The 83,285-nt window shown below is 36.5% G+C and carries 77 protein-coding genes, 2 pseudogenes and 2 riboswitches; of the genes and pseudogenes, 10 read left to right on the plus strand and 69 right to left on the minus strand.

What is annotated here, in order from left to right; translation table 11 throughout:
• Positions 1 to 237 precede the first annotated feature (237 nt).
• From ACPLVE_RS02710 to glgB, 9 genes and pseudogenes are all read right to left on the minus strand, one after another.
• Entirely contained in the window at positions 238 to 1,899 is a 1,662-nt protein-coding gene (locus tag ACPLVE_RS02710; protein ID WP_424609615.1) for an ABC transporter ATP-binding protein, read from the minus strand.
• Positions 1,900 to 1,914: 15 nt separating this feature from the next.
• Positions 1,915 to 2,688, minus strand: coding sequence for an ABC transporter permease (locus tag ACPLVE_RS02715; RefSeq protein ID WP_424609617.1), 774 nt, complete (start codon positions 2,686 to 2,688; stop codon positions 1,915 to 1,917).
• Between the two features lie 4 nt (positions 2,689 to 2,692).
• Complete coding sequence (locus ACPLVE_RS02720; protein WP_424609618.1) at positions 2,693 to 3,484, minus strand: ABC transporter permease; 792 nt, start codon at positions 3,482 to 3,484, stop codon at positions 2,693 to 2,695.
• Positions 3,477 to 4,493, minus strand: a complete 1,017-nt coding sequence (locus ACPLVE_RS02725) for an ABC transporter ATP-binding protein (protein ID WP_424609620.1) — start codon at positions 4,491 to 4,493, stop codon at positions 3,477 to 3,479. Before ACPLVE_RS02725 ends, ACPLVE_RS02720 begins: the two co-directional genes overlap by 8 nt.
• A 320-nt stretch (positions 4,494 to 4,813) precedes the next feature.
• Positions 4,814 to 5,131, minus strand: a pseudogene (locus ACPLVE_RS02730) (helix-turn-helix transcriptional regulator); the annotation flags it as partial.
• Between the two features lie 83 nt (positions 5,132 to 5,214).
• Positions 5,215 to 6,651, minus strand: a complete 1,437-nt coding sequence (gene glgA / locus ACPLVE_RS02735; RefSeq protein WP_424609621.1) for a glycogen synthase GlgA — start codon at positions 6,649 to 6,651, stop codon at positions 5,215 to 5,217.
• A complete protein-coding gene (gene glgD, locus ACPLVE_RS02740) occupies positions 6,648 to 7,793 on the minus strand; it encodes a glucose-1-phosphate adenylyltransferase subunit GlgD (RefSeq protein ID WP_424609623.1) in 1,146 nt (381 codons plus the stop codon). The genes glgA and glgD overlap by 4 nt, the downstream gene beginning before the upstream one ends.
• Before the next feature lie 24 nt (positions 7,794 to 7,817).
• The gene (locus tag ACPLVE_RS02745) at positions 7,818 to 8,972 is read right to left on the minus strand and encodes a glucose-1-phosphate adenylyltransferase (RefSeq protein WP_424609625.1); all 1,155 of its coding nucleotides are present in this window, start codon (positions 8,970 to 8,972) and stop codon (positions 7,818 to 7,820) included.
• Positions 8,973 to 8,982: 10 nt separating this feature from the next.
• Positions 8,983 to 10,863, minus strand: coding sequence for a 1,4-alpha-glucan branching protein GlgB (gene glgB, locus ACPLVE_RS02750; protein WP_424609627.1), 1,881 nt, complete (start codon positions 10,861 to 10,863; stop codon positions 8,983 to 8,985).
• A 429-nt stretch (positions 10,864 to 11,292) separates the two neighbouring features.
• Between glgB and ACPLVE_RS02755 the strand changes: the two genes are divergently transcribed.
• Positions 11,293 to 12,504, plus strand: a complete 1,212-nt coding sequence (locus tag ACPLVE_RS02755; protein ID WP_424609629.1) for an NADP-dependent isocitrate dehydrogenase — start codon at positions 11,293 to 11,295, stop codon at positions 12,502 to 12,504.
• Between the two features lie 55 nt (positions 12,505 to 12,559).
• On the opposite strand, the gene ACPLVE_RS02760 is transcribed toward ACPLVE_RS02755, so the two are convergent.
• A complete protein-coding gene (locus tag ACPLVE_RS02760; protein ID WP_424609631.1) occupies positions 12,560 to 13,270 on the minus strand; it encodes a Yip1 family protein in 711 nt (236 codons plus the stop codon).
• A 174-nt stretch (positions 13,271 to 13,444) separates the two neighbouring features.
• On the opposite strand from ACPLVE_RS02760, the gene ACPLVE_RS02765 reads away from it, so the two are divergent.
• Together ACPLVE_RS02765 and ACPLVE_RS02770 are read left to right on the plus strand one after the other, a co-directional pair.
• Positions 13,445 to 14,770, plus strand: a complete 1,326-nt coding sequence (locus ACPLVE_RS02765) for an NfeD family protein (protein ID WP_424609633.1) — start codon at positions 13,445 to 13,447, stop codon at positions 14,768 to 14,770.
• A complete protein-coding gene (locus ACPLVE_RS02770) occupies positions 14,757 to 15,524 on the plus strand; it encodes an SPFH domain-containing protein (protein ID WP_424609635.1) in 768 nt (255 codons plus the stop codon). The genes ACPLVE_RS02765 and ACPLVE_RS02770 overlap by 14 nt, the downstream gene beginning before the upstream one ends.
• Positions 15,525 to 15,574: 50 nt before the next feature.
• On the opposite strand, the gene ACPLVE_RS02775 is transcribed toward ACPLVE_RS02770, so the two are convergent.
• The 36 genes from ACPLVE_RS02775 to ACPLVE_RS02950 form a co-directional block, all read right to left on the minus strand.
• Positions 15,575 to 16,405 carry an energy-coupling factor ABC transporter ATP-binding protein gene (locus tag ACPLVE_RS02775; protein ID WP_424609731.1) on the minus strand — a complete coding sequence of 277 codons (831 nt, stop codon included), beginning with the start codon at positions 16,403 to 16,405 and terminating at the stop codon, positions 15,575 to 15,577.
• Complete coding sequence (gene cbiQ / locus ACPLVE_RS02780) at positions 16,402 to 17,178, minus strand: cobalt ECF transporter T component CbiQ (RefSeq protein WP_424609637.1); 777 nt, start codon at positions 17,176 to 17,178, stop codon at positions 16,402 to 16,404. Before cbiQ ends, ACPLVE_RS02775 begins: the two co-directional genes overlap by 4 nt.
• Positions 17,165 to 17,455: an energy-coupling factor ABC transporter substrate-binding protein gene (locus ACPLVE_RS02785; protein WP_424609638.1), complete on the minus strand. Its 291-nt coding sequence runs from the start codon at positions 17,453 to 17,455 to the stop codon at positions 17,165 to 17,167. Before ACPLVE_RS02785 ends, cbiQ begins: the two co-directional genes overlap by 14 nt.
• Positions 17,452 to 18,198 (minus strand): energy-coupling factor ABC transporter permease, encoded by a 747-nt coding sequence (locus tag ACPLVE_RS02790; protein WP_424609640.1) that lies wholly within the window; start codon positions 18,196 to 18,198, stop codon positions 17,452 to 17,454. The genes ACPLVE_RS02785 and ACPLVE_RS02790 overlap by 4 nt, the downstream gene beginning before the upstream one ends.
• Before the next feature lie 72 nt (positions 18,199 to 18,270).
• On the minus strand, positions 18,271 to 19,605 hold the full coding sequence (hemL, locus tag ACPLVE_RS02795; RefSeq protein WP_424609642.1) for a glutamate-1-semialdehyde 2,1-aminomutase: 1,335 nt from the start codon (positions 19,603 to 19,605) through the stop codon (positions 18,271 to 18,273).
• 14 nt (positions 19,606 to 19,619) lie between these two features.
• The gene (locus ACPLVE_RS02800) at positions 19,620 to 20,189 is read right to left on the minus strand and encodes a precorrin-2 dehydrogenase/sirohydrochlorin ferrochelatase family protein (RefSeq protein WP_424609643.1); all 570 of its coding nucleotides are present in this window, start codon (positions 20,187 to 20,189) and stop codon (positions 19,620 to 19,622) included.
• Positions 20,171 to 21,145: a porphobilinogen synthase gene (hemB, locus tag ACPLVE_RS02805; RefSeq protein ID WP_424609645.1), complete on the minus strand. Its 975-nt coding sequence runs from the start codon at positions 21,143 to 21,145 to the stop codon at positions 20,171 to 20,173. Before hemB ends, ACPLVE_RS02800 begins: the two co-directional genes overlap by 19 nt.
• Positions 21,142 to 22,626, minus strand: a complete 1,485-nt coding sequence (gene cobA, locus ACPLVE_RS02810) for a uroporphyrinogen-III C-methyltransferase (protein ID WP_424609646.1) — start codon at positions 22,624 to 22,626, stop codon at positions 21,142 to 21,144. Before cobA ends, hemB begins: the two co-directional genes overlap by 4 nt.
• A complete protein-coding gene (hemC, locus tag ACPLVE_RS02815) occupies positions 22,623 to 23,519 on the minus strand; it encodes a hydroxymethylbilane synthase (RefSeq protein ID WP_424609648.1) in 897 nt (298 codons plus the stop codon). Before hemC ends, cobA begins: the two co-directional genes overlap by 4 nt.
• Complete coding sequence (hemA, locus tag ACPLVE_RS02820) at positions 23,516 to 24,706, minus strand: glutamyl-tRNA reductase (protein ID WP_424609650.1); 1,191 nt, start codon at positions 24,704 to 24,706, stop codon at positions 23,516 to 23,518. Before hemA ends, hemC begins: the two co-directional genes overlap by 4 nt.
• On the minus strand, positions 24,706 to 25,455 hold the full coding sequence (gene cobK / locus ACPLVE_RS02825) for a precorrin-6A reductase (RefSeq protein ID WP_424609651.1): 750 nt from the start codon (positions 25,453 to 25,455) through the stop codon (positions 24,706 to 24,708). The genes hemA and cobK overlap by 1 nt, the downstream gene beginning before the upstream one ends.
• Positions 25,452 to 26,186: a precorrin-3B C(17)-methyltransferase gene (cobJ, locus tag ACPLVE_RS02830; protein ID WP_424609653.1), complete on the minus strand. Its 735-nt coding sequence runs from the start codon at positions 26,184 to 26,186 to the stop codon at positions 25,452 to 25,454. The genes cobK and cobJ overlap by 4 nt, the downstream gene beginning before the upstream one ends.
• Before the next feature lie 6 nt (positions 26,187 to 26,192).
• The gene (gene cbiG / locus ACPLVE_RS02835) at positions 26,193 to 27,215 is read right to left on the minus strand and encodes a cobalt-precorrin 5A hydrolase (RefSeq protein ID WP_424609655.1); all 1,023 of its coding nucleotides are present in this window, start codon (positions 27,213 to 27,215) and stop codon (positions 26,193 to 26,195) included.
• A 35-nt stretch (positions 27,216 to 27,250) separates the two neighbouring features.
• Complete coding sequence (gene cobM / locus ACPLVE_RS02840; protein ID WP_424609657.1) at positions 27,251 to 27,994, minus strand: precorrin-4 C(11)-methyltransferase; 744 nt, start codon at positions 27,992 to 27,994, stop codon at positions 27,251 to 27,253.
• Positions 27,995 to 27,996: 2 nt separating this feature from the next.
• Positions 27,997 to 28,668, minus strand: a complete 672-nt coding sequence (cobI, locus tag ACPLVE_RS02845) for a precorrin-2 C(20)-methyltransferase (protein ID WP_424609658.1) — start codon at positions 28,666 to 28,668, stop codon at positions 27,997 to 27,999.
• A gap of 1 nt (position 28,669) precedes the next feature.
• Entirely contained in the window at positions 28,670 to 29,254 is a 585-nt protein-coding gene (cbiT, locus tag ACPLVE_RS02850) for a precorrin-6Y C5,15-methyltransferase (decarboxylating) subunit CbiT (RefSeq protein ID WP_424609659.1), read from the minus strand.
• On the minus strand, positions 29,239 to 29,850 hold the full coding sequence (gene cbiE / locus ACPLVE_RS02855; protein WP_424609661.1) for a precorrin-6y C5,15-methyltransferase (decarboxylating) subunit CbiE: 612 nt from the start codon (positions 29,848 to 29,850) through the stop codon (positions 29,239 to 29,241). The genes cbiT and cbiE overlap by 16 nt, the downstream gene beginning before the upstream one ends.
• Positions 29,844 to 30,944, minus strand: coding sequence for a cobalt-precorrin-5B (C(1))-methyltransferase CbiD (gene cbiD / locus ACPLVE_RS02860; RefSeq protein ID WP_424609663.1), 1,101 nt, complete (start codon positions 30,942 to 30,944; stop codon positions 29,844 to 29,846). The genes cbiE and cbiD overlap by 7 nt, the downstream gene beginning before the upstream one ends.
• 12 nt (positions 30,945 to 30,956) lie before the next feature.
• Entirely contained in the window at positions 30,957 to 31,574 is a 618-nt protein-coding gene (locus ACPLVE_RS02865) for a precorrin-8X methylmutase (protein ID WP_424609665.1), read from the minus strand.
• Positions 31,571 to 31,936 (minus strand): sirohydrochlorin chelatase, encoded by a 366-nt coding sequence (locus ACPLVE_RS02870; RefSeq protein ID WP_424609666.1) that lies wholly within the window; start codon positions 31,934 to 31,936, stop codon positions 31,571 to 31,573. The genes ACPLVE_RS02865 and ACPLVE_RS02870 overlap by 4 nt, the downstream gene beginning before the upstream one ends.
• A gap of 14 nt (positions 31,937 to 31,950) precedes the next feature.
• Entirely contained in the window at positions 31,951 to 32,697 is a 747-nt protein-coding gene (cobS, locus tag ACPLVE_RS02875; protein ID WP_424609668.1) for an adenosylcobinamide-GDP ribazoletransferase, read from the minus strand.
• 4 nt (positions 32,698 to 32,701) lie between these two features.
• Positions 32,702 to 33,253: a bifunctional adenosylcobinamide kinase/adenosylcobinamide-phosphate guanylyltransferase gene (cobU, locus tag ACPLVE_RS02880; protein WP_424609670.1), complete on the minus strand. Its 552-nt coding sequence runs from the start codon at positions 33,251 to 33,253 to the stop codon at positions 32,702 to 32,704.
• Positions 33,253 to 34,338, minus strand: coding sequence for a threonine-phosphate decarboxylase CobD (cobD, locus tag ACPLVE_RS02885; protein WP_424609671.1), 1,086 nt, complete (start codon positions 34,336 to 34,338; stop codon positions 33,253 to 33,255). The genes cobU and cobD overlap by 1 nt, the downstream gene beginning before the upstream one ends.
• A gap of 14 nt (positions 34,339 to 34,352) precedes the next feature.
• Positions 34,353 to 35,081: an AIR synthase related protein gene (locus tag ACPLVE_RS02890; RefSeq protein WP_424609672.1), complete on the minus strand. Its 729-nt coding sequence runs from the start codon at positions 35,079 to 35,081 to the stop codon at positions 34,353 to 34,355.
• Complete coding sequence (locus ACPLVE_RS02895; protein WP_424609673.1) at positions 35,078 to 35,566, minus strand: ECF transporter S component; 489 nt, start codon at positions 35,564 to 35,566, stop codon at positions 35,078 to 35,080. The genes ACPLVE_RS02890 and ACPLVE_RS02895 overlap by 4 nt, the downstream gene beginning before the upstream one ends.
• Positions 35,567 to 35,580: 14 nt before the next feature.
• On the minus strand, positions 35,581 to 36,531 hold the full coding sequence (gene cbiB / locus ACPLVE_RS02900; RefSeq protein ID WP_424609674.1) for an adenosylcobinamide-phosphate synthase CbiB: 951 nt from the start codon (positions 36,529 to 36,531) through the stop codon (positions 35,581 to 35,583).
• Positions 36,528 to 38,054, minus strand: a complete 1,527-nt coding sequence (locus ACPLVE_RS02905; protein WP_424609676.1) for a cobyric acid synthase — start codon at positions 38,052 to 38,054, stop codon at positions 36,528 to 36,530. Before ACPLVE_RS02905 ends, cbiB begins: the two co-directional genes overlap by 4 nt.
• 1 nt (position 38,055) lies before the next feature.
• A complete protein-coding gene (locus tag ACPLVE_RS02910; RefSeq protein WP_424609678.1) occupies positions 38,056 to 39,414 on the minus strand; it encodes a cobyrinate a,c-diamide synthase in 1,359 nt (452 codons plus the stop codon).
• Entirely contained in the window at positions 39,407 to 40,207 is an 801-nt protein-coding gene (locus tag ACPLVE_RS02915) for an ABC transporter ATP-binding protein (RefSeq protein ID WP_424609680.1), read from the minus strand. The genes ACPLVE_RS02910 and ACPLVE_RS02915 overlap by 8 nt, the downstream gene beginning before the upstream one ends.
• Positions 40,208 to 40,211: 4 nt before the next feature.
• Positions 40,212 to 41,204 carry a FecCD family ABC transporter permease gene (locus tag ACPLVE_RS02920; protein ID WP_424609681.1) on the minus strand — a complete coding sequence of 331 codons (993 nt, stop codon included), beginning with the start codon at positions 41,202 to 41,204 and terminating at the stop codon, positions 40,212 to 40,214.
• Between the two features lies 1 nt (position 41,205).
• A complete protein-coding gene (locus ACPLVE_RS02925) occupies positions 41,206 to 42,150 on the minus strand; it encodes an ABC transporter substrate-binding protein (protein WP_424609683.1) in 945 nt (314 codons plus the stop codon).
• 118 nt (positions 42,151 to 42,268) lie between these two features.
• Positions 42,269 to 42,462: riboswitch (cobalamin riboswitch) on the minus strand.
• 49 nt (positions 42,463 to 42,511) lie between these two features.
• Positions 42,512 to 43,042, minus strand: a complete 531-nt coding sequence (gene cobO, locus ACPLVE_RS02930) for a cob(I)yrinic acid a,c-diamide adenosyltransferase (protein ID WP_424609685.1) — start codon at positions 43,040 to 43,042, stop codon at positions 42,512 to 42,514.
• A gap of 101 nt (positions 43,043 to 43,143) precedes the next feature.
• Positions 43,144 to 43,337, minus strand: a riboswitch (cobalamin riboswitch).
• A 64-nt stretch (positions 43,338 to 43,401) separates the two neighbouring features.
• The gene (locus ACPLVE_RS02935; protein ID WP_424609687.1) at positions 43,402 to 43,842 is read right to left on the minus strand and encodes a hypothetical protein; all 441 of its coding nucleotides are present in this window, start codon (positions 43,840 to 43,842) and stop codon (positions 43,402 to 43,404) included.
• Positions 43,839 to 45,137 (minus strand): hypothetical protein, encoded by a 1,299-nt coding sequence (locus ACPLVE_RS02940; protein ID WP_424609689.1) that lies wholly within the window; start codon positions 45,135 to 45,137, stop codon positions 43,839 to 43,841. The genes ACPLVE_RS02935 and ACPLVE_RS02940 overlap by 4 nt, the downstream gene beginning before the upstream one ends.
• Positions 45,121 to 46,266 (minus strand): DUF58 domain-containing protein, encoded by a 1,146-nt coding sequence (locus tag ACPLVE_RS02945; protein WP_424609691.1) that lies wholly within the window; start codon positions 46,264 to 46,266, stop codon positions 45,121 to 45,123. Before ACPLVE_RS02945 ends, ACPLVE_RS02940 begins: the two co-directional genes overlap by 17 nt.
• An 18-nt stretch (positions 46,267 to 46,284) precedes the next feature.
• Complete coding sequence (locus ACPLVE_RS02950) at positions 46,285 to 47,229, minus strand: AAA family ATPase (protein ID WP_424609733.1); 945 nt, start codon at positions 47,227 to 47,229, stop codon at positions 46,285 to 46,287.
• A gap of 145 nt (positions 47,230 to 47,374) precedes the next feature.
• On the opposite strand from ACPLVE_RS02950, the gene ACPLVE_RS02955 reads away from it, so the two are divergent.
• The 5 genes from ACPLVE_RS02955 to ACPLVE_RS02975 are packed head-to-tail and all read left to right on the plus strand — an operon-like array spanning position 47,375 to position 51,156.
• Positions 47,375 to 47,791, plus strand: a complete 417-nt coding sequence (locus tag ACPLVE_RS02955) for a Fur family transcriptional regulator (RefSeq protein WP_424609735.1) — start codon at positions 47,375 to 47,377, stop codon at positions 47,789 to 47,791.
• A gap of 19 nt (positions 47,792 to 47,810) precedes the next feature.
• Positions 47,811 to 48,689 carry a metal ABC transporter substrate-binding protein gene (locus tag ACPLVE_RS02960; RefSeq protein WP_424609693.1) on the plus strand — a complete coding sequence of 293 codons (879 nt, stop codon included), beginning with the start codon at positions 47,811 to 47,813 and terminating at the stop codon, positions 48,687 to 48,689.
• A gap of 19 nt (positions 48,690 to 48,708) precedes the next feature.
• Positions 48,709 to 49,590 (plus strand): metal ABC transporter solute-binding protein, Zn/Mn family, encoded by an 882-nt coding sequence (locus tag ACPLVE_RS02965; RefSeq protein ID WP_424609694.1) that lies wholly within the window; start codon positions 48,709 to 48,711, stop codon positions 49,588 to 49,590.
• 7 nt (positions 49,591 to 49,597) lie between these two features.
• Entirely contained in the window at positions 49,598 to 50,362 is a 765-nt protein-coding gene (locus ACPLVE_RS02970) for a metal ABC transporter ATP-binding protein (protein WP_424609695.1), read from the plus strand.
• 2 nt (positions 50,363 to 50,364) lie between these two features.
• Positions 50,365 to 51,156: a metal ABC transporter permease gene (locus ACPLVE_RS02975; protein WP_424609696.1), complete on the plus strand. Its 792-nt coding sequence runs from the start codon at positions 50,365 to 50,367 to the stop codon at positions 51,154 to 51,156.
• A 23-nt stretch (positions 51,157 to 51,179) separates the two neighbouring features.
• On the opposite strand, the gene ACPLVE_RS02980 is transcribed toward ACPLVE_RS02975, so the two are convergent.
• From ACPLVE_RS02980 to ACPLVE_RS03030, 11 genes and pseudogenes are all read right to left on the minus strand, one after another.
• Positions 51,180 to 51,632: a VOC family protein gene (locus ACPLVE_RS02980; protein ID WP_424609698.1), complete on the minus strand. Its 453-nt coding sequence runs from the start codon at positions 51,630 to 51,632 to the stop codon at positions 51,180 to 51,182.
• Between the two features lie 40 nt (positions 51,633 to 51,672).
• Positions 51,673 to 52,812: pseudogene (locus ACPLVE_RS02985) on the minus strand (cellulase family glycosylhydrolase); the annotation flags it as partial.
• Positions 52,813 to 52,895: 83 nt separating this feature from the next.
• Positions 52,896 to 54,236, minus strand: a complete 1,341-nt coding sequence (locus tag ACPLVE_RS02990) for a GH1 family beta-glucosidase (RefSeq protein ID WP_424609700.1) — start codon at positions 54,234 to 54,236, stop codon at positions 52,896 to 52,898.
• 40 nt (positions 54,237 to 54,276) lie between these two features.
• The gene (locus ACPLVE_RS02995; protein ID WP_424609702.1) at positions 54,277 to 56,748 is read right to left on the minus strand and encodes a glycoside hydrolase family 2 protein; all 2,472 of its coding nucleotides are present in this window, start codon (positions 56,746 to 56,748) and stop codon (positions 54,277 to 54,279) included.
• Positions 56,749 to 56,762: 14 nt separating this feature from the next.
• The gene (locus ACPLVE_RS03000; RefSeq protein WP_424609704.1) at positions 56,763 to 57,701 is read right to left on the minus strand and encodes an ABC transporter ATP-binding protein; all 939 of its coding nucleotides are present in this window, start codon (positions 57,699 to 57,701) and stop codon (positions 56,763 to 56,765) included.
• The gene (locus ACPLVE_RS03005) at positions 57,698 to 58,660 is read right to left on the minus strand and encodes an ABC transporter ATP-binding protein (protein ID WP_424609706.1); all 963 of its coding nucleotides are present in this window, start codon (positions 58,658 to 58,660) and stop codon (positions 57,698 to 57,700) included. The genes ACPLVE_RS03000 and ACPLVE_RS03005 overlap by 4 nt, the downstream gene beginning before the upstream one ends.
• Positions 58,657 to 59,499, minus strand: coding sequence for an ABC transporter permease (locus tag ACPLVE_RS03010; protein ID WP_170270975.1), 843 nt, complete (start codon positions 59,497 to 59,499; stop codon positions 58,657 to 58,659). Before ACPLVE_RS03010 ends, ACPLVE_RS03005 begins: the two co-directional genes overlap by 4 nt.
• Positions 59,496 to 60,488 (minus strand): ABC transporter permease, encoded by a 993-nt coding sequence (locus ACPLVE_RS03015; RefSeq protein WP_424609707.1) that lies wholly within the window; start codon positions 60,486 to 60,488, stop codon positions 59,496 to 59,498. Before ACPLVE_RS03015 ends, ACPLVE_RS03010 begins: the two co-directional genes overlap by 4 nt.
• Positions 60,489 to 60,505: 17 nt before the next feature.
• On the minus strand, positions 60,506 to 62,257 hold the full coding sequence (locus ACPLVE_RS03020; protein ID WP_424609709.1) for an ABC transporter substrate-binding protein: 1,752 nt from the start codon (positions 62,255 to 62,257) through the stop codon (positions 60,506 to 60,508).
• Positions 62,258 to 62,441: 184 nt separating this feature from the next.
• Positions 62,442 to 63,524 carry a LacI family DNA-binding transcriptional regulator gene (locus ACPLVE_RS03025; RefSeq protein WP_031314172.1) on the minus strand — a complete coding sequence of 361 codons (1,083 nt, stop codon included), beginning with the start codon at positions 63,522 to 63,524 and terminating at the stop codon, positions 62,442 to 62,444.
• Between the two features lie 212 nt (positions 63,525 to 63,736).
• Complete coding sequence (locus ACPLVE_RS03030; protein ID WP_424609711.1) at positions 63,737 to 64,474, minus strand: hypothetical protein; 738 nt, start codon at positions 64,472 to 64,474, stop codon at positions 63,737 to 63,739.
• Between the two features lie 192 nt (positions 64,475 to 64,666).
• Here ACPLVE_RS03030 and ACPLVE_RS03035 point away from each other — a divergent pair, with 192 nt between their 5' ends.
• The gene (locus tag ACPLVE_RS03035) at positions 64,667 to 64,912 is read left to right on the plus strand and encodes a 4Fe-4S dicluster domain-containing protein (protein WP_170270978.1); all 246 of its coding nucleotides are present in this window, start codon (positions 64,667 to 64,669) and stop codon (positions 64,910 to 64,912) included.
• A gap of 12 nt (positions 64,913 to 64,924) precedes the next feature.
• Positions 64,925 to 65,719 carry a DUF169 domain-containing protein gene (locus tag ACPLVE_RS03040; RefSeq protein WP_424609712.1) on the plus strand — a complete coding sequence of 265 codons (795 nt, stop codon included), beginning with the start codon at positions 64,925 to 64,927 and terminating at the stop codon, positions 65,717 to 65,719.
• A gap of 24 nt (positions 65,720 to 65,743) precedes the next feature.
• Here the strand turns inward: ACPLVE_RS03040 and dusB are convergent, their stop codons facing one another.
• The 12 genes from dusB to ACPLVE_RS03100 all read right to left on the minus strand — a co-directional run bounded on the left by dusB (position 65,744) and on the right by ACPLVE_RS03100 (position 83,005).
• A complete protein-coding gene (dusB, locus tag ACPLVE_RS03045; RefSeq protein WP_424609736.1) occupies positions 65,744 to 66,715 on the minus strand; it encodes a tRNA dihydrouridine synthase DusB in 972 nt (323 codons plus the stop codon).
• A gap of 94 nt (positions 66,716 to 66,809) precedes the next feature.
• The gene (locus ACPLVE_RS03050; RefSeq protein WP_424609714.1) at positions 66,810 to 70,496 is read right to left on the minus strand and encodes a 5'-nucleotidase C-terminal domain-containing protein; all 3,687 of its coding nucleotides are present in this window, start codon (positions 70,494 to 70,496) and stop codon (positions 66,810 to 66,812) included.
• Positions 70,497 to 70,808: 312 nt separating this feature from the next.
• A complete protein-coding gene (locus ACPLVE_RS03055) occupies positions 70,809 to 71,969 on the minus strand; it encodes a mannitol-1-phosphate 5-dehydrogenase (protein ID WP_424609738.1) in 1,161 nt (386 codons plus the stop codon).
• Between the two features lies 1 nt (position 71,970).
• Positions 71,971 to 72,411 (minus strand): PTS sugar transporter subunit IIA, encoded by a 441-nt coding sequence (locus ACPLVE_RS03060; RefSeq protein WP_424609716.1) that lies wholly within the window; start codon positions 72,409 to 72,411, stop codon positions 71,971 to 71,973.
• Between the two features lie 11 nt (positions 72,412 to 72,422).
• Entirely contained in the window at positions 72,423 to 74,453 is a 2,031-nt protein-coding gene (locus ACPLVE_RS03065) for a BglG family transcription antiterminator (protein WP_424609717.1), read from the minus strand.
• Positions 74,453 to 75,889, minus strand: coding sequence for a PTS mannitol transporter subunit IICB (locus ACPLVE_RS03070; protein WP_424609719.1), 1,437 nt, complete (start codon positions 75,887 to 75,889; stop codon positions 74,453 to 74,455). Before ACPLVE_RS03070 ends, ACPLVE_RS03065 begins: the two co-directional genes overlap by 1 nt.
• A 156-nt stretch (positions 75,890 to 76,045) precedes the next feature.
• Positions 76,046 to 77,356 carry a 6-phospho-beta-glucosidase gene (locus ACPLVE_RS03075; RefSeq protein ID WP_424609721.1) on the minus strand — a complete coding sequence of 437 codons (1,311 nt, stop codon included), beginning with the start codon at positions 77,354 to 77,356 and terminating at the stop codon, positions 76,046 to 76,048.
• A complete protein-coding gene (locus tag ACPLVE_RS03080) occupies positions 77,349 to 77,681 on the minus strand; it encodes a PTS lactose/cellobiose transporter subunit IIA (protein WP_424609723.1) in 333 nt (110 codons plus the stop codon). Before ACPLVE_RS03080 ends, ACPLVE_RS03075 begins: the two co-directional genes overlap by 8 nt.
• Positions 77,682 to 77,699: 18 nt before the next feature.
• Complete coding sequence (locus ACPLVE_RS03085; protein WP_424609725.1) at positions 77,700 to 78,011, minus strand: PTS sugar transporter subunit IIB; 312 nt, start codon at positions 78,009 to 78,011, stop codon at positions 77,700 to 77,702.
• Positions 78,012 to 78,041: 30 nt separating this feature from the next.
• Positions 78,042 to 78,791 carry a carbohydrate deacetylase gene (locus ACPLVE_RS03090; RefSeq protein WP_424609726.1) on the minus strand — a complete coding sequence of 250 codons (750 nt, stop codon included), beginning with the start codon at positions 78,789 to 78,791 and terminating at the stop codon, positions 78,042 to 78,044.
• 55 nt (positions 78,792 to 78,846) lie between these two features.
• Positions 78,847 to 80,133 (minus strand): PTS sugar transporter subunit IIC, encoded by a 1,287-nt coding sequence (locus tag ACPLVE_RS03095; protein ID WP_424609727.1) that lies wholly within the window; start codon positions 80,131 to 80,133, stop codon positions 78,847 to 78,849.
• A 166-nt stretch (positions 80,134 to 80,299) separates the two neighbouring features.
• The gene (locus ACPLVE_RS03100; RefSeq protein WP_424609729.1) at positions 80,300 to 83,005 is read right to left on the minus strand and encodes a sigma 54-interacting transcriptional regulator; all 2,706 of its coding nucleotides are present in this window, start codon (positions 83,003 to 83,005) and stop codon (positions 80,300 to 80,302) included.
• Positions 83,006 to 83,285 lie beyond the last annotated feature (280 nt).

Raw genomic sequence — 83,285 nt, forward strand, 5'->3', positions numbered from 1 at the left:
ACAATATTTAGAGCAAAATTTGTGAAATTTGGAACGAAAGTGTCATTTTGGGGAACGAAAATGCATTTTTCGCCTAATATTTTACAATTAGAAATTACAAAAAATTGAGGAGAATACCTCCTCTCATGTTATTTCTAGGTCAATTATACACCGTTAGTGACAACTACATGCCCACTCATCTTTCTCCTCTGTCTTCATAAATTTAAAAATTAATCATAAAGGAAAATTATTAACTTTCTAAAAAATTCTTTGATTAATAGGAAACTTAATTATTTTATCCGCAATTTTAGACAAACTGGGGTCATGTGAAATCACAATTACAATTTTATTTCTCTTAAGTTCAGTAAGTATCTTCATAAATGTCGCTATACCTTCTCTATCTAATGCATTTGTAGGTTCATCAAATATGAACACATCTGCTTCTTTTAGTAAAGACCTTGAAATTGCTATTCTCTGTCTTTCGCCTCCTGATATATTAGACGATTTTTCATTGATTTCTGTATCATATTTTTTATCAAAAGATCCAATAAAGTCCAGTAAATTAATCTTATGTATTTTATTAATAATCTCTTCTTTATTCGTGTCTTCTTTGCCATAAACCAGATTGTTATATATGGTATCTTCTAAAAGATAAGGATGCTGCTCCGTAAAAGAAATAAGTTTTTTTCTCACAGAATACATATTAAGCTCTTCTATAGGAATTCCGTTATACAAAATACTTCCCTCTTTAGGTCTATATATTCCAAGCAGTGTATGCACAAATGTAGATTTACCTGCGCCATTTTCACCCACTATCAGATAAATATTGCCTTTTTCAAAACGACATGAGACATTATTAAAAATCTCCTTTTCACCTATCAAAACCGTTAAATTCACGCATTCTATTACATTTATCTCATTAATAACCTTATCCCCATTGTGCTCTTTTTCCATGCTGATAAGTTCATTTATTCTGTCCTTTGCAACTTTATATTTCTGATAGGATTTCCCACTTTCAATAATACTTGCAACTCCCGGTATTAAAATTTGTACATATATAATAGCAGTAGTTAAATTTCCTATTGTGGTTGTGCCCTTGCCCAAGGATATACCCAGTACAATTATTACAACAGCAAAAAACAGGCGGGTCATTAAATTTGAGAGATTGGATATCCAAAAATCGTACCTTAAAAATTTAATAGAGGACTTTACAAATGGTATGCTTGCTTTTAAAAATTCACTGTCAATTTCCTCATACCATGAGTTAATCTTTATTACCAGTATATTAAATAATTGTCTGCCTATCCTTGAAAAAAATTGAGCTTGTTTTTCCAACATATCTTTATTTAAAGAATAATAACGAGCTTGAGAAAGTTTGTAAAACATTATATACATTGACACAATGAGTAAAGATAAAAATCCCAGCAGTGTATTTATGCTAAAAAGTATTGGAATCAGTGCTGTTATTTTTAACATTTCTATTACTGCATAAGGGAATTTCTCTACAACACAGTCTGATATAGTAACAGAATCATTATTAATCCTCTGTGCAAGATACTGTCCGTTAATGCTTGATATTTTTTCATAAGGTAGCCTTTTGACCTCATACATAATATCAGATTCAATATCTATTAGCATATAATTTGAAATTTTTACGTTTAGATAGTAAGCTATGTACATGCTGATAAATTCTAAAATTATCAATAGGGTAAATTTCAATAAAAATTCTCTGATAGTCAAATTCACGCTGATTTCAACTTTTGTTATATAATCTATGTACATTCCAATATATGTAGGGATATATATCAAAATTGCAGTGTAAATTAATCTAACAAATATTAAAAAAGCATAACTGTATTTATACTTATTAAGATATGGAAGAATTTTAAACTTTCCCCTTTTAAATCTATAATCTACCATACTAACCTCCTCCCCCTATCCCCTCCCCTGATATTTTACAAGACCTCTTTGCCAGAGTGTAAGTGATATTCCTGAAAATACAAGTAATAAAATTGCCTGATAAGCAAATATTTCTTGAAAGCTTGAAAGTCCAATTAATATTCTTGCAGGAAAAGAGGAAAATATTATAACAGGTATAATTGTCATAAACACCTTCCTTATGATGCCTGAATATATTACATCAGGATATTTAGCAAATTCCATCAAATCATCATATATATAAAACATGTTGTTTACCTCAAAAAACCAAAAGGAAAGAAGGCTTATACAAAAGTTTGAAACAGTATATATGATTAAAGATAAAATAAGTGAAATTACATAATAAACTAAGTTCATGCCTGTATGAATGTCATTCATCTTAAGTCCATAAATTAAAAGTATAAATCCAGGCAGTGCCCTCCATACTCTTCCAATATTCACTCTTTTAAGTAATATAAATGCAATTGTATTTACAGGCTTTAATAGGTAAATCTCCAAATTCCCTCCCTTTACAGTTTCAGGCAAACTCAATATACCTCCTCTAAAGGTCATGTTATAGACCTCAATAAGGATAAAATAGGTCCCAAGTAAGACATACACATCTCCTAAAGTAAAGCCTCCTATTTCACTGACATTCAAATATATCACTCTAAAAAGTAAAAGGATACCAATTAAATAAACCAGTTGGGTAAAAAAGTTGAAGAATACATCAACCCTAAAAGCCAAATCCATTTTTAGCCTCAATTTAAAAAGGGACTTTATAAACCTCATTTTATTATCCTCCCGACGCAGTAAATCTCCTACTTCCTATTTTAAAGACTAAATGGCTTAATGACACTAAAATGAATATCCAAATTGCCATTGAAGCAAATTCAAAAGCAATATCTAATCCCGTCATTTTCCCTAAAAATATTTGTGCTGGTACATAGCCGCAAAACTTAAAGGGCAAAAAAAGCCATAGGCTTTTAGCTGGCAGCAAATCCAGCGGAATCAACATACCAGATAAAAGTGCAACAATCCCTTCAGAAAAATATATAATGTATGTACTTCTCTCAAACCAAAAGCTCAAAAGGTTAAGTATATAACCATAACTAAACCCTATTACTATTCCACCCATCCAAAATAAAATACTTAAAAAATATGTACTGGCTTCCTTTGGAATTACAACATAATCTTTTAGTATAATTGATACCACTATAACTCCTGCTATTCCAAAAATCCACTGTATTATCCATGAACCAATAAGCCTAAAAAGATAGAGAAGATAATGGTTCACAGACTTTGTGAGCCAAAGGCTTAAACTTCCATCTTTTATACTTTCCCCTATTTCAATCCAAGCAGAATAAGGAGTATTCATTACAAAAAATTGTGTCACAATAAAATATGTAACCATATCTGAAAGGTTATATCCTCCAATGCTTCCTCCATGGGAAAGTATTGTCTTCCAGAGAAAGAAAAGGGCTAACGGCGGAATAAGCACCACTGTTAAGTAAAATAAAGAATTTGCTTTGTACTGAAGCATTCTCTTGACTTCACATTTTGCACTTTCTAAATATAGCCTAATCATTTTCCTTCCCCTCACTGTAGAATCTATAAACCACTTCTTCTAATGTTGGCTCCATAATTTCAATATCTGAAATATTGTATTTGTTTAAAATTTCTTTTGCCACATCCTTTGAAATGCTTTCTTCTGCACTAATTGTAAGGCAGTTTTCTTCCTTTGATATGACCGATACACCTTCTATATTCTGCAATTCTTTTTCTAAATTTTCATCAAATACCTCATCAAAACATATTTTTATAAATTTCCTCCCAAATATTCTTTTCTTGAGTCCCTCAATATCTCCGTCATATAATTTCCGACCTTTATCAATCATTATCACCCTTGAAGCACATTTTTCTATGTCTTTCATATTATGGCTTGTGAGCATTACGGTAGCCTTATAATCCTTTACATACTCCTTCAAAAAATTGTGAAGTTCATTTTGAGAAAATATGTCAAGCCCAAGAGTTGGTTCGTCTAATAAAATTAACTTTGGTTCCCATAGCAAATTTGCAACTATCTCCGCTTTTTTTCTCTGCCCATGGGAAAGGTTTCTCACAGGACTTTTTAAAATATCTTTTATCTTCATCATTTCAGAAAGTTTGTCTACTCTATTTTTATATTCGCTATGCGAAAGATTGTAAATTTCTTTTATGAAATAAAAACCGTCCAAAACAGGTAGGTCCCATGCTACCTCTTCAAGAAATCCCCTTGATGCCATAATAAAGCTTACTTTAGATAGAAATTTTTTACTCCTTTTGTATGGAATTTCATCAAGCACACGAACTTCTCCTTCTGTAGGGAAAAGGACTCCTGCAAGAATTTTCAAAGTAGTAGTTTTGCCTGCCCCATTTGGTCCTATATATCCTACAATTTCTCCTTCTCCTACATTAAAAAAAACTCCTCTTAATGCTTCAACTTCTTCATATAAAGGTTTAAATACACTCTTTACACTTTCTATAAGGCCTGCCTCTTTTACCTGTCTTCTATAAATTTTTGTAAGATTGGCCACTTCAATTACATACCTACTCATTTTTCTCCTCTGCCTTTCAAAAATTATGTTTAAAATCCTTATTCCCTCTTTATAAATAAATCAACATCTATCCACTTAACTTTACCTAATACATCAAGTAACCTGTCAATTTCTTTTGCCCTAGTAATTTTATTTTCTAATTTTAGGGTATTGACATCTTACCGTGAGTCTCCTTTCCTAAATTTCTATACTTTTCCCATTTTCATTGTACAATAAAATAAATGTCATGTATACTATATTTTAGTATAGTTTTTATTACATTTACAGTTAATGTTTACATAATTAAGCACAAAAATTATGCTAAAGTATAGCCTCAAATTTTAGTCCATATCTATCAAGTTTAGCTTAATCGCCTTTGCCACCGCTTCTTTGATATTTTTTACCTCAAGTTTTTCTACTATTTTTCTCTTGTGATATTTCACAGTCACAACCCCTATCCCAAGAGTTTCTGCTATGTCTAATTCTCTGTATCCCTTTGCCTCTAATGCCAGTATTTTTATCTGGTTGTCATTTAATTTTATCTTTATCTCATTTAGCTCTTTTTCTTTTACTATCTTTTCATACTCAGTTGCTATTTTCTCAGCCAGCAGTTTTATTACCATTGATGCTTCATCCGCAATCTTTTTATCAATAGTTGATTATCATATTCTCATTTTCTTATTATTATAGGCGATATAATAAAAATGAGGAGAATAATCTCCTCCCATTAATATAACACGCTCTAATCTATCAACAAATTTTCGTAAAGTAAAAGATATTCTTTGGCTGAGGCATTCCAGCTGTGGTCTACTTCCATAGCCTGCCTTACTATGCTATTCCACCTATCCTTATCTTTATATATTGATAGGGCATACTCTATTACATGAAGCATATCGTGGGCATTGTAGTTTGTAAATGAGAAACCATTCCCTTCGCCAGTGTACTCATTATAGGGAGTCACTGTATCTTTAAGTCCCCCCGTTTCTCTCACAATTGGAAGACTTCCATACCTCTGGGCTACCTGCTGGCTTATACCACAGGGTTCAAATAAAGAAGGCATTAAAAACATATCCGAGGATGCATATATCTTTTTGGCCATAGAGTCGCTAAAATCAATTATCGCAGCCATTTGAGATGGGTATTTAAAAGCAAAGTATTTAAAAGAATCTTCATAATTCTTTTCTCCTGTGCCAAGAACAACAAACTGAGCTCCTGTGCGCAGAATATCCTCTAATACGGCGAGTATCAAATCAATTCCTTTCTGGCTGGTAAGCCTTGATACAAGCCCTATTAAAGGTATATCCTCTCCTATTTCGAGTTTTAAATCTTTCTGAAGCATCACTTTGTTTTGCCTCTTCTTATCAAAAGAATTTATGTCGTAATTTATATATATGTCTTTATCCGTCTCAGGGTTATAAAAATCATAGTCGATTCCATTGACTATTCCTACCAGTTTGTCTCCTATTCCCCCAAGCAGTCCATGAAGGCCTTCACCGTAAAAAGGAGTTTTTATCTCTTCTGCATAAGTCTTGCTGACAGTTGTCACTTTGTCAGAGTATATGATTCCCCCCTTCATAAAAGAAATCCCATCATAGTATTTAAGTTTATCCTCCGCATAATATTCCTCTCCCAAAGACAAAAGATCTCCCAAAACTATCTTAGGAAATACTCCCTGAAATTTTAAGTTATGTATAGTAAATACTGTTTTTATTTTTCTATGCACATCGCTCTCGCTGTAGTGAGCCTTTAAAAGAACGGGTACAATGCCTGTGTGCCAGTCATTACAATGAATTATATCCGGTTTAAAATCCTCCAAATAATATATAGATTCTAAAATGGCTCTACTAAAGTAAGCAAATCTTTCCCCATCGTCATAATATCCGTAGTATTGATGCCTTTTAAAATAATATTCATTGTCCAAAAGGTAATAAGGAATTCCTTCAAATTCTACATATTCAATTCCGCAATATTGATTTCTCCAGCCCACAGGCACTATAAAATTTGCAATGTGTTTTACTTGAGCCATGTACTCCGGGGGTATTTGTCCATATTTAGGAAGCATGACTCTTACATCCAAACCCAACCCTCTCAATGCCTTTGGCAAAGAATAAGCGACATCCGAAAGACCTCCTACCCTTGCAAAAGGATAGGCTTCTGAAGCTACAAACAGTACTTTCATCTTATATTTTCTCCTGCCTTTCTAAGCAAATTTTCAACTATCTCACCTTTCTCTATGACAACAGGAAACTTTTTGTCCCCAATTAATCTTTTCCCTTCTTCTATTATCACATTTTTATCCAGTATGGCATTTTTCAAAAATGCCCCTTTTTCGATTATGCAATTTGAAAACACTATAGAATCCTCCACCACTGCCCCTTCTTTTATCTCAACTCCCCTTGAGATTATGCTGTTTTTGACCCGCCCTTTTATGAGGCAGCCATTTGAAATAAGAGAATTTTCAACCTCACAGCCTTCGTAATATTTTGTAGGAGGAGAATCATTTGTTTTTGTATAAATTTTACCTCCTTCAAAAAACAGCTCTCTCCTTACTCTCAAGTCCAATATATCCATTGAAGTTAAATAATAGTTTCTAACCGAGTTTACACAGCTCAAATAGCCTTTATATTCGTACGCTCCTACTTTTAATTTATCTAAACTGTCATATATACACTCTTTAAAGGAATTGTATTTGCTCTTCTCTATAGCCCTGTAAATAAAGTCTATTAAAAGTTCTTTTTTCAATATAAAAGTCTCCATAGAAATATTGACACTTGCATTAAGCCCTAAAAGTCTTCCCACACTTAAAACTTCATTCTCATCACCTAAATTGAGCACATCGCAGTTTAAAAATCTTCCTTCACTATTATTTACTTTTTTATACAAAACCGTAATATCATTTCCCATCTCTTCATGATACCTGGCAACTTCATTAAAATCAATTTTGTATATCATCCTGGAAGAAGCAAGTATTATGTGGTCACCGGAACTTCTGTAAAAAAACTCCATATTATTTTTTAAAAGTTTTGCATCGCTTATAGGCGAATTTTCTAAAGAATAATTAAATATAAACAAGCCTCCGTTTTTTCTATTTAAATCCCAAGGTTTGCCGGTACCTAAATGGTCAACTAAGGACCGGGAGTGGGTCTGCCCAAAAATTCCTACAGTTTTCACACCAGCATTTACAAGATTTGAAAGTATAAAATCTATCACACGGTATCTTCCAAAAATTATAACAGAAGCAAGAGGTCTATTTACTGTAAGACTTTTTAAATTACCCTCTTCTTCATTTAAATTTAACACACCTATATAGTTGGCAAGCATAAAATTCTCCTCCCTTCAGTTATTTTAATTCACATTTTCCATTACAATCTCTCCCTCTCTCACAACAGTTATTTCTTTGCCATCTCCTACAATGCTCCCTCTTTTCACAACCACTTTGGGCCCAATTATGCTTTTTACGACTTTTGCCCCGTCTTCAATCACTGCGTCAGACATAATGATAGAATCTATTATCTCCGCTTTTTCTCCCACAACTACCCCATAAGACAAAATCGAATTAGAAACAGTTCCAAAGACTATGCATCCTTCCACTATAAGGGAATTTGAAATCTTTGCAGAGGGACCGATATACTGAGGAGGATATGCAAAAGAGGCGCTGTAAACTTTCCAGCTTCCGTCAAAGAGTCTTAATTCTTTTTCTTTTGGAGAGTATGGGTCTTCTTTTATCAGGTCCATGCTTGCCTCCCAATAGCTACTTATTGTACCTACATCCTTCCAGTACCCATTAAAGACATAGGCATACATCTTGTACCCTTTTTTAAGCATTTTGGGAATTATGTCCTTGCCAAAGTCGTGAGAAGAACTTTCGTCTTGAGCATCTTCCATCAAAACTTCTTTCAACTTATCCCATTTGAAAATGTATATTCCCATTGAAGCCAATGTGCTTTTGGGCTTTTTTGGTTTTTCCTCAAATTCATATATCCTATAATCTTCATAAGTATTCATTATTCCAAATCGCGAAGCCTCCTCTATTGGCACTTTTGTAACAGCAATTGTGGCATCAGCATCCTTTTGCTTGTGAAATTTAAGCATTTTTAGATAATCCATTTTGTACACATGGTCCCCGGAGAGAATCAATAAATTTTCGGGAGAATATTTTTCAACGAAATTTATGTTTTTAAGCACAGCATCAGCAGTCCCGCTATACCACTTACCTCCCCTTTCTTCAGTATAGGGAGGAAGTATCGTAACGCCGCCGTTGACCCTGTCCAAATCCCAGGCACTGCCTATACCTATATGAGAGTGAAGTATAAGAGGTTGATACTGGGTCAAAACCCCTACCACTTCTATAGAAGAATTAGAACAATTGCTTAGAGTAAAATCGATTATGCGATATTTACCCCCAAACTCTACTGCAGGTTTTGCATTTGTTTTTGTCAGCAATTCAAGTCTGCTACCCTGGCCCCCTGCAAGAATTAATGCAATAATCTCCCTTTCCATAAAATTCACCTCACTCATATTGTGGTTTTAATATCACTGCGGAAAGAGGAGGCAATTTTATTTGTATGCTGTAAGGCTTGCCGTGTATTCCTATTTTTTCAGCTTCAATGAGATTTTGGTTAACAAAGCCTCTCCCTCCGTATTTTGTTTCATCACTATTCAAAATCTCCTTATACAAACAATATTCTGGCACCCCTATTCTGTAGACGGGATAAGATACCTTACTGAAATTGCACACCACCACCAAAAAGTCTTTTTTGTCTTTTGCAAATCTGATATAAGAGATAATGCTCTGTTCACTGTTGTTGACATCAATCCATAGAAAACCCTCTTCAGAATGGTCCATTTCATAAAGACTTTTATTGGAAAGATATATTTTATTTAAATCTTTTACATATTCTTGCAGACTTTTGTGCATTGGATAATCAAGCAAGAACCAATCTAGCTCCTTCTTAAAGTCCCATTCTATGAACTGCCCAAATTCTCCACCCATAAAAAGCAGTTTCTTCCCTGGATGAGTCATCATATAGCCGTACAAAGCCCTGAGATTTGCAAATTTTTCTTCATAAGTGCCAGGCATCTTATCAAGCAAAGATTTTTTCCCGTGCACAACTTCATCATGTGACAGAGGTAAAATGAAATTTTCTGAATAAGTGTACATGATAGAAAAAGTGAGGAGATTGTGATTCCACTTTCTTTCTTCAGGGGGAAACGCCATATACTTTAGAGTATCATTCATCCATCCCATGTCCCATTTGTAATTAAAACCAAGCCCTCCACTATAATCAGGATAAGTGACTAAAGGATATGCACTTGATTCTTCTGCCACCATCAAAGGATTAGGGAAATTGGTGAAGATAAGTCTATTTAAATCTCTTAGAAATGAAACCACCTGGTCGTGAACTTCCTGCCTTCCAGAACGGGTATGAAGGTAGAGCATATTAGAAATGGCATCACATCTCAAACCGTCTATATGATACTCTTTAAACCAGAAATAAGCATTGGAAAGGAGAAAGCTTTTTACACCCGGCTTTGACACGTCAAAGTTTGCTGTTCCCCAGTAGTCATTTTCTCTTATGAAAGGGTCATCGTATTCGTAAAGGTGGGTCCCATCAAAATTGTAAAGGCCATGCTCATCCTTGCAAAAATGCCCCGGAACCCAGTCCATAATTATTCCAATGCCGTGTTGATGCAGTGTATCGACAAAATACATAAAATCTTCAGGAGTGCCATAGCGACTTGTTACAGAAAAATAACCTGTTATTTGATATCCCCATGACATATCCAAAGGATGTTCCATTAAGGGCAGCAATTCCACATGGGTATACCCCATTTCCTTTACATAAGGGACAAGTAAATCGGCAATCTCCCTATAGTTTAACAATTCTCCATTTTCTTTTCTCCTCCAGGACCCTAAGTGAAGTTCATAAATATTTATAGGAGTTTCAAAGATATTTTTATTTTTTCTCCTTAACATCCAGTCCTCATCATGCCACTGATATTCGGGCAAATTTTTAACAATAGAAGCAGTGTTAGGTCGCACTTCTGAAAAAATGGCATAAGGGTCTGATTTTAAAATCTTTTTTCCGTCTTTTGTGTGAATTTCATATTTGTAAAGTTCCCCTTCTTTTAAGCCTTCTATAAAAATCCACCATAGCCCTGAATCTTTTACTTTGAGCATCATGTGATTTTTTGCATCCCAATTATTAAAATCGCCAGCAATTCCCACCCTAACTGCATTAGGCGCCCAGACACAAAACACTGTCCCCTCTTTTCCCCTATAATTTATAAATCTACTGCCTAAAAAGGTGTAAGCTCTGAAATGTTCCCCTTTTAAGAATTTTCTGATATCGGAAAGATAGATAGTTGAATTTTTATACTGGACTGTCATTTTGGAACACCCCTTTTTATATATATTCTCTAGGGGAAAAATCAAAGAACTGAAAAAAGAGATGAAAAAATAAAGGCAAGATTTAAAAAACTCAGAATAACTATATCATATCTTTGCTTTTAGTATAGCATTTTCCACAATCTTGTTCAAGAAAATTTTTACTGAAATTTGTAAGGTTTTGTATTATAATATTTCTAAAGACAATTTTTCTTTTAGTAGGGTAATTCCTTTTAGATTTCCTTTTACAACAAAGAATAATTTCCCCTCCCTTTTGTCTGTCCTGTATTTAGGTCAAGTTGTGAAAGCTAAATCAATAAATATTGCAAAAACTCCTTATATTCTATATAATAAAATCAAGTTATGATAAAAAATCGCAATAAAATATTTTAAAAATTTTATTGTTACATTTCAAACAAAGGGGAGAAAAAAATGGCAAATAAAATTCAGATGAAAGTACCTCTCGTTGAAATGGACGGGGACGAAATGACAAGAATCATATGGAAATTGATAAAAGAAATACTTTTAGAGCCCTATATAGACCTTAAAACGGAATATTACGACCTTGGAATCAAAAACAGAGACGAAACTAATGACCAGGTCACAGTTGATGCAGCATACGCAATAAAAAAGTACGGAGTCGGGGTAAAATGCGCCACAATTACACCAAATGCAGAAAGGGTTAAAGAATACAACCTCAAAACAATGTGGAAAAGCCCTAATGCTACAATCAGAGCAATACTTGATGGCACAGTTTTTCGCACCCCCATCCTTGTTGAAGGGATAAAACCTCTTGTAAGGACATGGAAAAAACCTATTACAATTGCAAGACATGCCTATGGGGATATTTACAAGGACGTAGAATATAGAGTCTCTGAAAAAGGCAAAGCAGAACTTGTGTTTACATCTTCAAAAGGAGAAGTGATAAGACAAACCATACATGAATTTGAAGGCCCTGGAGTTATACTCGGTATGCACAATACTGATGAGTCAATAAAAAGTTTTGCAAGAGCATGTTTTAATTATGCTTTAGATACGAAACAGGATTTGTGGTTTGCGACTAAAGACACCATTTCAAAAATATACGACCACAGATTTAAAGACGTATTCCAGGAAATATATGAAAATGAATATAAAGAAAAATTTGAGGAAGCAGGAATTGAATATTTCTACACCCTTATTGACGATGCAATAGCCCGTATTTTAAGGTCAGAAGGTGGAATGGTATGGGCATGTAAAAATTATGACGGTGATGTGATGTCAGACATGGTAGCAACAGCTTTTGGTAGTCTTGCCATGATGACATCGGTATTAGTCTCTCCTGATGGAAAATACGAATTTGAAGCGGCTCATGGAACAGTTACAAGGCATTATTATAAATACCTCAAAGGTGAAGAAACTTCTACTAATCCTATTGCTACAATTTTTGCATGGACAGGCGCTTTGAAAAAAAGAGGAGAACTTGACGGAATAAAAGACCTTGTTGATTTTGCAGATAAGCTTGAAAAAGCATCCTTAAAGACAATTGAAAAAGGGATAATGACAAAAGACTTAGCCGCTTTATCTGACTTGCCAAATAAAACTGTTGTAAACACAGAAATTTTCCTCATTGAAATTAAAAAAACTTTAGAAGAGATGCTGTAAATACGTAAAAAGGGACGGTCCTCAGACAAAAGGAACCGTCCCCTTTGTTTGATTTTTAGTCCAGCAGTTTATAATAATCAATATTCACAAACACTGTCACAAGAAAAGCGAAAACCGTAACCCATGTGACATCGCTATTGTTCATTCTGCTGGACATTTTTATCCCTATCCACACAATGACAAACTGCCATATCATAAATGGGTCAATACTTCTTAAAAAGCCATAGGTCGTAGTCCCTTTTAAGGAAGGAAATAAAAGCGCTGGAGACATATCAACCAAAAGCTCCCCTGTAAAAAAGGAAGCAATGAAGCATATCAGAAAATATATTAAGACCGGCGTATAGGCATAACCCGTAATTGAAAATAATTCCGATACATCAGCCCTTCCTCTAAATACCCATTTTATAATAGCATATGCTGCAAGAACAACAAAAAGCCATGAAAGCAGATTATTTATCAGAGTAGAAGTGATTACAGATTTTGGAGCCAATTTCATTGCCAATTCTATTTCCTGAGGGGTAAAACCAGCATCTGGCTGGGATAGTCTCATTTTCAAAAGTTCCCTTATATGTTTTGCATAAACAGGATAACGCAAAAGATAAAGAAATACTATCCCTCCAATTTTCACTATGGCAGGATAAACTAGTTTTGGCTGATACATTAAATTTTTTATTGTTATTGAAGGTTTAAACAAAATTCCGTAAATTCTTTCTAAGAAATTTAAGTTTTTTATGTCTTCCTCTGTCTCAATTTTAAAAAAAGCCAACTGAGCTTCCTCCTTTACCTGAAAAGTTGCCAAAAACACAGGAGAGCAAATAAGTACATAGATTAAATTCTACATTTTTATAAAAAATCCTTCAAGAAAATTTTTGTCAATCAAATAAAAGACTATATAAAATTTTTCATTTATGTTAAAATGTCATTAAAGGGGGATCAAAAAGTGTTTACCGGAAAGAAAATTTTCTTAGTTATAATTCTTTTAATATTTGTTCTGCTACCACCCTCTTTCTCACAAGCGACCTCTACACAAACTCCCGTATACGTGCTTACTGTGGATGGCCCAATTGTACCCGTTGTTGCAGATTATATTGAAAGCGGCTTTAAAGCTGCGGAAAGGGATGGAGCAAGTCTTATAGTAATCGAGCTTTCCACGCCAGGAGGCCTTTATGCTACTACTCAAAAGATTGTAACGCGAATACTAAACTCTCCTATCCCCGTAGTTGTGTATGTATCTCCTGCAGGAGCGTGGGCCGGCTCTGCTGGAACTTTTATAACTCTTTCGGCAAATATTGCAGCAATGGCACCCGGCAGCAGAATTGGCGCTGCACATCCCGTCTCTATCGAAGACGACTCTGCTATGTCAGAGGTTCAAAGACAAAAAATAACACATGATGCTGCTGCCTGGATAAGAAGTATCGCCGAAAATAGAGGGAGAGACCCTAAAAATGCAGAAATGGCAGTCGTAGAGAGTAGGTCCTTCACTGACACCGAAGCCTTAAACGCAAACCTAATAGATTTAAGGGCAAATAACTTAGATGACCTTCTTAAAAAAATAAATGGGAAAACCGTAAAAAACTTTGATGGAACAACAATCACAGTGAAAAGCGACGGCCCTATTAAACACTATCCTATGACATCAGTGCAAAAATTTTTATTTGCGATAAGTGACCCGAATATCGCTTATCTTTTGATGAGCGCTGGAATTTTGGGAATAATCTTAGAGCTTTACCACCCTGGCGCTATCTTCCCAGGAGTTGCAGGTGGAATAAGTCTTCTTCTCGGGCTTTATACTCTTGGAACTTTAGATGCACAGCTTAGCGGCATGCTTCTTGTAATACTTGGAATTGTACTTTTAGCCTCTGAGGCTTTTGTAGTAAGCCATGGAATTTTAGCAGTCGGAGGAATAATTTCTTTTGTTCTAGGATCTCTAATGCTTTTCAGTGGAAATCAAATGGGACTTACAATTAACAAAGGAGTAGTATTTGCAACAGCCTTCTTTATGGCGGCTTTTGTGTCCTTTCTACTGGCAGCAGTTATAAGGGCACAAAAAAGAAAAGTAGTAACGGGAATAGAAGGAATGATAGGCGAGTTTGGGACTGCTGTGACAGACATAGACCCAAAGGGAACTGTATTGGTGGAAGGGGAGAGATGGCAGGCAGTCTCAAAAGAGCTTATTAAAAAGGGAGAGAAAGTTGTAATTATAGGAGTGGAAGGTCTCACTCTAAAAGTACAAAAAGTAAAAGAGGGAGGTAATGAGAGTGATTGAAAGTTTAGCTTTTCTTTTTACCTTAACAATTATATTAATAAGTTTAATTTCTGCATCTATAAGAATAGTACAGGAATATGAAAGAGGTGTAATTTTCCGCTTGGGGCGTTATGTAGGAGTAAGAGGACCTGGAATATTTTTCTTAATTCCAATAATCGAAAGAATGCAAAAGGTCGACTTGAGAGTGGTTACAATGGAAGTTCCCACTCAAGAAGCAATTACTAAGGACAACGTGACAATAAAAGTCAACGCCGTAGTATATTTTAGAGTAGTAGACCCTGCAAATGCAGTTATAAAGGTTTTAGACCATATAAGGGCAACATCCCAATTGGCACAGACCACATTAAGAAGCGTACTGGGACAATCTGATTTAGATGAGCTTTTGTCTCACAGAGATGAGATAAATAAAAGGTTGAGAGAAATAATTGACGAAGGAACAGAGCCATGGGGAGTAAAAGTAAATCTCGTTGAAATAAGGGACGTAGAATTGCCTCAGAGCATGCAAAGGGCCATGGCAGCACAGGCAGAAGCAGAAAGAGAACGCCGAGCAAAAATAATAAGTGCTGACGGTGAATATCAAGCTGCAGCAAAACTTGCAGATGCTGCAAGGATAATTGCATCTGAACCTGCTGCTCTCCAACTAAGATACCTCCAAACTTTAAGAGAAATAGCTAATGACAGGTCAAACATTGTAGTATTCCCATTCTCACTTGATATACTCCAGCAGCTCATGCCTCAGCATAAAAAAGAATAAACTCAATTTCAGCCACTGGGGACGGTTCCTCTTGTTTGACCCCAGTGGTTTTAATTTCCCCTTATAGCTTTTTTTAATTCCTCAACTTTTCTTGGAATTTCTTCTTTATGAATAATGTTTTTATCTTTCAGTATCTCATATATTTCTAAAATTAGAGGTTTTTTCAACCTTTCACCTTTACTATCTCCTGTAAAAATCTCGTAAGGTGTACCCTCTTTAATTATCTTGCCATCTTTCATTACATAAATATAATCTGCCCATAGAAAAGCAAAGTCTACATCGTGTGTTGATACTACAATAGTCTTTCCTTCCTCTTTTAAATCGTCGAGCAATTTAATAAGTTCCTCAGTGTGCTCAACATCTAAATAGGCTGTCGGTTCATCTAATATTATGACTTCTGGATCCATCACCAAAATATCTGCAATAGATACGATCTTTTTTTGCCCATAGCTTAAAAAATGCACAGGCTTATCTTTTAAATGAGATATATTGAGCTTTCCCATAATCTCATCTACTTTTGCCCTCACAATTTTTTCCTCATAGCCAAGGTTCATAGGACCAAAGGAAATCTCCTGATATACTGTTGCAGAAAAAAGCTGAACATCGGGATTTTGGAAAACAATACCCACATTTTTTCTAAGCTTTATAAGTTCTTTCCTGTTATACAAAATTTCCTTACCCTTATACATTATTTTACCTGATTTGGGTTTTAAAATGCCATTAAAATGGAGAAATAAAGTGGTCTTTCCTGCCCCATTAGGTCCCAATACAGCAATCTTTTTGCCTTTTTCTATTTTCATATTTATGCCCTGCAATGCCTTTGCACCATCAGCATATTCAAAGGATACATTTACTGCCTCTAATATAGTTTCCATGTTTATAGCCACCTTCTTATAAATGTTGAAGTAACTACTAAAGATGCATCTATCACAAGAAAAAAAATTATATTTATAATTGAAAATTTATATTCCCTACTAATTACTTTTATTTCGCCTGTATAAAGCCTTGATTCTAAAGCTATATATAAATTCTGAGAATAATTATAAGATTTTAAAAGTAAAGAATAGACTAAGAAACCTAAAGATTTGAAGGAATTTTTTATATTTTTGTATCCCAAACGTGATTCCTGGGAAATGTAAATTTCTTCTGCCTCTTTTAATAAAACAAATATAAACCGATATATCAATTGAAACAATTCTAAAAACAATGAAGGTATTCTTAACTTTTTTAAAACATTTATAATATCAATAATAGGTGTAGTAAAAGCAAGAAAATAAAGGCACGATACAATTGCTAAAACTCTAAAAAATAAATTAAGAGCCATCATAATCCCATAATGAGTAATCCCTAATTTTAAATTAAAAAACTTAAATGCAAATATAACTATATTACTATTATCATTTATAGGATTTATCATGATAGTAAGCAAACTCAAAAGCAGAAATGAAGAGGGTACAAGCATAAATTTAACATATACTTTTGCTGGAATTTTTGCTCTTAACACTGTAATTAAAAACATCAAAAAAATTACAATTATATTAGTGTATATATCAAAAAAGAAACATAAAAACATTGTAATAAAAGAAAATAAAAGTTTTTCGACAGGATGCACAAAATGCATCCTGTTCGTGTATGCATAGCTATCTATTAGCATTTTTCTTCCCCTTTACAAAACCCAAGTAGTATCCTATAAAACCTGCTCCTAAGGCAGCCTGTAAGGCAAACAAAAGGCTTTCTACCTCCCCGCTTGGCGGTTCCCATATTGGATGAAACCACGGCTTATAGTCTTTCGCTATTTCAGAAATAGTCTCTGTAGCCTTATCATCTGCTCCAGAAAATTCCGCATTTTTAGCTATAAAAAGGGGGAGAAACATTAATCCGATCACCAAAAGCACCAAAATCAAATTGACCGCCACATTTTTCTCCTTCATCTTACTACCTCCTCTTTTTCAATAACATTAAGCTCAATAAGCTCTTCTTTGCTGTATGTTAAAAGCATATTGATCACGATCACCGTCAAAATCCCTTCGCTTATCGCTAAAGGCACCTGTGTCACTGCAAATATCCCCATAAATTTTAAAAACGAAGCTGTAAATCCACCTACCTCTGCAGGAAACGCCAGTGCAAGTTGAAATGATGTCGTCACATAAGTCAGTAAATCCCCTATAGAAGCTGCTAAAAAGACCGCCAACCAATTTTGTCCACCCGCCTTCTTTATCCCTTTGAAAATGTAGTAAGATGCAATAGGTCCTACTATTGCCATAGAGAAAGTATTAGCACCCAAAGTTGTTATACCACCGTGAGCCAAAAGAAGTGCCTGGAATAATAGGACTATGAGTCCCAAAACACTCATTGTAAGTGGTCCAAAGAGAATTGCTCCAAGACCTACCCCTGTAGGATGAGAACAACTCCCTGTTACAGACGGTATCTTCAGGGCAGACAATACAAAAGCAAAAGCACCTGCAAAGCCTAAAAGCATTTTAAGTTTTGGATTTTCTTTTACCTTTTTGTTTATTGAAAAAATACCAGCAACTACAAATGGAAAAGATACTCCATACCACAAAAAGCACCATTTAAGAGGTAAAAAACCTTCCATTATGTGCATTGAAAAAGCTATTTGAGGTGTTAAAAAAAACAGTAAAATCAACACAAAACTGATTATCCATTTCCTCATAAAAATATCCTCCTTTTCTATGATTTAGAATTCTATTTTGTAAATCCTCCATATAAATTACTCTCTTTTTGTTTACTTTGTCTGATAGGGTGAATCAGACAAGAGGAACCGTGCCCTTTGTCTGATTTTTTGGGCTGCTTCAAAGCTTTTATCAATTGTTTTGTCAATATCTTCGTCTGTATGGGCTGTAGAGATAAAAAAGGCTTCAAACTGGGATGGAGGCAGATACACGCCTCTTTTTAACATTTCTTTAAAATAAAGCGCATACAAAGAAGTATCAGACTTTAAAGCAGATTGATAATCTTTCACTTTTTCGCCTGTAAAAAACATTGTCATCATACTGCCAATCCTGTTTATTACAACATCTATTCCATTATGAACCATGCTCTCTTTTAATCCTTTCTCTAACTTTTCTGCTTTTTTATCCAATTCTTCATAAATTTCAGCCTTCTTAGAAAGTATTTCTAATGTCTTAAATCCTGCTGCCATAGCCAATGAATTACCAGACAAAGTGCCAGCCTGATATACAGGACCATCGGGAGAAACCAATCTCATTATTTCCTCTCTTCCACCATAAGCCCCAACGGGTAAACCACCTCCTATAATCTTTCCAAAAGTAGTAATGTCCGGTGAAATATCATAGAGAGCTTGAGCACCTTTGTAGCTAACCCTAAAGCCAGTTATGACTTCATCAAAAATCAGAAGCGAATTGTATTTTCTGGTTATTTCCCTTAAACCTTTTAAAAAGCCTTTTTCTGGAAGAACAACTCCCATATTACCTGCTACAGGCTCTACAATTACAGCTGCAATGGTTTCACCGTAGTTTCTAAAAATTTCTTCTACAGAGCCGATGTCATTGTATTTTGCAATAAGAGTGTTTTTTGCCAGACTCTCTGGAATCCCTTTAGAATCAGGTATCCCAAAAGTCGTAGCACCAGAGCCTGCCTTTATTAAAAAACTGTCAAAATGGCCATGATAACAACCTTCAAATTTCACAATAATATCCCTGCCTGTATATGCCCTTGCAAGCCTTATGGCACTCATAGTGGCTTCTGTACCTGAGTTTACCATTCTAATTACCTCAACAGAAGGAAAAGCTTCTGTTATCTTCTCAGCCATCAAGACTTCAAGTTCCGTGCAGGCGCCAAAGCTTGTCCCTAATTCTGCCTGATTTTTTATGGCTTCAACCACTTCGGGATTAGAATGCCCTAAAATGAGGGCTCCCCAGGACATCACATAGTCTATGTATTCATTCCCATCTTCATCCAAGATGTGACTCCCTTTGCCTCTTTTTATAAAAACAGGATTTGCACCTACAGACTTAAAGGCTCTAACAGGACTGTTCACCCCTCCCGGCATTAATTTTTTAGCTTTTTCAAACAGATGCTCTGACTTTGTCGTTTTCACGTCATCCTCCCCTTTCAAAGTAAGTGGCTTTTTTCAATTATTTCTTCATAAATTTTTATTTTGTCTTCCTCCCCCAAATTAGAACCCTTTAATTTCTCTCTTATCTGATAAAGCTCTTCTAACAGCCTTTCATATCTTTTATCAAAAGTACTTTCTAATTTTTCTTTTATTTTTCTTGAAAGTAAGGGACTTTTCCCTCCCGTAGAAATGGAAATCACTAAATCACCTCTTCTTACAACAGCAGGCACTATAAAAGATGAGGTATCAATATCATCCACCACATTTACAAGTACCCCATATTTTTCTCCATCTTTAGCAACAAATTTGTTCACTTCTTTGTCATCTGTGCATGCAAAGGCTAAGAAAAAGCCTTTTACATCTGCCTCCTTATATTTTCTCTTTAAGACAGTCAATCTGCCTTTTTCAGCAATACTTAACATCTCTTCTGTAAAAGATGGAGAGATGACTGTGACAAAAGCCTCCGCCTCCAATAAGTGAATGACTTTCCTGTAGGCAACTTTCCCTCCCCCCACAACAAGGCATCTTTTACCTTTTAAATTGAGCATCACCGGGTAGAAAGCCATTTTGCAACATCCTTTGCAAAATAAGTTATAATCATATCGGCTCCTGCCCTTTTAATAGAAGTCATAATCTCCATGACGACAGCTTTTTCATCAAGCCACCCCATTTTAGCCGCCGCCTTTATCATGGAATATTCTCCACTAACACTGTAGGCTGCAACAGGAACTTTAAAACTATCTTTTACCCTCCTTATTATGTCAAGATAAGATAAGGCCGGCTTTACCATCACAATATCTGCTCCCTCTTCAATATCAAGCTCCACTTCCTTTAAAGCCTCATCAGAATTGCCGTAATCCATCTGATAGGTCTTTCTATCGCCAAATCTTGGTGCAGAATCTGCTGCCTCCCTGAAAGGACCGTAGAAAGACGAGGCATATTTCGCACTATAAGCCATAATAGGAGTATTTACATATCCTCTTTCATCTAATAAGTCTCTTATAGCTTTCACTCTTCCATCCATCATATCAGAAGGCGCCACAATGTCTGCTCCAGCTTCTACATGGGACAAGGCTATTTTCGCTATATAATCTAAAGTCTTGTCATTTACAATTTCCCCATCTTCTACAATTCCGCAATGGCCGTGACTTGTGTATCCACACATACATACATCTGTTATAACTGCAACATCATTTATTTTTTCCTTTATAGCCCTTACTGCTCTTTGGACAATTCCATCTTCCTTATATGCATAAGTCCCAAATTCATCTTTTTGAGATGTAACACCAAACAGCAAAACTGCAGGAATGCCTAAATCTTTCACCTCTTTTATTTCCTCTATCAATAAATCCACAGAAAAATGGTAGACTCCAGGCATTGACCTCACTTCTGCCTTTACTCTTTCTCCCTCTACAACAAAGAGGGGATAAATCAAATCTTTTACACAAAGAAAAGTCTCTCTTACCATATCTCTTATATTCTGACTAACCCTTAGCCTTCTCGGTCTTTTGACTAATTTCATCCATGCATCTCCCTCGCTTTTATTATGGATTCAACCAACTTTTCTGATGTAAAAATTTCTGGAATCAAATCTACAGTAAATCCCTTTTCTTCTATGACTTTTTTTGTAACTGGACCTATTGCCGCTATTTTTGCCTTCTCGAGAAACGAAAGCTTTCCATCGAGGATGAGTTCCAAGTATTTGAAGGTGGAAGGACTTGTAAAAATCGCTATGTCTATACCTTTTTCTACCTCCTCTTTTAGTCTCTCTCTAACTTCATAGTTGGGAATATTCAAGTAAGCGACCACCTTCTCTACAAGAGAAGTATATTTTTTTAAGTTTTCTATTAAAATTTCTCCTCCTATATCCGAAGTCAAAACAGCTACAGATTTACTCTCTATATCTTTTTTTAAAACTTCTTCTAAGTCCTCTGAAGTGTATTTCTCTGGCACTAAATCCGGATATATATTAAAATTTTCTAAAGCCTTTGCTGTTTTCTCACCAATCGCCACTATCTTTGTTTTTAACCTTCTTAAGTCATACCTACTTTCTCTTACACCCTCCATAAAACTTAAAACCGCATTAGAACTTGTAAAAACGGTGTGATTAAACTTCTCAACGCAATTTAAAAACTCTCTTATATTTTCTTTTTGATTAATAATCTTTATAGTAGGTATGACTAAAACCTCAGCTCCTTCTTCTTTTAAAGCTTTCTCCATATCATAAGCCTGTTCTTTTGGCCTTGTAATGAGAATTCTTTTCCCAAAGAGCCCCTTCTTTTCATACCACGACAGCTTGTCTTTTAATTCTACCACTTTCCCCACCACAAAAACGGCTGGATTTTTGATGCCCTCCTCCTTAGCCACCCGAGCGATATCCTTCAAAGGTGCAAAAACACTTCTCTGCCTTGGAGTAGTCCCTTCCATTATCACGGCAGAAGGAGTCTCTGGAGCCATACCGTGTTCTATCAGATTTTCCGCGATCTCTGCCAAATTAGATATGCCCATTAAAAAAACAAGGGTGGTATTAAGACACGCAATCTTTTGCCAGTCTACCTCCAAATCATGTCCCGACATCACGAAAAAAGAAGAACTCACACCTCTATGGGTAAGAGGAATCCCTGCATATGAAGGGACAGCCGAAAAAGAGCTGACTCCCGGAACTATTTCGAAGCTCACACCATTTTCTAAAAGGTATATCGCCTCTTCTCCTCCCCTCCCAAATATGAAGGGATCCCCTCCTTTGAGCCTGACCACCTTTTTGCCCTCTTTTGCCTTTTTAAGAAGAATTTCATTTATTTCCTCCTGAGGGTTTTTATTAACTCCAGGCTCTTTACCGACGTCTATTAACTCAGCGCTTTCTTTCGCCATTTCGATTATCTTCCTATTCACAAGCCTGTCATACACTAAAACATCTGCTTTTTTTATCACATCCAAAGCTTTTTGTGTTAAAAGCCCAATGTCCCCTGGTCCTGCTCCCACAATGTACACAATTCCTCTCATATCTCATCACCAAACTCTTTTATCAGTCTATCAATTGCCTCATCTATATTCTTTATATCTGCGATAAAATTTTTCTTAAAAAACTTTTCGCCTTTTTCTAAAAAAAGATTTACATGCACTTTGCCATCTTCTAAGTAATTAGCATAAACTCCAAAAGGCGTCCTGCAGTCTACTCCAAAAATCTTTAAGAACTTTCTTTCAATCTCCGCTTCTATTTGAGTTTTTTTATTATAAAGATAGGGGTAAAGGGTTTTATTAAACACCTCATAAAAGTCCTCTCTAAATTCCACAGCTAAAATACCCTGCCAAGCCGCTGGGACCATTACATCTGTAGGGAAATATTCTGTTATAATTTCTGTAAGACCAAGCCTTATAAGTCCAGAAGCCGCAAGAATTAATCCATCCAAGTTTTGCTCTTCCATTTTATTTATTCTAGTTTCAATGTTACCTCTTATTGGAATAACCTCCACATGGGGAGCTAATCTAGTAATCTGCGCTTTTCTCCTTAAACTACTTGTTGCAATTTTAGCCCCTCCCCTTAAATCCTTAAGAGGAACCTTACCCCTTGAAACAAGCACATCTTGAGGGTTCTCTCTTTCTAGCACGGGAATCAATAAAAGTCCAGGAACAGTTTCATAAGGCATATCCTTCATGCTGTGAACGGCCATATCAATTTCTCCTCTTAAAAGTGCCTTTTCTATTTCTTTTACAAAAACCCCCTTACCTCCAAGCATTTCTACGGGTTTGTCAACCATCTTATCCCCTTTTGTTGTAATTTTTACTATTTCGAACTCAATATAGGGATTTTTTTCTTTTATTCTTTTTAAAACCAGCTCTGTCTGTTTAACGGCAAGAGTGCTTCCTCTCGTGCCTACCCTTATGACTTTCTTCATACAATTCCTCCAGTTCTTAACTGCGTTATCATCTTGTTTGCCATTTTGTTCGCCACTTTTCTAAGAGCAAGTCTTATTTTTTCTCTGTCCTTTTCTGACAGGCTATTTATCTTGTTTACCACTTTTTCAAATTCCTCTAAATACACCTCTTCAGCATATCTATTTACTTCTTTTATGTAAGGCTCTATTTCAAGTTCCTTATACCATTTTGCAAACTCTTCTACTTTTTCTTCTACCATCTTATCAATAACAGGAATCAAAGAAATTCTTTCTTTTAGATTCTCTTCTGCGGTTTTCTTCAAGTCATCTATTGTATAAAGACTAACCTCTTTTAGCGTACCTATTTTAGGGTCTATATCCCTTGGAACACCGAGGTCGACAAAGCAAATCCTTCTTCCCTTGTATACCTCCATAAGTTTTTCATAATTCACTGTATAGTGAGGAGCGTCCGTAGCACTTATCACTATATCACTGGAGGTTATATAAAGGTATTTTTCCTCATAAGGGACCACTTCTATAGCTGGAAATTCCTCTTTTAGTGAAATTAACCTTGCAGCACTTCTATTGGTAGCAAAAACTTTTGCCTCCTTATCCAGTAAGTGCTTTATTGCGGTCTTGCCCATTTCCCCAGCTCCAACTACAAAGACTTTCTTATCTTTTAAGCCATCTAAATTTTCTTCAATAAATTTAACCGCTATGTAGCTTATTGAAAGTGACAGACTGCCAATACCCGTCTCACTCCTCACCTTTTTACCCAGTGTCACTGCTTCTCTAAAAAGTCTGTTTAAAATTTTGCCTGAACCTTCAAATTCCTGTGCCTTAATTAGGGCTTCTTTTACCTGAGAGAGTATTTGGTCTTCGCCTACTACCATGGACTCAAGCCCTGCTGCTACCCTGAAAACATGTTTTACTGCTTCATAACCTTCTCTTTTCTTCAAGTACTTTCTTTCTTCTCCTTTAAGTCCGGTATACTCTAAATAAAACCTTTCAATTTTCTCAAAATTTTCATCAGAAGAATAGAGGTAAATCTCACTCCTGTGGCATGTAGAAAGTACCACTGATTCCTGAAAACCTAACTTTTTTAGTTCATGGAAAATTCTCTCGAGATTTTTTAAAGAAGCCTTTTCTCTTACCTTTAGCGGAGCATCTTTATCAATTCCAATCATTTTTATGGCATTTATATCCATTAAACATCACCTGCTCTTAGAATAACATCTATTAAAGCCTCTTCATCTCTTATAATAACGGGATAATTAATAGAAGGTCTTTCAATCAATATTACAGGAATCCCTAGCATTTCAGCCGCCTCAAGCTTTTCTAAAACTCCCCCTACATAGCCGCTCTCTTTTGTAACAACCACCTCAGCTCTTTTTTCCTTAAACATCTGATAATTAAGGTCCACACTGAAAGGACCTTCCATCGCTATAATATCTTTAGGGGTAAGGCCTAATTCTTCGCATTTTTTTATGACAGAGCTCAAAGGAAGAACTCTAACTGTGACTTTTTTGCCTGCATCCCACAGATATTTAAACTTTTCTAAATTCTTACTCCCAATGGTTAGAAAAATGCTGTCATATTTCTCACAGGCTTTTTCTGCTTCTTCAAAGCTTTTTACAACAAAAGCATTTTTATAATCCACATTTTGCCTTTCAAACCTTATATATTTAGAGCCCATTTTTACAGAAGCATTTATAGCGTTTAAAGAAACCTCTTTTGCAAAAGGATGGGTGGCATCAACTACAATCTCTATTCCCCTATTTTTTATAAGTTCGATAAAACCTCCCTCATCCAAAGGGCCTTTTAAAACTTCTATTCCCTTTCCCAAAAGACTTGCTCCATACTCTGTAACTGCTGTAGCAATAACCTTGAGTCCTTTTTCGCTTAGTTTTTTAGCTATTTCCCTTCCATCTTTTGTACCCGCCAGCACCAGTATCATAGCCTATATCCCCTCGGCGTTATCATTTTGCCATTTTTTATATAAGTGCTGCTGTTGCCAACTATCACAATAGTCCTCATGTCTATATCAAATTTCTCCATATCCTTTAAAGTGGTCAAGACAACCTCTTCTCCTCTTCTTGTGGCATTTTTAACTATTCCAACAGGAGTATCTTCTTTTCTGTATTTTAAAAGTATTTTTTTGGCTTTTTCTATATGTTCCTGTCTTTCTCTACTTTTGGGGTTGTAAAGCACTACTACAAAGTCTGCTTTCGCCGACGCTTCAAGTCTTTTTTCTATCACTTCCCACGGGATAAGATGGTCAGAAAGGCTTATTGCTGAAAAATCCTGCATTATAGGAGCACCTAATATTGCTGAAGCCGCATTTAAGGCAGTAACCCCAGGTATAACCTCTACATCCATTTCCTCTAAAACTTCACTGCCGGCAATTTCATAGACAAGTCCTGCCATACCATATATCCCCGGATCCCCACTCGATATTAGACAAACTTTTTCGCCTTTTAATGAAAGTTCAATTGCTTTTCTGCACCTTTCAACTTCACTTCTCATCCCTGATGAGACAATTTTTTTCTTTTCAATCAAGGGCATTACAAGGTCTATATATGTCTTATAGCCGACTACTACATCGCACTCTTCTAACGCCTGCAGAGCTCTTTGCGTCATATCATCAAGGCTTCCCGGTCCTATCCCAACTATTTTAAGCCATCCCATATTGCATCATTCCTCATCTTTAGATTGATAGACCGCCAATGTAATTCCATCTTTTTTTATGTATAAAAGTTCCCTTCCTCCGCCGCTTGCAAGATACGCTGAGGGTCTTGATACGCTTCCCACCCCTACTGTTTGAAATACAAAATCAGATACTGGAAATTTGCTCTCAACTTCTTTTAATTCTTCTTTTGTATAAAACACTACTGGAACTCCCAAAGCCTCTTTGAGCTTTAAAATTGCCTCCTCATCTTTTTTTAAATCAATTGTGGCAATAGATTTTACACTTTTTATATCAAGTTCTAAGTTGTCAAAAGTCTCTTTTACAAATTCAAAAAGCCTTTCAAATTCCACGTTTTTTCTACAACCTATTCCTAGGACAATGTTTCTAGGGACCAAGATCACATACGGCTTATCAAAACTTTTCTTAATTTTTCTATTTGTCACAAACACAAAGGCTTTAGCTTCCTCTTCTTTTATGCTATAAATGTATTCTTTAAGTTTGTGTAAAGCTTTCTCGTCTTCTACCACGAATTTCACTTTCTCGCCACTGACAAGGGCAGCACTTACTTTTTTTAAGTCCTTTCCATTTTCAATCAAATAACCCTCCTCTTTGGCGAATACGTCCAGTGCCACCACTTTTTCTACATCTGTCGCTGTAGTTATGACAGGCTGCGCTTCGAGGATTTCAGCAACCCTCTTCGCAAGCTCATTTGCCCCTCCCACATGCCCTGATAGAAGGCTTATTGCAAATAAACCTTTTTCATCCACTACAACTACTGCAGGGTCCTTATGTTTGTCTTCAATAACACCTGCAATCGCTCTTACTACAATGCCTGTAGCCATTACAAATACAAGCCCATCGTACTTTCTAAAAATCTCATGAACAAAGGGTATGAATTCCCCCTCTATTAATAGGTCTCCAGTATGAGCGTGTTTTTCTTTTATATATACATCTCCTCCCAGCTTACTTTTTATTTTTCTCGCTATTTCTGAACCATTTTTTGTAAGTGAAATTATGGCCAATCTCATATTCAAACTTCCCTTTCTGATGTTTCTACTTGATGCTACCCTCTGAATCCATGAGAAAATTTTCCATCATAAAGCTTAGAATAAGCTTTTATATCTTTTAAAAAATCCCCCACTAGTATGAGGGCAGTCTTTTTTATCCCCTCTTTTTTCACCTTTTCAGATATATCTAAAAGGGTACCTAATATAACCTTCTCGTCTTCCCAAGAAGCTTTATACACTACCGCAACAGGAGTAGAAGGGTCATAACCTTCTTTTAATTCTTCAACTACCCTTTCTATTTTATCTACACTTAAAAATATCACCATCGTGGCCCTGTGTTTAGAAAGAAGTCTTAGACTTTCCACTTCAGGCATTTTTGTGTTTCCTTCTATTCTCGTCAAGATGATCGTCTGAGTGATTCCTGGAATTGTAAGCTCTTTTTTCAAAGCAGAGGCTGCTGCAAGAAAAGAGCTTACTCCAGGAATTATTTCATAAGGTATATCCCTCTTTTTAAGCTCCATCATCTGTTCGTGAACCGCCCCATAGATTGATGGGTCTCCAGTGTGTATTCTCGCAACATTTTTCCCTTGTTTATGAGCTTCCTCCATAATCTTTATTATCTCATCTAGAGTCATGAAGGCACTGTTGTAAATTTTCGCATCTTCTCTGGCATATTTTAAAACTTCATCATTTACAAGGGAACCGGCGTATATGATGACTTCACAAAAAGATATGACTCTTGCAGCCTTAATCGTTAAAAGCTCCGGGTCCCCCGGTCCTGCTCCTATGAAATAAATCATATTTACTTCTCCTTTTTCGCTATAATAAGGGAAAGATAATCTAATTTCTTTCCTATAAACTCTTCTAAATTTCTCGTCTTTTTTTCATCCTCATGTCCGCACTTTATCGCGAGATTTCCTACAAAACCTTTATCTTTTAGAAGTTTTATAATCGTGTCATAATTCCTTGAAACCTTCATTAAAACGACTGTATCAAAGAGTTCCAAAATTTTCTCAATCTCCTCTGGGTCGTCAGAAGAGACTACCGCAAAATTCTGTCTTCCTTCGGCAATTGGAAGATTAAAAGATGCAGCTGCTGCAGAATAAGAACTTATTCCAGGAATTGTTTCAATTTCAAAACCCTCAAGCTCCCTCAAAAGGTATATGTAGGTACTGTATATCATCGGATCTCCTATTGTTATAAAAGCTACATCTTTACCTCCCATTAGAAGCTCTCTAATCTTTTCCGCATTTTCCTCCCATTTGTCTTTAAGTCTTTTGGTATCGTAAGTCATAGGAAAATCTAAAAAAACAACTTCCCCTTTTATATAAGGTTTGGCAATAAAATAGGCAATACTTCCTTCTCCTTTAGAGGGAGCAAGTACTACATCTACTTTATTCAATATTTCTACTGCTTTTAAAGTTAGAAGTTTCCTATCTCCCGGACCTACACCTACTCCATAAAACTTTGCCATCTTATCCCTCTTTTTGCCCTGTTATTATGTAAATTGGATTTCTTGCTATCATCATCGTTTTATCTCCAGCTTTTTTTGACACAGCAACATTTATACTCAAAACTTCAACTTTGTAAGGTCTCTTTTTAAGGAAATTAGTTAAAAACCACGTCGTTTCTAATGTTATGGCATTTGCAACTAAAATGCCTCCTATTTGGAGCTTTTCATCCACTACCTTGAGAATGTCCTGTAGCTTCTCGCCACTTCCACCGATAAATACTCTATCAGGCTGAGGAAGAGAAAAAAGAGCTTCTGGAGCCTCCCCCAACACGGTCACTACGTTTGAAGCAGCGAACTTAGACGCATTTTTCTCTATTAACTTTATTCCTTCTTCCTCTTTTTCAATTGCGTATACAGTTCCTTCTTTCGAAAGGATCGCCGCCTCAATAGAAACAGAGCCTGTCCCCGCCCCTATATCCCAAACTACGCTATCCCTCTTGAGCCTGAGCTTTGAGATAGAAATAACTCTTATTTCCTCTTTTGTCATAGGAAAATTGCCCTTTTCAAAGTACTCATCTGAAATGCCCGGAACTACATATTCCCACATGTTATCACCACTACATTTAGTCTAAAATCTTGGTTAAACTCTAAAAGTTCTTGAACTGAAAACTCATATATCCTCTCCTCATCATAGGAGAGATTCTCTCCAACAAAAATTCTCACATTTTCAATCCCCTTTTCTTTAAGCTTTTTAGCTATGTACTGGGGTGTACGAACTGCATCTGTAAAAATAGCGACTTTTTTATGTTTTAAAAGCGTGCCTATAAAATCTTCTTCTCTACCGTGTAAGCTTAAAACCTGCAACCCCCTTTCAGAAACCTTGATTTTAGCGCATAAGTACTGTACAGAACTTATTCCAGGAATTATTTCCACCTCATCTTTATCTACATATTTTAAAATGGTCTCAGCTATACCGTAAAGAAGAGGGTCTCCCGAAGATAATATGACGATGTTTTCTTTTCTTTTAAGGAGTTCTTTAAACTCTAAAGATGTGTCTATGGCAATTTTCTCACAGGAAATATCGTAAAACTCTTCTAGATGTCTTCTACCGCCTACAAGAACCTCTGCATTTTTTATCTTTTCTAATGCATAAAAGCTTATGAATCTTCTGCTGCCGGGTCCCACCCCTACAATTGTCACCATTTCACTTCATCACCTGCTTTTGCAATAAGCCCTCTTTTCAATGAGATTAAATGAACCTCTATTTTCAGCTGATCATAAGTGTACTGCTTGCACCTTTTATAAACCCTTTCTGCAATAAAGCGGTTAAATTCATCAATGTCTATCCCAGACCTTTCAATTATATCCAGAGCCTCTTCCGTGTTACTGGAATTTAGAACATCCCTCACCACTTCTTTATCTGCTCCGAAATAAGCGGCATAAGCCGCCATCGCCTCTGCTCTTGCATCAGCTTCGCGGCTGTGGGTGTTAAAAATCCCTGCTGCCACCTTTACAAGCTTACCTATATGGCCTGCTAAGACCACATGGGTAAAGCCGTATTGAACTGCTTTTTCCAGCATAAAACCCAGGAAATTCCCATAAGAAATTATTAGCCTTCCTTCTATCCCCACGCTTTTAGCATAATCCTTTCCGTAGTTACCCGGAGAAAAGACCACCTTCTTGTGCCCTTCTGCCGCTAAAACCGATAGTTCCATCTCTAAAGAGGCTTTTAACGCTTCTACAGACATGGGCTCAACAATGCCAGAGGTACCTAAAATTGATATGCCCCCCACTATACCTAATCTGGGATTAAATGTCCTTTTTGCCACTTCTTCGCCACCCGGGACGCTTATTGTAACCGTGACTCCCTTGCCTTCCGGAAGTACTTTCTTGACTTCATGCAAAATCATGGCCATGGGGACAGGATTTATGGCAGGCTTACCAGGACTCACAGGAAGCCCCGGCTTTGTTACGACTCCAACTCCTTCCCCGCCGTAGACCTCGATTCCCTCTCCTTCTTTTAATTCAACTTTTGAGTAAATTATAAGACCATGGGTGGCATCAGGGTCATCCCCTCCGTCCTTTCTTATTCCACATTTAACCCAGCCATCTCCAAAAGTAACATCCAGCACTTCAAGCTCGAGACGCCAACCTTTTGGCGTTTCTATCTCTACTTTGTCTATCCTCTTGCCCGTAAAAAGCATATATGCAGCAGCCTTTGAGGCAGCAGCCGCACAAGACCCTGTTGTATAGCCATATCTTAACTTCTTACCTTCTTTGTACGTATATACTTCCATACAACCACCCTTTCAAAGCATGTACAAAAGGGCATTTACAATCGCTACTGCCACAGTACTACCGCCTTTTCTCCCTTCTGTGATTATGTAAGGAACGCCTAATTTTTTTACCTCTTCTTTTGATTCTTCTGCTCCTACAAACCCTACAGGAACCCCAATTATCAAAGAAGGCTGGATCTTTTTTTCATTAACCAGCTCACAAAGTTTAAAAAGAGCCGTAGGAGCATTTCCAATAACAAATATTTTTGCCCTTTCATCTTCTGAGGCCTTAATCATAGCTGCCATAGATCGGGTTATACCTTTTTCTTTTGCAATTTTCTCAACATCTGGCAGGTCAATATAGCTTTTGACTTCTGCACCCACTTTCTTTAATGCTTGCTTATTTATGCCCGCCTCTATCATACGCGTATCTGTAACTATGGCAAAGCCCTCTTTTAAGGCGGAAAGCCCTGCCTCTATTGCCCCACTTGATATTTTCAAAATATTAGAAAAATCAAGGTCAGCCGTCGCATGTATCACCCTTTTTACAATTTTGAGCTCCCTTTCATCAAATTTCGATTCATCTATCAAACTACCTATTATCTCAAAGCTTTTTTTCTCTATTTCTATAGGGTCTTTCAGGTAATTCATAAAACTTCTCTTGCCCTTTCAAGGATGATTTCTACAATCCTATCGTCATATCCCATTGGCCTTGCGAATTTTATATTAAGGTTGGGATATTTTTCTTTTTCCTTCTCAAAAAGCTCGGGTATATCTTCCCTTATATGGATTCCCTCAAAGAGAAACATAGGAACTGCAATTATCTCGAATATACCCTCCTTTACAAAATCCTCTATTGCCGCTGGAATGTCAGGTTCATTAAATTCCATAAAAGCTGCTTCCACTTTTTTGTACTGCCCAAATTCTCTTATTCTCATCGCTACTTTTTCTACCACCTCTTTGGTCTCATCTACCCGGCTTCCATGAGCTATTATTAATAAACCTCTTTCCATTTTGTATCCTCCTTTTAAAATATTGTAAAATACATTAATGCTAAAAGTTCGTTAAGCTCAATAACTGCTCCCAAGGTGTCCCCCGTCATCCCATTTATTTTTTTAGAGATGTACACTGTAACAAGGTATGTAAATATCATAGAAATCCCGCAAAGCACAATGAAGTCTTTAAAGGATGTCATAAAATAACCTGTCAGTGCCGCAATTACTAACGCGATAAAAAACTCTCTTAAACTGACCTTTTCAAGGAGAAGTCCCCCCAAGCCTTTACCGCCTCTTGCAGACTTGCTCACTACAGTTGAAAACACAACAGCCAATCTTGCAATAACAGGTGAAAGTACAATCGCAGTGAATAAGGTACCTTGGTCTATATGGGTCAAGAACAAAATTTTTAAAATTACCATGAAAACTAAAGCTAAAACTCCATTTGTTCCAAGTCTTGAATCCTTCATTATTTCAAGAATTTTTTCTCTTTCTTTATTGGAAAAAAGTCCATCAAAAGTGTCTGCCAGCCCATCTATATGAATTCCTCTTGTGAGGATATAAGAAAGAACAACGAGGAAGGTCATGACAATTTCCCGGGAAAAGAAATTTTTCAAAAGAAGATACACGATATATAAAATACTCCCTATCAAAAGCCCCACTAAGGGAAAATAAGAAGCTATTTTATAAATCTTATCCTCTTTAACATCGATATTTATTGGTATGGGAATACCTGTCATGAATTGTATTGAAAGTATTAAAGTTTTTATCTCTTCCATAGAATTACCCCTTTATTTTGACAGGAATGCCTGATACCATGAAGTAAACCTCTTTTGCAGCTTCTGCCACTTTCTTATTCATTCTACCCGCAATGTCTCTGAAGATTCTACCAAGCCTGTATTCCGGAACTAGCCCCATTCCAACCTCATTTGTCACGATTATAATCCCTAATCCATCTCTTGAAAGAGTTAGCACTTTATCTACCTCTTCTCCTATTCTCTTTTCTACCTTATCGAATTCTTCTAAGGAAAAATCTTCCCACGTGAGGTCTACTTCCATTAAGAGATTGCTTATCATAACTGTCAGGCAATCAATTAAAACAACTTTCTTGCCCCTTTTTAAAATCTCTCTATCAAGGTCTTTATAGGTTTCTACTGTCTCCCATGAGGAGGGTCTTCTTTCCCTGTGCCTTTTTATCCTTTCTTTCATTTCATCATCTACTGGAAGAGATGTGGCTATATATAAAACATCCCCTTTCCCCTTTTCATAAGCCAATTTTTCTGCAAATTCACTTTTTCCTGACCTGGCACCGCCTGTTACCATAGTAAGGTTCATCAGACTACAACCCTTTCCGCTTCTTTAGTAAAACCTTTATCATAAAGTCTTTTTAAGGATTCAACTAAGCGAAGATTTTCTTCCCTTTTCTTTACCGCAACCCTGAAAAACTTCTTATCAAGATATCTGAAATTAGAAGCATCTCTTATAAGAATGCCCTCTTTTAAAAGCTTGCCCTTCACCTCATCCACATTGCCATCCCTTAATTTCAGGAGAATAAAGTTTACTTTTGTGTCAAATGCCACTAAATAATCTATAGACCTCAATTCAAAAAGCATGCGTTCTATTTCTTCATTCACATATTCTCTGGTTTTTTCTATATATTCCTTGTCTTTAAAGAGCAATCTGCCAACTGCTTCTGCAAAAGCATTCACTGTCCATGGTTCTTTGTATTCCTCTAACTTTTGTATTAAAGAAGGAGCTCCAATCCCGTATCCAAGCCTTACTCCAGGCATACCAAAAAATTTTGTCACAGCCCTTACAATAAAAAGCTTGTTGTGTTTTTTAACAAGAGGAAGAGCCTCATATTTTTTGTAGTCTTTCATAAATTCTATAAAGGCCTCATCTATCAAAACAGGAATGTCCATCAGCTCTGCCTTTTTAAGCAATATCCCTATTTCTTCCCTTATAATCCCCTGTCCCGTAGGATTGTTGGGATTTCCTAATATCAAACCGTCAGCCTCTTCTATTTTTGAAAGAACCTTCGCAAAATTTACCCTAAACCCCTCTTCTTCTTCCAATTTAAGATACACAGGTTCTCCTCCATTTAGCTTTACCGCCCTCTCATACTCCAAAAAGGAGGGAGAGGGAATAAGGGGCCTTTTCAGCTTAAAAGCCCTTACAAAGAGATGTATAAGCTCTGCCGCCCCATTCCCAACAATTATATTTTCTTTATCGTATCCTACATATTCAGCTATAGACTCTTTGAGGTTTCTGTACTTTACATCTGGATATTTTGATAAATCTACCTCTTTTATAACTTGCCAGATCCAGCTTGGAGGCCCCAAAGGATTTATATTTGAGCTAAAATCTATAACTTCTCTTTGATAGTCATATATATTTCCTCCATGCTCATAGGGCTTCATTTTCTCACCTTCTTTCATTCAATAATACCCATATGGGTAAAGGGTTTGTCTGTAATGTTTTTTATAAGATCTAAATCTTCCTCTTCATAAACCACAAGACAACAGGTAGAAGGACCCGCAGATTTAAAGAGGTCAATTTTTATCCCGTTATCTTTTTTTATTCTAAACCCGTATATTTCTTCCAAAACTCCAAGTTCATAGGCTATCCCCTTGGACCCAACAGGTACCGCTTCCACTATTTCTTTTGCTTTTGAAACCTTTATATAATCCTTTAAAGTCATTATGTCCTCTGCCCCTAAGACTTCATTTCCAACCCTTGGATATCCTATAAGGGCTATGTGCATTCCTCTTTTTGCTTTTCTTATCTTCAAGTCTTCTTTCTTTGCCCTCCCCACAGCTGTAATTCCTATCCCTGTCATCGAAGTAGGAAAGTTCTCTTCTGTACTGCCTGTCAAAATCACATTAAGGCCATTTTCTTCAAGCTCTTTTTTTATGCCCTTTAAAATCTTCTCGCCTGTTGGGTACATCTCAACAGAAAGAGTATCAGATATAACAAGTGGTACTGCTCCGACAGACAACAACTCCGAAAGAGCGACTTTTAATGTAGACCTCCCAACAATCTCTTCATCAACTTTTAAAACATCGTGTTTTTTATTTCCTATAGCACCAAGGCTATCACAGGATACTACAAAAGCCGTGTCTTTCTCATAAATTATCACTAAATCCCTGTACCTTTCTATCAACTTTCATTCCCCTTCTTTGAGAGTATTTTATATATCAGTGCTGCAAGAGATATATTAATGAAAGAAGCAACTGTCAGTGGAATCACCCATGTCACAAAAAATCCCCATCCAAACATCGGAACGAAAAGAAGTGTAGCTACAGGTCCATTTAAAAGGGTCGTTAAAACTACTGCCACATAGACGTTAAACATATTGTAGAAAACTCTAAAAAGATATGCCCATAAAGCCATCTGCAATGCTATATAAAAGTGATTCAAAATTCCCAGTGGAAACCCAGAAGTAACAGCCGTTAAAAGATGTCCTAAAGCAATTACAATGGCTCCATAAAAGCTTCCTAAATATAAAGCTGCAAAATATCCAGGCATTGAATCAAAAGCAACTGTATTAAAAACTTTAATCAAGGCTCCTACAGCTGACAAAGCTATTAACATGGCAACTAAAGTGAGGGTTTTTACATTTTTTAAAGACACCTCTTTTTCCTTCATCCAAATCTCTCCTTTTAAATCAATTTTTTAAAGAAAATTTCGAATAGATAAAATACTATTAGCCCTATGAAAGAGGTCATATACATTATCTTTACGCTGGAATTTATGTGCTTTAGAGACAACTCCTCTTTTTTGTCTCCCAATTTGGGTTTTATAACAGGCTTTCCAAAATAGTAATTTAATCCTCCTAGCTCTACACCTAATGCTCCTGCCAAAGCAGCTTCCCCATGAGCACTATTAGGGCTTTCATGCTTTAATCTGTCTCTTATAAAAATTTTGAAACTGTTTTTGTAGTCATAGCCAAGTAAAAAAGAAGAAATTACGATTAAAAGACCAGTTATCCTCGCAGGTATAAAATTTAGAAGGTCATCTAATTTGGCGGAAGCAAAGCCCAAATCTTTATATTTTTCATTTTTATATCCTACCATAGAATCCAAGGTACTTGCAGCTTTATAAAACATTGCAAGAGGAGCTCCTCCTAAAAAGGCATAAAACATTGGAGCTATTATCCCATCCGAGATATTTTCTGAAACTGTCTCCAAAACCCCCCTTATTATGTCTTTATCCTCTAAATTTTCTGTGTCTCTGCTAACTATCAAAGCGAGATTTTCTCTAGCGGCTTTGAGGTCTTTCTTTTTCAAAGGGGTATATACGCTGTAGGCTGCCCTTGCCAGGTCTTTTGTCGCAAGAGTCGTGTATATAAAAGCTACTTCAATTAGATATGCAAAATAATGGTTTATAAAACCAGCTAAATATATAGAAATATATGTCACGGCATAAGCTAAAGTCGTAGTAAAAAAGCACATGAAAAATCCTGCAAGTTTTAGGGCCTTTGGATTTTTAGCATATTTTCTTATTATTCTTTCTTCTTTTGATATAAGAGAACCTATAAGCCTTACGGGATGGGGATAGCCTTCAGGGTCTCCAAAAATCAAATCAAGCAAATACGCCAGAAAAACTTTCATTTCTCTCTATACCTCTCCATGATGTCGTATATTTTCTTAATATCAAGGGAATTCCTTACAACTTCTGCAAGATAGTCAAACTGCTTCTCTCTAAATTCTCTGTAGTCTGAAATCTCATCAATGGGCAAAAGCCCCTTTTCCTTCCTCACAATATTTATAAACTCCTTAGCAAAAGCTCTGTTTTCAAATATACCGTGAAGATATGTGCCAAAAACTTTCCCATCCTCGCTCACTGCACCATCCAATTCTTTCACCTTTTCTTTGTTCCTTAAAATGATATCAGAAAAATGCTTATTCTCTCCCAGAATACGGCTTTTCCCCATGTGTATCTCATAACCCGTAACAGAAAGTCCTCTTAAAGGCGAGAGAATATCAGGAAGGTCCTCTTTTATAAGAGCCATAGTATCTGATGTAATCTTCTCTTTTTCGATTACTGTTTCTACATCAAGAAGTCCCAAACCTTCAATTTCTTCTATTTCTCCTTCTACGTGATATGGATCTTTTATAACTTTACCAAGCATCTGAAAACCGCCACATATACCAACTATGAATTTCCCTTTTTCCCTTAAGTTTAAAATTTCTTTATCTAAACCATAATCCTTTAAAACCTTTAAATCTCCCAAAGTGTTTTTGGTTCCCGGTATTATCAAGACATCCGGATTTTTTAACTTCTCACCCTTATCAACATATCTTAGTCTGACTCCATTAATTTTTAAAAGAGGATCAAAATCAGTAAAATTAGATATATGAGGAAGCCTAAGTACAGCTATATCAATTTCCCCTTCTCCTTTTCCATGTGAAAAGCTTTCTGTTACACTGTCTTCTTCATCAATTTTTACGTCTATATAAGGTATTACCCCCAGTACCTCTTTCTGTGTTATATTTTCAAGCATTTTAAGACCCGGCTTTAATATTTCTACGTCTCCTCTGAATTTGTTTATTATAACTCCTTCTATGCGGTTTCTTTCTCTTTCTTCAAGAAGAAAAAGTGTACCGGCGATCGCAGCAAATACTCCTCCTTTATCTATATCCCCTACAAGAAGTACAGGAGCATTCACAAGCTCTGCCAAACCCATGTTGACAATGTCTTTCTCCTTTAGATTTATCTCTGCAGGACTTCCTGCTCCTTCTATGACCACCACATCATTTCTTTCGGCAAGAAAATCAAAGTCTTCTTTTATGAGTTTTAAAAGTTTAGGTCTGAACTTAAAGTATTCTTCCGCACTCATGTTTTCGTAAACTCTTCCTCTTAAGACAACCTGGCTTTTCTTGTCAGAACTCGGCTTTAGAAGTATTGGATTCATGTGATAGGAAGGCTTTATTCCTGCCGCTTCTGCCTGAACAGCCTGAGCTCTTCCTATCTCCAGCCCTTCTTCCGTAATATAGGAGTTCAAAGCCATATTTTGAGATTTAAAAGGCGCAACCTTAAGGCCATCCTGCTTAAAAATTCTGCACAAAGCAGTAACAATAAGGCTTTTACCCACCGATGAGGCAGTACCTTGTATCATAATCTTTAGTGCCATTTTATTTCCTCCTATAAGACAAACACTTATCTAAGAACCTCTTTACCCCTTCTTTGTATGTGTATAAGTTTATGTGAACAAAGCTTGCGAGGGTATTTTTGTACACAAATCCACACTCCCATTTTTCTTCTCTACCCGGTTTACTAACAGCATAAGAGGGGTTTTGTGGAAAACCTTCTATTTGAGAATAGTGAAACTCATGGCCCTTTATTTTTTCGCCTTTTTTAAAAAGTACATTATCCATAATAACTTCTGTTTCCACATATCCAAACCTCTGCAATTTTTTTGTCATAACTACTTCAAAGTCGTAAACTCCCACCATACTGTACATATTTCCCTCTAAATCCCTTATACCTTTTGAAAGATACATGAGTCCTCCGCATTCTGCATAAACAGGCATTCCTTTTTCAACCGCTTCTTTTATCTCTCTTAACATTTTCTTGTTTTCACTGAGTTTTTTTGCAAAAACTTCTGGAAATCCACCTCCAATGTAAAGTCCCTCAGTTCCTTCTGGAAGTCTTTCATCATCAAGAGGGCTGAAAGGAATAAGATGTGCCCCCATTTCCTCTAAGGTTTCAAGACTTTCTTTGTAGTAAAAGTTAAAAGCCTCGTCATAAGCATAAGCTATTTTTACCTTTTTCTCTTTCAGGACTCTATCTTCCCTCTCAATAAAATCAGGCAGCTTAACTGTCAAATTCATCAATTTTTCCACATCAATGCAATTTTCAATATAGCCATATAATTTTTCCAATTTTTTATCCAAATTTTCTGTCTCATAGACAGGTAAAAGCCCTAAATGCCTTTCAGGAAGCTCAAGTTCCACATCTTTAGGAAGATAACCAAAAACTTCAATATTCAAATCCCTCTCTATAACCTCTTTTAAGAGGGTGTAGTGTCTTTCACTTCCAACTTTATTCAGAATAACTCCTCTTATGTCTACATCTTTATCGTAATAGATATATCCCATTATTAAAGCCGAGACACTAGCTGCCATAGAAGAAGCATCTACCACGAGCACAACAGGCACATTTACAAGCTTTGCTATGTGGGCACTGCTTCCTCTTGATGTTGTATCTATCCCGTCGTAAAGTCCCATTACTCCTTCTATTATCGAAATATCAGCACGTAATGCATTTTTATAAAACAAATTTTTGAGATTTTCTTCTCCCAGCATGTAAAGGTCGAGATTTACTGAAAAATTGCCCGTAACATACCTATGGTAAGCGGTGTCTATATAGTCAGGTCCGACTTTAAAAGGCTGTACTTTATATTTTTGCGAAAGCAGCCCCATAATCCCCAGGCTTAAAGTAGTTTTTCCTGCTCCTGAATGAGTCCCAGCTATCATAAAGGCTCTACACAACTTTTAGTTTCTCCTTTCCGTTAAGAGAAGGTATGATATAAGGGGTTCTGGTAAAAGGATCTTCAAATATTTGTACATCTATTGAAAATGCCAGTTTTATATTCTCAAAGGTAACCACTTCCCTAGGCTCTCCTCGCGCCATTATAGTTCCTTCCCTCATGATAATAATCTCATCGCAAAACTGAGAAGCCAGATTTACATCGTGCAAAACAGATATAACAAGTATGCCTTTTAAGCTTAATTCTTTAGCAATTGACAAAACTTCTATCTGGTACTTTATGTCAAGATGGGAGACCGGTTCATCCATTAGCAAAATTTTGGGCCTCTGCGCTAAAGCTCTCGCTATATACACTCTCTGCCTTTCTCCTCCGGAAAGCTCCCTTACTGGCTTATCTTTGAACTGCCACGTGTTTGTCATTTCCATCGCTTCTCTCACAATTTCTTTGTCTTCTTTTCCTTCTGACTGAAATCTTCTAAGGTAGGGGATTCTCCCCATCATCACTATGTCATAACATGTAAACTCAAAATCGTATATTATATCCTGCGGCACATATCCTATAAGCTTTGCCCTTTCCTTCACACTCAAGCTCCTTACATCTTTCCCAAATATCAAAATACTCCCTTTTTCAGGCTTAAGATATCCTGAAATATTTCTTAAAAGAGTGGTCTTCCCGCTCCCATTCGCTCCTATTATCCCTATCATTTCGCTTTTGTCCACTTTTAAATTTATCCCTTTTAATACCCGCTTCTGCCCATAAGAGAAGTAGAGGTCTTTCACTTTTAAAATAGACATAATATCACATTCCTTCATTTTTTTGTTTGCTCCTCACAAGAAGGTACAGGAAAAAAGGTCCTCCAAAAGTCGCCGTAATTATCCCTATTGGCATCTCTACAGGCTTTAAAATCACTCTCGCCAAAAGGTCTGCAAAGGTTAGAAAAGAAGCGCCAAAAAGAGCACTAAAGGGAACCAGAAATCTGTTGTCAGGTCCTACAATCAGCCTTGAAATATGTGGAACTATAAGTCCTACAAAGCCTATGATTCCTCCAACAGAGACACAAGAAGCTGTCACCAATGACCCCAAGATAAGTATAATTTTCTTGACAAGCTCCGCATTTACACCTAAATGCTCTGCAGATTCTTCCCCTGTTAAAATGGCATTTACATCCCTTGAAAATGCATACATCACAAAAGAACCTATGAGTATTAAAGGCGAAGAGTAGATAACCTGTGGCCAGCTCACAAGGCCAAAACCCCCCATAGTCCAGAAGACAATCCGTGAAAACTGGTCATGGTTTAAAAGCATAAGCAATGAGATTATGGCAGACATAAAAGCGCTTATAGCAATTCCAGCTAAAAGCATTGTGGTCATGGAAAGCTTAGTACCTGTTCTTGACACAGTGTATACAAAAAACACTGTCAAAAGGGCCGTTATGAAAGCCATAGAGCTTAAGCCAAATATGCCTAAACCCATTATTATGGCAATTGTAGCTCCAAAAGCTGCACCCGAGGATATACCCAAAACATAAGGGTCTGCCATGGGATTTCTCAAAAGCCCCTGGAAAAAAGCTCCCACAACAGATAGTCCCATGCCCACAATAGCTGATTCTATCACTCTTGGAAGCCTTAATGTAAGTATAATGCGCCTGTTGACTTCATCCCCTTTTCCCAAAAGCACATTTAGTATTTCCTGCAGGGGGATTTTAACCGCCCCTGCAGAAATTGAAAGAGCCATTATAAAAAGAAGGAGTAAAAACGCTATTGCGAAGTAAAAACCTCTCTTAGCCTTCACTTTATTTAAATGCCTCCGGATGTAAGAATTTTGCTACTTCTTCAAGTCCTAATACAATCCTATTTGTTCCTCTTACAATTATGTCGTCATTGGATACAACAAATACCTTGTCATTTTTCACGGCATTTGTGTCTTTGTATCCAGCCATATTCTTAAGGTCCTTCACATCTCCAGCATGAGGTGATGTTATTATGACATCAGGGTTTTTCTTCACCAGCTCTTCAATGCTGTACTGAGCCCATCCGTTCACATCGGATGCCACATTTTCTCCACCTGCGAGGTTTATAATCTCGTCAATAAATGTGCCTTTTCCTGCAGTCCAGTTGCCATCAAGAGAGACCAGGTAAAATACTTTTACTTTTGGAAGGTCTTTTACCTTATCGCTTATCTCTTTTATTTTACTCTTCATATCATTTATGACTTCTTCTGCCTTCTTTTCATTCCCCGTTATTTTCCCAAGAAGTTCTATCGACTGATATATCTGATCAAAATTCTGGGCATCCAACACCACAACAGGTATCCCCATCTTCTCCAAAGATTCCATCTGCTCTTTCCCTGATAATCTGGAAGCAAATATTATATCAGGCTTTTGAGCCGTTATAGCCTCTATGTTGGGCCCTTTAAAGCCTCCCACTTTGGGTATGTCCTTCACTTCTTCAGGATAATTATCAAAATCAGTAACTCCCACTACTTTGCTCCCAGCCCCTATCGCAAACAGAAGCTCTGTGACTGAAGGCACCAAAGATACAATTCTCTCTGGTTGCTTTTCAATCGTCACTTCTCTGCCAAGAAAGTCTGTAACCTTAAGTGGAAACTGGGTCTTTACCTCTTCGGCCTGTTTTGGTGTTTCCTGGGGCTTTGTAGCATTTTGAGTAGAACAAGCAGCAAGAGAAAATGCCAAAGCGAATATTATAAACAACGCAACTATACTTCTAAACTTTCTCATAAACGCCCTCCTATCTAAGTTTTCATTTTGTTTTATTAAAAAAGGTCTACCCCTTACGGAGGTAGACCTTTTTCCCACAAAAACACATAAAGGCCGTTCAACCTTCCCTCCGAAGGCGAACTTCTAAAACCTTATGGCAGGTCTCCTGGCTCAGGATTCATCCTCCACCCTGCCTTCCCATCCGGCACTCAGTTGAGGGCCGGACAGTGGCTTAATAGGGCTTCGTCCTCCTTCACAGTAGCGGGGGCTGCGCGGGATTCTCACCCGTCTTCCCTTTTAACCCATCACGGGACCATAAGGCTTTTTTATTCGGTTTTAGTAATTTTATTTTAACTCTTGTTTTCAAATAAGTCAATCGAACTCAAATTTCTATTCCAATCCTTGCAGGAACACCTTTTCTGTAATAATGCTTTATCTCCTTCATTTCTGTCACAAGATCTGCCTTATCTATGATTTCTTGAGGAGCACTTCTTCCTGTTAAAATCAGTTCCACACTTTCCGGCTTTTCATCTATCAACCTTACTATATCCTCTACACTTAAAAGCCCAGAATGAATGGCTGCCATCGCTTCATCTACAATCACAATGTCGTATTTCCCACTTTTTAATACGCTAAGAAGTTCTTCATATTCTTCTCTAACCTTGCTCTTCAGTTCCTTAAGTTCTTCTTCTGTCATCTCCCATGTAAATTTCTTGGATTCCGCAAGTCTTTTTATTTCAAAATTAGGCTTTAAAAGTTCTGCCGATTTTAACTCTCCTGTAGCCATCCCTTTTAAAAACTGAAACATTATAACTTTCATACCCCTTCCAACTGCCCTGAAAGCAAGTCCCAAAGCTGCAGTAGTCTTCCCCTTGCCGTCCCCAGTGTATACCTGTACATATCCTTTTTTCATTGAAAAAACTCCCTTCAAAGATATTTTAAAAAGGTCTTCCCTTCAGAGGAAGACCTTTTTAAACAAAACTCCAAAAAGGTTCAACCTTCCCTCCGAAGGCGAACTTCTAAAACCTTATGGCAGGTCTCCTGGCTCAGGATTCATCCTCCACCCTGCCTTCCCATCCGGCACTCAGTTGAGGGCCGGACAGTGGCTTAATAGGGCTTCGTCCTCCTTCACAGTAGCGGGGGCTGCGCGGGATTCTCACCCGTCTTCCCTTTTAACCCATCACAGGACCATAAGGCTTTAATATTCAATTTCACACTTTTATTTTAAACCTTTTCAGCTTTTTAGTCAACCAGAATCTTCTCTTGCTCTATTTATGGTCCTGTTCCCCATCCTTCCATTATATAAGTATTCCCTTCTTTTTTGACCCTAACAAACCAGAATTTCTTTTCCATCCATCCATTTTCCTTAATAACTCCATTTCCAGCCATCCAGTCGCTATTTGATATAGAAGGCTTTACAGAAAAAGAAACTGTAAAGTAAATTCCATTAGGGCTCTCTTCTTTTATGTCAATGCGGTCAATTCTAAAATCTTTCAGCCTCTCCTCTATTGGAACAGTATTTTCCATATAATGCTTAAAATATTTTTCTAAGAGAGCCCTCACTATTTCTTCCGATTTAACGTTGCCTTCTACAGTTATAGAGGGCTTATACACTTTTTTCTCTGTAGTATTAGAATTTTTATCACAGGCTGCAAACACCAGAAGGGATAAAAACATTCCTATTATTAACAAAAAGAAAATTTTTCTTCTCACAATTTCATCACCTTTCCAATTTCTTTTATAAATTCCTCCACTTCTTCCCTTTTAGGATAGTATTTCCCATACCTTACCTTTTCATAAAGTCGACTTACCCTTTCCATTGGTTCCCTTATATTTTCAAAAGAAGATGTGATTTTGTCACATATGTCTTTTACAGAATAATTCCCTCTTTCTAAAATCTTCTTTTGATAAAGATGAAGCAAAAGTCTTTTGTAATAGTACCTTACCTTTTCTCTGCTATCAGTGTAAATCTTTATCCTATCCACTGCCCTTAAAATTTTATTCCTTATTTCCTTAAAACTCCTGACAAAATCTATATCCTTGAGATTTATATCTATCCTCTTTTCTTCATCAAAATCCCTTTCCTTCTTTTCTATTTCGATTTTGCCCATTGTCTTTATTATAAAAGCGATAAGCAAAACTATTATAGCAACAGCGATTAAAAATGCCATAAAATTTAATAAATTAGAAAGCCATACATAATCTTGAGAAATATCTTCTTTTAAGAAATTTTCTGGGTTTTGACCCTGAGCATAAAAATGTTCCATCGCCTTTCTAAAAAACTCTTTATCAAAAGGAATTAGCTTAAAAATTTTAGAAAATAGCCAAAACATTCCATAAGCAAGGTACGTAGCTAATAAAACAAATAAATTTTCTATTAGCAAATATATTTTATAAATAATATAAGCAACATTTGGCAGAGAAAAAGCAAAAGTAGCAATAAGCATTAATGCAAAACCCATCCATTCATAGGGAGAAATCTTAGCTTCGATGCCGTGATATTTTAAATTTTTTACTTCAAATAGAAGAAAAATGCTTAAAATAATATACAAAATTGAACACTTTTGGATTGCAGAAATTAAATGCGGAGGGAGAAAATAAGCAAATAAATTTAGAAAAAACAAGTACAACAAATTTCTATAAAATTTCCCTAGATTTATTATATCTTCAGCCATTAAGCTTTTTATTTTTACTCCTCTGTACCACAAAAACAAAAACACTATAAAATTTGCCACAAGTTGATAGTAATTTTCACTGATTTTTGCACTCACAAAAAAGCTTAGAAAAATACCTAAAGACAGATTAAACAACTTGTAAAACATTAAATTCCGGATTTCCAGTAAATTAACAAAAGCCGTTGCAAAAGAAAGCACAAAAAAAGCAATAAAAGGGACTGCTTTCTCTTGAATTAACAGACCATTTAGTACCGTGAAAACTAAAAATACGATTAAACCTTCCAAAATCGTTGCAAATATTTTAACAAATTTATCCCTATCCCACCACTTCAATTTCTTTCCCCTCTTCGTTGTAGTAAAAGACTTTCACATTTGAAAAAACTTTTTCAATCCCTTTCAAATCCATACACAAAATCATTACCTCCCTATCACTAAAAAACTTCCCTGCCAAAGCCAGTAACTCTTCATCGACAAAAGGCGTAACAATCAAAAGGTCTGTCCCCCATGGAAGGACTTTAGAAATGTATGATATTATATCCTCTTTGGAATATTTTTTTAAAAAGGACATACCTGCAAAAATCTCTAAAAGTCTTGAAATCTGCCCCTCTCCTGCTGATGGTTCAATATAGGTATAGTCTCCATCTACAAGACATATTGCATTTGTAGAAAGCCCTACAGGTATTCCCTCTTGTATGAGATTGACAGACAAAGTAGCAGCAACTTCTATCGCCTTTTCAAATTTCTCTACTTCATCCGTACGCAATATATACCTGTGAAAATCTACGTTAAAAAGAATGAGTATTTTCTTATCTGCAGTATAGTCATACTTATTGACTTTAAGTTTTTGGGTCTTTGCTGTTGCCTTCCAATTTATACTTTTAAAACTGTCAGAATTGGTATAATCCCTAATCCCACTTATTATGACAGGGTCCTCTATTATCCACCTTTTAACAAACAAGTCTCCATAAACAGAATTAGCAATGACTTTAAAATTCTTTAAATCAATGAGTCTGGGATACACAACAAGTCTTGCAGGCGCCATAAACTCTTTCTCATATTCCTGCGAACCAAATAAATCTGTAGAAAATGCCCTTATTCCATCAAAAAGATTGTATATACCCCTTTTTGATGCCACTAATTCAAATTTCCTCGTTATCTTTTGAAAAGGAAACAAGGAATAAACAGTGTAATGCAGGTATTTCACCTTATCATGCTTTTCTACCAATTGAGACCTCTTCATTTCCAGTTCTACCGGTAACTTCTGTTGCAACTTGAGATAAGTCACCGGAAAAAATTTTTTGTTGTACACAATCAATTTTAATACCGTCGTATCTCCAGGAAAAACAGTGTTTTTTTCGAATTTTCTTTCAATCATCAAGTTCTTAAATATATTCTCTTTGTAAAGTTTTGCTTGTAAAACTAATAAAACAGCTACTATGAGTATAAACCAAAGAGCGCTCATATTAAAACCACCTGTAATTTATTTTTCAAGAGGCACGGGAATTTCTTCTAAAATCTTTTTTACAATATCTTCACCCCTCATATCCTTTAACCTGCCAGCACCCTTTAAGATGATTCTGTGAGACAAAACGAAAGGCGCTATATATCTCACATCGTCTGGCGTCACAAAGTCACGACCTTTCACATAAGCGTAAGCTTGACTAGATTTATAAAGAAACAGAGTAGCTCTGGGACTCGCACCCAATTCCACTTCTTCCATGTTGCGCGTTTTTTCCACAATGTTTAATATATACTCCAGCACGTCTTCATCCACATAGACTCCTTTATATTCTTCTTGCATCTTTAAAATTTCATCTCTTGTGCACACAGGAGCTAGATCTTCTAGAGGATTGCTTTTGTCAAAAACCTCAATTATCTTTCTTTCTTCTTCTCTGCCTGGATAACCCATCTTTAATTTCATCAAAAACCTGTCTATCTGAGCTTCAGGAAGAGGAAAAGTGCCGTAGCTTTCTATAGGATTTTGAGTAGCTATAACAAAAAAAGGGCTATCAAGTTTATATGTTACACCATCTACTGTCACCTGTCTTTCTTCCATGCACTCTAAAAGGCTGGACTGAGTCCTAGGGGTTGCCCTGTTTATCTCATCCGCCAGCAAAATATTTGTAAAGATAGGGCCTTTTTTAAACTCAAAATCTCCTATCTTCTGATTAAAAACATTTATTCCCGTCAAATCCCCAGGCAAAAGATCGGGTGTAAACTGCACTCTCTTAAAATCGCAATCTATCGACTTCGCCAAAGCCTTAGCTAAACTGGTCTTTCCCACCCCCGGTACGTCTTCTAAAAGGACATGACCCGAAGCAATCAAAGCGGTAAGCATGAGGTCTATTACTTCACTCTTCCCTATTATGACTTTCTCTATATTTCTTCTTATCCTTTCTATAACTTCTGACTGTTCCAATTCCATCACCTTTTAAAATTTTTTGTCTCTCTCTATTATAGAAAACATTTACTAAAATTTCAATAAGAATCTAGATATTGACATCGCCTTTTAATCGTAATATAATCTTAATTAGGAAAACTTTCTTATTTAATAAAAGGTTGTGGTTAAAGTGCAGAAAGAGGAAGCTTTAAGAAAATTAAAAGCGCATAACTACAAGCTTACGCCTCAGAGAGAATTAATACTTGACATAATGCTTTCCAACCAGGGCTATTTGTCTGTAAAAGATGTATACGAAAAAGTAAGAAAGGTTTTCCCGCAGGTTAGCATTGACACTGTGTATAGGACTTTGAGCCTTTTAAAGAGCTTGAATATTTTAAATGAGGCGGTAATTGGAAATAATATTATGTACGTGGTAAAAAAACATCTCCACAACCACACAATGAGATGTCTAAAATGCGGCAGAGTATTTGAAATGGATATATGTCCCCTTGAGCTTTTGGTAGACCAAATAAAAGATTTTGAAGTAGTAGACCACAAAATAGAAATCATAGGATACTGCAAAGAATGCAGATCAAATCCTAATTAGAAACGGAGGCTTGCAAATCATGAAAAAAACAATAGTAATTCTAATTTTGACTGCGATGCTTTTTGCTCTGACTTCTTGCAGCACCGCTGATAACTCCTCCAAACCACTTGTATACGCTTCTTTCTATCCAATATACGACCTTACCTCAAAAATAGCTGGAGATAAATTAGAGATAAAAACCATAATCCCGCCGGGTGTGGAACCTCACGACTGGGAACCCTCTACTAAAGACGTAGCAAATATGACAAAAGCAAAAGTCATTCTTTACTTGGGCTTAGGAATGGACTCCTGGATACAAAAAATTAAAGCAAACGCACCAAATGTAGATTTTTACGAGGTATCTAAAGGAGTTACTCCCATATTAGAAGGTGGACAGCCAAACCCCCATATATGGCTTTCTCCAAAAGAAGCTTTAATAATGGCAAAAAATATAAACGATTCTTTGAAACAAAGCTTTCCTCAATATAGCAACTATTTTGATAAAAATTATGAGACATTAAAAAATCAGCTTGAGAAATTGAATCAAGAGTATTCTCACGACCTTTCAAACACAAAACATAAAACCTTTATAGTATACCACAGTGCTTTTGATTACTTAGCGCGGGATTACGGTTTAAAACAAGAAGCACTCGTTGGAATAGATGAAGAAGCAGAAGTAAGCCCTGCAAGGATGGCCAAAGTTATAAACATAATAAAAAATGAAAACATAAAGTACATCTTCACCGAGCCGCTTTCATCCCCTAAACCCATGCAGACCATAGCCAAAGAAACAAATACAAAAATACTTCCATTAAATCCGATTGAAGGGCTCACAAAAGTAGAAGAAAAAGAAGGAAAAGATTACTTAAAATTAATGGAAGAAAATTTAGAAAATCTTAAAAAAGCGTTAAATACTTGAAAAGGGAGGTCCAAAATTTATGAAAAAGGTCTTAGCGATTTTAATTGCAATATCGCTTGTACTTGCACTGGTTTCATGTTCTACAAGACAAAGTGAAACTTCTAAACCTTTAGTGTACGCCTCTTTCTATCCAATATATGACCTTACCTCTAAAATAGCAGGAGATAAACTCGAAGTTAAAAACATAATACCTTTCAATGAAAGCCCTCATGGATGGGAACCCAGCGCTAAAGAAATGACAGAAATAGCAAAAGCAAAAGCTGTAATTTACTTAGGAATGACAATGGAAGACCCTTGGATCAACAAAGTAAAGGAATCAGCTCCAAACACAAAATTTTTTGAGGTGTCAAAAGGAGTTGACCCTATAAGGAAGGGCAACGCAATAAATCCGCATCCATGGCTTTCACCGAAAGAAGCTTTAATACTTATAAAAAATATAAAGGATGCACTTGTGGAGGTTGATCCAGCTAACAGAAGTTATTATGAAAAGAATTATGAGAATTTGCGAGCACAATTGGAAGAACTTGATAAACAGTACAGAGAAGAGCTATCGAAGACAAGATTAAAGACCATAGTGCTTTTCCACAGCGCTTTTGCATATGTGGCAAGGGATTATGGACTAAAGCAAGAACCATTGGTGGGAATGAGTGATGAAGCAGAGCCAAGCCCCGCTAGGATAAGTGAACTGGTTGACTTGATCAAAAAAGAAGGTATAAAATATGTCTTTGTAGAAGGAATGGCTCCTGCAAAACCAATGGAAACTATAGCTAAAGAAAGTGGAGCACAGATAATGAGAATAAGCACAATAGGCACTTTGAGCAAGGAAGATATGGAGAGAAAAGCAGACTTCATATCTCTTATGAAGGAAAATCTTGAAAAACTAAAAAAAGCATTGGAGTAGATGAAAAATGAGTTATATTGAAGTCAAAAATGTCAATTTTTCTTATGATGGAAGACAAGTTCTTAAAAATATCTCTTTAAAAATTGAAAAGGGAGAATTTGTAGGTATTATCGGCCCCAACGGATCAGGAAAAAGCACCCTAGTAAAAGTAATGGTAGGTAATCTCGCTCCGTCATCCGGGGAAGTACTTTATGAAGGAGTAAACCTTCAGAACATAAAAGACAAATCCTTCATAAGTTATCTTCCCCAGCGTTCTTCTTCCTTTAATTCCTCTTTTCCTGCAAGTGTAGAAGAAGTGGTATCAATGGGGCTTTACGCAAAAAAAGGCCTTTTTAAAAAGCTTTCTAAAGAAGACTGGGAAAAAGTATATGAAGCCTTAAAAGTAGTAGACATGTATGATTTCAGAAAGCGCTTGATAGGAAGGCTTTCTGGAGGACAGCTTCAAAGGGTGTTTATAGCAAGGTCTATAGTATCAGACCCACAAATACTTTTCCTGGATGAACCCACTACAGGAATCGATGCGAAATCCGAAAAAGCCCTCTATGAACTTTTAGAAAGGTTAAATAAAGAAAGAAATTTAACTATAATAATGGTGACTCATGATATAATGGCAATTACAGATAAAGCCCATAGAATAATATGCATGACTGACGGAAAAATCAATGAGAAGTGCGAAGCCATAGATATAGAAAAACCTGATTTTGCTGCAATACTTTATGAATATCCCGTTAAAACTATAAAGCACTATCACAATAACAATGGGAGTGTATAAAAATGTTAGATATTTTTTCTTATGAATTTATGAGAAGAGCCTTTATAGCAGGAGCTATAATAGCGGTAATAGCACCCCTGGTAGGCAATTTTTTAGTGTTAAGAAGACTTTCCCAAATGGGACATGCTTTGTCCCACGTAGCCTTAGCAGGAGTAGCAGCAGGAATATTAGCAGGCATTGATCCTACTATAGGGTCAATCGCAATAGTAGTTTTAGCTGCATTTGGAATAGAAGAATTGAGAAAAACTTATTTTCAATACTCAGAACTTTCAATTGCCATAATAGTATCAGCAGGAATGGCAGTTGCAATAATCCTTTTAAACTTTGCAAGAGGTGGAGCAGTTAATGTAATGAATTATCTTTTCGGCAGTATTGTTTCTGTCACACGAACAGATGTAATACTTATTTCCACTTTGGGGCTTCTGGTAATCCTAATTGTGAGTCTTTTCTACAAGGAACTGTTGTACATCACCTTTGACGAAGAAGCAGCAACAATCTCAGGTTTACCTGTCTCAGCTATAAACTTTCTTTTTACAATTTTAGTCGCCCTTACCGTAGCACTAGCGATGAGGATAGTGGGTGCACTCTTGGTATCAAGCCTAATGGTTACGCCTTCTGCAGCTAGTCTAAAAATAGCTCAAAGCTTTAAACAAGCTATATTTTACTCTATTGTCTTCTCCTTTATATCAGTATTTGTCGGAATTATACTCTCTTTTTACTTTGATTTATCACCAGGCGGAACAATAATACTCATCTCCCTTGCTATAATGGGAATAACATCGTTAAAAAAATAAAAGGTGGAGCATAGCGCTCCACTTTAATAATTTTCTAAAAGTTCAATCATGACTTTCAATGCTCTTAAAGTATCTATATAAGCGTATCTTCCCCCTTCAAAATCCCCTTTTTGAATTACTTCCATGCCTTTTCTATAAAGTTCTTCTATTTTTCTGTCCATGTCTTTTACACCGAAAGCTATGTGATGAATTCCCTCCCCATTTTTATCGAGAAACTCTCTCCAAGTGCTCGAATTTTCATCAGGCTCTATCAATTCCAGTTGTAATGGCCCCAGCTCAAAAAATCCAAGTTTGGCTCTTGCTTTTGTAGGTCTTCCATTAAATTTGGTATGGGCTTTGCTGTAATCATCTGTCCAAAACCACTGGGGCTTTTCTACCCCAAAAAATTCTGCGTAATTTTGCAAAGCTTCTTCAATATCCCTCACTACAATACCTATTTGCACTGTATTCCGCATATCTAGAATATTTTTGCTCATTTTAGTCACCTCTTCAGTTTTATAGTTTTTGATAAAGTTACTTTCTTCTTGCCTCACGAGAAATAGGTTTATAGGGAATTCCTTTTATTCTTGCTCTTACATATTCTCCTGAAAGACTCAATTGGTTTACAGCCCATGCTTTACCATCACCAGGATTTAAATCGGTAGTAGGCAGAAAAGCTGCTGATACTTCATTTTTATTAGCTAATGACCAGTTTACCCAGCTTATATTATTGGCATTTAAAAATTCAAGCCATTCATCAGCCTCATTCAAATATGGTCCCCCATCTCCACTTGCTTCACTAGTACCCCATTCTGTAACAAATACTGCGAGCCCATTTTGTACTGCTTTTTCTATATTTTTAGCAATATATCCTTTTCCACCGTTTTCCCATACACGTGCAGTCCCAGCATAAAAATGAGCACTGTACATTATATTTTTATCATCTATGGGGTTATCTAATGCTAAATCAGGTCTAATACTCCATTGGGGAGTGCCAACAATTATTATATTTTCATTTCCCATCTCTCTTAACATTTTTATAATTGGCTCTGCATAGTTTTTAACTTTTTTCCATCCCTCAACATCATTTGTCACTCCTGGAGAGGTTGGATTGGGCTCATTTGCTAATTCATAAATTATATGAAGTTCATTTGGATATTTCTCAGCTATTTCCTTGAAGAAATCTTTTGCGCCACTGTATATGTCTGCATTTGGATCTCCGGGATTCAAAACATGCCAGTCAACTATTACATACATATCATTTTTAATGGCTAAATCTATTCCTTCTATAACCTTATCTTTAACACGAGGATTCGTAGCATAACCACCTTCACCAATGTACATAGCAAGCCTTATTACATTTGATTTCCAATCATTTGATAAAGCCTTGAAGGCATTATCATTTATTATCTGAGGAAACCACTGCAATCCGTGTGTACTCATTCCTCTTAACTGTATTGGATTGCCATACTGGTCCCCCAATATTTTCCTTCCATCTTTTTCTATAATCTTAAGCCTGCCCGCTACTGAAGGTTTTTTTACTAAAGCATTCCCGATTAAATGCGGAAATTTTCCTCTCTCATAACAGCTAAAAGTTAAAGAAGTATCTTTTAAAATTAAATACATGATTATAATGATTATCACAAGCACACCAGTAGAAGCATACCATTTATTCATAGTCTCATCTCACCCCATTTAAGGGTATTTGCTTAGAAATAAAGAGGCAGAACAATTTATACCCTGCCTCATAGATGCTGTATTCATTCGATTGCACCTTTTTCTATTACCCCTTTGTACCAAAATGCACTATCTTTTAATATTCTCTTTTGTGTTTCATAATCCACATAAACTATTCCAAATCTCTTTGAATATCCATGTGCCCATTCAAAATTATCTAACAAAGACCATACAAAGTATCCTTTTAAATTACCGCCTTCTTCTATGAACCTCGCTATTGCCTTTAGATGTTCTTTTATGTATTCTATTCTTTCATAATCATGCACTCGTCCATCCTCTGTTAATTCATCTTTAAATGCTGCTCCATTCTCTGTTATATATATGGGCAGTTTCGCATATTCCCTATCTAGCCTTTTCAGAAGGTCGTACAAAGACTCTGGGCTTATCTCCCATCCCATCTCCGTCCTCTTACCTGGACCCGGTACATTTTCTGCTTTTAGCATGGAATCTTCGTTGTATTTTACAATACTTCTTGTATAATAATTGACTCCAAGAAAATCTATCGGAACACTTATAGTCTCTAAATCTCCTTCTTTTATAAAGTCAAATTCTCCAATTATTTTACTATATAATTCCATCATATCTTCTGGATAATTTCCTTTGAATATTGGATCTAAAAACCATCTGTTAGCAAATCCGTCAGCATATTGGGCAGCTAATTTGTCTTCTTCTTTTTCACTTGCAGGATATGCGGGTGTCAGATTTAACGTTATACCTATTTGCGCCCCTTTCAGATTCATGTCCCTAAATACTTTTACGGCCTCTCCGTGAGAAAGCAATATATGATGAGCTGCTATCAAGGCCTCTCTCCAATCCTTATGGCCTGGTGCATGCTCCCCTATCCCATAGCTTAATATTGATGAACACCAAGGCTCGTTATGGGTTATCCATAAAGGTATTACATCCCCTAATTCCTCAAAAAGCTTTGATGCATATTCTACATACCATTTCACACTCTCTCTATTTAGCCATCCTCCCTTCTTTTCATACGCCCATTGAGGCAAATCCCAGTGATAAATTGTCGCTACCGGCATTATATCTCTTTTTAAAAGCTCATCTACCAGTCGCTTGTAAAAATCCATCCCTTTTGGATTATACTTTCCCTCTTCAGGGAAAATTCTTGGCCATGCTATGGAAAATCTATAGGCTTTAACTCCTATTTCTTTCATTATCTCTACGTCTTCTTTATATCTGTGGTAATGATCACAAGCTACATCTCCTGTATGACCTTGATATGTTTTCCCTTCTGTCTTGGAAAATGTATCCCATATAGAAGGAGTTCTTCCATCTTCATTTACTGCTCCTTCTATTTGGTATGATGACGTAGCTACTCCCCAAGTAAAATCTTTTGGAAATTTTACCAATTCTATCACTCCTATTCTTTAATGATTTTTGGTACAATTTTTATATATTTGCTATTAACTGAGTAATGTCAAAAATTTTAATTTCTTTTAACTTACCTGAATAATTTACCTCATATTTTTTATTTGGCATCATATTTAAACAATTATCTGATAACTCCATATCATTCTCCGTTTCTATAAATACTCCAAAAGCAGGAACATCTGTTTTTAAAATTATTTTATTCTCCCCTACTTCATAATCGATCTTTGGCTTTGCTAAATCCAGATCTCTGAATTTGCCAAATACTTTATAATTCTCATAAACCGCATCATCAGTGATTATTTCTACATACACAACGCTATTTAATAACTCCCTGTTCTTCTCCACCGGCAGCGTACACCCTGGGATCGCTATAGGCATTTCTTTTACTCTATATCCAATATTCAAATCTTCAAAACTGTAATGGGCTATTTTTGTAACATCATTTGCTATTAATCTAGCTTTTAGCCGTTTTTCTGCAACTTTTTCACCATTTAATTTAAAAACTTTTACAACAACTTCTACCTCTTTATCATACGGCAAATCACTTACTCCATAAGCTGTTACACCATCACCTTCTTCTTCTATATAGGGTAAAATCTCTGCATAAAATCTTTTTGAATAATAGTACAATGCCTTTTTTCTCTTGTAATAATCCACTGCAGACCAGCTTGCGACAGGCCAACAGTCATTAAACTGCCAGTACAATGTCCCTGATGTCTTAAATTTTCTTAACCTCCAATGCTCAACTCCTGTCTTTATAGCCTCTGCTTGATTGAATTGACTCAAATAGACAAAGCTCTTAAGGTCCTTCGGAAATCCCAATCGCCCTACCATAAATCTTATCAGTCTTTCCATTCCCTCGACCATTTTATTGTGAGAAATCATGACTGGGCTTAATATCTTTCTATCTTCTGGCGCTGTATAAGATAAAACTGTCTTCCAGTCAGGCATTGCCTGAAAACCAAATTCACTAAGAAATCTGCCCCTATCTTTCTTATACTCATCATAGTCTACCCAGCCACTCCACACATTCCACTGATGCCTATCTCCTTCAGTTTCACTATTTGGGTCTTCTCCTCCATAAGGACTCGATACCCAATAAGGCCTTGACGGGTCCAATTTTGCGCACACTTTAGGTAATATTTCTTTATAAATATAATTGCCCAGATATTTTGGGTCTCCCTTATTCCACCATGAATGAAATCCCCAATTATTTTCATTATTCCCACACCACAATACAATGGAAGGATGATTTCTAAGACTTAATATGACTTTCTCTGCTTCTTCTTCTGCCAATTTTTGAAACCATTCAAATTGGTCAGGGTACTGGGCACAGGCATACATAAAGTCTTGCCATACCATTATGCCCATCTCATCGCATGCTTCGTAAAATGCCCTATCTTCGTATATCCCTCCTCCCCATATTCTCAGCATGTTCATATTTGCCTCTTTTGCAAGTCTTATATATTCGTAATAACCTTCTTTGCTAAGCCTTGGCAATAAATTATCAGCTGGTATCCAGTTGGCTCCCTTTGCAAAGACTCTTACACCGTTTATTTCAAAAATGAAGCTTTCCCCCTCTTCATCTTTTTCCCTTATCAATCTAATCGTCCTTATTCCACTTCTAAAGCTTTTTTCATCTATTATTTCTGCATCTTTTAAAAGCCTTATTTTTATTTCATAAAGATGCTGGTCCCCCAAACCATTGGGATACCATAATTTAGGATTGTCTACTTTTATCCTAAGGCTTATTCTGTCCTTTTCAACTTTAGTTCTTGTCTTGATAATAGATATATCTTTTTCAATTAGCTCTATTTCCGCCTCAAAATCACCAGGTACATATCTTTCAATATCTGCACTTACTACAACATAAGCCTTATCATTTTCAATTTTTTCCGTATAAAAATATGGATTCTTAATTTCTGCGTGTTTTACTAATCTTATATATACACCTCTCCAAAGACCTACCTGTACAATTCTTGGCCCCCAGTCCCATCCAAATGAATACTGGGCTTTCCTCACATAAGGCCTTCCACTGTCTCCCGACCATTCCAGTTTGACAGGACTTACCTTTTCCATCAACTTTACAGTTTCTGTTATAGATTTGAAGTAAACCTCTAAAATATTTATCCCTTCTCTTATTATGCCCTTTATGTCAAATTCATAAGGTATGAACATGTTTTGCGTTTTACCGAGATACACGTCGTTTAAGTATACATCTGCAAAAGTATCCACTCCTTCAAACACCAACTTCACTGCGTCATACTCATTTATATGCTCTGTGTTTAATGTAAATTCTTGTTTGTAAACCCATTCTTTGTCTTCTAACTTGTGAAACTCTATTTCATTCATTCTATAATAAGGGTCATTTAGTTTCCCTAATTTCATTAAATCCAGCTGAACACATCCTGGAACTTGCCCTTCATACCATACATCCATTCCAATCTCCTTAAAATGCCACTTCCCATTCAGTAAAATTCTCTTCTCCATAAAAATCACCTTTTTTACATTTTTACACAAGCTACATAATGGTCTTCTTCCACTAACTTAAGCTTCGGCTTTACGCAATTTAAATCTGCCAACGGACATCTATCTATATACTTGCATAACCCTTCTTTCCAGGCTGCACGAGACTTATCAAAATCCTCAACGCTTATCCTGTCCTCTTCCCATTTCCTATCTAATTGCGGTATAGAATCTAAAAGCATTCTAGTATAAGGATGCATTGGATTGGAAAACACTTTTTCTATAGACCCTGATTCTACAACAGAGCCTTTGTACAAAACTACTATCTTATCGCTTATATAATAAGCCTGTGAAAGGTCGTGGGTAATAAAGAGTATAGAAGCGCCTATCTCCTTCAAGCTCAGCAAAGCCTCCAATACATCTACTCGGGTTGAAGCATCCAACATACTTGTAATTTCATCGGCAATCAGTACATCGACATCCATGAGCAAGGCCCTTGCTATTAACAACCTCTGGAGCTGTCCTCCGCTTAATTGGTGAATGTATTTATTTAAAACATCTCCTACATTAAGCCCCACCCTTTTTAATACCTCTTCTACTCTCCCTTCCCATTCAGAGGAAGAAACTTCTTTTTTAAATGACTGCTTTATTAGCTTAAAAATTCTGTCTACTTTGAATATGGGGTTAAAGGAAGAGTAGGGGTCTTGAAAAATGCCCTGTACTTTTGAATAAAACTCTTTATTGTTCTTTATTTTATAGATGTCCTTATCATTTAGAAGGATTTGACCGCCACTGGGTTTTAATAGCTTTAATATCATCTTGCCAATTGTAGATTTACCACTTCCACTCTCTCCTACCAAAGCTAAAATTTCGCTTTTTTTTATTTCAAAATCTACTCCATCTACTGCCACTATTGTGTTTTTAGAAAATATCCCTCCTGAAGTAAATACCTTTGTGAGATTTTCTACCCTAATCATCTTCCCTTCACCTTCCAACAAGCAACGTATCTCCCTGGTTCAACTTCCACAAGTGGCGGTTCATTTAAACACTCGTCACTGGCAAAAGGACACCTATCTTTAAATCTGCAACCTTCCGGTGGGTTTATAAGATTAGGGGGATGACCAGGAATTCCCTCTAACTTTTGATGTGTATGTCTAATCCCCGCATTTGGCAAAGATTTAATTAAAGCCTTTGTATACGGATGGAGAGGATTTTTCATTATCTCTTCCGTAGGACCAATCTCCACTACTTTACCTGCGTACATTATAACTATCCTGTCCGCTATTTGATACAAAACCGCTATGTCGTGAGTAATAAAAACTATAGAATTTACAATCTTTTCATCCCTAAATTCTTTAAACATGAGAGAAACTGCTTTCTGTGAAGAAACATCCAGCGCAGAAGTGACTTCATCTGCTATCAAAAGGTCTGGATTTAACAAAGTAGATATTACTAAAACTAACCTTTGCTTCATTCCACCTGATAGCTCAAAAGGGTACATATTAAGTACATCTTTAGATAATTTAACCATTCTAAGCCTTTCATGTAGCCTTCCTTCTATCTCCTCGTATTTTACCCTATGCTGACCAACCAAATCTTTTATTATTCCCCCTATTTTACGAGTTGGGTTTAAAGCATCCATAGCATACTGGGGTATAAGAGAAATTTTTTTATAGCGATATTTTCTCATCTCAACAGTATTGTCAACCGGTAATCTCTCGCCATTTAGTCTAACCTCACCAGAGACGTATTTCATTGGTGGCTTTAAAAGGATCAAGGAATTCCCCAGGGTCGACTTGCCACATCCTGATTCACCAGCTATCCCCAGTATTTCTCTGTCATTTATCGTAAAAGTCACGTCATCTAATGCTTTAGCGTCTCCACGCAAAGTTTTATAATATATTTTCAAACCCTTTATCTCTACCAAATTGGTCACTCCTCCCTAAGCCTTGGATTGAATATCTCATCAAGGCCTATATTGAGAAAGTACAGCGAACTTACTATCATCGTTATTGCCAACCCCGGAGGAATAAACCACCACCATATTCCCAATTGAATCGCATTCCACAGCACGGAGTACTGTAGCATCAGTCCAAGAGAAATTCCTCTTGTAGGTCCCAAACCTATAAAATCCAATCCCACTGCTGCAAGTATCGCACCTGCAAATTGAAGAATAAATACCATCACTACATAGGACATCATATTTGGTGCTATTTCTTCTAAAACTATTTTTAAAGATGGTAAAGCCGTTATCTTCGCCAGATTCACGAATTCCCTTGACTTCAAAGAAAGAGTTTGAGCTCGCACAGCCCTTGCAGTCCAAGGCCAAGCCGTCAAACCTATTATCACACTTTGAATTCCTATCCCTCTGTAAGGGAGATAAGCAGCAATTATTATGAGAAGAGCTAAAGTTGGAATCACTATCAAGATATTTGTAAGCATCATCAAAATCTCATCTATCCAGCCGCCTCTATACCCTGCTATAAAACCGATTAAAAGCCCTATTATAGTAGCTAATCCTCCTCCAAACAGCCCAATAAAAAATGTGGACCTTAACCCATATACAAACTGAGTAAAAACATCTTGACCAAAGGTGGTCGTCCCCAGCCAGTTATCTTTATTAGGAGGCAAATTGCTCATACTCACATATTCAAGAGGATCTTTATAGTGAGAAAGGTAGGGACCAATTGTAGCCAATATCAAGAAAAAAAGCAGTATACTAAGACCTATTTTAAATTTCGTATTTTTAAATGCAAAATACATAAACTCTTTCATACATTTTCTCCTCCAAGTCCTAGTCTAATCCTTGGATCAACTATCATATAAAGTATGTCTACTAGAAAGTTAGCAAGTAATACCCCAATGATTATGAATAAAAACACTCCTTGGACCAAAAAATAATCCTGGTTTAATATTCCTTGCAACAATATATATCCCATTCCTGGATAAGCAAAAACTACCTCTGTCGCTATGGAACCTGCGACAATTGTACCCAATTGAAGAGCCAAACCAGTAATCTGTGGAAGTATAGCATTTTTAAAAGCATATCTCCTTATAAGCCCTTCTGAGGCTCCTAAAGCCTCTAAATACCTTGAATAATTCGCTTCAAGCTCATATATTATCAAGTTTCTCATGCCTATTGCCCAACCGCCAATTTGCACAATAAATAAAGACAAGAAAGGTAATATCCAGTGCTTCAAGAAGTCTGCTACAAACTGCCACGACCAATTAGGTCTCATGCTAAAACTGTAAGCACCTGCAATTGGAAAAATCCCTAATAGGACGCCAAAAGCCCACGCTAAAAGTATTCCAAGCCACATATATGGAATTGAAGTGATAATATAAAATACAGGTAACATACTGGAATCAAGGCTCCTGTGCCTTGCTGCTGCAGCCCCTATATAGTTCCCCACTATCCAGCTCAAAAGAATAGAGGGCAGCAAAACTACAAGTGTATAAGGTATGGCCTGAGCGATAACTGACAAAACAGGTTTGGGATATAGATATATGCTTATACCCAAATCACCTTTAAATATAGCCATCCAGAAATTCAGATACTGTTTCCACAAAGGCAAATCCAATCCAAAAGCTTTAATCAAATATCCATACATTACTTTTGCCGACTGTGGCAACCCCGAAAATCTTGATACTAATACAAGAATGGGGTCCCCAGGCATAAACCTGGGGATCAGCCAGTCGATTGTCACTGCAAAAAAGAAAGTCAAAATGTAGATGTACAATTTCTTAATCAAATACCGTAACATCTATATACCCCCATTTATTATTGCGAAACTTTTGGTTTTATTTTCATCATCATCATTGTACCGCCTGTCTGCCATCTGCCTCCCCAAGTTACTGGGTAAGCATATGGGTCATGTTCTGTTGGCCAATTTTCCCATGCTGCATTTGATGCCTGGAACCAGAGACCATTGTACCAAAGCGGTATGGCTGGTATGTTCTTTAAGAATACTTCTTCCAATTTTGAAGCAACCTTTTTAGCTTCATCTGTTCCAGGTTTTGATCCATTTAAAGTTGCCACCATATCCTGCAACCCTTCTATATCAAAGCGCCCAAAGTTACCATTGTATTGAGCATCTCCTGTTATAGGATTGAAGAGCCAGTTGTAAAGCGTCCATGGTGTTGGGGTTACTTGGCTTCCGAAGTTGTTGAAAGATAAATCAAATGTCCCTTTAGTTAAATCTTCCCAATATTTGCTATAATCAGGGAATTTTGCTTCTGCATCAATTCCTACAGCCTTTAACTGGTCTGCAACAATCTTAGCTGCTTCCATCCAGTCAGTCCAACCATACGGAACGCTAATTTCTAATTTGAACTTCTTGCCATCTGGAGTTGTCCTCACTCCATCGTTACCTAATTTAAATCCTGCGGCATCCAAAATCGCTTTTGCTTTATTAGGATCATAGCTAAATCCATACTGTGAAACTACGTTTTTATCATAATATTCTTCCCAAGACTTAGCAGGCACAAAGCCTAGAGGATTTGAAGGTTCAACCTGATTTTCGTACACCTTTTCAGCTATTACTTTTGGATTTATAGCATAAGCCATGGCGCGTCTTAGTTCTACATTGTTAAGAGGTTCTTTAGTCACATTGATAAACATAAACACTGTATTATCAGGAATCATGTATGGTGGATTGTCATAGAAAGTCGTTATTCCATAATTAGCTTTTAACGTCGGTATACCAGGGAGGAAGAAATTACTTACATCCAGTTCTCCTTTCATCAACATTCCGAGAGCTACATTATTACTTGGAACAATTAAGTACACTATTCTCTTAGGTTGTGGAGTAAGTCCCAGAGCTTTTATACCCCACCAGTTATCATTTCTCTTATATACCATGCGGTCATTGCTGTAAGTATCAAATAAGTAAGGTCCTGAACCAATTGCCTTTTCATTAGCACCATTCAGCAAATCATCTTTAGATTTATTCTGCCAAATATGTTTTGGTATAATAGGAATTTGATATAAGTTATATTGCCATTCGTGATAATGGGAAGTTGAAAATTTAAATACCACAGTCTTATTATCAGGAGTATCTACAGATTGCAACCATTGCCACATTGGACTATAATAGATTTCAGGATGGTCTTTTGCTATTTCAAAAGTGAATTTTACATCCTCTGAAGTCAAAGGCTGACCATCTGACCAAGCAAGTCCATCTCTTAATGTTACTTGATAAGTATTATCAGAGGTCCATTCACCTTTTTCGGCTAACCATGGAATGAATTCGTTTTTAAGTGGATCATAATTAAACAAAGTTTCGTAAATCAATCCTACTGTACCTGTTACTGCATTCCATGGTGTAAGCGGATTCCAGTTGCTCGGTGGTGCCCACAACCCACCTCCAGCATAAAGAGTTTCATTTCTCTGATAGGTAGTTTCTTGGGCAGGTTGCTGGGCTGTTTCACTTTGCTGTGTTTTATCAGCTACTTCCTGGCTCTTTTGCCCACAGCCTGCCAGCGCACCTATCACCAACATTAAAACCAATAATACACTTAAAAGCCTTCGCACCTCACAATCCCCCTTTTGAAATAGTTTTCAAAGTCTATAAATTTTTAAATATACCTTTTCTTTTTATCCACCCCCTTCTCAATTTTTAGAGTAAAAAGGCTTTAAGCCTTTTTATACCATATATTATACAAAAATCCAATAAACACGTGTTTACAAAAGAGCATAGAAACAAAAATGTTGACCTTCATCTTGATAAAAGATATTCTTTCTTTTCATTTTCTTCTTTTATCTCAATTCTTTTACAAGATTCTCTTTCTACCAGTTTTACAGGTACTACAAATTTAGCTTTAATTGCTATCTCTTCCTCAACTGACCTGATAAGATTTTCTACTGCTAACTCTGCCATTTGCAATAAAGAAACACTCATCGTCGTTAAAGCAGGTTTCAAATAGCGAGATATAGTAATATCATCAAAACCAATTATAGAAACATCATCTGGAATTTTGTATCCCATCTCTTCTAAAGCCTGCATAGCTCCTATAGCCATCTGATCATTTGAAGCAAAAATCGCCGTGGGTTTTGCTTTTTTGAATAATTTATATGCAGCCTTATAACCGCTTTCTTCAACAAAATCCCCTTTTACTACCAGACTACTTTTAAATGGAATTCCCGCTTCTTTCAATGCTTTCTTGTATCCTTCTAATCTTGCAAAACCAGAGAGCTTTTCCATATCACCTGTTATATGGGCAATTTCCCTGTGACCCAGACTTATCAAGTACTTTGTAGCTTCATAGGCTCCAGTCACATTATCCATGTTGACTATGATACTTTTATTGAATGGGTCATTCTCATCATCTCTTATTTCCTGGTCAATCACTGCCGTCTTAAGCCCTGCCTCAATAAGATTTTTTATTTCAGGGTCATCATTTTTTACACCAATAAAAATTGCTCCATTGATAGTCTTATTGTAAAAGACTTCCCTCACTTTTTTATAATCTTTCGGTTTATAAACAGTAATGACAAGAACATTATATCCTAGCTGATTTGCAAAATCGATAACCGCAGTTGTAAAAGGTCCAAAGTAAACATTGTCATAAACCTTATGAATGTCACTATTCCTCTTCAAATCTACAATCACAAGGCCAATCGTCTTAGAGCTTTTTCCTCTCAACATGCGAGCTGAAGCATGAGGAACATAGTTATATTCCTTAATAGCTTTTAACACTTTTTCCTTAGTTTCAGGCGAAACATTGGGATAATTATTTATGACTCTTGACACAGTACTGCGAGACACACCGGCAATCCTAGCAATGTCTTTGCTATTAATCATAACAATTCTCCTCTATTTCTATATTGTTTGTTATAGATTATAGAGTAACTTTTCGCATTTTTCAACAAAAACTCTTAAAATAAATTTCATGAACACGTGTTTACGAGATAATTATATATTACCCCTTACCTAAAAGTCAATATGGTTTTTGTATTTTCACGTATTTTCAAATTGTCAGACATCTTATAACTTGCAAGGGGATAAGAATTTTATCCCCTTGCGTACTCAAACACCTCTGTATATTCGCTCATGAAAATATCTATAGGGAGCACCCAGTAACCTCCATTGTAGTCTATGTCTATGCCTGCAATTTCATAATATCCTCTCCATGGAACCAAAGAACAGTACCAGGCTGTAGGGTTGTTTTTATGGGCGCTCCAGTAATACCTTTCTCCCACGTGTTTTGAGAGTTCTTCAACTATTTCAATCCTCTGTTTGAAAGTTGTCCCTGGAACAAAAAGCCCCCATGCTTCTCCAAAATTTTCGTAATAAAACCGAATAGATTCGTATATTACTCCTTTGTCAGGTTCTGCAGTGAGCAAACACTCATCATCAATACTTCCATGATATCTTCTGCTGTCAAATATAGCAGCATGCCTTATAGCTCCCTGTATATGAAAACCGGGACTTGTCGCAAGTACTATATCTCCAATAGTGAATTTTTCAAAAGAAAGCTTATTTGTATAAACTTCTTTTTTAACTCTCCCCTTAGGCCTTATACCAAAAACCTCTTCATAGTCAATCTCTTTTATAAGTTCATATAAACTCATACTATAGGTTTTTTCTTGCCATTCTTCATCATAAGGTTTAGAAATCATTATTAGATTTCCAATTTTTAAAAAACGGTCATAAAACTTTTCTTTTGGTATAATGCTTCTTTTTTTGATTTCTTCTTTATGCTGAAATTCTAACAAATCGATCTCCTTGTATTCCTTACCCCTGCCCATTTATACATCATCTCCTTTTGTAATAACATAATGTGCCTTATAACCCCGTATGTGCCTGTCCTAAGTTTTTACAAAAAATTATTAGCTTTAACCTATGGATAATATAAAAATAATTAATTCACTTTAAATTGCATTATATGTAAAAAAGGTTTAAAATTAAAATGTAATCCTTAAAAAATCTGAGGTGGTATAATGCCAGATATAAATATATTTAAGCCAGGCGCTGATATAAAAATAGACGACAAAAAATGTATAGGCTGCAGAAGATGTGTAGAAGTATGTCCTGAAGATGTTTATGAACTTGTAAAAAGAGAAGGAGAAACAAATCCAAATAGAGAATATAAATCTAGTGCACGTTACCCTGAAAGATGCATATTATGTCTATCTTGCTTAGAAATCTGCCCTACCAATGCCATATACATCTTTGATAAACAATAGGAGGTCTTTAAAATGGCTGGTCCACTTTTAGAAGAACAACTTATAAAGCCAAAACATGACTGGAAAGATTTGACTTCAAAAATAGTAAAAAAATTAAAGCTAAAATATGAACCCGTAGGAGTATTCTTGGTGCCATCCTTTCATAAAGAAAGGTATGAAAAGTTTTTTGAAAATATCCCAAGGCCAAACGGTAAATTGACTTACTGCCAGGCGGTTGAAACAGTAAGAGGTTCAACAAACTATTCTGGATTACCTGAACCACCTGATGCTTTAAGGCTTAAGGCAGAAGATTTTATGTGTGCTGCAGGAGCTGCAAATCTTGGACTATACGATTTGCCTGAACCTATTAAAAATGGGGAAAGAGATTTTTTATTAAGAAGATTTTATTCGCTGGAAACATCAAGACTCACAAGAGGAAAAATACCCAGACTAGAACCCGGAAGTGTGTCTGATGTTATCGTATTTAAGCTTTCAAAGGCTCCTGTAGAACCTCAGGTAGTATTAGTTTTCGGTGTACCTGCTCAGATACTTTCTTTGGAAGGGCCTTATTTGATGAAAAAGGGTGGAAGGCTTAATATAGACTTGCTTGGAACCTGCGGAGTATGTTCTGAAATGACAGTATCTCCACTTGTAAATAGAAAAATGAACTTCTCTCTTCTCTGTGGTGGAGCAAGAGCTCATGCATTCCATGACCCAACAGAAATGGGAGCAGGTATACCCGCCGAAGAATTTCCGGACTTGGTAGAGAACCTTCTAAATAGACAAAACATCCCAATGAGACAGACACTGCCTGAAAATTTAAAATAAAAAATCCTGCTTCTGCAGGATTTTTTATTTTTCTTTTTTATAAATTTTAGGAATACCTTCTAAAAATTCTTTTATTTCCTTATAACTTTCCATTTTAAATACTGCTTCTCTCATTCGTGCACTGCCTGGAAGGCCTTTTAAATACCAAGCAATGTGCTTTCTCATCTCTACCACACCTGTTCTTTCACCCTTATACTCAACCATCATAGTAAGATGTCTTATCATAAGGTCTACTTTTTCCTTTATTGTAGGTTCTGGCAAAAGTTCACCCGTTTTAAGATAATGGACAGTCCTTTTAAATATCCAGGGATTCCCTTGTGCCCCTCTCCCAATCATTACGGCATCGCAACCTGTTTCATCAAGCATCCTTTTTGCATCTTCTGGCGTAAATATATCTCCATTGCCTATTACAGGTATCTTTACGCTTTCCTTGACTTTTTTAATTATCTCCCAGTCAGCTTTTCCTGAATAAAACTGTTCTCTTGTCCTCCCGTGTACTGCTACAGCTTTAATGCCTACTCTCTCAGCAATTTGTGCAATCTCTACTGCATTTACATTATTATTGTCCCATCCCTTTCTTATTTTTACAGTTACTGGTTTATATGAGGCCTTTACCACCGCCTCCATCACTTTTTCAGCCAAATTCGGTTTTAACATTAAAGCTGCCCCATCTCCATTTTTTACTATCTTTGGAGTAGGGCATCCCATGTTTATATCAATGATCAATGCTTTGCTTTCATTAAGCCTTCTTGCAATCTCTCCCATAATCTCGGGGTCAGAGCCAAATATCTGAAGGGCTACTTTTTCCCCATCGTCAATATCCAAAAGTGCCTTTGTATTTTCACTTCCATAGTAAAGCCCTTTAGCGCTTACCATTTCAGTATAGGTGAGTCCTGCACCCATTTCCTGACATATCAACCTAAAGGGCTTATCTGTAACTCCTGCCATAGGTGATAAAAATACATTATTCTCTAAAATCACATTTCCTATTTTCAACAGAGCTTCAACTCCTTCAACGAATATTTTCTCCATATATTCTAACATATTTATAGTTGAAATAATAAGGGAGTGGAAAACCACTCCCTTTAGCTTATTTTGTATATTTTGCATATACATATCCAAATCCGCCATTGTAGAGTACCTGATACCATCCGTTGTACTCTCCAACCACTTTAAGCTCCGTTCCGTATGGCACTGCTCCTATCTTTCTCGCATTGATAGAGTTGTTTACTCTTACATTTAGTCCACTCTTAGCAGTGACCTTAACAGCTTTTAGCACAACAACATTTGACGGATTTGGAGTTGCAGCAACGTATTTGCTGTAAATATATCCTGTCTTTCCATTGTAGTCAATCTTATACCAGCCGTTCACTTCTTCAAGCAATGTAACAACTTTACCTGCAGGAAGCACTCCTATTACTTTATTCCCAAGTCCTGCACCTTCTCTTACATTAAGCGCTGATGCCGTAACAATTCCATAATTGTAAACTGGCTGAGAAGGTGTCTGTTGTTCTGTTGGCTGTGACGGTTGTTGACCCTGACTTACCTCTACTTCTTCCTGTACTGGAGTTGTAGAGATATACCAATCGCTCTCAACCACAGGGCTTATCGTGCCGTGCTCCTGTATATATCTTATCATCAAATTTCTTACCTGGCCATCATCTCCATAGGCCTTTGCTGAATCAAACACAATCTCTGGATTTGTTATTCCAGCAGCCTGCATGAATCCACCGCCACCGTTGAACCTGTAGTTATTTATTGCGACAGTAAATACATCATCATCTTTTACAAGTTTGCCATTTACTTTAAGGTTTTTGATTCTGTGTCCTGCCGGCTGTGTCAAATCTATCACATAGCTTGCACCGTACAGCTGGTCGAGGTTGTAATCAGGTATATTGAGTGCCGGATCTTTTGTTATTGGATCATTTGGAGAAGACACTTGTTTGTAATACCTTGCTGACCACTCTAACCAAGCCTTTAATTGCTTTCCTGTCATCTTTATTCCATAGAGGTAGTTCTCATAAACATACACGCCCATTATGTCCTGTATAGTGATGTCTCCTTTTAATATCTTAGCTGAGCTACTCAAAGGTGCGGCAATTGAGAGGTCTGTCTTTGCATAGTATTTCTGCACTTTGTTTATAAGGTCCATTATTGCTGTAGGCTTTATTGTCTGGTCTGTGCCCAAGAAATCGCCTGTTGCAACTCCAATCTTTGTGCCAATGTATTTTAATGTAGCATCATGATATGGCTGTGCCAAGTTTATTATCTCGGGGTCTGCCTGTATTGAATCGTCCATCTTTATTGTAGTGCTCCATTTGTCTGCAATTACCCATTTGCCCTGATCGTTCTTTGTGATATCAAAGTATATCTGTGATACATATTCACCCCACTTGCCAGGCTCTGTAACTATTACAGTCTGTCCTGATGGATTCTTGTAGTCATGCTGCGGTATATTAACATGGGTATGCCCTGCAACTATTGCATCTATTCCATCGACATTCGTTGCCACTGCAATTACCTGGTTTTCTGGTATTATGTCTGTTGGTTTTTCTTCACCAGAGTGCATTGTGACCACTACAATATCTGCACCTGCTTGTCTTAGCTTTGGTACCCATTTCTTAGCTTCATCTACAAGGTCATTGAAGTGAAGTCCTGCATAGTTTTCTTTGTTCTCCCATGCAGGTATCATCTTAGTGGTAAGTCCCAAAATGCCTACTTTTACAGGTCCTTGAGGCGTATTAAATGTTTTGATGTAATAAGCGTCTACATAATTTGTTCCATCATCTTTGTAGGTATTAGCAGAAAGAACATGTATTCCTTCGTTTCTCATATCCTTTATTACTCTGTTTAATACTTCAAGTCCATAGTTAAACTCGTGGTTTCCTAATGTCCAGGTGTCGTATTTCATTGCGCCCATCACTTTTGCAAGAGGATACTCTGTCTTCGTGTCTATCTTGTCATAGTAGTAAGATAATGGTGTACCCTGTATTGTATCTCCATTGTCAACAAGCACTACATATGGATACTTTTCTCTCACCTGTTTTACATAAGTTGAAACTTTTGCCAATCCTCTGTTAGCAGGTTTAGCCGTGTTGTAATCCCATGGGAATATATTGCCGTGTATATCAGATGTAGCAAGAACTGTGATTAATGTACCCTCTTTTGTAGCAGGAGCAATTCTTCCGTCTATTACTGAAGTTATTGTCCCCTGCTCTTTTACTGCTTCAATGAAAGCATCTCTCACAAGTTTGTAAGTGTCAACAAAGCTCTTCTTTACCTCAGGGTCAGTAAATCCTGTAAAACCGTCTCCACCTGTACCCATGAAATTGTTTGTAGCAACAAGGTAGGACTTATTCATGTCTATAGGTGTACCGTCAGATTTTCTCATGTCAAATACTCTGTGCATTGAAGGCCTGGTTGGGTCGTATTTGAAGGAAAGTCCTGCAACCTGTATACCCTTTCCTCCGTCTTGAACTGCCTGTTCAAGAATTGTCTTAATCTGCGCACCTGTCATCTTCATCGTAACTATTGTGTTATCAAAAGGCATTAACTGATACATCATTCCAACGGTTATATCGCCTTTTGGAATGTCAATCCTAAGGCCACCGTTATTGGCAAATCCAAAATCTGCATTGACAGCTTTTCTCGTCACTTCAGCTGCCCAGTTACCAAGCAATGAATCCCCATAGGGTTTTGCGCTCTGCGTCCTTGTCAAATCTATTGCTGCTTTGCCTATAACTTCATTGAATATAGGCCCTACGTCCTGATTTGCCTTGTCAACTATTGCCTGTACCTCAGGGTCAATATACTTGGGATCTATATTAGGTGTTGAATAAATCTTTGTAAGGTCAATATACTGCATGTCACCAGCTGTGACAGTTCCATCTTCATTAATTGTAATCTTCAGGTCAATAATTCCCTTCCCGTAATTTGCACCAACTCCAACTGGAATTCCATTAACCCTTGTAGTAACTATAGTATGAGTATGTCCGCCAAATATAGCATCTACACCTTTCACCTGCTTTGCAAAGTCTATGAGGTTACCACTTACATTGCCAGAGCTATCTTGATATGCTCCCATGTGAGCCAAAACCACAACAATCTTTACACCCTGCTGTCTTAGCTGCTGTGCGAGGTCATTTACAATTGGCACAGGGTCTTTAAAATCTACATTTTGTATAAAAGCTGGCATTATTATAGTGGGGAATTCCTTGTTGTCTACAATACCTATTATTCCAATCTTTACTCCATCTCTTTCAATAACAACATATGGTTTTACATAGCTCACTGGCTTGCCTGTGGTCTTGTCATACACATTTGCAGCAAGAACTGGAATTGTGGAATTCTTCAAAGTAGCATTATTAGTATCAATTACCGATTCAATGCCCCAGTCGTACTCATGGTTGCCAAGAGCCATTGCATCAAATCCGAGGTTTTTCATCATCTCAATGACTGGCTTACCCCTTAATACGTTAGAAAGCGGCGTTCCCTGGAACATATCACCGCCAGATAAAATTACTGTCCTGTCGGGATTTTGTGCCTTTATGTCTTTGATCTGTTTTGCCATTACAGCTGCTATCTGCTGCTTGTACAAAGTGCCATCAGATGTCTTACCATCATTTTGTAGGTAACCGTGGAAGTCTGTTACTTCAATGAAATCGAAGGTCTTGGAGGTTGCAGCAAATGCGATTTGTGGCACTGACGGGAAAATGAGGCTAAAAATCAATAGAGCTGCAACCAGAATGGAAAACAAGCGAGACCTTTGACTAAACATTTACATCCTCCTTTTACCTTTAGAATTGGATTTAGAAAGGGTAAAACCCCCACAGCAATTTTAAGTATAACAGAGGAGTGTTAAATTGAAATTAAACTAGTATTAATTTTGTGTAAATTAAATCATACATCAGATGTCAGACAAGCTTTGATTTAATTATATAAAACACTTCTTTTGCCTTTCAATTTTGATATAGCGCAATTTTGCAAGAACTTTCTGGCCTTTGCTCTTATTTTCTCCCAATTTTATACGTTTTCTCTCTCTTGTAAACATTTTTAAGGGCATTTTGTGCCTTATCACAAAACGCCCTTTTTATATTAATTTTCCTTTTAGCTCAAAGTACCTTTTCTCTATCTCTTCTACTAAATCACTTTCCTCTTCAAGTCCTGTAATAACATTTACAGCCTTTTTTATGCCAAATTGTTCTACATATTCTCTCATTTTAACGGCCTGTGCATCTTCTTTGTAGTCAAATAAAAGCCCAGCAGCAATTCCATAGAGGATAAAGTTTGGCGTAATTCCAACTTCACTGCAAAGCTTTAAAGGTGCAATTAATCTATCTTCTGATGAAAGCTTTCTCAAAGGTTCCCTCCCTACTCTTGTAACCTCATCTTGTAAATATGGATTTTCAAACCTCTTAATCACTTTTTCTGCATAGGCCATAAGAGATTCTTTATCTACATCATATTTTTTAGAAAGAGCAGTAGATATTTCTTCCTGCATTCCTTTCACTATAGCCCTTATGCTCTCATCCTTTATAGCCTCATGAATATACTTATAGCTTTTTAGATATCCCAGATACGCCGTGGTAGCATGAGCTCCATTTAATAAAAATAATTTCCTCTCTATATAAGGCTTCAAATCATCTACTAATTCTACCCCTTCTATTTGGAGGTTTCCTTTAATCTTATTTTTCTCAATATCCCACTCAAAAAACTCCTCTACTGCCACATCCACAGGAAGTTCTTTATCAATTTTAACTGCTGGAACAATCCTATCAACTGCTGTATTGGGAAAACCAACTTTTAAATTGAGGTAAGTAATAAAATCACTGTCCTCTTCTTTTACTACGCTTTCTCTTAAAACGTCAGTAGCAAAAAGAGCATTTTCGCAGGCCATTATGTCAAGAGGTTTTTCATTTTTTTCTTTTCTTGCCTTTAAGTATTTCTTTAATCTTCCACCAATGGAAGAAAGGTTTGAAACACCTACAGAAGTTGTAACCATATCCGCCTCTAAAAAAGCATCAAGTACTTTATCCTCTTCCTCTAGATGCAAAGCCTTGACCTCTTTTACTTCTTCTTTTTCCACAGGCTCTTTCAAAATAATGACATTGTACTTTTTGTACTTATTAATATTATCCACAATTTCTTTCGAAATATCTACAAAGGTAACTTCATATCCGGATTTATTAAGTAAATATCCAATAAATCCTCTCCCTATATTGCCTGCTCCAAAGTGAAGCGCCTTCGGCATCTCATTCATCACCTTTCTCCAGGATTTCTATTATCTCCTGTGGAGTCTTTGCTTTTTTGAGCTTTTCTACGTTCTCTTCGTACTGGCATGTCAAAGCTATCTTTGAAAGAATGTTAAGATGCTCATCTCCTTTACCTGCAATTCCTATCACAATATAGGCCCTGTTGCCATCTCCAAAATCCACCCCATCGGGATACTGAGCTATGACTATCCCCGATTTTTTGATGTATTTGACATATTCAGAAACCCCATGAGGTATAGCTACCCCATTTCCTATATAAGTCGTTATGTCTTCTTCTCTTTTCTTCATACCTTCGATATACTCTTTTTCAACATAGCCGTTTTCAACAAGGAGATTCCCTACCCTTTCAATAGCCTCTATTTTAGACTCTGAAGGAAGGTTTAAAAGTATGTTGTTCTCATTGAGTATATCTCTATCCATGACTTCTCCTCCTATGCTTCATTTAATATTTTTACCAAAGCATTTCTCGCATCTTTTATATCCCCAAGCCTTAAAATCTCACTAAAATTTTTGTCTTCAATCAAAGAAATGCTCACCTTTCCCAACATCTCTAGTATATCACTTCTCTCTGTCTTGCGCGCCAGCATGACTAAAAAAGTATCCACTTCTTCGTAAGCGAACCCTGTGCTTTGAAGTTTCAAAGGGTTTTTCACCTTGTAAACTCCAAGAAAAGGAAGTACCATTTTATCACTTCGAGTGTGCAAAAGAGCAATTCGAGTACCGGGTATAACCACATTGCCCATTGCTTCCCTCTTAAGGAGAAGCTCTTTTATTTCTTCAGCATCTTCAGCAAGCATGGATTTTGACAGGTCTTTCCCAATTAGCTCTATCAGTCTTCCTGTGCTATCAGCTTCTACTTCTTCTATTTTAAAATTTCTCAATATTTCATCTGCTACTTCAAAATTCTCTTCTTCCCTTACTTTAACCTCAAACTGCTTCCCTTTTTCTGCTTTTTTAACACGATTTTGTATATAATCTTTTATTTTCTCTTCATCTTCTTCTATTAAAAAAGGTGATACGATTATTACTTTTGAATCTATATCTTCTAACCGGGCTGTAGAGATTATTAAATCGTACTCTTGATGTTTCTTTTTTAACTCCCAAATAGTACCTATATTTATTTGATCTATCTCTTTAAACTTGTTTTTCAATTTGGCAGAAAGTATTCGGGCAGTTCCAATTCCATTAGGGCAAATTACCAGAACTTTAAGCTTTTTGGCCATTTCCGTTTGCCTTTCAATAGCCGCTCCTATGTGCATTGTAATGTATCCGATCTCTTCTTCTGGTACTATGATGTTGTACTTTGAAAAAACTATTTTACAGGCTCTTTCTACCGCACTGAACAAATCTTTATAATAGTTTTTAATCTCCTCTATCAAAGGATTTGAAGTAACAAGACCCATCCTCAACCTGTAAAAAGCTGGTTCTAGATGCTGTGCTAACCCTAAAAGAAGCTGCTCATCGCAACGTATATTTACATTGAAAATCCTTGAGACTTCCTCTACGACCTCTTTTGACAGCTCCTCCAGAGTAATGCCCAATTCTTCAAACCTATGCTGCTTGTACACATACTTTTTTGGGCTCAAGTGAATAGCTAAATATGCTATTTCTGACTCTGGCAGGTAGAAATCTTCCTCTTCAAGGATTTTTTCAACTTTCTTCATAAAATTGAACTCTTCTGACTGTAATATATCATTTATAAATTCTCTATCAAGTTCAATGGCCTTTCCTTCTTTGCTTCTGTAGATTGAAAGAAGTATATGAACAAACATGCCAAAATAATTTAAATCAGGTAGTTCTTCGTATATGTCTTCTTTAATTTTTTCACATAAACTCTTTACTTTTCTTACTAAATCCTTACCAAAAACTGAATCAAAAAAGGCTTTGAAGGATTTACCTTTTTCTTCATCGTAAATAAACTGCAGCAGGTCTTCCATTGGCGTATAATTGTAAAACAACTCTATAATGGCATTTCTTTTATCAATTTCGCTGCCTTCTACTTTTATCCCATATCCCCTTCTTCTTATAAGCTTAAGCTTTCTCATTTTAAGCCATTCTTCAATTTTATCGAGGTAAAGGCTTATTGTACCTTCAACCACATTAAACTGATAGCTAAAATAGCCAGCTTTAATGGGTTCATCCGAAAGAAGAAGCTGAAGAGTCATCAAAACCTGCCTTTGGTCAGGCGTTAAAAGCCATTGGAGAGGAATGGCGCCCAAAGAACTGTAAACCCTTTTGAGCGCCTCTTCCTCTCCTTCTATAAATATCTTCTTACCCTGTTCCACAATTTTTACCTCAAGATGACTTAAACGCTCGTTTATCAATGCCACTTCTCTTAAAACCGTTCTTTCACTGACATCCATAAGATTGGCAAGATCAGCTATTTCAAATGGTCCTTTTTCTATTAAATTTTTAAGGATAAATTTTTGCCTTACACTCAAATCTTCCATGGCTTTCACCATTAGTTATTTTTAAGGCTTTTTACAAATTCGTCATACACAGTATTGTCAAGGAAATTCTTCACTGTCACAATCTTAGCATGGGGCACCACTTCAGCCGCTCTTTCTGCCAGATTCTCCTGTGTGAATACTACATCCGCTTCTTTTGGTATCTGATTTACAGCTGAGTGCTTGACTTGTATGTCAAAGCCCGCCTCTTTGAGCTTCTTTCTCAAGATAGTTTCTCCCATAGCTGAAGAACCCATACCTGCATCGCAAGCAAAAACTATGAGTTTGGGAAGTGTATCCATCTTCATTTCTGCTTTTGGCATTTCAACTTTTTCACCTTTGCTCTGGGCCTTGAGACCACTTACTATTGAACGGGCAAAGCTCATGCTTTCAGCTGACATGCTCTCTTCGCTTGCCCTCTTTACAATAGGTGAAGCTATCAAGAAGGAAACTAAAGCTCCTACTGTTATACCTGTCAGCACAGGAAGTAATCCGCCTTTTGGTGCCATAGCTATCTCTGCAAATATGCTACCAGGTGAAGGAGTTGCCACAAGTCCTGCTTTTGTGAGAACAAATGTCGCATCTGCAGCCATTCCACCACCTATGACAGCAAGAAGTAATGCAGGGTTCATCAAAACATATGGGAAGTATATCTCATGTATTCCACCAAAGAACTGGATTATTATAGCGCCAGGAGCTGACTGTTTTGCATCCCCCTTCCCAAAAAGCCAATATGCTAAAAGCACTCCCAAACCTGGACCCGGGTCTGTCTCAAGGAGGAAGAATATAGACTTTCCAAATTCTTTTACCTGTGCTACTCCAAGAGGAGCTAATATACCGTGATTTATGGCGTTATTAAGGAAGAGAACTTTCCCAGGTTCAATAAACAATGCTATCAAGGGGAGCAAACCCTTATTTGTAACCCACTGAGCCGCAGCTCCAAGCCCTAGTGAAACAGCGTTCATAACAGGCTCTACAAATAAAAATGCTAAGATTGCCAAAATTCCTCCTAAAATTCCTGCTGAGAAATTATTTACAAGCATTTCAAATCCAGCTGGTACTTTACCTTCTACCGCCTCGTCAAATTTTTTGATTACATAACCTCCCAGTGGTCCCATTATCATAGCACCTATAAACATCGGAACAGAAGAACCTATAGCTACACCAGCTGTGGCAACGGCTCCAACAACTCCACCTCTTACATCGTATACAAGCTTGCCACCTGTATAACCTATCAGTATAGGCAAGAGGTACATTATCATGGGCCCCACTAACTTAGCTAAGTGTTCATTTGGAACCCATCCTGTCGGTATAAAGAATGCTGTGATAAGTCCCCATGCTATAAATGCACCAATATTAGGTATTACCATCCCCGCTAAAAAACCACCCAACCTCTGTAATTTTGTCCTTATACTTCCACCTTTTGTAGTAATCGCATTCACGTTTTGCATACCTTTTCCCTCCTTCTTTCAAAAACTTCTTTAACTATATTGTAATCCCCCTTCTTTTTTTATGCAATTAAAAGAAACTCAGTCTTGTCATTCGTTTTCTATGACAAAACTGAAAAAAGAAAAACCCCAGGAAAATGGGGTTTAGGCTTACTGATTTCACTTATATTGCGGTAAATATTCTTTATTCTGTTCAATTATATCATCAAGTATCTTTTTAGCAATAGTGGCAGATGGTACTAAAGGATGTATTGTCAACGCTTGCAAAGCAGCATAGTAATCTCCTCTTACCCCTGCTTCAATTGTGAGTTCTTCATATGCTTTTACAGCTTGCATCAATCCTCTTATTTTAGGAGACACATGACCAATAGTTATAGGATGAGCACCATTTTTATCAACTACTGCATTTGTTTCTATTACCACATCATCCGGTAAATCTGCAATCGTTCCGTTGTTTTTCACATTAACCACATGTATTTCTTTCTTATCATTATATATTGCACTTATCAAAGAACAAGCAACATCAGAGTAATGAGCCCCTCCACGTTTTTCTAATTGGGGAGGTTTTACGTTTAAATTTGGGTCTTTATATAATTCAAAAAGTTCTTTTTCTAGTTTTTTCACGACTTCTCCTCTTGTCCCTACTGTAGCAGCTTCTTTCTTCTGTTCTTCTAACATCTCATCGGTTAAATAGTAATATCTATGATAGGGACATGGATACATGCCAAGAGATTTTATAAACTCCAGATCCCAAGGTAGCTCTGGAATATTTTTCATACTTAATGATCTAGCTGATTCATACATCTCTATTAATTTTTCAGTTACATCTTCCCCATCTAAATAAATATTTGTTCCCCAGACAAGATGATTAAGCCCAGCAAATTTAATGTAGATTCTCTTTGGATCAACACCCAAAAGATTAGCAACTCCATAGACCATTCCTATGGGCACATTACACACACCTATGGCTTTTACTTTAGTGTATTTTAATATTGTTTCTGTAATTAATCCAGAAGGATTTGTAAAATTGATAAGCCATGCATTGGGGGCAAGTTCTTCTATATCTTTGCAAATATCTAAAATAACCGGAATTGTCCTCTGCGCTTTTGCAAATCCACCGGGTCCTGTAGTCTCCTGCCCTATCACATCGTATTTTAGAGGAATTTTTTCATCTCTAATTCTGGCGTCTATCCCCCCTACTCTAAATTGGGTTATAACAAAATCTGCATTCTTTATTGCTTCGCGTCTATTTAAAGTTAAGTGGATATTTATATCAACACCAGCTTTTTCTATCATTCTCCTTGCAAGGCTACCAACAATCTCCAGTTTCTCTTTCCCCTCTTCTATATCTACTAGATATAAATCTTTCACAGGTAATTCCCCATACCTTTTTATAAACCCTTCAATAAGTTCAGGAGTATAACTAGAACCACCTCCTATAACTGCAATTTTTAAATCTTTTTTATACATTAAAAGCCGCCCCCTTTGTTTGATAAATAATTTTATAAAGCTCAATCATCTCCGTTATTAATTCTTTTGCAAGAATTGCATTCATGAGATGATCCTCAGCATGTACCAAAAGAAGCGTAACCTCCTGTTTTTCTCCTGCCGCCTCTTTATGAATCATGTCTGTCTGTACATGATGAGCTTCTAAAAGTTCTTCACCTGCTTTTTTTAAACATTCTTCTGCTTTTTTAAAATCTCCCTCTTTTGCATATTTTAAGGCTTCAAAGGCATTACTTCTCGCATTACCTGCGCGGGATATAATAGTAAATACAATTTGTTCTAAGTCCATTTTGATGCCTCCTGTCTTTTATTTGTTTTTCAGCGCCTCAATTGCTAAATCCAAAGTTTTAGCCCCATCAATCATTCCATATATGTGAGGCGGAATTACCCTGTAAACTTTATTCTTCTCTTTTGTAAGTTCTGCCACATATTTTTCTTTATATCTTATCTGAGGACCTAATAAAATAACATCATAATCATCAATTATCTTCTCCAAATTATCAGCAGCCTCTGCATTGATGTATAAGTCTTTTATTCCTCTTTTCTCTCCCTCTTTCTTCATCTTCTCCACAAGCAAACTAGTAGACATACCTGCTCCACAGATTAATAGAATCCTCATAAATTTATCCCTCCTTACAAATTTTACAAATCATTTGAAAATTGAGTAATTCACAAGCATTATATTCCTTTCTTTGACAAATTGAATTACATCAGGGTTAGTTAATATTTCCCTTTCTATTCCTCTTTTAACATTATAAGAAGAAATTTTCATCAATTCATCATCTACATATGCAGGATGAGACATTATTTCTGTTATACCATTCTCTAACTTTTCTAAAATAAATAAAAGATTTTCTTTCGTTGCACCTTTATCATAGAAAGTGTAAACAAAATTATCAATCGTTTTTACACCTGCTTCTACTATAATTCTTTTATCTAAAGGAGTAGAACGCACGGGTAAACCATATTTCAGCGCTAAGTCTATAAATACTTTTAAAACCTTTGGATGAGTTTGTACACCATGATGGCTATCCATATGAGTTATGGGAATCCCTAAAGAAAGTGCTTTTTTTATCTGCTCTTCCATTTCCAATCTAATTTCATCTACATCGGCATCATTCAAAGCCTGTCGGTAATCTTTTTTAAAATAGCCTCTCTCATCTACTAAAGTAGGTACTTTTTCAGGACTGCTTAAGGGCTTACCAGCATCCAATGTTATGTGTATTCCAAAACCTAAATTAGGACATAATTCTTTAATTTCTGCTGCCTCATGGGCATAAGGCATATTGCACATTATAGAAGTACTTCTTAAAATACCATTCTTATAACTTTCAACAATTCCCTTATTTACACCTTTTGTAAGGCCAAAATCATCTCCATTTACAATAAGATATTTCACTTTCCTCACTCCTCAATCTTTAAAATATATTGAATAAATTTTACCCAAGATATAACTAGCCCTCTATCTTTTTTACTTCCTCTTCCTTCTTCAACTGCTGTTCTTCTTCATATTTTTTATTATCCCAGAGTCTTAAAAAAGGATAGTAAATTGCTCCTGCTACTGCAAAATTTACAATCTGTAATACTATCGCTTTCCAATCACCTGTAGTAAGAAAACCGCTGATAAGTACAGGAGTAGTCCATGGGATTAGAGCATACGGCCTTGCAACAATATTCAATGCCATCGCAGTATAAGTTATAAGAGCTGCTGCAATAGGAGCCAAAATAAATGGTACAATCATAACAGGGTTCATTACTATCGGCATACCAAAAGTAATAGGTTCATTTATATTGAATATCCCTGGCCCAATGGCAGCTTTTCCAACAGCCCTCAATTGCTGGGATTTTGTTGCAAACAACAACAGTAAAGCTAAAGCAAGTGTCGTCCCTGAGCCACCTATAAAAACAAATATATCAAAAAATTGCTGACACACAATATGCGGCAGAATCTTTTCTCCTGCAATCTTAGCAGCAGAATTTTCTTGAGTAAAAGTAAGAACTATTGGCCCTATTATTCCACCCATTACTGCCGCTCCATGAATACCTACACTCCATAAGAATTGAACTGCTAATATAATTAAAATAACAGCCGGTAATGTAGAACCTAATTTCAATAATGGAATAGCAATCAACACGTTAATAGCTTCCGGTATCGTCAAATGGACAGTTTTTATCAATATCATGTGCACAATCCAAACGGAAGTAATGATTACAGCACCAGGTATTAATGCTGCAAAAGCTCTACCAACAGAAGGAGGAACACCTTCAGGCATGCGGATGACCAAATTTTTTTCTATAAATTTTCTTTGTACTTCAACCGTAAAAATTGCTATTATCATTGCCACAAATAATCCTAAGCTCCCCAGCCACATTGAGGGAATATTGTTATCTTGGGTTAGAGGGATTGATAACATGAATGTAGATAAACTTAAAACACCAGAAGCTATGGGATCGATTTTATAAGTTCCAGCCAACGAATAGGCTATTGTAAAAGAAGCGACCAATCCTATTATTCCAAATGTAGCACTAACTATTTTTAATAAATCTTTTGCATAAGGTTTAATTAAAACTTCAAGAGAAGGTATGGGCGGAAAAGCTATAATTAAGAAGAAAGACCCAATGAGAAGTAATGGCATTGTAGCAACTATTCCATCACGAATCGATTTTAAGTGCCTTTGTTCAGCAAGTCTCCCTGCAACAGGCATAAAGTATTTGTCAAGAAAATTAATAAAAGCCTCCATTTGATCAACTCCCCTTTAGAATATTTTGCAACGTATATTTACGCAAATTTTATGCCAACTAGCTCTCGAATTTAAAAGACAGCTCCTTTTCTGCCTCTTATTCTTCTTTTCCCTATCCTGTTTTAATGTGTATCATATAAAAACGTATTCAATACACATATGTGTATTAAAGTGAATAGATTATTTTCATTATGTTCACACATTCTTCTTCAGAGATATTTATACCGCATCCTTTTTCTAAAATCTTAACTGTATCCTTTACAGTCTTAAATTCATTTGGGTAATCTTTAATGTATTGTTGTGTATCTCTCACATGTGTCAAATCTCTGCCCTCAATAATACGCTCAATTGCACAGGCAATATGAAGAATCAAGCCTATTGTAATATCTTCATTAAGCTTTATACCTCTCGCTATCAAAGCAGAATAAAATTGTTTGAATGAGGAGATATACTTGTCAGCATCTATCCTCACATTTTCTTTTATGACTTCTCTCATATTGTCAATTAAACTCAGATTAGATACGGATTCTATTGCGTTTTTTAATACGGACAACTTGTTTTTGTCAAAAACATCAGAGGTAGAGATGTACAATACAGTTTCATCTTCTGGATCTATGGCACTTACCACTGCCAAAACATTCTTTTCTTCTTTTATATTGAGAATTTTTTTCTTAAACTCTTTTTTGTTTTCAATTTCTATTGGAATTATATCTATATCTTTCTCTTTCAAGTTGAGTTCTCTCTCTAATATTGATTTAAGTTTAATTGCCGTACCTTCTCCTGTTATACAAGCCGTTATGATCACATTCCTTTTGAAAGAATTTTCAAACCTGACACTTTCTCTATAAATCCTCCCTACATAAGGGCTCAAATTCACCACTGCATCATATACCTCTTCTAAAGAAGCATTCAACAAGGCTTTCCTTGCTCCTTCTAATACCATAGGCGTAGAAACCATTTCAACAGTTTTTACCGGAATCCCTGTCTTTTCATATATCATATCGCCAAAAAATACCAGTGACCCCATATCGACAAGAAGTAATACTCCCTTGCCTCTATCTATTCTTTTTACAATGTTTGTTAAATTATTTAACGCAACTTCCGGCTTTTGATCAAGGGGCATGTTATATCCGATCACATAACTTTCCCCCAAAAGCCTATTAGCCACTTCTGCAATTGATGTAGCAGCTGCTTCTCCATGCATTGCAACCACAATTCCCACTCTTTCATCCCTTTTCTTTGTTTCTTCTTCGAGGCAGAGAAACATCGTAATAAAACCTGCTTCATCTTCAGGCACAACTATGTTGAATTCTTTTTCAATTTCTTCTTTTAATACTTTAGCTATTTCAAACTCCTTTGGATATACCGTTTTTATATGTTCTAATTGATGGTTTACGATATCTTTGCCTTCCAATATCCTCTCAATAGAACTTGCGACATGCATAGAAAGCCCGTACAAAGTTTTATCGCTAAATTCTTTCTGCAATTTTTTGCTGGCGTAATTTAGAAAATTTTGTATCAGGTCTACTACTTTCTTGTCCACTACCTTGTACAGCTCTTCTAAGTTGCTTTTTTCTAAATTCAAAAGATATCTTTTTAAATAAGTGTCAATATCAATACTCATAATAAGCTTAATATCCTCTTCACTCAAACCCTTCTGCTCAAGAATCTTCCTTTTCTCTTCCAAAGCTTCATAAAAATTAAAAATTTGATTGCTTCTCTGAACGATCTGCACCATATCATCGGCAGAAAACCTTATTATCTCTCCTGTAATGAATTTATCAATCTCTTCTCTTTTTTCCCTATACTTTAGAAAACCCTTTCTTACATACTCAGGCAAATCTTCTGTATGGACACATACGTTTTCATCCCTTTTCATCATATATCCCAGATACGCTTTAGCTATCGCAAGCTTTATATCACTTTTTAATTGTCCCACATTATTTGGACAATCGTAAAGCAATAAGGCTTTTAAAGCATTAGAAGTAATCATTATATCTGTTTTGATAATAGCAGCTTCAGCTTTGAAAAAACTTTTAATAAGTTCAAACCTTTCTTCATACGTTCTCTCTGCCAAACTCGGGAGCTTAATTATCATTGGAATTCGCCTTATGAAAGTTTTAAGGAGCGCAGACTCAATATCTTCCGTGGTAGCACATATTATCAAAATATTTGCCTTATGCTCTACATCAGATTCGCCAAGTCTTCTGTACAATCCTTTATCGATAAGATAAAAAAGCATTTCTTGCCCCTCTGGAGGTAATCTGTGAACTTCATCCAAAAACAAAATCCCCCCATCAGCCTTTTCCACAAGGCCGACTTTGTCGCTGTCTGCACCGGTATAGGCACCCTTTTTTACTCCAAACAAATGAGCCATCAAAAGCTGAGGATTACTGGCATAATCTGCACAGTTAAAAGTCACAAAAGGAGCATTTTTCTTTATACGCCCAATTTCTTTTGCAAAGTTGTACATAACTTCTGCAAACATAGACTTACCTGTTCCAGTTTCTCCAAGCAAAAGAGTATGGAGTCCATGAGGAGGATAAATTATGGCAGCTTTGGCTTGCTGTACAGCATTTTTGAGGCTTAACTCAGCACCTATTATTTCACTAAAAGCATCTTTTAACCTTAAAATGGTACTATCAGAGACAAAATTTATTTCCTTAACTTTATACAATACAGGTTTGCCCTCCACTTTTATCAATTTACCCTCTTTGAAAAGAGCATTTAAATCACTGGAAGCATTACTTCTTTGAATTTTTAACGCTTGTGCCACTTCTATAGCAGAAACTCCCCATATTTCTCCTTTATCTTTAAACTGTTTTTTGCAGACTTCTTGAACATAATTATAGACTTTATCAATTCTTTTCATAAGTACACCCTTCCCCTTTTTGTTCTATTTTATCATAAAACACAATAATAATACACATTAAAACTCTCTTTTTGATAAATTTAAAGGGCGTATTGCCCTTATATACTGTTGACAAAACCCATATTAATTTAAGTGGCATTTTGTGTTAATGCTCCGGAGTTGCAAAGCGACTAAACTAAGGCTCACTTTTCGAGCTCCGGCGGGGTGCCGGCCAATTCGCCATACGGCTCAGGTGGCCGCTCGCTTTGCTCGCCCCGCCTTCGCTTCTCAAGCTCGCCAA

It is taken from the genome of Caldanaerobacter sp., assembly GCF_049701115.1.
Lineage (GTDB): Bacteria > Bacillota > Thermoanaerobacteria > Thermoanaerobacterales > Thermoanaerobacteraceae > Thermoanaerobacter.

What these genes read in the sequence shown, in the direction of transcription:
- ACPLVE_RS02710 (WP_424609615.1), bottom strand. Translation starts at nt 1,899, where the DNA reads ATGGTAGATTATAGATTTAAAAGGGGAAAGTTTAAAATTCTTCCATAT.
- ACPLVE_RS02715 (WP_424609617.1), bottom strand. Translation starts at nt 2,688, where the DNA reads ATGAGGTTTATAAAGTCCCTTTTTAAATTGAGGCTAAAAATGGATTTG.
- ACPLVE_RS02720 (WP_424609618.1), bottom strand. Translation starts at nt 3,484, where the DNA reads ATGATTAGGCTATATTTAGAAAGTGCAAAATGTGAAGTCAAGAGAATG.
- ACPLVE_RS02725 (WP_424609620.1), bottom strand. Translation starts at nt 4,493, where the DNA reads ATGAGTAGGTATGTAATTGAAGTGGCCAATCTTACAAAAATTTATAGA.
- glgA (WP_424609621.1), bottom strand. Translation starts at nt 6,651, where the DNA reads ATGAAAGTACTGTTTGTAGCTTCAGAAGCCTATCCTTTTGCAAGGGTA.
- glgD (WP_424609623.1), bottom strand. Translation starts at nt 7,793, where the DNA reads ATGCTTGCCAACTATATAGGTGTGTTAAATTTAAATGAAGAAGAGGGT.
- ACPLVE_RS02745 (WP_424609625.1), bottom strand. Translation starts at nt 8,972, where the DNA reads ATGGAAAGGGAGATTATTGCATTAATTCTTGCAGGGGGCCAGGGTAGC.
- glgB (WP_424609627.1), bottom strand. Translation starts at nt 10,863, where the DNA reads ATGACAGTCCAGTATAAAAATTCAACTATCTATCTTTCCGATATCAGA.
- ACPLVE_RS02755 (WP_424609629.1), top strand. Translation starts at nt 11,293, where the DNA reads ATGGCAAATAAAATTCAGATGAAAGTACCTCTCGTTGAAATGGACGGG.
- ACPLVE_RS02770 (WP_424609635.1), top strand. Translation starts at nt 14,757, where the DNA reads ATGAGAGTGATTGAAAGTTTAGCTTTTCTTTTTACCTTAACAATTATA.
- cbiQ (WP_424609637.1), bottom strand. Translation starts at nt 17,178, where the DNA reads ATGCTAATAGATAGCTATGCATACACGAACAGGATGCATTTTGTGCAT.
- ACPLVE_RS02785 (WP_424609638.1), bottom strand. Translation starts at nt 17,455, where the DNA reads ATGAAGGAGAAAAATGTGGCGGTCAATTTGATTTTGGTGCTTTTGGTG.
- ACPLVE_RS02790 (WP_424609640.1), bottom strand. Translation starts at nt 18,198, where the DNA reads ATGAGGAAATGGATAATCAGTTTTGTGTTGATTTTACTGTTTTTTTTA.
- ACPLVE_RS02800 (WP_424609643.1), bottom strand. Translation starts at nt 20,189, where the DNA reads ATGGCTTTCTACCCGGTGATGCTCAATTTAAAAGGTAAAAGATGCCTT.
- hemB (WP_424609645.1), bottom strand. Translation starts at nt 21,145, where the DNA reads ATGAAATTAGTCAAAAGACCGAGAAGGCTAAGGGTTAGTCAGAATATA.
- cobA (WP_424609646.1), bottom strand. Translation starts at nt 22,626, where the DNA reads ATGAGAGGAATTGTGTACATTGTGGGAGCAGGACCAGGGGACATTGGG.
- hemC (WP_424609648.1), bottom strand. Translation starts at nt 23,519, where the DNA reads ATGAAGAAAGTCATAAGGGTAGGCACGAGAGGAAGCACTCTTGCCGTT.
- hemA (WP_424609650.1), bottom strand. Translation starts at nt 24,706, where the DNA reads ATGGATATAAATGCCATAAAAATGATTGGAATTGATAAAGATGCTCCG.
- cobK (WP_424609651.1), bottom strand. Translation starts at nt 25,455, where the DNA reads ATGATACTGGTGCTGGCGGGTACAAAAGATGGAAGGGAAATAGCTAAA.
- cobJ (WP_424609653.1), bottom strand. Translation starts at nt 26,186, where the DNA reads ATGGGATGGCTTAAAATAGTTGGGATAGGACCGGGAAGCCTTGATGAT.
- cbiG (WP_424609655.1), bottom strand. Translation starts at nt 27,215, where the DNA reads ATGAGATTGGCCATAATTTCACTTACAAAAAATGGTTCAGAAATAGCG.
- cobM (WP_424609657.1), bottom strand. Translation starts at nt 27,994, where the DNA reads ATGATTTATTTCATAGGAGCAGGACCGGGGGACCCGGAGCTTTTAACG.
- cobI (WP_424609658.1), bottom strand. Translation starts at nt 28,668, where the DNA reads ATGGCAAAGTTTTATGGAGTAGGTGTAGGTCCGGGAGATAGGAAACTT.
- cbiT (WP_424609659.1), bottom strand. Translation starts at nt 29,254, where the DNA reads ATGTGGGAATATGTAGTTCCGGGCATTTCAGATGAGTACTTTGAAAAG.
- cbiE (WP_424609661.1), bottom strand. Translation starts at nt 29,850, where the DNA reads ATGGTGACAATTGTAGGGGTGGGACCCGGCAGCAGAAGATTCATAAGC.
- cbiD (WP_424609663.1), bottom strand. Translation starts at nt 30,944, where the DNA reads ATGGAAGTATATACGTACAAAGAAGGTAAGAAGTTAAGATATGGCTAT.
- ACPLVE_RS02865 (WP_424609665.1), bottom strand. Translation starts at nt 31,574, where the DNA reads ATGAATTACCTGAAAGACCCTATAGAAATAGAGAAAAAAAGCTTTGAG.
- ACPLVE_RS02870 (WP_424609666.1), bottom strand. Translation starts at nt 31,936, where the DNA reads ATGGAAAGAGGTTTATTAATAATAGCTCATGGAAGCCGGGTAGATGAG.
- cobS (WP_424609668.1), bottom strand. Translation starts at nt 32,697, where the DNA reads ATGGAAGAGATAAAAACTTTAATACTTTCAATACAATTCATGACAGGT.
- cobU (WP_424609670.1), bottom strand. Translation starts at nt 33,253, where the DNA reads ATGAACCTTACTATGGTAACAGGCGGTGCCAGGTCAGGAAAAAGTGAA.
- cobD (WP_424609671.1), bottom strand. Translation starts at nt 34,338, where the DNA reads ATGAAGCCCTATGAGCATGGAGGAAATATATATGACTATCAAAGAGAA.
- ACPLVE_RS02895 (WP_424609673.1), bottom strand. Translation starts at nt 35,566, where the DNA reads ATGAAGGAAAAAGAGGTGTCTTTAAAAAATGTAAAAACCCTCACTTTA.
- cbiB (WP_424609674.1), bottom strand. Translation starts at nt 36,531, where the DNA reads ATGAAAGTTTTTCTGGCGTATTTGCTTGATTTGATTTTTGGAGACCCT.
- ACPLVE_RS02905 (WP_424609676.1), bottom strand. Translation starts at nt 38,054, where the DNA reads ATGGCACTAAAGATTATGATACAAGGTACTGCCTCATCGGTGGGTAAA.
- ACPLVE_RS02915 (WP_424609680.1), bottom strand. Translation starts at nt 40,207, where the DNA reads ATGTCTATTTTAAAAGTGAAAGACCTCTACTTCTCTTATGGGCAGAAG.
- ACPLVE_RS02925 (WP_424609683.1), bottom strand. Translation starts at nt 42,150, where the DNA reads ATGAGAAAGTTTAGAAGTATAGTTGCGTTGTTTATAATATTCGCTTTG.
- cobO (WP_424609685.1), bottom strand. Translation starts at nt 43,042, where the DNA reads ATGAAAAAAGGATATGTACAGGTATACACTGGGGACGGCAAGGGGAAG.
- ACPLVE_RS02945 (WP_424609691.1), bottom strand. Translation starts at nt 46,266, where the DNA reads ATGAGCGCTCTTTGGTTTATACTCATAGTAGCTGTTTTATTAGTTTTA.
- ACPLVE_RS02950 (WP_424609733.1), bottom strand. Translation starts at nt 47,229, where the DNA reads ATGGAATTGGAACAGTCAGAAGTTATAGAAAGGATAAGAAGAAATATA.
- ACPLVE_RS02960 (WP_424609693.1), top strand. Translation starts at nt 47,811, where the DNA reads ATGAAAAAAACAATAGTAATTCTAATTTTGACTGCGATGCTTTTTGCT.
- ACPLVE_RS02965 (WP_424609694.1), top strand. Translation starts at nt 48,709, where the DNA reads ATGAAAAAGGTCTTAGCGATTTTAATTGCAATATCGCTTGTACTTGCA.
- ACPLVE_RS02970 (WP_424609695.1), top strand. Translation starts at nt 49,598, where the DNA reads ATGAGTTATATTGAAGTCAAAAATGTCAATTTTTCTTATGATGGAAGA.
- ACPLVE_RS02975 (WP_424609696.1), top strand. Translation starts at nt 50,365, where the DNA reads ATGTTAGATATTTTTTCTTATGAATTTATGAGAAGAGCCTTTATAGCA.
- ACPLVE_RS02980 (WP_424609698.1), bottom strand. Translation starts at nt 51,632, where the DNA reads ATGAGCAAAAATATTCTAGATATGCGGAATACAGTGCAAATAGGTATT.
- ACPLVE_RS02995 (WP_424609702.1), bottom strand. Translation starts at nt 56,748, where the DNA reads ATGGAGAAGAGAATTTTACTGAATGGGAAGTGGCATTTTAAGGAGATT.
- ACPLVE_RS03000 (WP_424609704.1), bottom strand. Translation starts at nt 57,701, where the DNA reads ATGATTAGGGTAGAAAATCTCACAAAGGTATTTACTTCAGGAGGGATA.
- ACPLVE_RS03010 (WP_170270975.1), bottom strand. Translation starts at nt 59,499, where the DNA reads ATGAAAGAGTTTATGTATTTTGCATTTAAAAATACGAAATTTAAAATA.
- ACPLVE_RS03015 (WP_424609707.1), bottom strand. Translation starts at nt 60,488, where the DNA reads ATGTTACGGTATTTGATTAAGAAATTGTACATCTACATTTTGACTTTC.
- ACPLVE_RS03030 (WP_424609711.1), bottom strand. Translation starts at nt 64,474, where the DNA reads ATGGGCAGGGGTAAGGAATACAAGGAGATCGATTTGTTAGAATTTCAG.
- ACPLVE_RS03035 (WP_170270978.1), top strand. Translation starts at nt 64,667, where the DNA reads ATGCCAGATATAAATATATTTAAGCCAGGCGCTGATATAAAAATAGAC.
- ACPLVE_RS03040 (WP_424609712.1), top strand. Translation starts at nt 64,925, where the DNA reads ATGGCTGGTCCACTTTTAGAAGAACAACTTATAAAGCCAAAACATGAC.
- ACPLVE_RS03050 (WP_424609714.1), bottom strand. Translation starts at nt 70,496, where the DNA reads ATGTTTAGTCAAAGGTCTCGCTTGTTTTCCATTCTGGTTGCAGCTCTA.
- ACPLVE_RS03055 (WP_424609738.1), bottom strand. Translation starts at nt 71,969, where the DNA reads ATGCCGAAGGCGCTTCACTTTGGAGCAGGCAATATAGGGAGAGGATTT.
- ACPLVE_RS03060 (WP_424609716.1), bottom strand. Translation starts at nt 72,411, where the DNA reads ATGGATAGAGATATACTCAATGAGAACAACATACTTTTAAACCTTCCT.
- ACPLVE_RS03065 (WP_424609717.1), bottom strand. Translation starts at nt 74,453, where the DNA reads ATGGTGAAAGCCATGGAAGATTTGAGTGTAAGGCAAAAATTTATCCTT.
- ACPLVE_RS03070 (WP_424609719.1), bottom strand. Translation starts at nt 75,889, where the DNA reads ATGCAAAACGTGAATGCGATTACTACAAAAGGTGGAAGTATAAGGACA.
- ACPLVE_RS03075 (WP_424609721.1), bottom strand. Translation starts at nt 77,356, where the DNA reads ATGTATAAAAAAGATTTAAAAATTGCAGTTATAGGAGGTGGTTCTAGT.
- ACPLVE_RS03080 (WP_424609723.1), bottom strand. Translation starts at nt 77,681, where the DNA reads ATGGACTTAGAACAAATTGTATTTACTATTATATCCCGCGCAGGTAAT.
- ACPLVE_RS03085 (WP_424609725.1), bottom strand. Translation starts at nt 78,011, where the DNA reads ATGAGGATTCTATTAATCTGTGGAGCAGGTATGTCTACTAGTTTGCTT.
- ACPLVE_RS03095 (WP_424609727.1), bottom strand. Translation starts at nt 80,133, where the DNA reads ATGGAGGCTTTTATTAATTTTCTTGACAAATACTTTATGCCTGTTGCA.
- ACPLVE_RS03100 (WP_424609729.1), bottom strand. Translation starts at nt 83,005, where the DNA reads ATGAAAAGAATTGATAAAGTCTATAATTATGTTCAAGAAGTCTGCAAA.